Source organism: Mycobacterium hubeiense (assembly GCF_002838065.1).
GTDB lineage: Bacteria > Actinomycetota > Actinomycetes > Mycobacteriales > Mycobacteriaceae > Mycobacterium > Mycobacterium hubeiense.
Window position 1 is genome coordinate 1 of the sequence record NZ_PIZU01000010.1, and the last position, 112,903, is coordinate 112,903.

At 67.3% G+C, this 112,903-nt stretch carries 110 protein-coding genes, 1 tRNA gene and 1 pseudogene (1 of these 112 cut by a window edge); 48 read left to right on the plus strand and 64 right to left on the minus strand.

Going from position 1 to position 112,903, the window contains the following annotated elements; all coding sequences use genetic code 11:
- Positions 1-1,039, plus strand: a 1,039-nt coding sequence (locus CWS39_RS09900; RefSeq protein ID WP_102142749.1) for a tyrosine-type recombinase/integrase, incomplete at its 5' end; no start/stop codon positions are given.
- 89 nt (positions 1,040-1,128) lie between these two features.
- On the opposite strand, the gene CWS39_RS29125 is transcribed toward CWS39_RS09900, so the two are convergent.
- The 4 genes from CWS39_RS29125 to CWS39_RS09915 form a co-directional block, all read right to left on the minus strand.
- Positions 1,129-1,296 carry a hypothetical protein gene (locus CWS39_RS29125; protein ID WP_165595652.1) on the minus strand — a complete coding sequence of 56 codons (168 nt, stop codon included), beginning with the start codon at positions 1,294-1,296 and terminating at the stop codon, positions 1,129-1,131.
- Positions 1,297-1,554: 258 nt separating this feature from the next.
- Positions 1,555-1,631 (minus strand) — tRNA-Met (locus CWS39_RS09905).
- Positions 1,632-1,719: 88 nt separating this feature from the next.
- Positions 1,720-4,725, minus strand: coding sequence for a UPF0182 family protein (locus CWS39_RS09910; RefSeq protein ID WP_102142750.1), 3,006 nt, complete (start codon positions 4,723-4,725; stop codon positions 1,720-1,722).
- Positions 4,726-4,805: 80 nt separating this feature from the next.
- Positions 4,806-5,828, minus strand: coding sequence for a YlbL family protein (locus tag CWS39_RS09915; protein ID WP_199178031.1), 1,023 nt, complete (start codon positions 5,826-5,828; stop codon positions 4,806-4,808).
- Positions 5,829-6,021: 193 nt separating this feature from the next.
- On the opposite strand from CWS39_RS09915, the gene CWS39_RS09920 reads away from it, so the two are divergent.
- The 3 genes from CWS39_RS09920 to CWS39_RS09930 all read left to right on the plus strand — a co-directional run bounded on the left by CWS39_RS09920 (position 6,022) and on the right by CWS39_RS09930 (position 9,657).
- Positions 6,022-7,365: a zinc-dependent metalloprotease gene (locus tag CWS39_RS09920; protein ID WP_199178032.1), complete on the plus strand. Its 1,344-nt coding sequence runs from the start codon at positions 6,022-6,024 to the stop codon at positions 7,363-7,365.
- Positions 7,366-7,434: 69 nt separating this feature from the next.
- Complete coding sequence (locus CWS39_RS09925) at positions 7,435-8,274, plus strand: cyclodehydratase (protein ID WP_102142753.1); 840 nt, start codon at positions 7,435-7,437, stop codon at positions 8,272-8,274.
- 42 nt (positions 8,275-8,316) lie between these two features.
- On the plus strand, positions 8,317-9,657 hold the full coding sequence (locus tag CWS39_RS09930) for a macrolide-binding ATPase MABP-1 (RefSeq protein WP_102142754.1): 1,341 nt from the start codon (positions 8,317-8,319) through the stop codon (positions 9,655-9,657).
- Between the two features lie 90 nt (positions 9,658-9,747).
- On the opposite strand, the gene CWS39_RS09935 is transcribed toward CWS39_RS09930, so the two are convergent.
- The 3 genes from CWS39_RS09935 to CWS39_RS09945 all read right to left on the minus strand — a co-directional run bounded on the left by CWS39_RS09935 (position 9,748) and on the right by CWS39_RS09945 (position 12,611).
- Positions 9,748-10,029 carry a WhiB family transcriptional regulator gene (locus CWS39_RS09935; RefSeq protein WP_102142755.1) on the minus strand — a complete coding sequence of 94 codons (282 nt, stop codon included), beginning with the start codon at positions 10,027-10,029 and terminating at the stop codon, positions 9,748-9,750.
- 145 nt (positions 10,030-10,174) lie between these two features.
- Positions 10,175-10,384 carry a hypothetical protein gene (locus CWS39_RS09940; RefSeq protein ID WP_102142756.1) on the minus strand — a complete coding sequence of 70 codons (210 nt, stop codon included), beginning with the start codon at positions 10,382-10,384 and terminating at the stop codon, positions 10,175-10,177.
- Positions 10,385-10,496: 112 nt separating this feature from the next.
- Positions 10,497-12,611, minus strand: a complete 2,115-nt coding sequence (locus tag CWS39_RS09945; RefSeq protein ID WP_233213432.1) for an ATP-dependent DNA helicase UvrD2 — start codon at positions 12,609-12,611, stop codon at positions 10,497-10,499.
- 96 nt (positions 12,612-12,707) lie between these two features.
- Here CWS39_RS09945 and CWS39_RS09950 point away from each other — a divergent pair, with 96 nt between their 5' ends.
- On the plus strand, positions 12,708-13,862 hold the full coding sequence (locus CWS39_RS09950) for an FIST signal transduction protein (RefSeq protein ID WP_102142757.1): 1,155 nt from the start codon (positions 12,708-12,710) through the stop codon (positions 13,860-13,862).
- Here the strand turns inward: CWS39_RS09950 and CWS39_RS09955 are convergent.
- Positions 13,859-14,602 carry an SDR family oxidoreductase gene (locus CWS39_RS09955; RefSeq protein ID WP_102142758.1) on the minus strand — a complete coding sequence of 248 codons (744 nt, stop codon included), beginning with the start codon at positions 14,600-14,602 and terminating at the stop codon, positions 13,859-13,861. The genes CWS39_RS09950 and CWS39_RS09955 overlap by 4 nt on opposite strands.
- A gap of 58 nt (positions 14,603-14,660) precedes the next feature.
- Here CWS39_RS09955 and mrx1 point away from each other — a divergent pair, with 58 nt between their 5' ends.
- Positions 14,661-14,912 (plus strand): mycoredoxin Mrx1, encoded by a 252-nt coding sequence (gene mrx1 / locus CWS39_RS09960; RefSeq protein ID WP_102142759.1) that lies wholly within the window; start codon positions 14,661-14,663, stop codon positions 14,910-14,912.
- On the opposite strand, the gene nudC is transcribed toward mrx1, so the two are convergent.
- Positions 14,909-15,835: an NAD(+) diphosphatase gene (gene nudC / locus CWS39_RS09965; protein ID WP_102142760.1), complete on the minus strand. Its 927-nt coding sequence runs from the start codon at positions 15,833-15,835 to the stop codon at positions 14,909-14,911. The two genes, mrx1 and nudC, sit on opposite strands and share 4 nt — an antisense overlap.
- Entirely contained in the window at positions 15,832-16,911 is a 1,080-nt protein-coding gene (locus CWS39_RS09970; protein ID WP_102142761.1) for a potassium channel family protein, read from the minus strand. The genes nudC and CWS39_RS09970 overlap by 4 nt, the downstream gene beginning before the upstream one ends.
- Positions 16,912-16,972: 61 nt before the next feature.
- Here CWS39_RS09970 and CWS39_RS09975 point away from each other — a divergent pair, with 61 nt between their 5' ends.
- The gene (locus CWS39_RS09975) at positions 16,973-17,368 is read left to right on the plus strand and encodes a DoxX family protein (RefSeq protein ID WP_102142871.1); all 396 of its coding nucleotides are present in this window, start codon (positions 16,973-16,975) and stop codon (positions 17,366-17,368) included.
- A 10-nt stretch (positions 17,369-17,378) separates the two neighbouring features.
- Here CWS39_RS09975 and CWS39_RS09980 read toward each other — a convergent pair whose 3' ends face one another.
- Positions 17,379-20,621 carry an ATP-dependent helicase gene (locus CWS39_RS09980; RefSeq protein ID WP_102142762.1) on the minus strand — a complete coding sequence of 1,081 codons (3,243 nt, stop codon included), beginning with the start codon at positions 20,619-20,621 and terminating at the stop codon, positions 17,379-17,381.
- Positions 20,618-23,731, minus strand: coding sequence for an ATP-dependent helicase (locus CWS39_RS09985; RefSeq protein ID WP_102142763.1), 3,114 nt, complete (start codon positions 23,729-23,731; stop codon positions 20,618-20,620). The genes CWS39_RS09980 and CWS39_RS09985 overlap by 4 nt, the downstream gene beginning before the upstream one ends.
- A 64-nt stretch (positions 23,732-23,795) precedes the next feature.
- Between CWS39_RS09985 and CWS39_RS09990 the strand changes: the two genes are divergently transcribed.
- Together CWS39_RS09990 and CWS39_RS09995 are read left to right on the plus strand one after the other, a co-directional pair.
- Positions 23,796-24,554, plus strand: coding sequence for an alpha/beta fold hydrolase (locus tag CWS39_RS09990; protein ID WP_199178033.1), 759 nt, complete (start codon positions 23,796-23,798; stop codon positions 24,552-24,554).
- 2 nt (positions 24,555-24,556) lie between these two features.
- Positions 24,557-24,853 carry an MGMT family protein gene (locus CWS39_RS09995; RefSeq protein ID WP_102142765.1) on the plus strand — a complete coding sequence of 99 codons (297 nt, stop codon included), beginning with the start codon at positions 24,557-24,559 and terminating at the stop codon, positions 24,851-24,853.
- A gap of 71 nt (positions 24,854-24,924) precedes the next feature.
- Here CWS39_RS09995 and CWS39_RS10000 read toward each other — a convergent pair whose 3' ends face one another.
- The 3 genes from CWS39_RS10000 to CWS39_RS10010 all read right to left on the minus strand — a co-directional run bounded on the left by CWS39_RS10000 (position 24,925) and on the right by CWS39_RS10010 (position 28,121).
- Positions 24,925-25,779 carry a TIGR02569 family protein gene (locus CWS39_RS10000; protein ID WP_102142766.1) on the minus strand — a complete coding sequence of 285 codons (855 nt, stop codon included), beginning with the start codon at positions 25,777-25,779 and terminating at the stop codon, positions 24,925-24,927.
- A gap of 36 nt (positions 25,780-25,815) precedes the next feature.
- A complete protein-coding gene (gene moeZ / locus CWS39_RS10005; protein ID WP_102142767.1) occupies positions 25,816-27,009 on the minus strand; it encodes an adenylyltransferase/sulfurtransferase MoeZ in 1,194 nt (397 codons plus the stop codon).
- Positions 27,010-27,086: 77 nt separating this feature from the next.
- Entirely contained in the window at positions 27,087-28,121 is a 1,035-nt protein-coding gene (locus tag CWS39_RS10010) for a DUF3152 domain-containing protein (protein ID WP_102142872.1), read from the minus strand.
- Positions 28,122-28,267: 146 nt separating this feature from the next.
- Here CWS39_RS10010 and fasR point away from each other — a divergent pair, with 146 nt between their 5' ends.
- Positions 28,268-28,942, plus strand: a complete 675-nt coding sequence (gene fasR, locus CWS39_RS10015) for an HTH-type transcriptional activator FasR (RefSeq protein ID WP_102142768.1) — start codon at positions 28,268-28,270, stop codon at positions 28,940-28,942.
- Here the strand turns inward: fasR and CWS39_RS10020 are convergent.
- A complete protein-coding gene (locus CWS39_RS10020; RefSeq protein WP_102142873.1) occupies positions 28,929-29,186 on the minus strand; it encodes a DUF3107 domain-containing protein in 258 nt (85 codons plus the stop codon). The genes fasR and CWS39_RS10020 overlap by 14 nt on opposite strands.
- Before the next feature lie 221 nt (positions 29,187-29,407).
- On the opposite strand from CWS39_RS10020, the gene CWS39_RS10025 reads away from it, so the two are divergent.
- Complete coding sequence (locus CWS39_RS10025) at positions 29,408-30,145, plus strand: hypothetical protein (RefSeq protein ID WP_102142769.1); 738 nt, start codon at positions 29,408-29,410, stop codon at positions 30,143-30,145.
- Positions 30,146-30,197: 52 nt separating this feature from the next.
- Here CWS39_RS10025 and CWS39_RS10030 read toward each other — a convergent pair whose 3' ends face one another.
- Entirely contained in the window at positions 30,198-30,902 is a 705-nt protein-coding gene (locus CWS39_RS10030; protein ID WP_102142770.1) for a ferritin-like fold-containing protein, read from the minus strand.
- Between the two features lie 211 nt (positions 30,903-31,113).
- On the opposite strand from CWS39_RS10030, the gene CWS39_RS10035 reads away from it, so the two are divergent.
- Together CWS39_RS10035 and CWS39_RS10040 are read left to right on the plus strand one after the other, a co-directional pair.
- Positions 31,114-32,568, plus strand: a complete 1,455-nt coding sequence (locus CWS39_RS10035; protein ID WP_102142771.1) for a DEAD/DEAH box helicase — start codon at positions 31,114-31,116, stop codon at positions 32,566-32,568.
- 5 nt (positions 32,569-32,573) lie between these two features.
- A complete protein-coding gene (locus CWS39_RS10040) occupies positions 32,574-33,785 on the plus strand; it encodes an Rv3212 family protein (RefSeq protein ID WP_102142772.1) in 1,212 nt (403 codons plus the stop codon).
- A 2-nt stretch (positions 33,786-33,787) separates the two neighbouring features.
- On the opposite strand, the gene CWS39_RS10045 is transcribed toward CWS39_RS10040, so the two are convergent.
- Both CWS39_RS10045 and CWS39_RS10050 read right to left on the minus strand, forming a co-directional pair.
- Positions 33,788-34,852 carry a protein phosphatase 2C domain-containing protein gene (locus CWS39_RS10045; RefSeq protein ID WP_102142773.1) on the minus strand — a complete coding sequence of 355 codons (1,065 nt, stop codon included), beginning with the start codon at positions 34,850-34,852 and terminating at the stop codon, positions 33,788-33,790.
- A gap of 27 nt (positions 34,853-34,879) precedes the next feature.
- Positions 34,880-35,683, minus strand: a complete 804-nt coding sequence (locus CWS39_RS10050; protein WP_102142774.1) for a ParA family protein — start codon at positions 35,681-35,683, stop codon at positions 34,880-34,882.
- 50 nt (positions 35,684-35,733) lie between these two features.
- Between CWS39_RS10050 and CWS39_RS29130 the strand changes: the two genes are divergently transcribed.
- The 3 genes from CWS39_RS29130 to CWS39_RS10060 are packed head-to-tail and all read left to right on the plus strand — an operon-like array spanning position 35,734 to position 37,903.
- Positions 35,734-36,342 carry an acid phosphatase gene (locus CWS39_RS29130; RefSeq protein WP_199178035.1) on the plus strand — a complete coding sequence of 203 codons (609 nt, stop codon included), beginning with the start codon at positions 35,734-35,736 and terminating at the stop codon, positions 36,340-36,342.
- A complete protein-coding gene (locus CWS39_RS29135) occupies positions 36,330-37,427 on the plus strand; it encodes an isochorismate synthase (protein ID WP_199178043.1) in 1,098 nt (365 codons plus the stop codon). Before CWS39_RS29130 ends, CWS39_RS29135 begins: the two co-directional genes overlap by 13 nt.
- On the plus strand, positions 37,424-37,903 hold the full coding sequence (locus CWS39_RS10060; RefSeq protein ID WP_102142775.1) for a GNAT family N-acetyltransferase: 480 nt from the start codon (positions 37,424-37,426) through the stop codon (positions 37,901-37,903). The genes CWS39_RS29135 and CWS39_RS10060 overlap by 4 nt, the downstream gene beginning before the upstream one ends.
- On the opposite strand, the gene CWS39_RS10065 is transcribed toward CWS39_RS10060, so the two are convergent.
- Positions 37,858-38,325, minus strand: coding sequence for a hypothetical protein (locus tag CWS39_RS10065; RefSeq protein WP_431306109.1), 468 nt, complete (start codon positions 38,323-38,325; stop codon positions 37,858-37,860). The two genes, CWS39_RS10060 and CWS39_RS10065, sit on opposite strands and share 46 nt — an antisense overlap.
- A gap of 5 nt (positions 38,326-38,330) precedes the next feature.
- Between CWS39_RS10065 and CWS39_RS10070 the strand changes: the two genes are divergently transcribed.
- Positions 38,331-39,284, plus strand: coding sequence for a diacylglycerol/lipid kinase family protein (locus CWS39_RS10070; RefSeq protein ID WP_102142777.1), 954 nt, complete (start codon positions 38,331-38,333; stop codon positions 39,282-39,284).
- Between the two features lie 248 nt (positions 39,285-39,532).
- Positions 39,533-39,787, plus strand: a complete 255-nt coding sequence (gene whiB1, locus CWS39_RS10075; RefSeq protein ID WP_102142778.1) for a transcriptional regulator WhiB1 — start codon at positions 39,533-39,535, stop codon at positions 39,785-39,787.
- Between the two features lie 116 nt (positions 39,788-39,903).
- Here the strand turns inward: whiB1 and CWS39_RS10080 are convergent, their stop codons facing one another.
- Together CWS39_RS10080 and CWS39_RS10085 are read right to left on the minus strand one after the other, a co-directional pair.
- Positions 39,904-41,397, minus strand: a complete 1,494-nt coding sequence (locus tag CWS39_RS10080) for a sensor histidine kinase (protein WP_102142779.1) — start codon at positions 41,395-41,397, stop codon at positions 39,904-39,906.
- Between the two features lie 18 nt (positions 41,398-41,415).
- Positions 41,416-41,631, minus strand: coding sequence for a biotin/lipoyl-binding carrier protein (locus tag CWS39_RS10085; protein WP_102142875.1), 216 nt, complete (start codon positions 41,629-41,631; stop codon positions 41,416-41,418).
- A gap of 122 nt (positions 41,632-41,753) precedes the next feature.
- Here CWS39_RS10085 and CWS39_RS30270 point away from each other — a divergent pair, with 122 nt between their 5' ends.
- Entirely contained in the window at positions 41,754-41,828 is a 75-nt protein-coding gene (locus CWS39_RS30270) for a 50S ribosomal protein bL37 (protein WP_085976515.1), read from the plus strand.
- A 13-nt stretch (positions 41,829-41,841) separates the two neighbouring features.
- Here CWS39_RS30270 and rsrA read toward each other — a convergent pair whose 3' ends face one another.
- Together rsrA and CWS39_RS10100 are read right to left on the minus strand one after the other, a co-directional pair.
- A complete protein-coding gene (gene rsrA, locus CWS39_RS10095) occupies positions 41,842-42,108 on the minus strand; it encodes a mycothiol system anti-sigma-R factor (RefSeq protein WP_233213446.1) in 267 nt (88 codons plus the stop codon).
- 29 nt (positions 42,109-42,137) lie between these two features.
- Positions 42,138-42,776: a sigma-70 family RNA polymerase sigma factor gene (locus tag CWS39_RS10100; protein ID WP_199178044.1), complete on the minus strand. Its 639-nt coding sequence runs from the start codon at positions 42,774-42,776 to the stop codon at positions 42,138-42,140.
- 219 nt (positions 42,777-42,995) lie between these two features.
- Between CWS39_RS10100 and ybaK the strand changes: the two genes are divergently transcribed.
- Positions 42,996-43,484 carry a Cys-tRNA(Pro) deacylase gene (gene ybaK, locus CWS39_RS10105; protein WP_233213434.1) on the plus strand — a complete coding sequence of 163 codons (489 nt, stop codon included), beginning with the start codon at positions 42,996-42,998 and terminating at the stop codon, positions 43,482-43,484.
- A gap of 30 nt (positions 43,485-43,514) precedes the next feature.
- Positions 43,515-44,363: an SDR family oxidoreductase gene (locus tag CWS39_RS10110; RefSeq protein ID WP_102142782.1), complete on the plus strand. Its 849-nt coding sequence runs from the start codon at positions 43,515-43,517 to the stop codon at positions 44,361-44,363.
- A 38-nt stretch (positions 44,364-44,401) separates the two neighbouring features.
- On the opposite strand, the gene CWS39_RS10115 is transcribed toward CWS39_RS10110, so the two are convergent.
- The 4 genes from CWS39_RS10115 to CWS39_RS10130 all read right to left on the minus strand — a co-directional run bounded on the left by CWS39_RS10115 (position 44,402) and on the right by CWS39_RS10130 (position 47,504).
- Complete coding sequence (locus CWS39_RS10115; protein ID WP_102142783.1) at positions 44,402-44,830, minus strand: ester cyclase; 429 nt, start codon at positions 44,828-44,830, stop codon at positions 44,402-44,404.
- Positions 44,831-44,833: 3 nt separating this feature from the next.
- Positions 44,834-45,997 (minus strand): NDMA-dependent alcohol dehydrogenase, encoded by a 1,164-nt coding sequence (locus CWS39_RS10120; RefSeq protein WP_102142784.1) that lies wholly within the window; start codon positions 45,995-45,997, stop codon positions 44,834-44,836.
- Positions 45,998-46,089: 92 nt separating this feature from the next.
- A complete protein-coding gene (locus CWS39_RS10125) occupies positions 46,090-46,920 on the minus strand; it encodes an enoyl-CoA hydratase/isomerase family protein (protein WP_102142785.1) in 831 nt (276 codons plus the stop codon).
- A complete protein-coding gene (locus CWS39_RS10130) occupies positions 46,920-47,504 on the minus strand; it encodes a TetR/AcrR family transcriptional regulator (RefSeq protein WP_102142786.1) in 585 nt (194 codons plus the stop codon). Before CWS39_RS10130 ends, CWS39_RS10125 begins: the two co-directional genes overlap by 1 nt.
- A gap of 47 nt (positions 47,505-47,551) precedes the next feature.
- Here CWS39_RS10130 and CWS39_RS10135 point away from each other — a divergent pair, with 47 nt between their 5' ends.
- Complete coding sequence (locus CWS39_RS10135) at positions 47,552-48,025, plus strand: SAM-dependent methyltransferase (protein ID WP_255412998.1); 474 nt, start codon at positions 47,552-47,554, stop codon at positions 48,023-48,025.
- Here the strand turns inward: CWS39_RS10135 and CWS39_RS10140 are convergent.
- The gene (locus CWS39_RS10140; RefSeq protein ID WP_102142878.1) at positions 48,022-48,795 is read right to left on the minus strand and encodes an SOS response-associated peptidase; all 774 of its coding nucleotides are present in this window, start codon (positions 48,793-48,795) and stop codon (positions 48,022-48,024) included. The genes CWS39_RS10135 and CWS39_RS10140 overlap by 4 nt on opposite strands.
- 36 nt (positions 48,796-48,831) lie before the next feature.
- Between CWS39_RS10140 and aroA the strand changes: the two genes are divergently transcribed.
- Together aroA and rsgA are read left to right on the plus strand one after the other, a co-directional pair.
- The gene (gene aroA / locus CWS39_RS10145) at positions 48,832-50,139 is read left to right on the plus strand and encodes a 3-phosphoshikimate 1-carboxyvinyltransferase (RefSeq protein WP_102142877.1); all 1,308 of its coding nucleotides are present in this window, start codon (positions 48,832-48,834) and stop codon (positions 50,137-50,139) included.
- Complete coding sequence (gene rsgA / locus CWS39_RS10150) at positions 50,136-51,116, plus strand: ribosome small subunit-dependent GTPase A (protein WP_102142788.1); 981 nt, start codon at positions 50,136-50,138, stop codon at positions 51,114-51,116. Before aroA ends, rsgA begins: the two co-directional genes overlap by 4 nt.
- Here the strand turns inward: rsgA and CWS39_RS10155 are convergent.
- The 6 genes from CWS39_RS10155 to CWS39_RS10180 form a co-directional block, all read right to left on the minus strand.
- The gene (locus tag CWS39_RS10155) at positions 51,113-52,348 is read right to left on the minus strand and encodes a fatty acid desaturase family protein (protein WP_102142789.1); all 1,236 of its coding nucleotides are present in this window, start codon (positions 52,346-52,348) and stop codon (positions 51,113-51,115) included. The genes rsgA and CWS39_RS10155 overlap by 4 nt on opposite strands.
- Before the next feature lie 69 nt (positions 52,349-52,417).
- On the minus strand, positions 52,418-53,554 hold the full coding sequence (locus CWS39_RS10160) for a ferredoxin reductase (RefSeq protein WP_102142790.1): 1,137 nt from the start codon (positions 53,552-53,554) through the stop codon (positions 52,418-52,420).
- A gap of 63 nt (positions 53,555-53,617) precedes the next feature.
- Complete coding sequence (locus CWS39_RS10165) at positions 53,618-55,024, minus strand: metal-dependent hydrolase family protein (protein WP_102142791.1); 1,407 nt, start codon at positions 55,022-55,024, stop codon at positions 53,618-53,620.
- 30 nt (positions 55,025-55,054) lie between these two features.
- The gene (locus CWS39_RS10170; RefSeq protein ID WP_102142792.1) at positions 55,055-55,549 is read right to left on the minus strand and encodes a DUF6912 family protein; all 495 of its coding nucleotides are present in this window, start codon (positions 55,547-55,549) and stop codon (positions 55,055-55,057) included.
- Positions 55,550-55,558: 9 nt separating this feature from the next.
- Positions 55,559-57,301: a BCCT family transporter gene (locus CWS39_RS10175; protein WP_102142793.1), complete on the minus strand. Its 1,743-nt coding sequence runs from the start codon at positions 57,299-57,301 to the stop codon at positions 55,559-55,561.
- A gap of 63 nt (positions 57,302-57,364) precedes the next feature.
- The gene (locus CWS39_RS10180; RefSeq protein ID WP_102142879.1) at positions 57,365-58,774 is read right to left on the minus strand and encodes a WS/DGAT/MGAT family O-acyltransferase; all 1,410 of its coding nucleotides are present in this window, start codon (positions 58,772-58,774) and stop codon (positions 57,365-57,367) included.
- Positions 58,775-59,191: 417 nt separating this feature from the next.
- On the opposite strand from CWS39_RS10180, the gene CWS39_RS30275 reads away from it, so the two are divergent.
- Positions 59,192-59,449 carry an Rv3235 family protein gene (locus CWS39_RS30275; RefSeq protein WP_431306110.1) on the plus strand — a complete coding sequence of 86 codons (258 nt, stop codon included), beginning with the start codon at positions 59,192-59,194 and terminating at the stop codon, positions 59,447-59,449.
- On the opposite strand, the gene secA is transcribed toward CWS39_RS30275, so the two are convergent.
- The 7 genes from secA to CWS39_RS10220 all read right to left on the minus strand — a co-directional run bounded on the left by secA (position 59,446) and on the right by CWS39_RS10220 (position 68,820).
- Positions 59,446-62,283, minus strand: coding sequence for a preprotein translocase subunit SecA (gene secA / locus CWS39_RS10190; protein WP_102142794.1), 2,838 nt, complete (start codon positions 62,281-62,283; stop codon positions 59,446-59,448). The genes CWS39_RS30275 and secA overlap by 4 nt on opposite strands.
- A gap of 90 nt (positions 62,284-62,373) precedes the next feature.
- On the minus strand, positions 62,374-63,015 hold the full coding sequence (gene hpf, locus CWS39_RS10195; RefSeq protein ID WP_199178046.1) for a ribosome hibernation-promoting factor, HPF/YfiA family: 642 nt from the start codon (positions 63,013-63,015) through the stop codon (positions 62,374-62,376).
- Between the two features lie 344 nt (positions 63,016-63,359).
- Positions 63,360-63,989 (minus strand): ComF family protein, encoded by a 630-nt coding sequence (locus tag CWS39_RS10200; protein WP_102142796.1) that lies wholly within the window; start codon positions 63,987-63,989, stop codon positions 63,360-63,362.
- A gap of 55 nt (positions 63,990-64,044) precedes the next feature.
- A complete protein-coding gene (lpqB, locus tag CWS39_RS10205; RefSeq protein WP_102142797.1) occupies positions 64,045-65,784 on the minus strand; it encodes an MtrAB system accessory lipoprotein LpqB in 1,740 nt (579 codons plus the stop codon).
- Positions 65,781-67,433, minus strand: a complete 1,653-nt coding sequence (gene mtrB, locus CWS39_RS10210; protein WP_102142798.1) for an MtrAB system histidine kinase MtrB — start codon at positions 67,431-67,433, stop codon at positions 65,781-65,783. The genes lpqB and mtrB overlap by 4 nt, the downstream gene beginning before the upstream one ends.
- A 22-nt stretch (positions 67,434-67,455) precedes the next feature.
- The gene (gene mtrA / locus CWS39_RS10215; protein ID WP_102142799.1) at positions 67,456-68,142 is read right to left on the minus strand and encodes a two-component system response regulator MtrA; all 687 of its coding nucleotides are present in this window, start codon (positions 68,140-68,142) and stop codon (positions 67,456-67,458) included.
- Positions 68,143-68,190: 48 nt separating this feature from the next.
- On the minus strand, positions 68,191-68,820 hold the full coding sequence (locus tag CWS39_RS10220) for a dTMP kinase (protein ID WP_102142800.1): 630 nt from the start codon (positions 68,818-68,820) through the stop codon (positions 68,191-68,193).
- A gap of 91 nt (positions 68,821-68,911) precedes the next feature.
- Between CWS39_RS10220 and CWS39_RS10225 the strand changes: the two genes are divergently transcribed.
- From CWS39_RS10225 to CWS39_RS10240, 4 genes are read left to right on the plus strand one after another with little or no spacing between them, the layout of a single operon-like run.
- A complete protein-coding gene (locus CWS39_RS10225; RefSeq protein WP_102142801.1) occupies positions 68,912-69,667 on the plus strand; it encodes a WXG100 family type VII secretion target in 756 nt (251 codons plus the stop codon).
- 6 nt (positions 69,668-69,673) lie between these two features.
- Positions 69,674-69,961, plus strand: coding sequence for a WXG100 family type VII secretion target (locus CWS39_RS10230; protein WP_102142802.1), 288 nt, complete (start codon positions 69,674-69,676; stop codon positions 69,959-69,961).
- Entirely contained in the window at positions 69,952-73,401 is a 3,450-nt protein-coding gene (locus tag CWS39_RS10235) for a WXG100-like domain-containing protein (protein ID WP_102142803.1), read from the plus strand. Before CWS39_RS10230 ends, CWS39_RS10235 begins: the two co-directional genes overlap by 10 nt.
- Positions 73,401-73,814 carry a hypothetical protein gene (locus CWS39_RS10240; protein WP_233213435.1) on the plus strand — a complete coding sequence of 138 codons (414 nt, stop codon included), beginning with the start codon at positions 73,401-73,403 and terminating at the stop codon, positions 73,812-73,814. The genes CWS39_RS10235 and CWS39_RS10240 overlap by 1 nt, the downstream gene beginning before the upstream one ends.
- An 824-nt stretch (positions 73,815-74,638) precedes the next feature.
- Here CWS39_RS10240 and CWS39_RS10250 read toward each other — a convergent pair.
- From CWS39_RS10250 to CWS39_RS10285, 8 genes are all read right to left on the minus strand, one after another.
- A complete protein-coding gene (locus CWS39_RS10250) occupies positions 74,639-75,658 on the minus strand; it encodes a tetratricopeptide repeat protein (RefSeq protein WP_102142805.1) in 1,020 nt (339 codons plus the stop codon).
- Positions 75,655-76,866, minus strand: a complete 1,212-nt coding sequence (locus CWS39_RS10255) for an AAA family ATPase (protein WP_199178036.1) — start codon at positions 76,864-76,866, stop codon at positions 75,655-75,657. Before CWS39_RS10255 ends, CWS39_RS10250 begins: the two co-directional genes overlap by 4 nt.
- A gap of 297 nt (positions 76,867-77,163) precedes the next feature.
- Entirely contained in the window at positions 77,164-78,633 is a 1,470-nt protein-coding gene (ahcY, locus tag CWS39_RS10260) for an adenosylhomocysteinase (protein ID WP_102142807.1), read from the minus strand.
- A gap of 70 nt (positions 78,634-78,703) precedes the next feature.
- A complete protein-coding gene (gene alkX, locus CWS39_RS10265; RefSeq protein ID WP_199178047.1) occupies positions 78,704-79,336 on the minus strand; it encodes a TetR family transcriptional regulator AlkX in 633 nt (210 codons plus the stop codon).
- A 5-nt stretch (positions 79,337-79,341) separates the two neighbouring features.
- A complete protein-coding gene (locus CWS39_RS10270) occupies positions 79,342-79,524 on the minus strand; it encodes a rubredoxin (protein WP_102142809.1) in 183 nt (60 codons plus the stop codon).
- Positions 79,521-79,709, minus strand: a complete 189-nt coding sequence (locus tag CWS39_RS10275; RefSeq protein ID WP_102142882.1) for a rubredoxin — start codon at positions 79,707-79,709, stop codon at positions 79,521-79,523. Before CWS39_RS10275 ends, CWS39_RS10270 begins: the two co-directional genes overlap by 4 nt.
- Entirely contained in the window at positions 79,709-80,860 is a 1,152-nt protein-coding gene (locus CWS39_RS10280) for an alkane 1-monooxygenase (RefSeq protein ID WP_102142883.1), read from the minus strand. The genes CWS39_RS10275 and CWS39_RS10280 overlap by 1 nt, the downstream gene beginning before the upstream one ends.
- A gap of 224 nt (positions 80,861-81,084) precedes the next feature.
- Complete coding sequence (locus tag CWS39_RS10285) at positions 81,085-82,563, minus strand: amino acid permease (RefSeq protein ID WP_102142810.1); 1,479 nt, start codon at positions 82,561-82,563, stop codon at positions 81,085-81,087.
- Between the two features lie 80 nt (positions 82,564-82,643).
- On the opposite strand from CWS39_RS10285, the gene CWS39_RS10290 reads away from it, so the two are divergent.
- Positions 82,644-84,062, plus strand: coding sequence for an FAD-dependent oxidoreductase (locus CWS39_RS10290; protein WP_233213436.1), 1,419 nt, complete (start codon positions 82,644-82,646; stop codon positions 84,060-84,062).
- Positions 84,063-84,086: 24 nt separating this feature from the next.
- Complete coding sequence (locus CWS39_RS10295) at positions 84,087-85,037, plus strand: DUF808 domain-containing protein (protein WP_102142811.1); 951 nt, start codon at positions 84,087-84,089, stop codon at positions 85,035-85,037.
- On the opposite strand, the gene manA is transcribed toward CWS39_RS10295, so the two are convergent.
- The 4 genes from manA to CWS39_RS10315 form a co-directional block, all read right to left on the minus strand.
- A complete protein-coding gene (gene manA, locus CWS39_RS10300; RefSeq protein ID WP_102142812.1) occupies positions 85,034-86,260 on the minus strand; it encodes a mannose-6-phosphate isomerase, class I in 1,227 nt (408 codons plus the stop codon). The two genes, CWS39_RS10295 and manA, sit on opposite strands and share 4 nt — an antisense overlap.
- A 4-nt stretch (positions 86,261-86,264) precedes the next feature.
- Positions 86,265-87,326 (minus strand): SIS domain-containing protein, encoded by a 1,062-nt coding sequence (locus CWS39_RS10305; protein WP_102142813.1) that lies wholly within the window; start codon positions 87,324-87,326, stop codon positions 86,265-86,267.
- On the minus strand, positions 87,323-88,723 hold the full coding sequence (locus CWS39_RS10310; RefSeq protein WP_102142814.1) for a phosphomannomutase/phosphoglucomutase: 1,401 nt from the start codon (positions 88,721-88,723) through the stop codon (positions 87,323-87,325). The genes CWS39_RS10305 and CWS39_RS10310 overlap by 4 nt, the downstream gene beginning before the upstream one ends.
- A gap of 94 nt (positions 88,724-88,817) precedes the next feature.
- Positions 88,818-89,246 (minus strand): DUF3499 domain-containing protein, encoded by a 429-nt coding sequence (locus CWS39_RS10315; protein WP_102142815.1) that lies wholly within the window; start codon positions 89,244-89,246, stop codon positions 88,818-88,820.
- Between the two features lie 134 nt (positions 89,247-89,380).
- On the opposite strand from CWS39_RS10315, the gene CWS39_RS10320 reads away from it, so the two are divergent.
- Positions 89,381-89,803, plus strand: a complete 423-nt coding sequence (locus CWS39_RS10320) for a metallopeptidase family protein (RefSeq protein WP_102142816.1) — start codon at positions 89,381-89,383, stop codon at positions 89,801-89,803.
- A 9-nt stretch (positions 89,804-89,812) separates the two neighbouring features.
- Here the strand turns inward: CWS39_RS10320 and CWS39_RS10325 are convergent, their stop codons facing one another.
- On the minus strand, positions 89,813-90,082 hold the full coding sequence (locus CWS39_RS10325) for a WhiB family transcriptional regulator (protein WP_199178048.1): 270 nt from the start codon (positions 90,080-90,082) through the stop codon (positions 89,813-89,815).
- Positions 90,083-90,506: 424 nt separating this feature from the next.
- Between CWS39_RS10325 and cofD the strand changes: the two genes are divergently transcribed.
- The 3 genes from cofD to CWS39_RS10340 all read left to right on the plus strand — a co-directional run bounded on the left by cofD (position 90,507) and on the right by CWS39_RS10340 (position 94,235).
- The gene (gene cofD / locus CWS39_RS10330) at positions 90,507-91,502 is read left to right on the plus strand and encodes a 2-phospho-L-lactate transferase (protein WP_102142818.1); all 996 of its coding nucleotides are present in this window, start codon (positions 90,507-90,509) and stop codon (positions 91,500-91,502) included.
- A 14-nt stretch (positions 91,503-91,516) separates the two neighbouring features.
- Positions 91,517-92,878 carry a coenzyme F420-0:L-glutamate ligase gene (locus tag CWS39_RS10335; RefSeq protein WP_102142819.1) on the plus strand — a complete coding sequence of 454 codons (1,362 nt, stop codon included), beginning with the start codon at positions 91,517-91,519 and terminating at the stop codon, positions 92,876-92,878.
- A gap of 796 nt (positions 92,879-93,674) precedes the next feature.
- Positions 93,675-94,235, plus strand: coding sequence for an NUDIX domain-containing protein (locus CWS39_RS10340; RefSeq protein ID WP_102142820.1), 561 nt, complete (start codon positions 93,675-93,677; stop codon positions 94,233-94,235).
- 18 nt (positions 94,236-94,253) lie between these two features.
- Here CWS39_RS10340 and manB read toward each other — a convergent pair whose 3' ends face one another.
- The 3 genes and pseudogenes from manB to rfbD all read right to left on the minus strand — a co-directional run bounded on the left by manB (position 94,254) and on the right by rfbD (position 97,082).
- A complete protein-coding gene (gene manB, locus CWS39_RS10345) occupies positions 94,254-95,330 on the minus strand; it encodes a mannose-1-phosphate guanylyltransferase (protein ID WP_199178049.1) in 1,077 nt (358 codons plus the stop codon).
- A 3-nt stretch (positions 95,331-95,333) separates the two neighbouring features.
- Positions 95,334-96,191 carry a glycosyltransferase family 2 protein gene (locus CWS39_RS10350; protein ID WP_199178050.1) on the minus strand — a complete coding sequence of 286 codons (858 nt, stop codon included), beginning with the start codon at positions 96,189-96,191 and terminating at the stop codon, positions 95,334-95,336.
- 14 nt (positions 96,192-96,205) lie between these two features.
- Positions 96,206-97,082 (minus strand): annotated as a pseudogene (rfbD, locus tag CWS39_RS10355) (dTDP-4-dehydrorhamnose reductase).
- Between the two features lie 67 nt (positions 97,083-97,149).
- On the opposite strand from rfbD, the gene CWS39_RS10360 reads away from it, so the two are divergent.
- The 4 genes from CWS39_RS10360 to CWS39_RS10375 all read left to right on the plus strand — a co-directional run bounded on the left by CWS39_RS10360 (position 97,150) and on the right by CWS39_RS10375 (position 100,851).
- Complete coding sequence (locus CWS39_RS10360) at positions 97,150-98,616, plus strand: LCP family protein (RefSeq protein WP_199178037.1); 1,467 nt, start codon at positions 97,150-97,152, stop codon at positions 98,614-98,616.
- 5 nt (positions 98,617-98,621) lie between these two features.
- Positions 98,622-99,332, plus strand: coding sequence for a TIGR03089 family protein (locus tag CWS39_RS10365; RefSeq protein ID WP_102142824.1), 711 nt, complete (start codon positions 98,622-98,624; stop codon positions 99,330-99,332).
- A gap of 108 nt (positions 99,333-99,440) precedes the next feature.
- Positions 99,441-100,181 (plus strand): DUF4333 domain-containing protein, encoded by a 741-nt coding sequence (locus CWS39_RS10370; protein ID WP_233213437.1) that lies wholly within the window; start codon positions 99,441-99,443, stop codon positions 100,179-100,181.
- 4 nt (positions 100,182-100,185) lie between these two features.
- On the plus strand, positions 100,186-100,851 hold the full coding sequence (locus tag CWS39_RS10375; protein WP_102142825.1) for a hypothetical protein: 666 nt from the start codon (positions 100,186-100,188) through the stop codon (positions 100,849-100,851).
- 10 nt (positions 100,852-100,861) lie between these two features.
- On the opposite strand, the gene CWS39_RS10380 is transcribed toward CWS39_RS10375, so the two are convergent.
- The 3 genes from CWS39_RS10380 to CWS39_RS10390 are packed head-to-tail and all read right to left on the minus strand — an operon-like array spanning position 100,862 to position 103,730.
- The gene (locus CWS39_RS10380) at positions 100,862-102,031 is read right to left on the minus strand and encodes an acyl-CoA dehydrogenase (protein ID WP_102142826.1); all 1,170 of its coding nucleotides are present in this window, start codon (positions 102,029-102,031) and stop codon (positions 100,862-100,864) included.
- Positions 102,032-102,061: 30 nt separating this feature from the next.
- Entirely contained in the window at positions 102,062-102,580 is a 519-nt protein-coding gene (purE, locus tag CWS39_RS10385; protein ID WP_199178038.1) for a 5-(carboxyamino)imidazole ribonucleotide mutase, read from the minus strand.
- The gene (locus tag CWS39_RS10390) at positions 102,570-103,730 is read right to left on the minus strand and encodes a 5-(carboxyamino)imidazole ribonucleotide synthase (RefSeq protein ID WP_199178051.1); all 1,161 of its coding nucleotides are present in this window, start codon (positions 103,728-103,730) and stop codon (positions 102,570-102,572) included. Before CWS39_RS10390 ends, purE begins: the two co-directional genes overlap by 11 nt.
- A 130-nt stretch (positions 103,731-103,860) precedes the next feature.
- Between CWS39_RS10390 and CWS39_RS10395 the strand changes: the two genes are divergently transcribed.
- Positions 103,861-104,523 (plus strand): GtrA family protein, encoded by a 663-nt coding sequence (locus CWS39_RS10395; protein WP_102142829.1) that lies wholly within the window; start codon positions 103,861-103,863, stop codon positions 104,521-104,523.
- Here the strand turns inward: CWS39_RS10395 and CWS39_RS10400 are convergent.
- Together CWS39_RS10400 and CWS39_RS10405 are read right to left on the minus strand one after the other, a co-directional pair.
- On the minus strand, positions 104,478-104,996 hold the full coding sequence (locus CWS39_RS10400) for a PH domain-containing protein (RefSeq protein ID WP_102142830.1): 519 nt from the start codon (positions 104,994-104,996) through the stop codon (positions 104,478-104,480). The two genes, CWS39_RS10395 and CWS39_RS10400, sit on opposite strands and share 46 nt — an antisense overlap.
- Before the next feature lie 9 nt (positions 104,997-105,005).
- Positions 105,006-105,791, minus strand: a complete 786-nt coding sequence (locus CWS39_RS10405) for a biotin--[acetyl-CoA-carboxylase] ligase (RefSeq protein ID WP_102142831.1) — start codon at positions 105,789-105,791, stop codon at positions 105,006-105,008.
- A gap of 289 nt (positions 105,792-106,080) precedes the next feature.
- Between CWS39_RS10405 and CWS39_RS10410 the strand changes: the two genes are divergently transcribed.
- The 8 genes from CWS39_RS10410 to CWS39_RS10445 all read left to right on the plus strand — a co-directional run bounded on the left by CWS39_RS10410 (position 106,081) and on the right by CWS39_RS10445 (position 112,815).
- Entirely contained in the window at positions 106,081-107,730 is a 1,650-nt protein-coding gene (locus CWS39_RS10410; protein ID WP_102142832.1) for an acyl-CoA carboxylase subunit beta, read from the plus strand.
- Positions 107,731-107,863: 133 nt separating this feature from the next.
- Complete coding sequence (locus tag CWS39_RS10415; protein ID WP_233213438.1) at positions 107,864-108,130, plus strand: acyl-CoA carboxylase subunit epsilon; 267 nt, start codon at positions 107,864-107,866, stop codon at positions 108,128-108,130.
- A gap of 28 nt (positions 108,131-108,158) precedes the next feature.
- The gene (locus CWS39_RS10420) at positions 108,159-108,794 is read left to right on the plus strand and encodes a Maf family protein (protein WP_102142886.1); all 636 of its coding nucleotides are present in this window, start codon (positions 108,159-108,161) and stop codon (positions 108,792-108,794) included.
- A gap of 79 nt (positions 108,795-108,873) precedes the next feature.
- Complete coding sequence (locus CWS39_RS10425; protein ID WP_233213439.1) at positions 108,874-109,092, plus strand: hypothetical protein; 219 nt, start codon at positions 108,874-108,876, stop codon at positions 109,090-109,092.
- Between the two features lie 97 nt (positions 109,093-109,189).
- Positions 109,190-110,077 carry a sulfurtransferase gene (locus CWS39_RS10430; protein WP_102142834.1) on the plus strand — a complete coding sequence of 296 codons (888 nt, stop codon included), beginning with the start codon at positions 109,190-109,192 and terminating at the stop codon, positions 110,075-110,077.
- Positions 110,074-110,505, plus strand: a complete 432-nt coding sequence (locus tag CWS39_RS10435) for a SufE family protein (protein ID WP_199178039.1) — start codon at positions 110,074-110,076, stop codon at positions 110,503-110,505. Before CWS39_RS10430 ends, CWS39_RS10435 begins: the two co-directional genes overlap by 4 nt.
- A gap of 96 nt (positions 110,506-110,601) precedes the next feature.
- Positions 110,602-112,398 (plus strand): acetyl-CoA carboxylase biotin carboxylase subunit, encoded by a 1,797-nt coding sequence (locus CWS39_RS10440; protein ID WP_102142836.1) that lies wholly within the window; start codon positions 110,602-110,604, stop codon positions 112,396-112,398.
- 84 nt (positions 112,399-112,482) lie between these two features.
- Positions 112,483-112,815 (plus strand): hypothetical protein, encoded by a 333-nt coding sequence (locus tag CWS39_RS10445; RefSeq protein WP_102142837.1) that lies wholly within the window; start codon positions 112,483-112,485, stop codon positions 112,813-112,815.
- On the opposite strand, the gene CWS39_RS10450 is transcribed toward CWS39_RS10445, so the two are convergent.
- Positions 112,799-112,903, minus strand: partial view of a nucleotidyltransferase family protein gene (locus CWS39_RS10450; protein WP_102142838.1) — the 3' portion only. 453 nt of this gene lie beyond the right edge of the window; only the last 105 of its 558 coding nucleotides appear in the window; its start codon lies beyond the right edge, outside the window; the stop codon is at positions 112,799-112,801. The two genes, CWS39_RS10445 and CWS39_RS10450, sit on opposite strands and share 17 nt — an antisense overlap.

Genomic DNA, 112,903 nt, shown 5'->3' on the forward strand with positions numbered 1-112,903 from the left:
ACCGCGCAACGGTGCCTCATTCAGGTTGACAGGTTCCGATGAGCCACAGCTCCTGAAGCTCTACGCGAAACTACTTTCTGAGGGCCGGATCAAGCAGGACCGCAACTACGCGATGTATCACTACTGGCGTAGCCAGACGGTCGACGGGTCGACACCGAGTCCGCGCGAAGTGGCTAAGGCGTGTGATACAACGATTCACGCTGCCCGGGCTGCAGTACGCCGGTACAACGCCGGCATCGCTCCGAAGCAGATGCATCCGGGGCTGGCCCCGAAGACCGTGCGGAACATACATGCAATGATCCACCGTGCACTTGTCGATGCCGTCGCGTGGAGGTACACGTCGCATAATGCGGCGGCTAATGTAAAGCCGCCTAAACGTCCCCGTGCGCGGCGAACAGTGTGGAACCCCGAGCAAATACGGACGTTTCTGCAGACGGCAAGTCACGACCGCTTCGCTGCCCTTTTCCTGCTTGAGCTCACCACTGGAATACGACGCGGCCAGATCTGCGGCCTCAGGTGGCACGACGTCGACCTGGACGCGCGCGAGATCACTGTGCATGACAATCGGGTCGTAGTTGGCGGCCACGCGAGGGACAAAGCCGGCGGCAAGACGCACAATGCCGATCAAACGATCGCGATAGATCGGACTACTGCTGCGGCACTCCAAAAATGGCGACAATTGCAGGATGAAGAGCGGGCATTTTTCGGAAGCGACTACCACCCCGGAAACTACGTCTTTACCTTCCAGGATGGTCGACCGCCGCATCCCGACTCCATCCGTCAACGGTTTGACCGCTTGGCGGCTGCCACCGGCCTAGAGCGGATTACCTTCCACGACTTGCGGCATTCGTACGCGACGGCCGCGTTGAAGGCTGGCGTCAACCCAAAAACTGTGAGCGAGCGTATCGGGCATGCCGACGTCGGGTTCTTCTTGCAGACGTATGCCCACGTATTAAAGAACGACGACAGAGACGCCGCTGAACAGGCAGCGATGTTCGTGATCGGCGATGGCTACCGCTCGTCAACGGGAGTGGACTAAATGACACCTCGATACGGCGAAGTCGCGGAACTATAGAGCTGCCACAGCCGAGTACCAGACTCCAGCCGGTTGTGGTCAACGGCAGAAAGCTAGCTTTCACAGCGGCTGGCGTAAGTGTCGCGCACCGCGCGTCTCTCTGCGTTGGTGTCCTGGGTGTTGAACGCGGGGGCCAGCTGGGCGTATGCGGTGTCGAGGAGATCTTCGTCGATCGCCTGCGAGGCTACCTGTGGGGACCGGCTGGGAGTAGGCGTCGGCATGGGTCTAACGATAGGCCGCTTCGGATTCTGCTAAAAATTTGTTGGCGTGCGGTTGGTGCGCTCATAGCCGGGTGCATTTGGCGCTCTTGATGAGCACGCGGCGGATCTCTTCTCGGCTGGCAGCGATCCGGGCCCCGCGCGGCGTCGGTGTACACCACCGGTCGCGGCGTCTGGTCGTCAGGAGGTGCTACGTTCACAAACGCGTTCACAAACCGAATGAAAACGGCCCCCGGAGTGTCCTCCGAGGGCCGTTTTACCTGGTAGCGGGGACAGGATTCGAACCTGCGACCTCTGGGTTATGAGCCCAGCGAGCTACCGAGCTGCTCCACCCCGCGACGGGTAAACGCAAGGTTACCGGTGCCGCCGGTGCGCCGCCAAATCGCGTGCTCAGCGGCCGCGAGCGTGCGGCGTGTCGACCCGCGGCTACCGCGCGTTCTGGTACTTGTTCATCGCGTCGTCAAGCCGCTGCAGCGCTTCACCGTATTGGGCGAAGTTGCCGCTCTGCTGCGCCTGGCGCACCGCATCCAACGCCGAGTTGACCTCTTGCAGCGCTGCGGCTTTCGCCCCCGACAGCTGCGTGGTACCCGGAATGCCGGCCGCCGGTGCCGGCACTTCGGGTGCGCGGCCGGCCTGATTCGCCGGCGGCGCCTCGGCGGGCTCACCGTCGGCGGCGGGCGGCGCCGCAGCCGGCTGCGAACCGTCCGGCGTCGGGGCAATCCGCGCGGCCGACGCGCCGGCACCGGCGCCGAACAACTCGTCGAGCGCATCGCGCACCGTCGGGCCGTAGCCGACCCTGTCGTTGTAGAGCATCGCCACCCGGATCAACCGCGGATAGGACGACGCCGCGTCACTGGCGCCCGGCGACGCGTACACCGGTGCGACATAGAGCAGCCCACCCTGGGCCACCGGCAGTGTGAGCAGATTGCCCCACCGGATCCGGTTCTGGTTGTCGCGCCCGATCACACCGAGGTCCTGCGACACCGCGGTGTCGGTGCTGATCGCGTTGAACGCCAACTTCGGGCCGTTGACCTGACCCGGAATGGTCAGCACCGTGATCTTGCCGTACGACTCGGGGTCGGAACTGGCGCTGATGTAAGCCGCCAGGAAGTCGCGGCGGAACCGGTTCATCGCGCTGGTCAGCTGGAATGCCGCCGAATTGTCATTGGACGCAAGGTCTCTCGCGACGATGTAGTACGGCGGCTGGTAGCTGCTGGCCGTCGGGTTGGGATCCAGCGGCACATCCCAGAAGTCCGACGTGGAGAAGAACGTCACCGGGTCGTCGACGTGGTACTTGGCCAGCAGTGCCCGTTGCACCTTGAACAAGTCCTCCGGGTAGCGCAGATGCGACTGCAGCTCCGGGGAGATCTCGCTCTTGGGCTTCACGGTGCCCGGGAACACCTTCATCCACGCCTGCAGCACCGGATCGGCCTCGTCCTGGGCGTAGAGGGTCACCGTGCCGTCGTAGGCGTCCACGGTGGCCTTGACCGAGTTGCGGATGTAGGACACCTGCTTGTCGGGCTGAAGCCGGTTGAGCGCCACCTCAGTGGAATCGGCGGTTGCCGACGACAGCGTCGTCAACTCCGAGTACGGATAGTGGTCGAGCGTGGTGTAGCCGTCGACGATCCACACCATCCGCTTGTTGACGATGGCCGGGTAGACACTGGTGTCGGTGGTCAGCCACGGCGCCACGGCTTCCACCCGCTCGGCGGGGTCGCGGTTGAACAGGATCTTGCTGTTGGAGCCGATGACGTTGGAGAACAAGAAGTTTCGTTCGGCGAACTTGGCGGCGAACACGCTGCGGGCCAGCCAGTTGCCCACCGGCACACCGCCGGTGCCGGTGTAGGTGTAGTTCTTGGTCTCGGTGTTGGTCTCGTAGTCGTACTCACGGTCGGCGCCGTTGCGCCCGACGATCGCGTAGTCGGCCGCCGTGTTGGCGATGACCGGGCCGAAGTAGATGCGCGGCTGGTCCAGCGGCGCCGGGCCTTGCGACACCACACTGCCGTTGGCACCCACCACGTTGACGAGGAACTCGGGATAACCACCATTTTGGTTGGGGTCGTTGGCGATTCCGCGCACAGTGTTGGCGGGCGAGGCGATGAACCCGTTGCCGTGCGTATACACGGTGTGGCGGTTGATCCAGTCGCGCTGGTTGTCGATCAACCGGTCCGGGTTGAGCTCGCGCGCCGCCACCACGTAGTCGCGCAGCTGACCGTCCGGGCCCCTATAACGGTCGATCGACAGCTGGTCGGGGAAGTAGTAGAAGTTCTTGCCCTGCTGGAACTGCGTGAACGCCGGGCTGACGATGGTGGGATCGAGCAGCCGGATGTTGGAGATCGTGGCCCGGTCGGCCGCCACCTCCTGCGGGCTCGTCGGCGCGTCCCCGCCGTAGGGGCGATAGGACACCACGTCATCGGTGAGGCCGTAAGCCTGGCGCGTCGCGGTGATACTGCGGCTGATGTATTCGCTTTCCTTCTGCGCGGCATTGGGTTTCACGCTGATCTGCTCGACCACCAGCGGCCAGCCCGCGCCCACGATCAGCGACGACAGCAGCAGCAGCACCACGCCGATCGCCGGGATCCGCAAGTCGCGCAACACAATCGCGGAGAACACCGCGACTGCACAGATCAGCGCGATCGCCAGCAGGATGAGTTTGGCCGGCAGCACGGCGTTGATGTCGGTGTAACCGGCACCCGTGAACGGCTTGCCCGCGCGGGTGTGGCTGAGCAACTCGTAGCGGTCCAGCCAGTACGCGGCCGCTTTGAGGAGCACCAGGACCCCGACCAGTGTGATCAATTGGATGCGCGCCGAGCGGGTCAGCGCGCCGGTGCGACCCGTCAGCCGGATACCGCCAAAGAGGTAGTGCCCGAGCAGGTTTGCGACGAACGCCAAGAATGTCGCCACGAACAAGAAGCTCAACACCAGGCGGTAGAACGGCAGATCGAAGGCGTAGAAACCCATGTCCAGACCGAACTGCGGGTCGGTGACGCCGAAGCTGCCGCCGTGCAGGAACAGCTGGATGCGCACCCAGTAGCTCTGCGCGACGATGCCGGCGAGCACGCCGATGAACGCGGGGATGCCGATGCCGAACAACCGCAGCCGCGTCATCACCGTGGTGCGATAGCGCGCCACCGGATCGTTGGGGCCGTTGGTCGGCACGAACACCGGACGGGTGCGGTAGGCCAGCGCCAGCCCGGCGAACACGATCGCCCCGATGGCCAGCGCCACTACCAAGAACACGATGAGGCGGGTGACCAGCACGGTGGTGAATACCGAGCGATAGCCCAACTCCCCAAACCACAACCAGTCGACGTAGCCGTCGATCAGCCGCGGACCGATCAGCAGCAGCAGCACCGCGGCCACCGCAATCCCGATCAAAATCCGGCTACGTCGCGTCAGCTTCGGCATCCTCGCCGCGGGCCGCATAGCCACTCTCGTTAACTCCAGTCTCGGGTCCGGGACGTCGCCTGTCGACGTGCCACAACTCTACGCATCCACAGCGGGTCGGCGGGTCAGCAGCGGGGAGGTTCACCGCCGGCGGACAACGTGTTCAACGCGTCCACCGCCTGCTCGAGGTTTTCCACCTTCACCAGCTCCACCCCGTCCTCGTCGGCGGAGCGGGCTTCGGCGCAGTTGTCCGCCGGCACCAGGAACACGGTGGCGCCCGCCTCAGAGGCGGCCAGGATCTTGTGGGTGATACCGCCGATCGAGCCGACCTTGCCCTCTGGGGTGATGGTGCCGGTGCCGGCGATGAACTTCTCGCCGCCCAGATCTCCGGTGGTGAGTTTGTCGATGACGGCCAGGCTGAACACCAGACCGGCCGACGGCCCGCCGATGTTGGCGAGGTTGAAGTCGATCGTGAACGGTGCCCACGGCGCATCCCGCACACCCACACCGAGGTAGCCGTATTCGCGGTCCTCGTTGGCGCCCAGCGTCACGGTGGCCACCCCGGGCGGCGCGTTCTTGCGACGGAAGTCGATGACGATGTCGTCGCCGGGTTTGGTGTTCTTCAGCAGCGCAGTGAACTCGTCGATGTTCGCTACGGGCTTACCGTTGACGGCGTCGATCGCATCGCCTTCCTCCAGCTTGCCCGCCGACGGCCCGGGATCATTGACGGTCTCGACGGTGACCGCCTTCGGGTATTTCAGGTAGGCCAGCGCCGCGTATTCGGCGGTGTCCTCGGAGCGCTTGAAATCAGTGGTGTTGGCTTCGTCGATCTCGTCCTTGGACTTGTCGGGGGGGTACACCAGATCGCGGGGAACCAGCTGTTCACGGCCCGACATCCACAGCGTCAGCGCCTGGCCGAGCGTGAGCCCGTCGCGCTGCGACACCGTCGTCATGTTCAGGTGCCCGGTCGTCGGGTGCACCTCGGTGCCCTCGATGTCGACAACCTCCTTGCCGTCGACCTCGCCGAGGGTGTTGAACGTCGGGCCGGGGCCCAGCGACACGTACGGCACCGTCACCAACGAAAGCAGCACGCCGAACGCGACAATCGGCACCAGCGCGACCAGCAGCGTCAAAACCCGCCTGTTCACGCCGCCCACAGTAAAGGTTCACGCGCAGAAGTCCCGGCGGCGGCATCGGTGACGGCGCCATGACCACCGAATTCTGTGCGGGGGCTGGGCAAACGCGCGATCAACGACCCTGCCGCAGAAATCGGCGCACCGCGCGTTCTCTCGGAGCGTTTCGCCAAGAGCGTGACCCGCGCGACCGCGGCAGCAACCGGTGATGAGTACCGTTGACGGTATGCCTGACGTGCCGTTCGGCTTCTCCGCCGGCGACGACCCCGAGCGCGACAAGCCCAAAAAGGACCCCGATGCGGGGGCCGGCTCCGGCGACCCGTTCGGCGCCGGGTTCGACATGAGCGACCTCGGGCAGATCTTCACCCGCCTAGGGGAGATGTTCAGCGGCGCCGGCAACGTGATGGCGTCGGGCAAGCAATCCGGCCCGGTGAACTACGACCTTGCCCGGCAGTTGGCCTCCAGTTCGATCGGTTTCGTGGCGCCGGTGCCGGAGACGACCAGTCGGGCGATCGCCGACGCGGTGCATCTGGCCGAGACCTGGCTGGACGGCGTGACCGCGCTGCCCGCGGGCACCACCAAGTCCGCGGCGTGGACCCCCAACGACTGGATCGACAACACGCTGGAGACCTGGAAGCGGCTGTGTGATCCGGTGGCCGAACAGATTTCGACCGTCTGGGCATCGGCCCTGCCCGAGGAAGCCCGCAGCATGGCCGGCCCACTGCTGGCGATGATGTCGCAGATGGGTGGCATGGCGTTCGGCTCGCAGCTGGGCCAGGCGCTGGGCAAGCTGTCGCGAGAAGTGTTGACCTCCACCGACATTGGGTTGCCGTTGGGACCCAAGGGAATTGCCGCGTTGATGCCGGATGCGGTCGAGGCGCTCTCTGAGGGGCTCGAGCAGCCGCGCAGTGAGATCCTTACGTTTCTGGCCGCCCGCGAAGCCGCGCACCATCGACTGTTCAGCCACGTGCCGTGGTTGGCCAGCCAACTGCTCAACGCCGTCGAGGCGTTCGCCCGCGGCATGAAGATCGACATGACCGGCATCGAGGATTTCGCGCGCGGCTTCAATCCCGCGTCACTGAGCGATCCGTCGGAGATGGAGCAGTTGCTGAACCAGGGCATCTTCGAGCCCAAGGCCACCCCCGAGCAAGTAGCCGCGCTGGAGCGGTTGGAGACGCTGCTGGCGCTCATCGAAGGGTGGGTGCAGACGGTCGTCACGGCCGCGCTGGGCGATCGGATACCGGCGACGGCGGCGCTGTCGGAGATGCTGCGCCGCCGACGCGCCACCGGCGGCCCCGCCGAGCAGACGTTCGCGACGCTGGTGGGCCTGGAGTTGCGGCCGCGCAAAATGCGTGAGGCCGCGGTGTTGTGGGAGCGGCTGACGCAGGCGGTCGGGGCCGACGCGCGCGACCGGGTCTGGCAGCATCCGGATCTGCTGCCTGCTGCGGAGGATCTCGACGACCCCGCGGGATTCATCGACCGGGTGATCGGCGGGGATACCAGCGGCATCGACGAGGCCATCGCGGACCTGGAAAACGGCCCGGACGAGTGATTTCGGCGCGGCCCGCAAGGCTGTGGATAACTTCGGCGGGCGGTGGCGCGGTCGTGGCAGAGTCAGCCCATGTACGCGCTCACCGCGGCGATGCCGGTGTTGCTGAGGCCCGACGGCACGGTCCAGGTGGGATGGGACCCGCGACGGGCGGTGCTGGTCCAGCCGCCCGCCGGCATGACGGCCAGCGGCCTGGCTGAACTCCTGCGCGCCCTGCAATCCGGGATGTCGATGGCCGACGTGCAGGCCGAGGCGGCGCGGCGAGGCGCCGTCGACGCCTCCGCGATGGTCGAGTTGGTCGAGTCGCTCATCGACTCAGGGGTGGCAAAGCCTGCCGAGCGTGTCGACACGCGCACGGCGTCGATCAGAATCCACGGGCGCGGGCCGCTGTCGGATCTGCTGACCAACGCGCTGCGCTGCTCGGGCGCCCGAGTCGCCCGCAGCAGCCAGCGGCACGCGGGGGTCACGCCGGACAGCACCGACCTGGTGGTGCTGACGGACTATCTGGTCGCCGATCCGCACGTGGTCCGCGAGTTGCACCTCGCCGGTGTGCCGCACCTGCCGGTACGGGTGCGCGACGGCACCGGCCTGGTTGGCCCACTGGTGATTCCCGGTATGACCAGTTGCCTGGGCTGCGCAGACCTGCACCGCAGCGACCGCGACGCGGCCTGGCCGGCCGTGTCAGCGCAACTGCGCGGCAGGGTCGGCACCGCCGACCGGGCCACGGTGCTGGCCACCGCGGCGTTGGCGCTCAACCAGGTCGACCGGGTGATCCGCGCGGTGCGTGACTCCGGCGATCCGCGCCGCTGCTCGGAGCCGCCGCCCGCGCTGGACACCACGTTGGAGTTTGACGTCAACGCCGGCTCGATCATCGCGCGCCGATGGTCCAAGCACCCGCACTGCCCGTGTTGAAAACGTTTGTTGCCAGTTCGTTGCGGGGCGTTCAGCGCCGTCATGGATGATGGTCTGGTGTCTGACATCAAACGCGGGCGCGCGGCCCGCAATGCGAAGCTGGCCAGCCTTCCCGTGGGCATGGCCGGCCGGGCCGCGCTGGGATTCGGCAAACGGCTGACCGGCAAGTCAAAAGACGAGGTCAACGCCGAACTGATGGACAAGGCCGCCAACCAGTTGTTCACCGTGCTGGGCGAACTCAAGGGCGGCGCGATGAAGGTGGGGCAGGCGCTGTCGGTGATGGAGGCCGCCATCCCCGAGCAGTACGGCAAGCCCTACCGCGAGGCGTTGACCAAGCTGCAGCGCGAGGCACCGCCGTTGCCCGCCGCCAAGGTGCACCGCGTGCTCGACGCCCAACTGGGCACCAAATGGCGCGAGCGGTTCGCGTCCTTCGACGACACTCCGGTGGCCTCGGCCAGCATCGGCCAGGTGCACAAGGCGGTCTGGTCCGACGGCCGTGAGGTGGCCGTCAAGATCCAATACCCCGGCGCTGACGAGGCCCTGCGCGCCGACCTGAAAACCATGCAGCGCATGGTGAGCGTGCTCAAACAGCTCTCCCCCGGCGCCGATGTCCAGGGCGTCGTCGACGAGCTGATCGAACGCACCGAGATGGAGCTGGACTACCGGCTGGAGGCCGACAACCAGCGCGCCTTCGCCAAAGCGTATGAAGGCCATCCGCGTTTCGTGGTACCGCACATCGTGGCAAGCGCCCCGAAAGTGGTGATCCAGGAATGGATCGAAGGCATCCCGATGTCGGTGATCATCCGCGAGGGCACCCCCGAACAGCGGGATCTCATGGGGGCCAGGCTCTTTGAGCTCACCTACGATGCGCCGCGCCGGCTGGAGATGATGCACGGTGATGCTCATCCCGGCAATTTCATGCTGCTGCCCGACGGCAAGATGGGCGTCATCGACTTCGGCGCCGTCGCCCCGCTGCCCGGCGGCATTCCCGTAGAGATCGGTCTGGCGACGCGATACGCCCTCAACGACGACTACGACAATCTGCTGAAGACCATGCAGAAGATCGGCTTCGTCCAGAAGGGCGAGCAGGTGTCCAAGCGCGAAATGGACGACATGATGCGGCAATACGTCGAACCGCTCCAGGTCGAGGTCTTCCACTACACGCGCAAATGGCTGCAGAAGATCACCACCAGAAACTTGACGCCGGACCGCGCGCCGGGCCAGATCAAGGCGGCCCGGCAGATGGATGTCCCGGCCAAGCTGGCGATTCCGCTGCGGGTGATCGCCTCCAACGTCGCGATCGCCTGCCAGCTCGACGCGCACGTTCCGGCCAGAGCGCTTGCCGCAGAGCTCATTCCGGGCTTCGCCGAAGAAGCCGCCTAGCACGGGCCGCGGTACGCCGAGACTGCGCAGAGATCGAGATTTCCCGCGATTTCACGATCTGTACGCAGTCTCGACGACCAATATCGACCACTACGCCGCCGCCGGGTTTTCCTGCGGGTTCTTGCGGGGACGGCCTCGCGGACGCTTACGCGCCACGATGGTGCCGCGCTCGATGATCTCGCCGCCCCAAACGCCCCACGGCTCCTGCCGTTCCAGCGCTGCGGCCAGGCACTCTTGGCGGATCGGGCACTCCGCGCACAGCGCCTTGGCGCGTTCGAGATCGACAGGACTCTCGGCGAACCACAGGTCCGGATCGCCGACATGGCAGGGCACCGACAGCTTCGTTCTTTCCCGGCATGCCCGGACTGACATGACTTTTTCCTCTGCTTCCTGGTCGTAGTTGCTTGTCAGCGTCTTTGGTGGATCTGCGACCAGTGCTTCGGAGTGTCCGAAAAACTATGGCCACGGATCCGGCGACTTCGGGTCCGTGGCCATTCGGCTTCTGTTGGGGCGCTACCTAAGTGAGGCCCCTCACGGACGCGACAGTCGCGGTACGGCGCTTGCGCTGCGGCGCAATGGCAGCGGCGGGCGCCCAACCAGCGGCGGCGGGTGCCGGGAACGCGGGATGCGCCGCGGCGATGACCGCTGCGGCGGTGTGGAGGGTCCGCGACATGCCGGCAACGCCAGCCAGAACGGCTACGCCGGTGAACGCGTTGATACCTGCCATGATCTCGGCACCCTCCTTTCGATGAGAATTCACAGACTGTGCGGTCTCGAGGCTAGAGCTTAACAGGTGCGGCCCACAAGCGATTTTCTGACCAGCGGTTTTGGCACGATCTTTACGACGTCTGGCGGTCTTTGACCATCGCCAGCACGTCGGAACCGAACTGTTCGAGCTTGCGTGCGCCGATGCCCGGGATGGCCACCAGCGCAGCGTCGTCGGTGGGCAGCGACTCAGCGATCGCGATCAAGGTGTTGTCGGTGAACACCACATACGCCGGCACGCTCATCTCCTTGGATACCCGCAGCCGCCAGTCCTTGAGCTGCGCCAGCAGCTCCTCGTCGATGTCGGACGGGCAGGTTTCGCAGCGGCGCAACATGATTGCCGCCGGTGTCGTCAAATTGCCGTTGCAGACCCGACACCGCGGGGTGGGTCCGCGCGGTCGCCGCGGCCGGCTGGGCGCGTTGTCGGCCGACGCCTGCGGGGCAATACCGTTCAGGAACCGCGAGGGGCGGCGACTCTGCCGTCCACCGGGCGTCCGCGCCAACGCCCAGCTGAGCGCGAGATGCGTTCTGGCCCTGGTGATTCCGACATAGAGCAGGCGACGTTCTTCCTCGACGGCCTCGCTGTCGGGACCGTGGGCGAGCGCATGGGAGATCGGCAGTGTGCCGTCGGCGAGCCCGACCAAAAACACCGCGTCCCACTCCAGCCCTTTGGCCGCGTGCAGCGAGGCCAGCGTGACTCCCTGCACCACCGGTGGGTGACGGGCGTCGGCGCGCTGACGCAGCTCGGCGACCAGGCCTCGCAGGTCCAGCGTCGGACGAACCGCAACCTCCTCGTCGACCAGCTCCGCCAACGCGCTCAACGCCTCCCAGCGTTCGCGCGCCCGCGTGCCGGGCGGCGGTTCGGCGGACAGTCCCAGCGGCTCCAGCAGTTGCCGAACCAACGGCGGCAACTCCCCAGACACGTCGTCGCGCTCGGCTGCGCGCTGCAGCACCAACAACGCCTGACGGATCTCCTGGCGGCTGAAAAAGCCTTCACCGCCCCGAACCTGGAATGCGATTCCGGCTTCGGTGAGCGCCTCCTCGTAGACCTCCGACTGGGCGTTGATGCGGTACAGCACCGCGATTTCGGCTGGCGCAGTGCCGGATTCCATCAGTTTGTTGATGCTCTTGGCCACCGCCGCGGCTTCGGCGACCTCATCCGGGTGCTCCGAGAACGATGGCTTCGGCCCGGGATCGCGTTGCCCGACCAGGTGCAGCTTGCTGCCCGCCATCCGGCCACGCGCCGCGGCGATCACCCGGTTGGCCAACGACACCACCTGCGGCGTGGACCGGTAGTCCCGCTCGAGGCGCACCACGGCCGCATCGGGGAAGCGCCGCGAGAAGTCCAGCAGATAGCGCGGCGAGGCGCCGGTGAACGAGTAGATGGTCTGGTTGGCGTCGCCGACGACGGTCAAATCGTCGCGGTCGCCCAGCCAGGCGTTGAGAACCCGCTGCTGCAGGGGTGTGACGTCTTGGTATTCGTCGACGACGAAGCAGCGGTAGCGGTCGCGGAACTCCTGCGCCACCGCGGCGTCGTTCTCGATGGCGGCGGCGGTGTGCAGCAGCAGGTCGTCGAAATCCAGCAGCGCAACATCGCCGCGCGCCTTGAGGGTCTCGTAGTTGGCGTACACGTTGGCGACCTTCGCCGCGTCGAACGGAATGTCGCGGCCGGCCTGCGCGACCGCCTCCGGGTAGGCCTCCGGGCTGATCAAAGACGCCTTGGCCCATTCGATTTCGCCGGCGAGGTCACGGACGTCGTCGGTGCTGGCGGTGATGCCAGCCCGGTTGGCGGACTGGGCGACCACCGCGAACTTGCTGTCGAGCAACTGCCATCCGGTCTGACCGACAACGCGGGGCCAGAAGTACCGCAGTTGACGACGCGCCGCGGCGTGAAACGTCATGGCCTGCACCGAGCCGGTGCCGACTCCATCGTCGAGCGCGCGCAGCCGGCCCCGCATCTCGCCGGCCGCGCGCTGGGTGAACGTCACCGCCAGTACCTGACCGGGTGCGACGTGTCCAGAGGCCACGAGATAGGCAATGCGCCGGGTGATCGTGCGCGTCTTGCCGGTACCGGCGCCGGCCAGCACACACACCGGACCGCGGGCCGCCAGCACCGCCTCACGTTGCTCGTCGTCGAGATCGCCTATAAGCGTCTCGCGGGTCGATGAAGGGGGAGCCTCAACCGGCATGCGTCCCATCATTACAGGGCCCAGTGACAATCCCCGATGCGTCGACGGGCATGTCGGTCAGCGGCCAGATCCACATCTGCGGCGCATGATGGAGATATGCGCATCGGCGTCGGAGTGTCCACCGCGGACGACGCACGCCACGCGGCGATCACCGCCGCGGCGGACGCCTGCGATGCGCTCGCAGGTGAACCGCCGTCGCTCGCCGTCCTGTTCGCCTCCCGGCCGCACGCCGACATGGCCGGCGACATTCTCGATGCGGTGCAGAAGACGGCCGAACCGCCGAGGTTGATCGGCTGCGTCGCGCAGGCCGTGGTGGCCGGGCGTCGCGAGCTGGAGAACCACGCCGGGGTCGCGGTGTGGCTGGCCTCCGGCCTGGACGCCGAGACGTTCCAGCTGGACTTCATCCGCACCGGCACAGGCGGTCTGCTCGCCGGTTACCGGTTCGACCGGGCCGCCGACGACCTGTACCTGGTGCTGCCGGACCCGTACACGTTCCCGTCGAATCTGCTGGTCGAGCATTTGAACACCGAGCTGCCCGGGGCGACCGCGCTGGGCGGCATCGTCAGCGGTGGGCTGGCGCCGGGCGACAGCCGGTTGTTCCGTGACAGCGACGTGCTCACGTCGGGTGTCGTCGGGGTGCGTCTGCCCCGCAGCCAATGTGTGCCGATCGTGTCGCAGGGCTGCCGGCCGATCGGCTACCCCTACGTCGTCACCGGCGCCGACGGCGCATTGATCACCGAGCTGGGCGGCCGGCCGCCGCTGCAGCGGCTGCGCGAGATCGTGGCGCAGTTGGACACCGCGGAGCAGGAATTGGTCAGCCACGGCCTGCAGATCGGCATCGTCGTCGACGAGCATCTGGCGGTGCCCGATCAGGGCGACTTCATGATCCGCGGGTTGCTCGGCGTCGACCCGTCGACCGGTGCCATCCAGGTGGGTGAGGTCGTCGAGGTCGGCGCGACCGTGCAGTTCCAGGTTCGCGATGCGGTCGGGGCCGACAAGGATCTACGTCGCACGCTCGAGCGCGCGGCGGCGCAGCTGTCCGGGCGCCCGGCCGGCGCGCTGTTGTTCACCTGCAACGGGCGGGGGCGGCGAATGTTCGGCGTCGCGGACCACGATGCGTCGACCATCGCAGACCTCCTCGGCGACATCCCGCTGGCCGGTTTCTTCGCGGCCGGAGAGATCGGCCCGATCGCGGGTCGCAATGCGTTGCACGGGTTTACCGCGTCAATCGCCCTGTTCCGCGACAGCTAACGCTGCTGGGCGAGCCACTCCTCGAACGTGGTCGGCGCGATGCGGGCGCCCTCACCGGGAAGCAGCGCGTTGCCCGACATCTCCAGGCCGAAGACCGACGACCACGTCGGCACCAGCTTCACCTCGCGCCCGCGTGCGGTGAGGGTGCGGCGCGCCATGTCGACGAGGTCCTGCGGATCGGGACCGGCCACATCGCCGTAGCGGCCTTGCGGTGCGCCCGTTGCGATTTCGGCAAGGATGTCCGCGATATCCGCCGGCGCGATGGGCTGCACGAGCAGCGGAGCGATCGGGGCGACGCCGTCGTGCTCCGTCCACCCGACGACCATCTCGGCGAAATCGTGAAATTGGGTGGCGGGCACGATCGTCCAGGGCACCGGGCCGGCGGCGACCAAGCGCTCCTGCTCCCGCTTGCCGGCGTAATGCGGGTTCCCCTCGATGCCGTGGATGCCGACGATGGAGAGCAGGACGTGATGGGCGACGCCGGCCCGCTCTTCGGCGGCGAGCAGGTTGGCGGTGGCGGTGCCCAGGTACTGCACCGTGCCGTCCCGATCGCCGGGCGGCGCGTTGGTCGCGTCGACGACGGCCCCCACCCCGGTCAACGCGGCGTCGAGCCCGTCGCCGGTCGACAGGTCCACGCCCAGTGAGCGGCTGATGCGCACGACGTCGTGGCCGGCGCGGCGCAGGGCCGCAACGGTGAGCGATCCGATGTTGCCGGTTGCGCCTGCGACTGCGACTCGCATGAGGGTCCCCTTCTATCGCTTGGGAAATAGCGATGGCCTCGGCTAGGTTGTAGCCGCTATGACTGCTGTTGAGGCTGCCGGGGTCACCATGTACACCACGTCGTGGTGCGGCTATTGCGTCCGATTGAAGAAGGCGTTGCAGGCCGAAGGTATTCCCTACACCGAGGTCGACATCGAAAGCGACCCCGCCGCTGCGGAATTCGTGATGTCGGCCAACGGCGGCAACCAGACGGTGCCGACGCTGAAGTTCGCCGACGGCTCGACGCTGACCAATCCGAGCATCCGCGACGTCAAGGCCAAACTGGGTTAGTTGTCCAGCGCGGCCCAGGATTCGATGATCTCCCGGGCGATCGAGATCGAACCGGGCAGCAGCAGTCGTGAGGATGAGTCGCTGCTCCAGTCACCGGCCTCGAGGGCCTGACGAATCTCGGCGCGGGTGAACCACGCGGCCTCGGCGATCTCGCCGTCGTTGAACGAGAACTCCTGCTGCGGGTCACCGACGGCGTGAAAGCCGACCATCAGCGACCGCGGGAACGGCCACGGCTGGCTGCCCAGGTAGCGGACATCGGTGACGGTGAGGCCGATCTCCTCGGCCACCTCACGAACCACGCACGACTCGAACGACTCGCCGGCCTCGACGAAGCCGGCCAGCAACGAGAACAGCCGCTCCGGCCACACCGTTTGCCGGGCCAGCACGGCACGGTCGTGTCCGTCGTGCACCAGGCAGATCACCGCCGGGTCGATGCGGGGAAACTCCTCGTGACCATTGAGTGGGTTGATCCGCGACCAGCCGGCCTTGACGGGCTTGGTCGGCGCCCCGTCCAGGGCGCTGAAGCGGGCGCTGTCATGCCAATTCAGCAGGGAGGTCGCGGTGGCCACCAACTGCGCGCTGACGTCGTCGAAGATCTGTCCCCCGCGGCGCAGGTCGAGCACCTCGGTCTCGGCGTGCGGGTCGTCGGGGCCCTCGAGCGCGCTGCGCACGGCCCACACGTGGCGGCCGTCGTTGAGGCGGCCGAGGAACACCGCGTGCTCGGGCGGTTTGTCGCCGAGCTTGGCCGCCTTGCCCAGCACCACCTGCCCGCCGGAGATCAGCACCTGATTGCGCCGGTCGACCCGCAGCAGCAGCGCATCGGCCCAGCCGGCGGTGGCGGCGTCGATGTCGGTGCGCAACGCGTCGGCACGATCGGCCCCGACGCGTGACAGCAACGGCACATTGCGCAGCTGAAAGGTCATCGCTCGGAGTCCGTGCTGCGGATATACAGCAGCCGGTCACCGGCCTCGATGGAATCGACCTCGGGGGCGTCGACGCGGATCAATTCGCCGTTGCGCACCACGCCGAGCACGATGTCGGTGAGGTGCCGCGGTGAGCCGCCGACTTCCTTGGGGCTGACCTCGCGTTCGGCGATCGCGAATCCGGCGTCGGGCGTCAGCAGGTCTTCCATCATCTCGACCACGCTGGGCGTCTGGGTCGCGATGCCGAGCAGCCGGCCGGCGGTCTCGGAGGACACCACCGTGGAATCCGCGCCGGACTGCCGCAGCAGATGCTGATTCTCGGCCTCCCGGGCCGCCGCGATGATCTTCGCGTTGGGGGCGATCTCGCGGGCGGTCAGGGTGACGAGCACGGCGCTGGCGTCGTCGTCGGTGGCGACGATGATCGACTTGGCGTGCTGGGCGCTGGCCAGTCGCAGCACCTCGGATTTGGTGGCGTCGCCGTGCACCGTCACCAGGCCGGCGCTCTTGGCCCGTTCCAGTGCGGCGGCGTTCTCGTCGACGACCACGATGTCGGCCGGGGCGACTTCGTCGCCGACCATCGCGGCCACCGCGGTGCGGCCCTTGGTGCCGTATCCGATGACGACGGTGTGGTTGCGCACTCTGCTCCTCCATCGCTGGATCTTCAGTGCCTGCCGCGACTGGCTGGTCAGCGTTTCCACCGTGGTGCCAATGAGAACGATCAGGAACGCCACCCGCAGTGGCGTGATCACCAGGACGTTGACCAAACGTGCGCTCGGGGTGATGGGCGTGATGTCGCCGTATCCGGTCGTCGACAGCGACACCGTGGCGTAGTACAGGCAGTCCAGGAACGACAGCGGGTTCTCCTGCGCGTCGCGGTAGCCGTCCCGGTCGAGGTAGACGATCATGACGGCCGCGAACAAAGCCAGCGTGGCGTAGATGATCCGCCGGACGATGCGCTCGGTGGGGCTGACGAACGGCTCGGGGATACGCAGGATGTCGACGAGCGCGGCGTCCGGCTGCGTCGTCAGATCCTGTTCGATCGCGGCGAGCCGCCGCCGCAACCTACCCTTGGCCACGAATGCCTTTCATCGGTCCGCCGGCGGTGCGCACGCCGCCCATGCAATCATGACTGCCATCATGGCCTCTCCTCCACCCGGACGGCAGCAGATCGCCGGCCCCGCGCGCGCCTATCGCATGGGTGCGGCGCTCGTCGGCATGGGTGTGCTGCATTTCGTCGCGCCCAAGCCGTTCGACGGCATCGTCCCGGCCGAGCTGCCGGGCAACCCGCGGTTCTACACCTACGCCTCGGGGGTGGCCGAGGTGGCGACGGGCGGGCTGCTGCTGGCGCCGCGCACCCGGCGGCTCGGCGCGTTGGCGGCGGTGGCGTTGTTCCTCGCGGTGTTCCCGGCCAACCTCAACATGGTGCGGCTGTGGCGGGACAAGCCGTTGCCGATGCGGATCGGCGCGATCGCCCGACTGCCGCTTCAGATTCCGATGATCACCGAGGCGCTGAAGATCTATCGCAACTCCTGAGCGTGTGGCTTCACGCGGCGGGCGTGGCGAGTAGCGCGGCGAGATCGTCGGCGCCGGGCAGTGTTTCCGGTGTGACGGTCTGCCCGGTCCGCACGTAGTGAAACGCCGCACGCACCCGTTCGGGTGGGCAGCCGCGCAGCGCCGCCCACGCCAACCGGTACACCGCGAGCTGAACGGCCGCCTGCTGCTTGGCTTCCGGGGTGTCCGGCGGTGCGCCGGTCTTCCAGTCCACCACGGTGGCGCCGCCGTCATCGTCGGCGAAGACCGCGTCGATGCGGCCGCGCACTATGGTGTTGCCGGCGAGGACCATGTCGAACGGAACCTCGACGTCGATCGGCGTGCGGGCCGCCCACGGCGACACCATGAACGCCGCCTGTAGCTCGGCCAGGTCCTCGGCGACGGTGTGCGCGACGTCGCCGTCGACCGCGCCGGGCAGGTCGTCGAGGTCGAACAGCCGGTCGGCGTGGAAGAACCGCTGCACCCAGTCGTGAAACGCGGTGCCCAGCAAGGCATGTGGATCCGGCCGTACGGGCAGTCGGCGGGCCAACCGCTGCAGGGCCGCGTCCCGATCGCGTCCGAGGTCGACCAGCGTGCTGACCGACAGCTGGGCGGGCAGTGCGACGGGCTGGCGATCCGGCCCTCGCTCCCTTTCGGCCAGCAGCGCATCGACGTCGGCGACCAGGCCGTCGATGTCGTGCCCGCTGTCTCCGGCGTCTATACCGGCTGTCATCGCCCGCGCCACCAGGGCCGCACCCCGGTCCAGATCGTCACGCCGTGATCCTGCCGGGTCCACTGGCCAGCACGCCTTGATCTGCGTGTCCCGCAGGGGGTTCTGCTCCCCGTCGGCGGGTGGGGGCGCCCAGTGCTCGACGACGCCGCACGGATCGCCGGCGGCGGCGGAACGATCGATGATGTCCTTGAGCTCACACAGGAACGCCGACGGCCCGCGGGGTTTGTTCTCGGTGGCGCCCCAGTGGTGGCCCGACAGCAGCAGGGTGTCTTCGGCGCGAGTCAACGCCACGTAGAGCAGCCGGCGCTCCTCGTCGGTGCGGCGCTGCTCGAGGCTTCGCTTGTGGTCGGAGATCTTGTCCGACAGCTTCTTTCGGTCGTTGACGTCAGACGTGTCCAGCACCGGGACGCCGTGCCGGGAAACGGTCGCGCGATCGCCGCGCAGCAGCGGCGGCAGGTCCGCGGGGTCGGTCAGCCAGGTGCGCGGTGACGCGGTCGAGGGAAACACCCGCCCGCTCAGATGCGGCACCGCAACCACCTGCCACTCGAGGCCCTTGGCGGCGTGCACGGTCAAGATCTGCACCCGGTCTTTGGCCACGGCGACTTCGGCAGGGGCCAGCCCGTTTTCGACGAGCGCCGCCGCGTCGAGGAACGCCAGCAGGCCGGTGACCGACGCGCCGGGCCGGTCGGCGTAGTCGGCCACCACGTCGGCGAACCTGTCGAGGTGTTCGGTGCCCGACCAGCCCGCCGACGTCCGCTGGGCGGCCCGCACCTCGGTGTCGACCCCCAGTACGCGCCGCACCTCGGCGACCAGATCGGGCACCGGGTGGCTCAGGTGTGCTCGCAGCGCGGTCAGCTCACGGCCCAGCGCCACGATCCGCTGATAGCCCGTCGGCGAGTACGACGCTGCGGGCCCGGGATCGCAGATCGCCTCGGCCAGACACGCGGCATCGGCGTCGGGGCCGACGTCGGCGACGAGGTGTTCGATGCTGTCGCGTTGGGTGGGGCTGACGTCGTCGAGGTCGACCGCGCGCCGCCACAGCGCCGCGATGTCGCGTGCCCCCAACCGCCATCGCGGGCCGGTGAGGACTCGCATGGCCGCGGCGCCCGCGCTGGGTTCGGCCACCAGGCGCAGCATCGCCACCACGTCGGCGACTTCGGCGACGGCGAGCAGGCCGGCCAGCCCGACGACTTCGACGGGCACTCCGCGCGCCGTCAGCGCCTCGGCCATGGGCGCGGCGTCGGCGTTGCGACGCACCAGCACCGCCGCCGTCGGCGGCGTGTCTGTTTGGCGGTAGAGACCGGCCAAATGATCTGCCACCCAATCACGTTCGGCCGCGATGTCGGACAGCAGCGCGCACCGGATGGTCCCCGGGTCGGCGTTCGGGCGTGGCCGCAGGGCGCGCACCGCGACCGACCGGCGCCGCGCCTCGCGCGACACCTCGTTGGCCAGATACAGTGCCCGCGGCGGATTGCGCCAGCTGGTGCGCAACTCCAGGGTGGGCGCGGGCGTGCCGTCGGATCGCGGGAAGTCGGTGGTGAAGCGGGGCAGGTTGGTGGCCGACGCGCCGCGCCACCCGTAGATCGACTGGATCGGGTCGCCGACCGCGGTGAGCGCCAGCTGGTCGTCGACCCCGCCGCCGAACAACGACGACAGCGCGACGCGCTGGGCGTGGCCGGTGTCTTGGTATTCGTCGAGCAGAACCACCCGGTAGCGCTGTCGCAGCTGCTCACCCACCTGCGGGAAGGTCGACGCCAGGCGGGCGGCCGCCGCCATCTGCATGCCGAAATCCATCACTTTGTCGGCCCGCATCCGCCGGTGCAGCGCGTCGATCAGCGGCACTAGTTGGGTGCGCTCGGTTTGGGTGGCCAGCATCCGCAGCAGCCACTGGCTGGGTCCGCGGTCGCGTTGATAGGGGCCGGCGGGCAGCGTGTGCACCAGCCGCTCGAACTCGACGTGGGTGTCGCGGAGCTGATCGGTGTCGACGAGGTGCTCGGCCAGCTGGCCGGCCAGCCGCAGCACCATCGCGGTGATCGCGGCCGGCGTCTTGTCCGTGTCGAGCTTGCCCGGATACTCGCAGACCACGCGAAACGCCAACTGCCACAGTTCGGTTTCGGACAGCAGTCGGGTATCGGGTTCGACGGGAAGCAGCAGACCGTGCTCGCGCAGCAAGGTGCCCGCGAAGGCGTGATAGGTGCCGACCGTTGCCGATTCGTCGGCCGTGTCGAGTCCGGGTACCAGACCGGCGCCTGCGAGCCGGGCCAGCCGGCTGCGGACACGGCGCAGCAGCTGCCCGGCGGCCTTGCGCGTGAACGTCAAGCCGAGCACCTCACCTGGGCGGGCGTAGCCGTTGGCCACCAGCCACACCACCCGCGCGGCCATGGTCTCGGTCTTGCCGGCGCCGGCGCCGGCGATCACGACCAGCGGCCCGGGCGGCGCCGCGATGACCGCGGCCTGCTCGTCGGTGGGCGCGAACACGCCGAGCGCCGAAGCCAATTCGGCGGGACTGTACCGCGGTTTCATGCCCGATCCCCGGGGGCGTGTGCGGGGCACATCGCCCGCACCGGGCAGTGGGCGCAGCCGTCGTTGACGCGGGCCACGAACTGCGGCCCCTGCGTGTCCGCGGCGGCCCGCCGCACCGCGTCGAGCCACTCAGCGCGCGCGTCAGGCGTCAGCGCATCTTGGTGCCGCTCGGCGGCACCGTCCCTGCCGGCTTTGCCGAGATAGACCAGGCGGCCGCCACCGGGTGAATCACCGTGTGGCAGGAGCCCTTCGGCGACCGCCAACTGGTACATGGCGAGCTGGGCGTGGCGTTGTGCATCGTCCTTGCTGACCGGGCTCTTGCCGGTCTTGATATCGACCACCACCAGGCGGCCGGCGCTGTCGCGCTCCAGCCGGTCGAGACGTCCGCGCACCCGCACCCCGGGCGCGACTTCACCTTCGACCTCGACCTCCGTGCCCACTTCGGTGAGCTCGTGGCGGCTCTCGGCACGCCAGTGCGCGTACGTCGACAGCATCGCGCGGTGACGCTGCAGCTCGTTGTCGGAGTACCACTCGGCGTCGAACGGCAATGCGTCCCAGATGGCTTGCAGTTTGTTGAGCATCTGACTTTCGGTCGCGCCCGAGTCGGCCACCAGGGCGTGCAGCACCGAACCCACCGCTGAGCGCACGTCCCGAAGATCAGAGCCGCCGTGCCGCTCGAGCAGCCACCGCAACGGGCAATCGGTCAGCGTCTGCAACGTCGACGGCGACAGTGTGACCACGTGGTCGTCGCCGGACCACAGCGGCTCGCTGGTGGACAGCGGCGTCTGTCCGTACCACTGTTTCGGGTCGGCACCGGGCACTCCCGCTGCGGCAAGCCGTGCGAGTTGCGTTGCGGCGCAGGCCCGCACCGCGTCGTCGACTTCCTCGGGTGGTGCGCACACCACCGCGCGCAGCCGACCGACCAGCGCCGCAGGCGCCAGCACTCGCGGTGCGTGGACCGGTGCGACGGGCGCCGGGTCAGGCTCGGTGGAGTACTCGCCGAGCTCATGGCAGAACGGGGACGGCAGCAGCGACTCATCACCGCAGTCGCTGTCCACTGCGGTGATGAGGAGGTGCGTACGCGCCCGCCCCATGGCGGCGATCAGCAGCCGGCGTTCCTCGGCCAGAAGCGGCGCCCTGGTAGACACCCCGGCGTCAGAGGGCGTCACCACACCGTCGAGCACGTCGACGAGGCGCTGCGTGCCCAGCACGCCGCCGCGGGGAACGGTGTTGGGCCACAACCCTTCCTGCACGCCGGCGATCACCACCATCTCCCACTCCCGGCCGAGCGCGGCGTGCGCGCTGAGCACCGCGACCGCGTCCGGCGCCGCCTGCCGGTCACGCGGCGTTGCGGGCAACCCCAGCGCCTCGATGTGGTCGACCAGGCCGCGCAGCGAGGCCCCGGCGGTGCGGCTCACATACTGTTCGGCGGCGTCGAACAGCGCGGTGACAGCGTCCAGATCGCGGTCGGCCGCCGCACCGCCGACGCCGCCGCGCTCACTGGTCGCCAGCCAACGGCGTTGCAGCCCAGAGGAATTCCACGCCTGCCACAGGGTGTAGCGCGGGTCTTGCCCCTCGGCGGCGCTGCGGCGCGCCGCGTTCAGTACGGCACGGATCCGCCGTAGCGGGCGGGCCTGTTCGGCTGACAGCGCGGCCGGGGGCGCGTCCAGTGCCTCGACGAGCAGTTCTGCGAACTCACGCGGCGGGGTGGCGCCGTCGGCGCGACGCAGCGCACGCCGCAACTGGCGCAACGACACCGGGTCCACCCGGCCGATCGGCCCGGTCACCAACGCCAACGCCTTGTCGCCGTCCAGTCCGTCGGCCACCGCTTCCAGGACGGTCATCAATGCCCGTACAGCGGGCTGTTCGGCAAGGGCGGTGGTGACGGCCGGCAGATCGATCGGAACCCCCGCCGCGGTGAGGGTGCGCGCGACCAGCGCACCAACCCGCGGCACCGATCGCACGATCACGGCCATCTGCGACCACGCCACGCCGTCGACGAGGTGTGCGCGCCGCAACGCGTCGGCGATGATCGTCGCCTCGGCATGCGGTGACGCCGCGATCCGCACCGCCACGGTGCCCGCGGACTCACCGGCGCCGGTGAGGGTTTCGGTCGCGGCGCCGGGCAGCCGATCGGCGATCCCGGTGATGGCCCTGGCCACCGCGGGGGCGCACCGGCGCGACTGGGTGAGAACGACCGCAGCCTCATCGTCGTCACCGCGCAGCAGCGTCGGGTCGGCACCCCGGAAGCCGAACACCGACTGGTTCGGGTCCCCGGCAATGACCGTGAGATCCGTCGCCGCCGCCAGCACCCGCACCAGCCGAGCGGCCTGCGGGTCGAGATGCTGAGCGTCATCGACCAAGAGCAGTTTGATGCGGTCACGTTCGGCGGCGAGCAGCGCGGGATCCGTCGCGAACACCTCCAGTGCGGCGCCGACGAGTTCGGCGGCGCCCAGTGCCGGCACGGTGGCTTGCGGGGCGGCCATCCCCACCGCCGAGCGCAACAGCATGATCTGCTCGTAGGCCTGCGCGAACTGTCCCGCGGCCAGCCACTCGGGACGGCCGGCCTGGCGACCGAGGCGTTGCAGCGCAATCGGATCCACCCCGCGTTCGGTGCAGCGGGCCATCAGGTCACGCAGTTCGGTGGCGAAGCCGACCGTGCTCAGCGCCGGACGCAGGTGCGCGGGCCACGCGACGGCAGACCTTTCGCCGTCTTCGAGGTCACCCGCGAGCAGTTCGCGGATGATGCCGTCCTGCTCGGCGCTGGTGATCAGCCGCGGCGGCGGATCGCCGTTGCGTTGCGCCGCCAGCCGCAGCACCGCGAACGCATACGAGTGCACGGTGCGAACCAACGGCTCGCCGACCACGGTTCGCGAACCCGAGCCCAGCAGCCGGGCGGTGATGGCCGCGCGGGCCTGCTCACCGAGCCGTGCCGAACCGGTCAGCAGCAGAACCGATTCCGGCTCGATACCCGCCGCAACGTGTGCGGCGGCCGTCTGGACCAGCAGCGTGCTCTTACCCGTGCCTGGCCCACCCAGCACGCGCACCACGCCGCGCATGCCGGGCTGGGTGAGCGCGTCCGGGGCGAGGACGGAGTGCGGTGCGGTCATGTGGGCATGACAGCACAGGGGTCCGACAAGTCGACGCAAACTGCCGCCTGGCAGCATCGATGCCGTGAGTTTGCATGTGCATCGCTACGGCCCGTCCCGTCCTGCGCAGATCCTTGCCGTTCACGGGTTGACCGGGCACGGTCAACGCTGGCAGACCGTGGCGACGCGACATCTTCCGGAGGTCGCCGTCGTCGCACCGGATCTGCTCGGCCACGGCCGCTCGTCGTGGGCGGCACCGTGGACCATCGATGCCAACGTCGACGCCTTGACAGGGCTCCTCGACGGCCCGGTCGTGGTCGTCGGGCATTCGTTCGGCGGCGCGATCGCGTTGAATCTCGCTGCGAGACATCCGGAACTGGTCGCGGCGCTGGTGCTGCTCGATCCGGCCGTGGGACTGGACGGCGAATGGATGCGCGATATCGCCGACGACATGTTCGCCTCACCCGATTACACCGACCGCGCCGAGGCCCGCAACGAGAAGGCAACCGGGTCGTGGGCCGACGTCGCACCCGAGGAGCTGGACCGCGAACTCGACGGACACCTGATCGAGCTGCCGAACGGCCGCGTGGGATGGCGGATCAGCATTCCGGCGATGATGTCCTACTGGAGCGAGTTGGCGCGACCAATCACCTTGCCGCCCAACGGCATACCGGCAACCTTGGTGCGCGCCACCCGCACCGATCCGCCGTATGTCACCGGCGAACTGCTCGACGCTCTGCGCGCGCACACCGATTTCACCTTGATCGATTTCGACTGCGATCACATGGTGCCGCAGGCCCGCCCCGCCGACACCGCGGCGGTGATCCGCAAGGCGCTGGGGTAGCGATGCCGGCCGTCACCGACGAGCAGGTGGAGGCGGTGCGGGAGCTGGTTGCCGCCATCCCGGCCGGACGCGTGTCGACCTACGGCGACATCGCCGCAGCCGCAGGGCTTTCCAGCCCGCGCATCGTCGGCTGGATCATGCGCACCGACTCGTCTGACCTGCCGTGGCACCGGGTGATACGCGCGTCGGGCCGACCTGCGCCGCATTTGACGACGCGGCAATTGGAGCTGCTGCGCGCCGAGGGGGTGCTGGCCACCGACGGGCGCATCCCCCTGGCCGAGGTTCGCCACGAGTTCTGACCGTTGAGATTGCACTGAGGGCTGCGGTTTTCGCAAAATCGCAACCCTCAGTGCCAATCTCAACGCCGAAACTACAGCGCGAGCCGCACCAACGCCGCGGTGCGGGCCAAGCCGGGGAACGCCGCCGCCGTCGAGCGCGGGTGCAGCGCATGCACCGCCAACCGAAACATCAACGCCCGCAACAGCATCTGCGGCCATTCCGGCAGCGACACCCAGCGTTCGATGAGCCCGTCGTCGGCGTCGCCCCATGACAGCGCGTCGACCACCGCCACTCCCGCCGCCCACGACGCGGGCCGCCAATACGGGGTGATGTCGGTGATTCCCGGTGCGGCAGTACCCGCGAAAAGCACTGTGCCGTAAAGGTCTCCGTGCACCAGTTGGCTGGGGCTCTTGGTCGGCCTGCGCAGCCGGGCCAGCTGGTTGATCAGCTCCACCGAGCGCTGTCCGTCCGCCGAGCCGGGTGACACCCGCGCGCCCGGCGGCAGGGAACGCAGCGGCCGCTCCTCCCACGCGGCGCGGTCGGCGGCGATGAACACGTCGACATCGGCCCAGGGAACGACGGGCGGCTGCGTCAGAAACCGCGGCCGCTCGAGTTTGGCCGTCGCCTCGTGCAGCCGCACCCCCGCCGAAACCACCTCGTCGTGACGGGGTTCGGGGGTTCCGGCGACGTATGTGTCGGCCCGCCAGCCGGCGACCACGTACCGCCCGTCGGTCGAGCGCACCGGCCGGGCCAGCCGCACACCGTCGACGAACAACGTCTCGCGGACCTTCGCCGACCAGGCGGCACGGGCGTGATCGGCGACCATCGAGAGCACGACCTCGCCGCAACGCCAGCCGCCCTCCCAGCTCGAACCGAGCGGAACCGGCCGCGATCCGGTCAGACCGAACGCCGCCAGCACATGCTCCGGCGGGCGTTCCACAGTCACAACCTCAGCCTAAGGCGTCACCCGGCTAACCAGCCGTTAGTACATCACCATGTCGGGTTCGAGCTGTTTGGCCCACGCGACGATGCCGCCCTGCAGATGGACCGCATCGGAGAAACCGGCGTTCTTGACGATGGCCAGCACTTCGGCCGAGCGCACGCCGGTCTTGCAGTAGAACACCGGGGTCCGGTCGAGCTGCAGTTTGGCCAGCGCATCACCAGATTCGAACGCCGACTTCGGGATCAGCTCGGCACCCTCGATCCGGTTGATGTCCCACTCCACGGGTTCGCGAACGTCAATCAGCGCCAGCGGTTTCCCGGCGTCCATCAGTTCGCGCAGCTCGCGCGGAGTGATCGTCGAATCGGCGGCGGCTTCGGCGGCCGCCTCGGAGACCACACCGCAGAACTCCTCATAATCGATCAGCTCGGTGATCTTCGGCGTCGACGGATCCTTGCGGATCTTGATGGTGCGATACGTCATGTCCAGTGCGTCGTAGACCATCAGCCGGCCCAGCAGCGGCTCGCCGATGCCGGTGATCAGCTTGATCGCCTCGGTGCCCATCACCGACGCGATCGATGCGCACAGGATGCCCAGCACGCCGCCCTCGGCGCAGGACGGCACCATGCCGGGCGGCGGCGGCTCGGGGTACAGGTCGCGATAGTTCAGGCCCAACCCGTTGGGGGCGTCCTCCCAGAACACCGACACCTGACCCTCGAACCGGTAGATCGAACCCCACACGTAGGGTTTGCTCGCCAGCACGGCGGCGTCGTTGACCAGGTAGCGGGTCGCGAAGTTGTCGGTGCCGTCGAGGATCAGGTCGTACTGCTTGAACAGGTCGACGGCGTTGTCGGGCTCCAACCGGAATTCGTGCAGTCGCACGTCGACAAGCGGGTTGATCTCCAGGATCGAGTCGCGTGCGCTCTGCGCCTTTGATCGACCGATATCGGACTGGCCGTGGATGATCTGGCGCTGCAGATTGGACTCGTCGACCACGTCGAACTCGACGATGCCGATGGTGCCGACGCCGGCCGCGGCCAGATACAGCAGCGTCGGCGAGCCGAGCCCTCCTGCGCCGATGACCAACACCCGGGCGTTCTTGAGACGCTTCTGCCCGTCGACACCCAGATCGGGAATGATCAGGTGACGGCTGTAGCGTGCGACCTCTTCCCGCGTCAGCTCGGCCGCGGGTTCCACCAGCGGTGGCAACGTCGAACCTGTCGACCCTGAAGGCACTGAATTCTCCTCAGTTCAACTGCTAGTACCCACCACAACGGTAGTCCCGTCGCGATCCTTCCCGGCAGCGATGCCCGTCACGCGATCGGGTAGGGCCATGGGTTGAACCGGCACGTCTTGCTGTCGGGTTTGACGGTTTCGGGGTCGAACCGGGCCGCGTCCTTGTTGCTGGTGGAAAACGTCTGCTGCATCATGATCGGCGCCAGCGCGCCGTTCTCAGGGCAGGCCTCGTGGCGCTGGTAACCGATCGCGTGCCCGACCTCATGGTTGATCAGGTACTGCCGATACGACCCGACGTCGCCCTGGAACGGCACGGCGCCACGCACCCACCGGGCCTCGTTGATGAAGACCCGTGGCTCGCTGCCCAAATAGGCGGGGTTGTAGCAGGACGCCTCGAGCTGGATGTCGTACCCGCAGCCTTCGCGCACGGTCAGCGGCGAGCTCAGCGACACCCGGAAGTCGGGTTGGCCCTGATAGGTCCCGTCCACACGCTGGAAGGCGAACTGCGGATTGTGCGTCCAGCTCTTGGGATTGGCCAGCGTTTCGCTGACCATCCGGGCGAAACCGTCGTCGCCGCCGAACGTCGTGGTGTCCACACCGTCTTCGACTTCGACGGTGTAGGTGAACGTCTTGACGGTGCCCTCGCCCACCTTCTCCGTGGAGCCCGGCACGATGTGCCATGTCTTGGCACCGGCCTCGGTGTACGGCCCGCCGTCGGGCAGGATCCCGGTCGGCAGGTTGGCGTCGAACTGCGTCAACCCCTTCGGCGGGGCGCCGATGATCGCGGTGCCGGCGACGCCGAAGGTCGGGGGGCCCTGCACCGGCCCCTCCTCGTCGACGGGCTGCGGCGCGCCGGTTCCGGTGATGGTCTGGTACAACACCACCGCCGTCAGCACCACCAGCACCGGCAGCGCGTAGGCACGCCATCCGTAGGTGGACACGAAGCGACCCAGCCAGGTCTGCTTGCGGTATTGCCGTCGCCGGTCGCGGTTGGACCTGGCTCGACCCGAATCCACCGCCAGCGGGTCGCGCTGGGCCCGCAGCGGCTCGCGCCACTCGTTGCGCAGCGCCGGCACACGACCGCCGCCCCGACGCCCCGAGTCGTAGGTCACCGAAACAGAATGGCACAGAGCCAGGCACTTGGGTTTCCGGCGCGCCACCAGGTCGGCCCGACGGCCGTCAGTTGCGCGCATGCCGAACGAACGGTAGTAGTGTCGGGGCTTCAAGAGAACCCAGGTTGAACCAGATAGAGAGAGTAATGAGCGATCTCGCCAACACCGCCGAGAGGAGAGGCGCGCAGCCGGCCAACGGTGACGTCTCCCCTGGCGGGAACCGGCGTGGCAACCGGCTGCCCCGCGACGAGCGCCGCGGACAGTTACTCGTCGCTGCCAGCGAGGTTTTCGTCGACCGTGGCTACCACGCCGCCGGCATGGACGAGATCGCCGAGCGCGCCGGTGTCAGCAAACCTGTTCTGTACCAACATTTTTCGTCCAAGCTAGAACTGTACTTGGCGGTGCTGGCGCGGCACGTCGAGAATTTGGTCTCCGGCGTCCGCCAGGCCCTTCGCACCACCACCGACAACCGTCAGCGGCTGCGTGCGGCGGTGCAGGCGTTCTTCGACTTCATCGAGCATGACAGCCAGGGCTACCGACTGATCTTCGAAAACGACTACGTCACCGAACCGCAGGTGGCTGCGCAGGTCAAAGTGGCCACCGAGGCGTGCACCGATGCGGTATTCGACCTGATCAGCCGCGATTCCGGGCTGGAGGCACACCGTGCCCGGATGATCGCGGTGGGCCTGGTGGCCATCAGCGTGGACTCGGCACGGTATTGGCTGAACAATGACCGGCCGATCAGCAAGGACGACGCGGTCGAAGGCACCGTGCAGTTCGCCTGGGGCGGCCTGTCACACGTGCCGCTTACCCGTTCTTGATGGCTTCGGCGCCCACCACCCCGACGCCGAACCCGACCCGACGCACATCGGCAGCGCCGATTTCGACGTAGGCGATCCTGGCGCACTGCACCAGAAAGCGCCTGCCCTTCTCGTCGGTCAGAGTCAGTACGCCCGAGGCCTTGCTGAGCGCGTCGGTGACCAGCTGCTCCACCTCGGTGGGCGTCTGCGCGCTGTTGAAGATCAGCTCGCGAGGGCTGTCCGTGACACCGATCTTGACCTCCACGCTGGGACCCTTTCCGTTCGTGTGCGTTCTGCAAGTGAAGGCTAGTGGACGGCGGCGGCGGCGCGCCGCGGCGGTGAGTTCGCGCTGCGCGAAGGCGCGACCAAACTCGACCCGAACCGAGTCCGGACCGTAATCAACACGCCCGTTCATCAACCTCAGCTGTCACTTCTGCACCGATAGCATCAGGTCCGCTACTCCACGAAACGAATGGGAATGGCTCTATGACCAGGCCTTACTCGCCGTACTCACCGTACGACGCGACACAGACCGAGCGCATCGGCAGTGCCGCCGATCAGCTCACCGACCAACTCGAGCCCGAGCAGTACGAGTACGACTACGACGCGTACGCCGAGTACGGGGACGCTGGGGACTCTGACGATTTCGATTACGACGACCCGATCGACCGGCGCTGGATCTGGATCGCCGGCGTGGCAGGCGCCATCCTGCTGGTCGCGGTGATCTGCACAGTGGTGATCCTCGGCGGCGGGGACAGCGGTTCGGTGTCGGCCACGGTCAGTTCGCCGGCCACGACGAGCCAGCCCGCCACCACTTCGGCGCCCCCGGCCGCCACGTCCAAACCCCCGGTCACGTCATCGCTGCCGCCCGAGACCGTCACCACAGTCACCCCGTCGCCAACGGCGACGGCCGAGCCCAGCGCACCGGCGCCCGCGGCAGCCGCACCCCCGGCGCCGAACACCGTCACCTACACGGTGACCGGTAATCGCCAGCTCATCGACCTCGTGACGGTGATCTACACCGACCAGCAGGGCGCGCTGCAGACCGACGTCAACGTGGCTCTGCCGTGGACCAAGACCGTGGTGCTGAATCCAGGCGTCGAGCTCAGTTCGGTGACGGCGACCAGCGTCGCGGGTCAGCTCAACTGCTCGATCACCGACGCTTCGGGCGCCACCATCGCGGCGCAGAACAACAACTCGATCATCGCGACCTGCACCAAGTAGGGATTTCGGCGCGCGCAGTCGCGCTCAGCGCGACCCTGCGCGCCGAAATCGCTCAGGCGAGGCCGAGCTCCTGCATGCGGGAGCTGTGGGTGTGCTGCAGCCGATCGAAGAACTCGGCCAGCTGCGTCAACCCCTCCCCGCTCGACATCACCAGGTCGACGAGCTCGTCGTGGTCGGCGAGCACGAACTGGGCCTGCGTGATCGCCTCACCCAGCAGCCGTCGTGACCACAACGCCAACCGGTGACGCTGTTTCTGACTCGCCGTGACCGCGGCCTTGACTTCGGCGACGACGAACTGCGAATGACCCGTCTCGGCCAACACTCCGCGCACGACGTCGGCGACCTCGTCGGGCAGCGCCCCGGCGATCTCCAGATAGAAATCAGCCGCGAGCGCATCGCCGATGTAGGTCTTCACGAGGGCTTCCAGCCACGTGCTCGGAGTGGTCAGCCGGTGATAGTTCTCCAGGGCGGAGGCGTACTTCGTCATCGCGGGGACAACGTCGACTCCCCTGTGCTCCAAGGCATCTCGCAGCAATTCATAGTGGCCCATCTCGGCGGCCGCCATGCTCGCCATGTTGATCCGGCCGGCGAGGCTGGGCGCCATCCGCGCCTCCTCGGTGAGCCGGTAGAACGCCGCCACCTCGCCATAGGCCAGCAGCGCGAACAGCTCGTTGATGCCCGGATGGTCGGCCGACACGCCTGTCGTCGCCGGATTGACCCTCTGCTCGGGGGAGGCCGCAGGCTGCGTCGAATTCATGGCCCAACTCTAGACGCCGGGCGGCGCAGCGACCGCCGGGCAAACTGACCAGCTACCATGGGTGTAGGCAGCGGTTCGAGCCGCTCCTAAGAAATGTGCGCGCACGACGCTGGCCCGCCTACCTCAGCGCAGGGCCTGGCCGCTTCATCGTCAAACTCGTGTGCGCGTGGACGCTATGAGGAATGACTTTGAAAGGCTACGTCTACCTAGCATGACCGCACTCAATCTCACATTTGCCCATCTCGGAGTTCGCGACGAAATAGTCAAGGCCCTGACCGAGCAAGGCATCGAACATGCCTTTGCCATCCAGGAGCTCACCTTGCCGCTGGCGTTGGCCGGCGACGACCTGATCGGCCAGGCGCGCACCGGCATGGGCAAGACCTATGCATTCGGTGTCCCCCTCCTGCAGCGCATCACCAGCGACACCGACCGCCCCCTGAGCGGCATCCCCCGCGCCCTCGTCGTCGTGCCGACACGAGAACTGTGTCTGCAGGTGTACGGCGACCTGGTCGCCGCGGCGAAGTACCTGTCCGCCGAGGACCGCAAGCTCTCCGTCGTGTCGATTTACGGCGGCCGTGCCTACGAGCCGCAGATCGAAGCCCTGCAGGCCGGGGCCGACGTCGTGGTGGGCACGCCCGGACGCCTGCTCGACCTCGCCCAGCAGGGGCATCTGCAGTTGGGCGGCATTTCGGTGCTGGTGCTCGACGAGGCCGACGAGATGCTGGATCTGGGCTTTTTGCCCGACATCGAGCGCATCCTGCGCCAGATCCCCGAGCAGCGCCAGTCGATGCTCTTCTCGGCGACCATGCCGGACCCGATCATCACGCTGGCCCGCAGCTTCATGAACCAGCCCACCCACATCCGCGCCGAGGCGCCGCACTCGTCGGCCGTGCACTCGACCACCGAGCAGTTCGTCTACCGGGCCCACGCGCTGGACAAGGTGGAGCTGGTCAGCCGGATCCTGCAGGCCAAGGGCCGCGGCGCGACGATGATCTTCACTCGCACCAAGCGCACCGCGCAGAAGGTGTCCGATGAGCTCGCCGAGCGTGGATTCAAGGTCGGCGCTGTGCACGGCGACCTGGGTCAGGCGGCCCGCGAGAAGGCGCTCAAATCCTTCCGCACCGGCGAGATCGACGTGCTGGTCGCCACCGACGTGGCCGCGCGCGGCATCGACATCGACGACGTCACCCACGTCATCAACTACCAGATCCCCGAGGACGAGCAGGCCTACGTGCACCGCATCGGCCGCACCGGTCGCGCCGGAAAAGACGGCGTCGCGATCACCCTCGTGGACTGGGACGAGCTGGCCCGCTGGGAGATGATCGACAAGGCGCTGGGCCTCAACTGCCCCCATCCCGCCGAGACGTATTCCAGCTCCCCGCACCTGTACGAGGAGCTCGAAATCCCGACCGACGCCACCGGCACCGTCGGTCCGGCGCGGGCGCAGAAGCCCAAACGGTCCTCGGAGAAAACCTCAGAACAGTCGACGGAGCGCCCGGCGCGCACCCGCAGTCGTCGACGGACCCGCGCCGGCAAACCGGTCAGCGCGCACCCCGACGCCGCCGCGCCCGAGCCGCCTTCAACCGATGGTCAGGACGAGGGGGCGCCCGCGCGTCGTCGCCGTCGTCGCCGGCCCCGCAAGCCCGCAGCCGCTAGCGCCAGCTAGGCGAGGTGGTCAAACCCGAGCGCCGCACCCGCGGCGATGTGGTGGCGGCCGCCGCGATCGTCGTGGTGATCGCGGTGGTGGCCTTCCTGATCTGGTGGACCAGCGACGCCAGGGCGACGATCAGTCGTCCTGCCGCACAACCGGTTCCCGCTCTGACGCCGGCCCGCGAGGTTCCGGCCGCGCTCAAACAATTGTGGACCGCGGACAGTCCGAAGACCACCGTGCCGCTGGTGGTGGCCGGCGCCATCGTGACCGGCGACGGCCGCGACGTCGAGGGACGTGACCCGGCCACCGGCGACACGCTGTGGAGCTACTCCCGCGATGTCGAGCTGTGCGGCGTGACCTGGGTGTACAGCTACGCCGTCGCCGTCTATCCGGACTCACGGGGATGCGGGCAGGTCAGCACCATCGACGCCCGGACCGGACGCCGCGGACCCGCCCGCACGGGGTACGCCGACCCGCAGGTCAGCTTGTCCTCCGATGGGACGACGGTGTTGTCCGCCGGCGACAGCCGACTGGAGCTGTGGCGCTCCGACATGGTCCGGATGCTCAGCTACGGCGCACTCGACGCCCCGATCAAACCGGGCATTCCAGCGTCGCCGCTGTGCCGGCTGGTATCGGCGGCGGCCAGTGCCGAGGCGGTGTCGGTGTTGGAAGGCTGCCCGAACAAGGACGAGCTGCGGTTGACGCTGCTGCGGCCCTCCGACGAGGAGGACACCCCGGACCTTAAGTACGTGCCGCAGCCCGGCGTCGGCCCGGATTCCGGCGCCCGCGTCGTCGCGGTCTCCGACACCATCACCGCGGTGTACGTGTCGGCTCCCCGGCCGACGGTCAACGTCGTCGACGAAACGGGTGCCACGGTGGCCAGCACGCTACTGCCGAAGCCACCGGCGGACCAGGCGGTCGCATCGCGGGCCGGGGATCTGATCACTTGGTGGACAGGCGATTCCGTAATGGTGTTCGACGCCGACGGGTTGCGCTACAAGTACACGATCAGCCCGTCGGGGCCCAATGTGCCGGTGGGGCCCGCGACGATCATGGCGGGCCGGCTCCTGGTGCCCGTGACGAACGGCTACGACGTCTTCGACCCCGCAACCGGCACCGGCGAACGACACATCCCGTTGCAGCGTCCCGCCACGAAGTCGGAGTTGGTGCCGGCCGTGGCGGGCTCGAAGCTGATGGAGCAGCGCGGCGACGTCGTGGTGGCGCTGGGCTGAGTTCAGCCGACGTCGATGACGACCACCGTGACGTTGTCGGCGCCGCCCGCGCTGTTGGCCATGTTGATCAGTTGACGCGCAGCCGTTTCCGGTTCCGCGGACGTTGCTGTCGCCATGATGTCTGATGCCTCGAGGGCGGCGTACAGCCCGTCGGTGCAGAGCAGCAGCCGATCATCGGCGCGGCAATCGACATCGACGATGTCTGGTGTCGTCGCTGGTCCGAGACCAAGCGCACGGGTGAGCAGGTGGCGGCGCGGATGGCTGCGCGCCTGGTCGGACGTCAGCGCACCGGATCGGAGCATATTGGCGACGACCGTGTGGTCCTCGGTCAGCTGATCCATCCGGTCGCCGCGGATCCGATACAGGCGCGAGTCGCCAATGTTGACCACCACTGGTCCGCCGTCATCTGCGGGAAGCATCGCCAGCGCGGTAAGCGTGGTGCCCATGCTGGCGTCGTCGGTGTTTGCCGAAACCTGTTGCCACACAGTCTCATTTGCACGCTGCACCGCCTGGACGAGTCCTTTGCGGTTCGGCTGGGCGGCGAACTCGGAGCCGAGCATGTCCAGCGCCAGCCGACTTGCCTTGTCCCCGAGGGCCCCAAAGCCGTCCGCCACCGCATACAGCATTCCGGCGGCGAGCACCGCATCCTGGTTGATATCGCGGACCACACCCTGGTCGGTGCGGTTAGCGGCGGCCAATGCCTTCAATGTCCTAACCATCGTTGCCCTTTCGTCCTCGGCCAGCGCTCGGCGGGCCGTTTCGAGTGCATGCCGGCGAACGTCGATTTCGTCGTCAAGTTGAGTTCGCCACGCGTCGATCTGCTCGTCGGTGGGGTGCCGCAAGAACGCCGCGATGTCCGCGACGGGAATCTGGGCTCGACGAAGCTGAGCGATCACCTTGGCCTGGCCGAGCTGCGCCTCGGAGTAGTAGCGGTATCCCGACACCTGGTCGACAGCGACGGGGGTGAGGACACCCGCGGCCGCGTAGGTGCGCAGCATTTTCGCCGAGAGACCGCTGCGAGCCGCGAACTCGCCGATGGTCAGCAGATCGTCCACGGCGACCAGCATGGACCCTGCCCGACGGGCAAGGTCAAGCTACATTTCCGGTGTGAAGGTCGCCAGATCCTTGCCGTTCTTCCAATGCTTGAGCAGCGCGGCCGCCAGCTCCCGATAGGCCTCGGCGCCCTTGTTCTTGCGGCCGGCCAGCACCGAGGCGCCCGACGCGCTGGCCTCGGCGAACCGCACCGTGCGCGGGATCGGCGGCGCCAGCACCGCCAGGTCGTAGCGGTCAGCGACGTCGAGCAGCACGTCGCGGCTGTGCGTGGTGCGCGAGTCATACAACGTCGGCAACGCGCCCAGCAGCTTGAGATCGGAGTTGGTGATCTGCTGGACGTCGGAGATGGTGCGCAGGAACTGCCCCACGCCGCGGTGGGCCAGCGTCTCGCACTGCAGCGGCACGATCACTTCGTCGGCGGCGGTCAGTCCGTTGAGCGTGAGCACACCCAGCGACGGCGGACAGTCGATGATCACCACATCGAATTCCCTGCCGATCTTCGCCAGCGCGCGTTTGAGCGCATACTCCCGCCCGGCCCGCATCAGCAGCATCGCCTCAGCGCCGGCCAGATCGATGTTGGCCGGCAGCAGCGTCATGCCCTCCGGCGTCTCCACCAGCGCGGTATCGGGCTCCACTTCGCCCAGCAGTACCTCGTGCACCGACACGGGTAGCTTGTCCGGATCCTGCCCGAGGGAGAACGTCAAACACCCCTGCGGATCCAGGTCCACGAGCAGCACCCGTCGACCTTTCTCCACCATCGCCGCACCCAACGACGCCACCGTCGTCGTCTTGGCTACCCCACCCTTTTGATTGGCGACCGCTAATACACGCGTCACGGTGTTCATCCTGGCATGTGCACGGATGTCCCCACCGGGCGTGCGGCAGAATCGGCACGGTGAGTCTTCAGCAGCACCGGCTGCTACTGCTGCGTCACGGCGAGACGGAGTGGTCATCATCCGGCCGCCACACCAGCCGCACCGATCTCGAGCTCACCGAAACCGGCCGCGAGCAAGCCGAGGTGACCGCCGACGCGCTGGCCCGCCTGCAACTGCAGGACCCGTTGGTGGTGAGCAGCCCCCGCAAACGCGCGCTTGTCACCGCCGAGTTGGCGGGACTCTCCGTAAACGAGGTGTCGCCGCTCATCGCGGAGTGGGATTACGGCGCCTACGAGGGGTTGACCACGCCCGAGATCCGGCGCGATGTGCCGGACTGGTTGGTGTGGACACATGGCTGCCCGGAGGGCGAAAGCGTGGCGCAGGTCAGCGACCGCGCCGATGCTGCGATCGCTATGGCGTTGCAGCACATGGCTTCCCGCGATGTGTTGTTCGTCGGACACGGTCACTTCTCACGCGCGGTGATCACCCGGTGGATCGAACTGCCGCTGTCCCAAGGCATTCGCTTCGCGATGGTGGCGGCGTCGATCGCGGTGTGCGGCTTCGAGCACGGCATGCGCCAGCTCACCGCGCTGACGTTGACCGGATACCCGCACCCCTGCGCACCGTGACGCCGACGTTCGCGTTGGTGGGTCCCGACGGCGTCGTCATCGCCGAGGATGTGCACACCGCCTACCCGCAGCTGGCCGACGCGCAGGCCGCGCTCGCATCGGGTATGACGCCAATTATCGTCGGCGCCTTACCTTTTGATGTGTCCCGCGCCACCGCGTTGTTTCGCCCACAGGCGGTGCAGTTCCTCGACGCGATGCCGGACTGGCCGGATCGGGGCACGCCGACGGTGCGGATCGCCCAGACCGTGCCGGCACCTGAGGAGCATCGGGCCCGCATCGGCGCCGCGCTACAACAGCTCAACGACCCGCACACCGGATTGCACAAGGTGGTGCTCGCCCGGGCCCTGCGATTGGTGGCCGACGAACCGTTGGACGAGCGCACGATCCTGCGACGACTCGCGGCCGACGCCGCCGCCACCGCGTATCTCGCCGATCTGACCCCCGCCGGCGGTAGCTATACCGGCACGACCCTGGTCGGTGCCAGCCCCGAACTCTTGGTGGCCCGCCGCGGCGAAACCGTCCTCTGCCGGCCGTTCGCGGGGTCGGCGCCGCGGCTGGCCGACCCGGATGCCGACGAGGCCAGCGGTGCCGCCCTCGCGGCGTCGGCCAAGAACCGCCACGAACACCAACTGGTGGTCGACGCGATGCGCACGGCATTGGACCCGTTGTGTGTCGACCTGCAGATCGCACCGACCCCGCAGCTGCACCGCACCGCGGCGGTTTGGCATCTGAGCACGCCGATCACCGCCAGGCTGCGCGAAAAGTCCGCCACGGCACTCGATTTGGCGGTTGCGCTGCATCCCACCCCGGCGGTCGGCGGCGTGCCCACCTCGACTGCGACGGCCCTGATCAACGAGCTGGAGGGCGACCGCGGCTTCTACGCCGGCGCGGTGGGCTGGTGCGACGAGCACGGCGACGGACGCTGGGTGGTCTCGATCCGATGTGCGCAGCTGTCCGCCGACCGGCGTTTCGCCGACGCGCACGCGGGCGGCGGTATCGTCGCCGAGTCCGATCCGGATGACGAAGTCGCGGAAACCACAACGAAATTCACCACGATCCTGTCGGCCCTGGGAGTGCAGCCATGACCGAAACCATCCGCCGCGTGCGTCCCGGCGACGAAATCGAGCTGACGGCGATGATCCACGAGCTCGCCGAGTTCGAACGGGCCGCCGAACAGTGCACCGTCACCGAAAGTCAATTGCGGACAGCACTTTTCGGAGATCAGCCGACGGTACACGGGCACCTCGTCGAGATCGACGGCGAAGCGGCCGCGGGGGCGCTGTGGTTCTACAACTTCTCCACCTGGGACGGCGTCGCCGGCATCTACCTGGAAGATCTGTACGTTCGCCCGCGGTTCCGCCGCCGCGGCCTGGCGCGAAAGCTGTTGGCCACGTTAGCTCGTGAATGCGTCGCGCATGGCTACACCCGGCTGAGTTGGGCCGTGCTGGACTGGAACGTCGACGCCATCGCGCTCTACGAATCCGTCGGCGGCAAACCGCAGCGCGAGTGGATCACCTACCGGGTGTCGGGTCCGGAATTGTCGGCGCTGGCCGAATCCTGATCGTCGGCGGCCCCCAACCACTCCAGCGTGGACGGGCTGAACAACAACACCAACGTTATTAGCGCGACGAGCGCCACCGGGATGCCGTAGTGCCACTGATGTGAGCCGACGGCGATGTACCAAGACACCGGCAGTAGCAGCAGTTGGGCGAACACGGCAATGCCGCGGCCCCACCGTCTGCCGGTCCACAACGCCCAGGCCGCCGCCAGTACGCCGGCGCCGATGATCGCGAACCAGGCGGCAGTGCCAAACTTGTTCATACCGGGCTCGTCGGGGCCGGTCAGCCCGCTGACGACGTAGACCACCGCCACCACCAATCCGACAACGCCTTCGAGCGCCACCAGCACGGCGGCCTGACGCACGGTGGTGGGCGATGCAACGGTCACGACGGTCAAGCGTAAACCTTGCGCGGCTAGGCTCATTCCTCGTGCGCGCCGTGCTGATCGTGAACCCGAACGCAACCTCCACCACCCCGGCCGGGCGCGATCTGCTCGCGCACGCGTTGGAAAGCCGGGTGAAGCTGACCGTCGCACACACCGACCACCGCGGCCACGCGATCGAGATCGCCCGCGACGCGGTCCGCGACGGCGTCGACGTGCTGATCGTGCACGGCGGCGACGGCACGGTGAACGAAGTGGTCAACGGCGTGGTGGGCGAATGCGGTCCCCGCGGCGCTGCCCCCGCGGTCGGGGTGGTGCCGGGCGGATCGGCCAACGTGTTCGCTCGCGCGCTGGGTATCAGCCCCGATCCGATCGAGGCGACGAATCAGCTGGTGGACCTGCTCAGCGACTACCGGCGGACCAAGTCGTGGCGGCGCATCGGCCTGATGGACTGCGGCGAACGCTGGGGGGTGTTCACCGCCGGGATGGGCGTCGACGGCGACGTGGTGGCGGCCGTTGAGGCCCAACGCGCAAAGGGCCGCAAAGTGACCGCGTCACGCTACATCCGCGTCGCCATCCGCGAGGTGCTCGCCAGTGCCCGCAAGGAGCCCACGTTGACGCTGCATCTGCCCGACCGCGAACCGGTGTCGGGGGTGCACTTCGCGTTCGTGTCGAACTCCAGCCCGTGGACCTACGCCAACGCCCGCCCGGTGTGGACCAATCCGGGCACGACGTTCGAGACGGGGCTGGGCGTGTTCGCGACGACCAGCATGAACGTCTGGGCGAATCTGCTCCTGGTGCGCCAGATGGTGTCGCGCAAGCCACGCATCGAGGCCAAGCACCTGGTGCGCGATGACGACCTGCCGTGGATCCGGGTGACTGCGGACACACCTGTGGCCTGTCAGATCGACGGTGACTTCGCTGGTCCGCGCGATGCGATGACGTTTACTGCGGTTCCTGAGGCTCTGGGCGTGGTCGCTCCACCTGCAAAAACCCTCTGACCTGCATTTATCTGCACAAATTGTCGAATTAGGGCGCAGGTGGATCGATTCTAGTACAACGTGATGAGTGGTCGGGAAACCCGGGCCCCTTAGTGAGATTGCCCACGAGTTAACTCACGAGTATTGACATCTGTTCAGCCTGTGAAAGCATCGGATGCAACAGTGCAGAAACATTTCGTGTGCACGCGTTAACAGCCGAAGAAAAGCTCGTGCGCTCTGCTGCGCACATAGTGAGGAGAGTTAGATCTATGGATTGGCGCCACAAGGCGGTCTGTCGCGACGAGGATCCGGAGCTGTTCTTCCCCGTGGGGAACAGCGGGCCGGCGCTCGCCCAGATCGCTGACGCGAAGCTTGTTTGTAACCGTTGTCCGGTCACCACTGAGTGCCTCACCTGGGCGTTGGATACCGGCCAGGACGCCGGCGTGTGGGGTGGCATGAGCGAGGACGAGCGGCGCGCGCTCAAGCGGCGCAACGCCCGGACCAAGGCCCGCACCGGGGTCTAGCTCCCTTTCCCATCGCAAAACCGGTACGGCCCCGACAAATGTCGGGGCCGTTACTCTGCGCAATTCTCGTAATTGCGAAGTATGCGATTTCCGCAAATTCGACCACTCGCCGATGGCTAGATCGCCGGCCTCGCGCGGCGGCCGATCGGCACCCGCAGCACCACGTCGGTGCCGCCCTCCGCAGCGTCGTGCATACCCAGTGAGCCGTCGAGCTCCGCAGACACCAGTGTCCGAACGATCTGCAGCCCCAACCGATCCGACTTCTCCAGGCTGAACCCGTCCGGCAGCCCGCGGCCGTCGTCGTGCACGACGACGTCGAGCCAGCGCGCCGACCGCTCGGCCCTGATGGTCACGCAGCCTTGTGCGGTGCTGGTGTCGAAAGCGTGCTCGATGGCGTTCTGCACCAGCTCGGTAATCACCATGATCAGCGCCGTCGCGCGGTCGGCGTCGAGCACGCCCAGCTCGCCGACGCGGTTGATGCGGATCGGAGTGTCGACGGTGGCCACGTCGTTCATGATCGGCAGGATCCGATCCACCACCTCGTCGAGGTTGACTTCCTCGTCCACCGACATCGACAGCGCATCGTGCACCAACGCGATCGAGGACACCCGCCGCACGGATTCGATCAGCGCCTCGCGCCCCTCGGCGTTGTTGGTGCGACGGGCCTGCAGCCGCAACAGCGCCGCCACCGTCTGCAGATTGTTCTTCACCCGGTGGTGGATTTCGCGGATGGTGGCGTCCTTGGACAGCAGCGCGCGATCACGGCGTTTGACCTCGGTCACATCGCGGATGAGCACCGCGGCGCCAACCGCCTTGCCGTGCACCACCAACGGCAACGTGCGCAGCAGCACGGCCGCGCCGCCGGCGTCGACCTCCATCCGCATACTGGATCCGCCGGCCAGCGAGTCGCGCACATGGTTGGCCAGTTCCTGCGCCTCGAACGGGTCGGAGATCAGCGGCCGGGTGATCGTGACGAGGTTGTGCCCCTCGAGCTCGGACGTCAGGCCCATGCGGTGGTAGGCCGAGATCGCGTTGGGGCTGGCGAAGACGACGACGCCTTCCTTGTCCAGGCGGATGAACCCGTCGCCGACGCGGGGGCTGGACCGCGACATCGCCAGATCGCCGACGTTGGGGAAGGTGCCTTCGGACAGCATGTGCAGCAGGTCGCCGGCGCAGTCGAGGTAGGCGGCCTCCAACGGGCTGGCCTTGCGGGTGGCCGCCAACGCGGTCTGATGCGTCAACACCGCGACCACCTGGTTGTTGTAGCGCACGGGAACAGCTTCGACCTTCAGCCCCGGAGCTGAATCCTGTTGTCCCCCAATGCCTTCACGCCCGATCGCGCCCGATTCGAACGCGGCGGTGACCACCGGCATCGCCTCCGCGTCGGCGACGGTGCCGACGGCGTCGGCAAGCAACACCGTCGGCGCGGTGTTGGGCCGGACCTGCGCAACACACACCAGCACACCGTCGTCGCGTCGCACCCACATCAGATAGTCGGCGAAGGACAGGTCGGCGATCAGCTGCCACTCCCCGACCACCGCGTGGAGGTGGTCGACGGCGTTGCCGGGCAGGACGGTGTGCTCGGCGAGCAGGTCACCGAGGGTGGACATCGGGCACTACACCAAGCGTTAGCTGATCACCGCGATGAGGTCGCCGGCCTGGATGACGTCGCCCACGGATACGGCCACCTTGCTGACGGTTCCCGCCACCTCGGCGAGCACCGGAATCTCCATCTTCATCGACTCCAGCAGCACCAGGGTGTCGCCCTCACCGATCTGGTCGCCCTCGTGAACAACGACCTCGAGCACACTGGCCACGATTTCGGCGCGAACGTCCTCGGCCATCTTCACCCCACTCACTCTGGCTGCTTGTCTACCGGCTACATCGAACCACAACCGGGCCCCAGCGGCGGACCCGCCGGCTCATGAGACACTGGTAGCCAAGCATCAACCAGACGGAGGACACCATGGCCAAGCGTGGCCGCAAGAAGCGCGACCGCAAACATTCCAAGGCAAACCACGGAAAGCGCCCCAACTCCTAGGGGCGCTTTTCTTTTAGCCTCCGCGAATGATGGTGGTGCGGCTGATCTCGATGCGCAGCCGCTCGCGCAGCCGATCCGGGGCCTTCTCCCCGCCGCACTTGCTGGCGATCAATTTCTTGACCCGCTCCTCGAGCCCGTAATGCCGCAGGCATGCGGGGCATTCTTCGAGATGATGCTTGAGCTTGTCCCGTGTCTCGGGCGTGCATTCGCCGTCGAGCAGCGTCCATACCTCGGCGATCACCGCGGCACAGTCGGGATGCTCGGGGTCGACGGGACCGATCGGTGGCGTCCAGCGCTCGTCTTCGTCGCTCACGACGACACCTCCTCCGCCGCATCGACCTGTTCACCGCGGAGGAAGCCGCGGTCGCGGGCCACATCGGCCAGCAGTGCGCGCAGCTGGCGTCTCCCCCGGTGCAACCGGGACATCACCGTGCCAATGGGCGTATCCATGATTTCGGCGATCTCCTTGTATGGGAAACCTTCCACATCGGCGTAGTACACCGCCATCCGGAACTCCTCGGGGAGCGCCTGCAAAGCCGCCTTGATCTCGGTATCCGGCAGGGCCTCCAGTGCCTCCACCTCCGCTGAGCGCAGACCCGTCGAGGAATGCTCGGCGTTGGCCGCCAGCTGCCAGTCGGTGATCTCCTCCGTCGGATACTCCGAGGGCTGACGCTGCTTCTTGCGGTAGCTGTTGATGTAGGTGTTGGTCAGGATGCGATACAGCCAGGCCTTGAGATTGGTGCCCTCGCGGAAAGACCGGAAACCGGCATAGGCCTTCACCATGGTTTCCTGCAGCAGATCTTCGGCGTCGGCGGGATTGCGGGTCATCCGCAGTGCACCGCCGTAGAGCTGGTCGAGCAGCGGAATCGCGTCACGCTCGAAGCGCGCGGTCAGCTCGGCATCGGTCTCTGGCGCCGTATCGGGCGTTGACCCGTCGACGTCGGTCATCGTGGGAGACACCGTCCCTTCTGTAGCGATGCCACCGAATACGCCCGGGACATCCACCGGACGTTCCAGGCAGACGGTTGGCACCAAAATCCCCTTCTCCCGATCCTAGAGGTTGTGACCGACATGTTTTCTGGCTGCGGAAATGCGGCCAGGACTGCCCCCAATAACAGCACGGACGGCCGCGCTTGTTCCCGATTCGCGCCCACTAGTCTGAGGCCCGTGGCGCGCGCAGCAACCCCGGCGATCACGGCCCTGCTGGCCGCGGAGGTCCCCCACGAGGTGCTGCAGTACGAGCACGACCCCCGCAACGAATCGTTTGGCGAGGAGGCCGTCGAAGAACTGGCCGCGATCGAGGGCGTTGCTCCTGAGCAGGTGTTCAAGACGCTGGTCGTCGCCGTGCCGGACGGGTTGGCCGTCGCGGTGCTGCCGGTGCCCGCGAAACTGTCGCTCAAGGCTGTGGCCGCTGCGCTGGGCGTGCCGAAGGCGACGATGGCCGACCGCGCCGCCGCCGAGCGCTCCACCGGATACGTCATCGGCGGCATCTCGCCGTTCGGCCAGCGCAAGGCGCTGCCGACGGTGGTCGACGCGTCGGCGCTGCACTGGGACAAGGTGCTGTGCAGTGCCGGTAAACGGGGCTGGGACGTCGCGGTGCACCCGCAGGATCTGATCCGGCTGACCAACGCGGTCGTCGCGGACATCCGGGCCTGACGCGCCGGCGACCCGCATAGGGTGTGAGCCATGTCGCTTTCCGGGAAGACCATGTTCATCTCCGGCGCCAGCCGCGGCATCGGGCTGGCCATCGCCAAGCGGGCCGCGGCCGACGGCGCCAACATCGCGCTGATCGCCAAGACCGCCGAGCCGCACCCCAAGCTGCCCGGCACGGTGTACACCGCCGCCAAGGAGCTGGAGGACGCCGGCGGGCAGGCGTTGCCAATCGTCGGCGACGTCCGCGACGGCGAGTCGGTGGACGCGGCCGTCGCCAAGACCGTCGAACAGTTCGGCGGGATCGACATCTGCGTGAACAATGCGTCGGCGATCAACCTCGGCTCCATCGAGGAGGTGCCGCTGAAGCGCTTCGACCTGATGAACGGCATCCAGGTGCGCGGCACGTATGCGGTGTCACAGGCCTGCATTCCGCACATGAAGGGGCGCGACAACCCGCACATCTTGACGCTCTCGCCACCCGTTCTGCTGGAGAAGAAGTGGCTCAAGCCGACGCCGTACATGATGGCGAAGTTCGGGATGACGTTGTGCGCCTTGGGTATTGCCGAGGAGATGCGTGACGCCGGCATCGCCTCCAACACGCTGTGGCCGCGCACCATGGTGGCCACCGCCGCGGTGCAGAACCTGCTCGGCGGCGAAGCTGCGATGGCGCGGTCGCGCAAACCCGAGGTCTACGCCGACGCGGCCTACGTCATCCTCAACAAACCGGCCAAGGAGTACACCGGCAACACCCTGCTGTGCGAGGACGTGCTGGTGGACAACGGCGCCACCGATCTGTCGGTGTACGACTGCGTTCCGGGCTCGGAACTTGGCGTGGACTTCTGGGTCGACGCGGCCAACCCGCCGGGCTACAGCGGGCCGTGATGCCTAAGTGGTTGATCACCCCCAAATATCGCGAGTAATCAACCCGTTAAGCCGACTTCAAGCTGGGTGAGCAGCCCGGCGACGTCCATGTAGTGGTAGTCCTCGGCGACCAGCCCGTCGTCGTTCATCACCGTGAACGTCGCCCCCTCCACCCGCACCGAACGCCCCGTCGGCGCAATCCCGAACAGCTCGCCCTGATGGGTGCCGGTCATCACCCAGCGGTCGGCGTGGCACGGCCCGTCGATCACGAGCGCCTGCCGCTGGAGCCGAAAGTCGGGAAACGCCAGGAACAATCGCGCCGCGCGTTCACGCACCGCGTCGCGCCCCACGGCGATCTCGGAACTGCCCGCCTCGCGCGTCACCGCGTCCTCGGCGAACACCGCCGCCACCGCGTCGGCGTCGTGGGCGTTCCACGCCGCGTAGGTCGCGTCGCTGACCTCGAGCGCCCGGCGTCGATGGTCGGTCACGTGCTACTGAAACTCGATGACGCCGCGGATGTTTCGGCCGCCGCGCATGTCGGCGATCGCGTCGTTGATCTGGTCGAGACGATAACGCCTTGTCACCAGCTCGTCGAGCTTGAGGTGGCCGTTGCGGTACATCGTCAACAGCATCGGCACGCTTGTGCGTGGATTCATGCCGCCGTAGAGCAAGCCCTTGACGTGCTTGCAGTTCTGCACCATGTCGACCAGCGAGAGCGGCACCATGCTCAGTTCGAATTTCGGCACCGCCGTCATCAAGCAGGTGCCGCCCTTGCGCGTCAGCATCAACGCGGGCGCCAGCAGTTCGGCGTGAAGCACGCTCGGGGTGAGCACCACTCGGTCGGCCATCACGCCGGCGGTCAACTCGTGCACCAAGGGGATTGCTTCCTCGATGGACGGGCTGGTGTCGGTCGCGCCGAAGAACTTGGCCGTATCCCGTTTGAAATCAACGGGATCCACCGCGATGACGGCGTTGGCGCCCGCCGCGCGGGCCCCCTGGACAGCGTTGATGCCCACCCCGCCGGTGCCGATGATCACCACGACGTCGCCGGGTTCCGTTCCGACACCGATGGTTCCAGAACCCCAGCCCGTCGAGACGCCGCACGACACCAGCGACGCCGCTTCGAAGGGAATCGACTTGTCGACCTTGATCACCGACTCCTCGGCCAGCACGGCATATTCGGAGAACGTGCCCAGCTGAGTCATCGCGGTCAGGTTCTCACCGTTGACGTGCCGTCGCGCGGTGCCGTCGGTCGTCATCTCCTTGGCGAAAAGCAGCGCGCCCTGGTCACACAGGTAGGTCATGCCCGACACGCACCACCGGCATGCGCCGCAGGCCGGGATAAACGACATCGCGACATGATCGCCGGGCTGCACGGACCGCACACCGGGGCCGACTTCCTCGACGACGCCGGCGCCTTCGTGCCCGCCGAGAAGCGGGAAATACTCGAGGGGCGGGGCACCGGAAGCCTCCATGAGGGCTGCGAAATCCGGTGTGGGAATCATGTCGCCGGTGGCGAAATGGTCGTCGGAATGGCAGATTCCGGCGACGGCCATCTTCACCAGCACCTCGCCCTCGCAAGGCGGGTCGAGCGTGATCTCGCTGATCTCCCAGTCCTCGCCGACCCCGCGCAAAACCGCCGCCTGACACTTCATGTGCGATCTCCCCTGTCCCGCGACGCGGCCTGCGCCGCGAAGTCAGGATCGCACCGGCACGGCGGGCGTGTTGGGGATTCGGCCACTTCCACTCAGGCCAGCATGGCACGCACACTGTCGGCGAACGCCGCGGTGGTGAAGCAGATAGGTTCGGCGAACTCCTCGATCGTGAGCGCGTCGTTCCAGCTCGCATCGGCGGTGGCCCGCAGCAGCGGTTTGGCCATGGCCACCGCGTGCGGCGGCATGGCGGCGACTCGTGAACACCACTCGTCGGCGGTGGCCAGCAGCTTCTCGTGCGCCACGACCTCCTGCACGAGTCCCAGCTGCTGCGCCTGCTCGGCGGTGATGTGCTCTGCGCGCACGTAGTACGCGAGGGCGCCCTGATAGCCCAGACGCCGGGTCAGCGCCCAGCTGGTGCCGACCTCGGGGATCAGGCCGAGCTTGCCGAAGGCGGGCACGATGACCGCCCGCTCGCTGGCGATGACGAAGTCACACGTCAGCGCCCACGCCAGCCCGACGCCGGCCGCGGCGCCGTTGAGTGCGGCCACGAAGATGGTGTCCGACCCCGCGATGAGGCGGGCGATGCCGCCGAATTCCCGACGGATCCAGCGCCAGACATCAGCGACGCCCTCGGGCGCGTCGAGGTTCTCGATGGCGGTGCGCATCATCTTCAGGTCCCCGCCGGCGCTGAATCCCGGGTCAGCGCCGGTCAATACGACGCTGCGCACGTCGGCGTCGGCGTCGAGGGTTTCCAGCGCTCGACGCAGCTGACGAACCAGCGGTGCCGAGAGCACGTTGAGTCGGTCCGCCTCGTCGAGAGTGACGACCGCACGGTCACCGCGATACTCGACGCGAACACGTTGGGGCGCATCGGGATCCTCGCCCGCCGCGACCATGCTCGGATAGAGCGGATCTTTCGTCATCAGATTTTCTCCTCAATAGTGTTGGCACGCAACGTGGCCCAGGCCGCATCCGCGAATGTCTCGACAGTTGACCGTGCAAGTTTTGTTTCGCCATGGGAAAGCCAATAGCGGCTGAACTCCTGCGCCGGACCGAGCCAGAGCGCGGCCGTCACGCCGGGCTGCATGGGTCGCAACATGCCGTAGGTGTGGTGCGGCCGCCACCAATCCCCCACGGCGGCGAAGAATTCCCGGTTGGACTGGCGCAGCGCGTCACTGTCCAACCGGTCGCCGAGCAGCAGCGCGGCCTCGCCCCGGTGCTGCTCCACCCACCGCAGGTGATAGGTGACGCCGCTGCGAATACCGCGCTCGGCAATGTCGCTATCGCGCAGCGTCGCGACGAAACCCGTTTGGTACTCGCCGATCAGCTCGGCATACACGGCCGCGGCCAGCGCGTGTTTGTCCGGAAAGTGATGGTAGAGCGCCCCGACGCTCACCTCGGCCTCGCGGCGCACCTCTTCGAGGGTCGGGGCCAGCGTGCCGTCGGCGGCGAATCGGCGTCGGGCCACCTCGAGCAATCGCCCTCGAGCGTCCTGACCCCTCGGCACGAGGAATACTCTATCAGTACCGAGGAATCCTCTGCTCGACCACGACGCTGGCCCGGCTGGGCGCCGAACCCACCGCCGAGCACCGGGCCGTCGCTGTCGACCTGCGCGCATGGCCACGTGCGCTGCTGGACAACGGGTTTGATCCCTCATGTCCGACGGCATGGATCGCCGAGGGGCTGTTGGTCTACCTGCCGCCGCAGGCTGCGGATCAATTGTTCGACGACATCACCGAATACAGCGCTGCGGGCAGCCACTTCGCCGCCGAGTACATCCCCGCCACATCGGCGTTCTCCGACACGGCGAGCTTTCGACGGTACGGCCTGACGGTCGATGTGTCGGATCTCCTCTACGGCGGCGAGCGCAGCGACGTGATCGAATACCTGACCGCGCGCGGGTGGTCGTTGACGGTGCAGACCCTCCCGGAAGCGTACGCCGCCAACGGCTTTGAGATGCCTGACGACGATATCTTCGCCGCCTACGCCGACGCCCGCATCGTCAGCGGCGTGCTGGAGCGCCCTTAGAGCAGGGTCGCCTGCTCGGGCTGCGATTCGACCGGCTCGATCAACTCCGGCCCGTTGTTGCGGATGCTGTTGACGAGCTTGGACACCTCGCGGATCTCGATGCGGTCGAGGTCGCCGTGTCCGCGCAGCAGTCCCTCGTCGATCGGCGCGTCCGGATCCAGCCATCGGTCCCAGTCGCTCTTGCTGACGGTCAGCGGCATCCGATCGTGGATCTCGGCCAGCGGCCCGGCCGCATCCGTCGTGATGATCGTGCAGCTCAGCAGCGGCGGCGCGTCCTTGGGTGCGCCCTTGGGCCGCCACGTCGACCACAGGCCCGCCATGAACAGCATCTCCCCGTCAGCCGCGTACATGTAGAAGGGCGTCTTGTTGCCCTTCTCGCCGCGCCACTCATACCAGCCGTCCATCGGCACCAGGCAGCGTTGGCTTTTCGCCGAGCTACGGAACGCCGGCGACGTGGTCACCTTGTCGGCACGCGCGTTGATCAGCAGCGGCCCCTTGGTGTCGGGTCCGCCGTCCGCGGATTCCTTCACCCACGGCGGCACCAGCCCCCAGCGCATCAGCCGCACCCGCCGGCTGGCCTCGTCGTCGGGCTCGCTGTGCCGGCGCACGACGGTGCTGATGGTGGTGGTCGGCGCGACGTTGTAGTTCGGGCCGGCTGTATCCTTTGCCGACGCCGACGTGGCCGATGCGGCCACTGTGCTTTCGTCAATCGCCTGGATTTTCTCCGCCAGCAGCGCCGGATCGGTGGTTACCGCGAATCGCCCGCACATATATCCCATGGTGACACGGCCAACCGACAAGGCAGGATAGAGCGCGTGAGCACCTGGCCGGCCCCATCGACGTCGGGCCCTGTGCACGCCACCATCAGCGTGCCGGGCTCGAAGTCGCAGACCAACCGCGCGCTGGTGCTCGCCGCGCTGGCCACCCCGCAAGGCACCTCGATGATCAGCGGGGCGCTGCGCAGCCGCGACACCGATCTGATGATCGACGCGCTGCGGAGCCTGGGCGTGACGGTCGAGGGCGACAGCTCCGAGTTGACCGTCAGCGGCCGTATCGCCCCGGCGTCGGGCGCGCGCATCGATTGCGGACTGGCCGGCACGGTGTTGCGGTTCGTCCCCTCCGTCGCCGCGCTGGGCACCCAATCCGTGACGTTCGACGGCGACGCGCAGGCCCGCACCCGGCCCATCACCCCGCTGCTGAATGCGCTGCGCGGGCTGGGCGTGCGCATCGAGGGCGACGGTCTGCCGTTCGTCGTGCACGGAGACCGAACGGTTGCCGGCGGCACCGTCGAGATCGACGCGTCGGCCTCGTCGCAGTTCGTATCCGGGCTGCTGCTGTCCGGCGCCGCGTTCACCGACGGCCTGACGGTCGTGCATACCGGCGAATCGGTGCCGTCGGCACCACATGTGGCGATGACGGTGTCGATGCTGCGCGACGCCGGCGTCGACGTCGATGACAGCCACGCGAACCGTTGGGTGGTGCGCCCCGGCCCCGTCGCGGCGCGGCATTGGACCATCGAGCCCGACTTGTCCAATGCGGTTCCGTTCCTGGCGGCGGCGGTGGTCTCCGGTGGCGCGGTGCGCATCACTGGGTGGCCGACGGTCAGCACGCAGCCTGCCGAGGCGGTGCGGGCGATCCTGGAGAAAATGGGTTCGACTGTGCGCGACGCCGGTTCATATCTCGAGGTGCAGGGCGCCGGAAGCTACGGCGGTTTCGACGTCGACCTGCACGAGGTCGGCGAGCTCACCCCGTCGGTCGCAGCGCTGGCCGCCCTGGCCACGCCGGGCGCGGTGTCGCAGTTGCACGGCATCGCCCATCTGCGTGGTCACGAAACCGACCGGCTGGCAGCGCTTTCCGCGGAGATCAACGGCCTGGGCGGACACTGCGTCGAAACCGACGACGGCCTGGTCATCACCGCCCGGCCGTTACACGGCGGGGTGTGGCGCTCCTACGCCGATCACCGGATGGCCACCGCAGGCGCCATCGTCGGCCTGCGGGTGCCCGGTGTCGAGGTCGAGGACATCGGCACCACCGCCAAGACGCTGCCGGAGTTTCCGCAGCTGTGGGCCGACATGCTGGCCGGCCAGACGCTGGCGCCAGAGGCAGGCGATTGAGCGCTCGCGAATACGACGAATCCGATGTCCGGGTGCGGCCCGGCCGGGGTTCGCGGCCGCGCACCAAGATCCGTCCCGAGCACGCCGACGCCCGCAACGCGATGGTGGTCACGGTGGACCGCGGTCGCTGGCGCTGCGCGCTGGACGGCGATCCCGACAGGCTGGTAACCGCCATGCGGGCTAGGGAATTGGGACGCACACCGATAGTCGTCGGTGACGAGGTCGGGGTCGTCGGCGATCTGTCCGGCCGGCCTGACACGCTGGCCCGGATCGTGCGACGCGGCCACCGGCGAACCGTGTTGCGCCGCACCGCAGATGACACCGACCCGACGGAACGGGTGGTCGTCGCCAATGCCGATCAGTTGCTCATCGTGGTGGCGCTGGCCGACCCGCCGCCGCGCACCGGCCTCGTCGAACGCGCGCTGATAGCCGCCTACGCCGGCGGATTGACGCCGATTCTGTGCCTCACCAAAACCGACCTCGCTCCGCCGGAGCCGTTCGCCGCGCAGTTCGCCGGCCTCGATCTCACCGTCACCACCGCGGGCCGGGACGATCCCCTGGAGCCCGTCGAGTCGCTGCTGACCGAAAAGGTCACCGTGCTGCTCGGCCATTCCGGCGTTGGGAAGTCCACACTCGTCAATCGCCTTGTGCCAGAGGCTGATCGGGCTATCGGCGAGGTGACGGGCGTCGGGAAGGGCCGGCACACGTCGACGCAATCGGTGGCGCTGCCGCTGAGCTTCGGCGGGTGGGTGATCGATACGCCGGGCATCCGGTCGTTCGGGCTGGCCCACATCGAACCCGACGACGTGCTGCTGGCGTTCTCCGATCTGGCCGAGGCGATCAAGGACTGCCCCCGCGGCTGCGGCCACATGGGTGTGCCCGCCGATCCCGAATGCGCGCTGGACACCCTGACCGGACCCGCCGGCGATCGCGTAGCGGCAGCCCGCCGCTTGTTGTCGACGCTGCGGGAAGCCTAAGCGGCGCGTTTGGTTTCGCGACTGTCCCGGCGGCGTGCACGCACTGCGGCGATCGCTGACTTGAGGCCACGTCGCTGCGCCGGCTCGAGTTCGGAGAACATCCGCTCGCTGCGCGTCTCCGGCGCATCGTCGGCGGTGGCGCGCAGATACTTATCCGGCAGCGACAGCTTGGCGATGGTGCGCCAGGCCTTGCCGTACTGCACCAGGAAAGACCCTGTGGTGTAAGGCAAGTCGTACTTGTCGCACACCTCGCGCACCCGCAACGAGATCTCGTAGAGCCGGTTGCTCGGCAGATCCGGGTACAGGTGATGCTCGATCTGGTGGCACAGATTGCCGCTCATGAACCGCAGCACCGGCCCGTTCTCGAAGTTGGCGCTGCCCAGCATCTGGCGCAGATACCACTGACCCTTGGATTCACCGGCTATGTCGGTCTTGGTGAATTTCTCTGCGCCGTCAGGGAAATGGCCGCAGAAGATCACCGCGTTGGCCCACACGTTGCGGATGATGTTGGCCACCGCGTTGGCCTTGGCCGTCGACTTGAACGACGCGCCCGGCGACAGCGATGTCACCGCCGGCCACGCCACGTAGTCCTTGAACACCTGCGCGCCGGCCTTGACGCCGAATTCGCGCACCCGCACCAGGGTGGCCTTGCGGTCGTCGCGGCCCTTGAAGATCTTGCCGAGTTCCAGGTGCTGCAGGCCCACGCCCCATTCGAACAACACCGCCAGCAAGGTGTTGAAGAACAGGTTGAGCAGATTCATCGGCTTCCAGCGCTCATCGCGGGTCACCCGGATCACGCCGTAGCCCACATCGTCGTCCATGCCGAGGATGTTGGTGTACTTGTGATGCATGAAGTTGTGGGTGAAGCGCCAGTGCTTGGACGCCCCGCTCATATCCCACTCCCACGTCGAGGAGTGGATCTCGGGATCGTTCATCCAATCCCATTGGCCGTGCATGACGTTGTGGCCGATCTCCATGTTCTCGATGATCTTGGCCACCCCCAGCGTCGCGGTGCCCGCCCACCATGCCGAGCGGCGCGAGCCGGCCGCCAGCATGACACGGCCGGCGACCTCGAGGGCACGCTGAGCAGCAATGGTCCGGCGGATATAGCGCGCGTCGCGCTCACCTCTGGAGTCTTCGATGTCCTGACGGATCGCATCGAGCTCGAAGGCCAGATTCTCGATGTCGGCGTCGGTCAGATGCGCGAACGCCGGAACGTCAGTGATTGCCATCGCTCAGACCTCCTTTCACAAGCTACGGTAGCGTAACCTACGAAGCCGTAGGTTACTAGTCAGTAAAGCTTAGACATCCAGCACGCAATCGCCAGAAGCTGCGGAAATGCAGGTTTGGACGCGGGTGCCCGGCTCGCGTTCCTCGCCGGTCCGCAGATCGCGGACGTGACCGCCGATCAAGCCGACGACACATGATTGGCAGATCCCCATTCGGCAACCGAACGGCATCTGGATCCCGGCGTTCTCGCCGGCGTCCATCAGTGGTGTCGCACCGTCAACGGTGACCGTCTTTCCGCTGCGCGCGAACTGGACTGTCCCGCCCTGCCCGTGGACGGCGGCGCGGGACGCCGCGAAGCGCTCCAGGTGCAGCCGCTCGGAAATCCCTGCCGCGGCCCACGTTTTCTCGGCGGCGTTGAGCATGCCTTCCGGACCGCACGCCCAGGTCTGGCGATCCCGCCAGTCCGGCACCTCGTCGCCGAGCCGGGCCAGGTCCAGACGACCTTGCGTGCGGGTGGCACGCACCTGCAACCGGTAGCCGGGTTGCGCGCCTTGCAACTCGGTCAACTCCGAGGCGAACATCACATCGGATTCCGTTGGCGCGGAATGCAAATGCACGACGTCGGTGATCTGGTCGCGGCGGACCAGGGTGCGCAACATCGACATTACCGGGGTGATCCCCGATCCGCCGGTGATGAACAACACCGACGCCGGCGCCGGGTCGGGCATCACGAAATTCCCTTGCGGCGCAGCCAGTCTCACGATCGTGCCGGGTGCCACCCCGCCGACCAGATGCGTCGACAGGAACCCCTCGGGCATAGCTTTGACCGTGATGGTGATGGTCTTCTTGTCGGCCACCGGCGTCGAGGTCAAAGAGTAGGACCGCCACCGCCAGCGGCCGTCGACGAGCAGGCCGATTCCGATGTATTGGCCGGGTTGGTAGTCGAACGAGAAACCCCATCCAGGCTTGATCACCAAGGTCGCCGAGTCGACGGTTTCCCGTCGCACGTCGAGCACCCGTCCGCGCAGTTCGCGTGCCGACCACAGCGGATTGGCCAACTGCAGATAGTCGTCGGGCAGCAGCGGCGTGGTGATCCGCCCCACGATGGTGCGCAAGGCGTGCCAGCCCGGGCGCTCGTTGGCGCCGGCGATCCTGGGTCGGATGGTGTCGGCGACATTGGCCGAGACCTTGATGTAGTTCTTGGCCATCAAACCTACGGTACCGTAACCTACGGTTTGGTAGCCAGTCCTACGTCAATGTTGACGGGTACGTCAACCCAACGTGTTCTTGTAGACCTTGCCATCTTTCATGATGATCTTGAAATTGCGCGCGGGGTCGGCCACCAAGTTCAGGTCCGCCAGCGGATCACCGTCGACGAGCAGCAGATCCGCCAGCGCACCCTGCTCCACCGTCCCCAGCTTGCCCGAGTACGGACTGCGCTTACCCGACAGGGCGAGCAGTTCGGCATTTGCTCCGGTGGCCATCGCCAGCACCTCGGCCGGTGTGAACCACCTCTCCAGGCCCGCCAGCAACGCCCCTTGCCTGGGGGCCAACTGCGGCGAGAAGAGGATGTCCGTGCCGAACGCCGTCTTGATGTTGTGCTCGCGGGCCAGTTGATAAACGTTGTTGACGCCGTCGACGATCTCCTTGGCCTTGGCGGCCTCGTCGGAGCCGGGCGGGAACGCGCCGATCATCTCGGCCGGGATGGGCTGCGTGCTCAACCAGATGCCCTTGTCGGCCATCTCTTTGGCTGTGGCCTCGTCCATCAGGTGTGCGTGCTCGATGACTCGCACGCCCGCGCGGATCGCCTGCCTGATGGTGGCCGGAGTGTAAGCGTGCACGCTGACGTACGTGCCCCAGTTGGTGGCCGCCTCGGTCGCGGCACGCAGTTCGGGTTCGGTGAACGCGACCACGTCAAGCGGACTGTGCGGCGACGACACCCCGCCACCGGCTGTCAGCTTGATCTGCGACGCGCCCTGGAACAACTGCTCCCGGGTCCGCATCCGCACCTCGTCAGGGCTGTCGGCGACCATGCTGGCCCCCAGCGCCTCTTGATGCGACACGTGACCGCCGGTCGTGCGCGGCAGATCGTGGCCGGTGCGGAAGTCGCCGTGCCCGCTGGTCACCGTGATCATCGCTCCGGACGGGAAGACCCGTGGTCCGTCGATCACGCCTTCGTCGATGGCCCGTTTCAGCCCGAAGCTGGGTCCGCCGAGATCGCGCACGGTGGTGAAGCCGCGCATCAGGGTTTCGGTGGCCTCGGCGCCCGCCAACAGGTTCAGGTATCCCGGATCCAGGGTGGTCAACTGCGTCACCGGCGGCCGCACCAGCATCGTGTGCCAGTGGTTGTCGATCAGGCCCGGCATCAACGTTCGGCCGCCGCCGTCGATCACCGTGGCGTCCGGCTCGGCAGGCAGCGGATCGGTGGAGATCCGCGCGATGCGGTTTCCTTTCACCCGCACGTTCGACGGGGCCGACAACCGATCGCTGTGGCCGTCGAAGATCCGGACATCGCGGATATCGGTCACCGGCGCATCGGGCCGCTCATCGGAGCCCGGGCCGGCGGCCGGGCTCTCCGGCGGCGGAGCACTCGTCGTCGGGCTGGCACCATCGCCCGCAGAACACCCGAACGAGGCCAGGACGAGAGCCAGCGTGGCAAGCAGAGGCAGGGGTCTCATCAACACCCTCCTGTTCAATTGTTGTGAGGATCAAAGTAATTCGAGCAGGAACGGCAGTTCCTGCGGCGCGTACCAGGCCAGGTCGTGGTCCTGGGCGTCGCCGACGGTCAGCTCGGCATCCTCGTCACCGAGGTCGGCTTCGTCGACGACGTCGATCGCGGCGCGCACCGCAGGCTCTGCGTCGGCGTTGTCGACATACGCCGCGATCACGTCGTCGAGCGCCACCGGCGCCGACAGCCGCACCACCGCGTCGTCGAGGTCCGGGCGCGCCGTCGCGCCGTCGACCTCGGCCTCCACCACCGCGCGCCGCGGCGGCAGGTCCGACGAGTCGTCACCCAGCAGTCGCAGCGAGGCGAGCGCGGCCTCGCGCAGCGCCACGTCGGCCAGTTCGTCGTCGTCACCCTCGGCGTAGGACTCCCGCAGCGCCGGCGTCACCGCGAATGCTGTGCCGTTGACCGCCTGCAGCGATCGGTCGGCGACGAGCTGCTGCAGCATGGCCAGGGTCGCCGGGACGTAGACGCGCACCCAGCGAGGTTATCTGCCATCTCCGTCGGCCGCCGGATCCTTCTCCACCGAGATGATGAAGTCGTCGCCGTGTTGGGTGACGCCGTGGATCACGGCCTCGTTCACCGCCTCGCGGGCGTATTCGCGGCGCACGATCTTCGGGTCGTGCTGCAGATCCTTGACCAGCGCCACCGCCAGACCGACCATCACCACCACGAACGGCAGTGCGGCGATGATGGTGATGGTTTGCAGGCCGTTGAGCGCGTCCGCGCCGCCCACCAGCAGCATCACCGCCGCCACCGCTCCGGTGGCGACACCCCAGAAGATGACGGTGCCGCGGGTGGGTCGGATCGTGCCGCGCTCGGACAGCGATCCCATGACGATCGACGCCGCGTCTGCGCCGGACACGAAGAAGATCGATACCAGCACCATCACCAGGATGCTCGCCACGGTGGCGATCGGATACTGGTCGAGCAGGCCGAACAGCTGTTGCTCGATGGTGTCCTGCCCGGCCAGGTCGGCGCCGTTCTGCTGTTCGCGGATCGCCGCGCCGCCGAATACGCAGAACCACACCAGCGACACCACGCTCGGCACAAACAGCACCCCGGCGACGAACTGCCGGATGGTGCGGCCGCGGGAGATCCGGGCGATGAACATGCCGACGAACGGAGTCCAGGAAATCCACCACGCCCAGTAGAAGACGGTCCACGACTGCAGCCAGGTCTTCACCTCGGCGCCCTCGGCGCCGGTGCGCGCCGACATCATCGCCAAGTCCTGGAAGTAGCTGCCGACCGATGTGGGCAGCAGGTTGAGGATGAAAACCGTTGGGCCGACGACGAATATGAACAACGCCAGCAGCAAGGCCAGCACCATGTTGATGTTGGACAGCCACTGAATGCCCCGGGCGACGCCCGACACCGCAGACAGCACGAAGGCACATGTCAGAACCACGATGATGCCGACCAGGATGGCGTTGCCGGTTTCGCCTATGCCGCCGACGATCTGCAGGCCACTGCGGATCTGCAGCGCACCCAGACCCAGCGACGCGGCCGAGCCGAACAGCGTCGCGAAGATCGCCAGCATGTCGATCACCTTGCCCCAGGGGCCGTTGGCGCGCGATCCGAGCAGCGGCTCGAACGCCGCGCTGATGAGTTGCAACCGGCCCTTGCGGTAGACGCCGTAGGCGATCGCCAGGCCGACCACCGCATAGATGGCCCACGGGTGCAGCGTCCAGTGGAACAGCGTGGTGGCCATCGCGTTGGGCACCGCCTCGGCGTTGCCGACGGGGCCGGTGCCGGGTGGCGGCGACGCGAAATGCGACAGCGGCTCGGCCACCCCGAAGAACATCAGGCCGATCCCCATACCGGCGGAGAACATCATCGCGACCCAGGACACGGTGCGGAACTCCGGTTCCTCGTCGTCGCGCCCCAGCGGGATGGTGCCGTATTTGCCGACGGCCAGATACAGCACAAACAGCACAAACCCCGACGCGGTCAGCACGAACAGCCAGCCGGTGTTGTTCATGACCCAGCTCAGGGCGCTGTCTGAGGCGGTGGCCAGCGAACTGGTGGACACGAACCCCCAAGCCAGAAAGCCCAGTGCGACCACCGCGGTGACGCCGAAGACGACCCAGTCGAGCCCGCGATGGCGGGTGACTGCCTCCTCGTCGATCGGCACATCGAGCACCGGATGCGGGACGACGTCCTCCGTCGGCGCCTTGAATGCGGCTTTGGTGTAACGCGCGGTTCTACTTTTCTCTGGGCTCGTGGTCATGGTGAATTCATCAGACCGTAGCCACAGCGGTGAGGTCAAACACCTACGACGACGTTTGGCGAATTACTTCGCCGCTTCCAGCAATTCGTCCAGAGATTCACGCAGCAGACCGGGTATCACGTCGACATCGCTCATGGCGTCGCGGTCGGCGTTGATGCCGAAATACAGCATCCCGTTGTAGGATGTGACGCTGATCGCCAGCACCTGGTTGTGCAGCAGCGGCGGCACCGCGTAGGTCTCCAGCAGTTTGGTGCCAGCCACATACATCTGCTTCTGGGCGCCGGGCACATTGGTGATCAACAAGTTGAACAACCGCGGCGTGAAACTCGTCGCGACGCGAATTCCCATGGCGTGCAACGTCGGTGGCGCGAACCCCGACAGTGTGACGATGGTGCGTGCGTCCACCAGGCTGGCCGCGGTGGAATGGGACTCGGTGGCGTGCGCGATCTGGGACAGCCGGATGACGGGATTGCCCTCACCGACGGGCAGGTCCACCAGAAACGGCGACACCTCACTGATGGCCTGCCCGGGACCCGCCGCGTCGAGTTCGTTTTCGGGATACACCGACATGGGCGCCATGGCCCGCACCGTCGTGGAGGTGCCCACCGGCTCGCCGCGGGACAGCAACCAGTTGCGCAGCGCTCCGGCGATCACTGCGAGGACGACGTCGTTGACGTCGCAGTCATAGCGGGCGCGGACCAGCCGGTAGTCCTCGAGTCGGTGACTCGCCACGGTGAACCGGCGATTACGCGACACCGTGGTGTTGAGCGGACTGCTGGGCGCGGTGCCCCGCGCGAACGTCTTCGCGACGACGGCGGCGCGCTTGCCGACCTCGACCAGCTGCCCCGCGTTGGTGGCCACCTCCGTCACCGCAGAGCGCACCGCCGCCAATTGTTCGGCCGGCCGGGTGATCCACTCCCCGATCGCACCGAGCAGCAACTGCCGGTCGCTGGGTTCGCGCGCGGGGATCCAGATATCCTCGCCGAACTCCGGCGGCTTCGCCGTGCGGTCGGCGATGACGTGGCCGATCTCCAGCGCGGTCATCCCGTTGACGAGCGCCTGATGCGATTTGGTGTAGATGGCGACGCGATTGCGGGCCAGCCCCTCGACGAGGTACATCTCCCACAGCGGACGCGACTTGTCCAGCGGGCGCGAGCCCAGCCGGGCGACCAGGTCATGCAGCTGCGCGTCACTGCCCGGCGACGGCAGGGCGGAACGCCGGATGTGGTAGGTGATGTCGAAGTCGCGGTCGTCGACCCACACCGGCCGTGCGAGCCCCAGCGTCACCTCCCGCACCTTCTGCCGGTATCGCGGGATCTGCGGCAGCCGCTGTTCGACTGTGGCCAGCAAGGTCTCGTAGCTCAAGCCATTACGCGGTTTGCGCAGAATCGACAGCGAGCCGACGTACATCGGCGTCGACGTGTTCTCCAGGTGGTAGAACGACGCATCCGACGCCGACAAGCGGGTCACCATCGCGGCCGCCACCCTCTCCTTTTCTCCCTGAAGCTGTCGTTGACCCCGTCACGTTAGCCGCCGATTCTGTGCCCGCGCATTACGGGTGCATCGGGGTGGCTGCCGGCCGTGCCATCATTGGTGGGTCTGCGACTCTCCGGCAGATGCCCGCCCCGTGTGCCGATCGTTGGAGAGTCGCCGTTGACCACATCCCGCGTTCCATCTCAGCGAAGGTCGTTCACGTCGCCGGTCGTCGACTACGAGCCGCCGCCGGAGCCGGTTGGCATGACGCCGCTGTGCCCGTCACCGTCGCCCGCGGCAGTGCGCCGCCCTACGCCGCGCCCCTTGCGCTCAATTCCCCGCCCGCCCGTTCACGAAACACCGCTCCCCCGTGCGGCTTCCGCGTTCACCGAGACGGCCCTGCGCCAGGTACTCGAGGTGATCGATCGGCGCCGGCCGATCGCCCAGGTGCAGTCGGCATTGACGCCGACACTGCTCGACGTGGTCCAGACGCTGTCGCGGTCGCGCTATCCGACCGCGGCGACGCTGCAACGGGTGCGGCTTCGCGCAGCCGGTCCGACGGCCGCCGAGGTGTTCGCGACGTACACCCGCGGCGGGCGGGTGCGGGCCATCGCCGGGCGCGTCGAACTGGCCAGAACCAACCGCTGGCAGCTGGTCGCGCTCCAGATCGGTTAGCGCCGGTGCGAGTTCGGCTTTTTGGCGGCCTTGGCTTGTCGACGGGCGGCCTCGCGACGCTCCCGTCGGGTGCCGCCGCCCGACGGTGCGGCGTGCCTGCCGCCGCTGCCGTGCTGCACCTGCGCCGAGCCGTCCTCCGCCGGCCCGGTGTAGGTGAGCGGCGGCGCCTCATCCTCGATTCCCTTGGCCCGCAGGGCGGTTGGCCGCTCTTTGGTGGCCACTGCCGCGTCGCGGGATTCGGCCTGCGCCTGGGCGGCCGCAGCCTGGGCGAACTCGGTGAGACCCTGTGGCGGCACAACGGGTGCCACCTGGGCGGCCGGGGTGGCGGGCACCGCCTCGACGGTGACGTTGAACAGGAAGCCCACCGACTCTTCCTTGAGCCCCTCGAGCATGCCGACGAACATGTCGTAGCCCTCGCGCTGGTACTCGACGAGCGGGTCGCGCTGCGCCATCGCCCGCAGGCCGATGCCCTCCTTGAGGTAGTCCATCTCGTAGAGGTGCTCGCGCCACTTGCGGTCGATCACGTTGAGCAGCACGTTGCGTTCGAGCTGGCGCATCGCGCCCTCGCCGGCGATCTCCTCGAGCTGCTTTTCGCGTTCGGCGTAGGCCCGCTCGGCGTCCTTGATCAGCGCGTCGAGCAGCTCCTCGCGGGTCAATTCGCCGGCCTCGCCGACCGCGTCGGTGTCGATGAGGTCGTGGTAGTCGATGCCGACCGGGTAGAGCTGTTTGAGCGCGGTCCAGAGCTGTTCGAGGTCCCAGTCCTCGGCGTAGCCCTCGGCGGTGGCGCCGTCGACGTAGGCGGTGATGACGTCGACCAGCATCTGGTGCGCCTGCTCGGCGAGGTTCTCACCCTCGAGGATGCGGCGCCGCTCCTCGTAGATGACCTTGCGCTGCTGGTTCATCACCTCGTCGTACTTGAGGACGTTCTTGCGGACCTCGAAGTTCTGCTGCTCGACCTGCGTCTGCGCGCTCTTGATCGCGCGGGTGACCATCTTGGCCTCGATCGGCACATCGTCGGGCAGGTTCAGCCGGGTCAGCAGAGCCTCCAGCGTCGCGCCGTTGAAGCGCCGCATCAGCTCGTCACCCAGTGACAGGTAGAACCGGGATTCGCCGGGGTCGCCCTGGCGCCCGGACCGGCCTCGCAGCTGGTTGTCGATGCGCCGAGACTCGTGACGTTCGGTGCCCAGCACATACAGGCCGCCGGCCTCGATCACCTCTTTGGCCTCGCGGGCGCACTCCTCCCTGACCTGGGGCAGCAGCTCATGCCAGGCCGCCTCGTATTCGTCGGGCGTCTCGACGGGATCCAGGCCCTGCTCGCGCAGCCGCTTGTCGGTCAAGAAATCCGGGTTGCCGCCGAGCACGATGTCGGTGCCACGGCCGGCCATGTTGGTGGCGACGGTGATGGCGCCGACGCGCCCGGCCTCGGCGATGATCGCCGCTTCCTTCTCGTGGTACTTGGCGTTGAGCACATTGTGCGGGATGCGCCGCTTGGTGAGCTGCCGTGACAGGTACTCGGACTTCTCGACACTGGTGGTGCCGATCAGCACCGGCTGGCCCTTTTGGTAGCGCTCCTCCAGGTCATCGACCACCGCGATGAACTTGGCTTCTTCCGTCTTGTAGATCAGATCGGAGTTGTCGGTGCGGATCATCGGCTTGTTGGTCGGGATGCTGACCACGCCGAGCTTGTAGATCTCGTGCAGCTCGGCGGCCTCGGTCTGGGCGGTGCCGGTCATGCCGGCGAGCTTGTCGTAGAGCCGGAAGTAGTTCTGCAGCGTGATGGTGGCCAGCGTCTGGTTCTCGGCCTTGATCTCGACGTGCTCTTTGGCCTCGATGGCCTGGTGCATGCCCTCGTTGTAGCGCCGGCCGACAAGCACGCGGCCGGTGAACTCGTCGACGATGAGCACCTCGCCGTCGCGGACGATGTAGTCCTTGTCGCGCTGGAAGAGCTCCTTGGCCTTCAGCGCGTTGTTGAGGTAGCTGACCAGCGGCGAGTTGGCCGCCTCGTAGAGGTTGTCGATGCCGAGCTGATCCTCGACGAACTCCACCCCCAGTTCGTGCACGCCGACGGTGCGCTTGCGCAGGTCGACCTCGTAGTGCACGTCCTTTTCCATCAGCGGCGCGATGCGGGCGAACTCGGTGTACCAGTTCGAGGCGCCGTCGGCCGGGCCGGAGATGATCAGCGGGGTGCGGGCCTCGTCGATCAGGATGGAGTCGACCTCGTCGACGATGGCGTAGTTGTGGCCACGCTGGACCAGGTCCTCGAGCCGGTGCGCCATGTTGTCGCGCAGATAGTCGAAGCCGAACTCGTTGTTGGTGCCGTAGGTGATGTCGGCGTTGTAGGCGACCCGCCGCTCGTCGGGTGTCATGCCGGACAGGATCACGCCGACGTCCAGGCCCAGGAAGCGGTGCACCCGGCCCATCCACTCGCTGTCGCGTTTGGCCAGGTAGTCGTTGACGGTGACGACGTGCACGCCCTTACCGGCCAGCGCGTTGAGGTAGGCCGGCAGCACCGCCGTCAGCGTCTTGCCTTCACCGGTCTTCATCTCGGCGACGTTGCCGAAGTGCAGGGCCGCGCCACCCATCACCTGCACGTCGAAGTGGCGCTGCGACAGCACCCGCCAGGCCGCCTCGCGTGCCACCGCGAACGCCTCGGGCAGCAGGTCGTCGAGGTCTTCGCCGTCTTTGACACGCTTGCGGAACTCGTCGGTCTTGGCTCGCAACTCGGCGTCGGTGAGCTTTTCGACGTCGTCGGACAAGGAGTTCACATAGTCGGCAACCCGAGCGAGGCGCTTGACCATGCGGCCTTCACCGAGACGGAGCAACTTCGACAGCACGCTATTTCCCCTGTGGGCTAGATGGATCTCATGAAGTATTAGACGAGGTCCATCCTAGGTGACTCGTCGAATTGCCTGGTCGGACGCGGATCAGGCCAGGCGAATCAGCCCGTAATCGTAGGCGTGGCGGCGGTAGACGACTGACGGTTTGTCGGTCTCCTTGTCGTGGAACAGGAAGAAGTCGTGCCCGACCAGCTCCATTTCGTAGAGCGCGTCGTCGACCGTCATCGGTTTGGCCGGGTGCTCCTTGACCCGCACGATCCGGCCGGGCTCATGGTCGTCGACGGTGACGTTGAGGGATTCCTCGGTTGACGTCCGCTGTTCGGTGGTGTCGGGCAGCGGGGTGATCTTGGTGGCCTCTGCGAGGGAGAGCGGCGTCTTGTCCCCGTAGTGGATCTTGCGACGATCCTTGTGCCGGCGCAGCCTGGCTTCGAGTTTGCCCACCGCTGATTCGAAGGCGGCATAGAAGCTGTCCGCGCAGGCCTCGCCGCGGACGACCGGTCCGCGACCGCGCGCGGTGATCTCTACGTGTTGACAGTTCTTGCGCTGGCGCCGGTTGCGTTCATGCTCCAGTTCGACGTCGAAGAGATAGATGGTGCGGTCGAATCGCTCCAGCCGCGCCAGCTTCTCGGCCACATAGATGCGGAAATGGTCGGGAATCTCGACGTTGCGGCCCTTGACCACAACTTCGGCGTTTGGCGCGGGGGTCGGCGTCTCGTCCTCGACCACCATCGTGCGGTCGGAGTCCACGGATTGGCTTGACATGCTTGGCAACTCGTTTCTGTACGGAGTCCACGCGCAATGCGTGCCGGGCGTTATCACATTTCGCGCCGGGTGGGCCGCTGCATCGCATTCATCTCGCTCCGCCCACTGGCGCAAGGTGTCGAGTACTCACCTCCTACCGTTGTGCGGCGAAGTGGCGCGTCGGGTCTGAGCGCCGCCGTGAAGGCGTTCACGGGTGGTTGGTGCCGACGGTAGTCCGTGTTCACCCACTCGTGCCACTAATTTGGGCGACCTGTTTTCAGTTCTTCACGTCGGTTTGATCTTCGGGTAATTGGCCCCGGTGTCAGCGGGGCTCAGGCGTGGGCGAGGGCCAGCACACCGGCCACCTGAGCGCCCGCGGATCGCAGGATTCGCACCGACTCGGCGGCGGTGGCGCCGGTGGTGACGATGTCGTCGACGACAAGGACGGTGCCAGTCACGGGCGTGCACAGTTTGACCCGGCCGGCGACGTTGCGCTGCCGGTCGGTGCTGGACAGACCCACCGAATCGCGGACCCACGCCCGCATCCTCAATGCATTTCGCACCGTGACGCCGGGATGCCCGGCGGCGGCCTTGACCGCCATCCGGGTGACCGGATCACCCCCGCGGCGCCGGGCGGCCGTGCGGCGGGTGGGCGCCGGCACGACGGTGAGCGGCGTGCCGACGACGCCCCACTCCAGCAGGTGGTGCAGCCCGTGTTGCAGGGCGGCGGCCAGCGGGTCGATCAGGTCGGCGCGGCCGTGCTCCTTCATCGCGACGATCGCCTGCCGGCGCGCGCCGGCGTAGCGGCCCAATGACAACACCGGCGCCCCGGGATCGAGGCGCGGCGCGACGATGTGCGGTTCGTCGCACTTCACCTGGAGTTCATCCGCGCAGGCCGGGCACCAGCGTGTCGAGGGCGCTCCGCAGCCGCCGCACTCCAACGGCAGCACGAGGTCGAGCATGTGGGCAGTGTGGCGGTCAGGGCCGACAACGGTGTGCCTCGTGGGCTCAAACCGCTCAGCCCGGCAGCACCGGCCGGGCGCCGGCCACCATCAGCGGCCGCACCTCAGCCCAGGCCGGGTCATCCTCGGCGGCCGAGCCCGACAGCTGCAACACGCCGCGTTGGTCGGCGACGTACACCGTCGACGGGTTCGCCGCGACGGTCGTCACCGGCATCAGCAGATTGCGGCTCGGCCCGTCGGAATTCACCCCGTCGAGGTTGACGTAGGACACCGGGTGTTGAGGATCGGTGCGCGACACCACGATGTCGTCGCCGGTGCGCCACGCCAGCGACACCACCGTGTTCTTCAAGCCGAATCCGAGCCGCCGCGGATGCGTCAGCGCGAACTGCCCGTCCTTCGTCTCTTCCACACTGGCGAGCACCACCTGACCCTCGATGACCATCGCGGCACGGGTGCCGTCGCGCGATAGTTGCAGTTCGGCGATCACGCCGGGGAAGCGCGTCGTGACGGCGGTGGAGTCGACCGGGATGCGGGCCGGCTGCCCGGAGGCGTCCTGAATCACGCGCACCACGTTGATGCCGTCGACCACCACCCACACCGCTTCGTCGAGCGACCAGCTGGGCCGCGAGATGCTACGGGCTTCCATGCCCCGTCCCGCGCTGCCGCCCAACGGACCGATCCACAACGTCGCACCGGGTGGTTCCGCCACCACCGACGCCGCCTCTTGTCCGCTCCGCGACAAAGACGCTGCCACCTGATTGGGCGCCTGCCCGAACGAACCGGGCACCCGCGACGTGCGCTGGCCGTTCAGCGCGACCAGCGACCCGCCGACGAGCGCGTGCAGGCCGGCAGCGGCACCGTCGGCCGCACCGGGATCGGTCGCAGCCACATCGGCGGTCTCCCAACCTTCAGCGAACCGGTCATCAAGCGGGGCCCCGTCGGCGTTGATCACGTACGGCCCCTGGATGCCAGCACGCGACAGCGTCCAAATGATCTGCGCGGCAAGCAATTGACGGCTGTGCGGATCGGTAGTGGACAGGTTCTCCAGGTCGATGCGGGCACCGCCGTAGCCCCGGCCGACGCCGGTCTTGCCGCCGTCGGCACGGGTGACCGGGCCGCGCAATTTCAACGGCGCGCCGAGCAGATTGCGGACCGTGTTGGCCATTTCAGGGCGTGGCCCGGCGATGAGTTTGGTGACCAACTCGGTGGCGAGCTGATCGGGGTCGGAAACCGCGACGTAACGCGGGTCGGGTACGACGGTCTTACCGGTGGGGTCGACAAAATAGAGGGTGTTGCGCTTGTAGGTGGCCTGAAACTGTTGCCAGTCAAGGAAAACGCCGTTGGGCAGCTTGTCGATGCGCCAGCCGTCGGGGGTCTTGACCAGTTCGATCGGCCCGGGGTCGGGCAGCGCGCCCTCGGCGGTTTCGAACACGCCCATATCTGACAGCGAGCCCAGGATGTCGGCGCGCATGCTGACCGAAACACGTTCGGGCTCACGGGTTTCGACGAAGACGACGCGGTCGATCAGCAGCGCGCTGCCGGCGTCGTCCCAGGTGTTGGACGCCGACTCGGTGAGGAACTGGCGGGCGGCGAGGTGACGATTGGCGGGATCGGCGGTGGCCTTGAGGAATTCGCGCAGCAGCACGTCGGGATCCATGCCCGGGGTCGGCTTGGGAAGTTTGGGCGGTGCGGGCCGGTCGACGGTGCCGATGGCCTGCGGAGCCGATGAACTGGGTACGCCGGCGCAACCGGCGAGTGCCAGCACGAGCGCAACCAACAACAGCAGGCGGCTCACACGTTCTCCGGCGCGGGCTCGGGCTTGCGGGTGGGGCGTCGGCGCGGAACACGTTTGCGACCAACAGGTTTCAGCGGCAACGGGCTGGTGGTCACCTTGTGCCCGCGCACCAGCGGCAGGGTGAGCCGGAAGCAGGCGCCCTTACCGGGTTCGCCCCAGGCTTCCAGCCTGCCCTGGTGCAGGCGGGCGTCCTCGATGCTGATCGCCAGGCCCAGACCGGTGCCGCCGGAGCGGCGTACCCGTGACGGGTCGGAGCGCCAGAACCGGCTGAACACCAGCTTCTCCTCGCCGGGCCGCAGTCCGACGCCGTAGTCGCGCACCGTCACTGCGACGGTATCTTCGTCGGCGGCCATGCGGATCCGTACCGGCTTCTGCTCGGCGTGGTCGATGGCGTTGGCGATGAGGTTGCGCAGGATGCGTTCGACGCGGCGGGCGTCGACCTCGGCGATGACCTCTTGGCTGGGCAGGTCGACGATGAGTTCGATACCGGCGTCGTCGGCGAGGTGGCCGACGTTGTCCAGCGCGCTTTGCACCGTCGAACGCAAATCCACCGATTCGACGGACAGTTCGGCGACACCGGCGTCGTGTCTCGAGATCTCGAGGAGATCGTTCAGTAGCGTCTCGAACCGGTCCAGCTCGCTGACCATCAGCTCGGTGGAGCGGCGCAGCGCCGGGTCGAGATCTTCGCTGTGGTCGTAGATCAGATCGGCGGCCATGCGCACCGTCGTCAGGGGGGTGCGCAGCTCGTGGCTGACGTCAGAAGTGAAGCGGCGCTGCAGATTACCGAATTCCTCCAACTGCTGGATCTGCCGCGACAAGCTTTCGGCCATGTCGTTGAACGACACCGCCAGCCGGGCCATGTCGTCCTCGCCGCGCACCGGCATCCGCTCGGTGAGATGGCCTTCGGCGAAGCGTTCGGCGATGCGCGAGGCCGACCGCACGGGCAGCACGATCTGACGGGCGACGAGCAAGGCGATGGCCGCCAGCAGACCCAGCAGCACCACCGCGCCGGTGGCCATGGTGCCGCGCACGAGCGCGATGGTGCTCTCTTCGTTGTTCAGCGGAAAGATCAGGTACAGCTCGAGATTGGTCACCGGCGAGGACGTCGGGCTGCCGACGATGAGGGCGGGTCCGGAGAAGCCCTCGGTATGCACGGTCGCGTACTGGTAGCTGACCTGACCGGCCTTGACGAACTCGCGCAGGGCCTCGGGCACCTGCTGCACGGGACCGGCCGACGTTGCGGCGCGAGGTCCGTCGCCGGGGACGAGCAGCACCGCGTCGAACGCACCGGCCAGCCCGGCGCCCGCGTCGGCCTTGCGGTCGATCAGCGTGTTGCGGGCCAGCTGCAGGCTGCTGTCGAGGGAGCGGGTCTCCTCACCGCCGACGATGCCGCTGACGGTGTTACGGGCGCGCTCGATCTCCTCGGTGGCGGCGCGCACCTTGATGTCGAGGATGCGGTCGGTGATCTGCGAGGTCAGCACGAAGCCGAGCACCAGGATGACGGCCAGCGACAGTCCGAGCGTCAGCGTCACGACCCGCAGCTGCAGAGAGCGGCGCCAGGCAAGGCCCAACGCCCGACCCAGCGCGCCGAGCCCGCGGAGAAGTGGTGCAGAACGCCGATGGATGCGCCGCCTCGAGCTCCAGATCACGGCGACCGCCAGGCGGACAATGTCACGGGGGTCCGGCCTTGTATCCCACTCCTCGAACGGTCAACACCACCTGCGGGTTCTCCGGGTCCTTCTCGACCTTGGCCCGCAGTCGCTGGACATGCACGTTCACCAAACGGGTGTCAGCGGGGTGACGGTATCCCCACACCTGTTCGAGCAGCACATCACGAGTAAACACCTGCCGTGGTTTCCGTGCCAATGCGACCAACAGGTCGAACTCCAGCGGCGTCAGCGAAATCTGCTCGCCCTGCCGGGTGACCTTGTGGGCGGGCACGTCGATGTCGATGTCGGCGATGGACAGCAGCTCGGCGGGCTCGTCCTCATTGCGGCGCAGCCTTGCTCGAACGCGTGCCACCAATTCCTTGGGTTTGAACGGCTTCATCACGTAGTCGTCGGCGCCCGACTCCAGACCGAGCACCACGTCGACGGTGTCGGTCTTGGCGGTGAGCATGACGATCGGCACGCCCGAGTCGGCGCGCAGCACGCGGCACACGTCGATGCCATTCATGCCGGGCAGCATCAGGTCCAGCAACACCAGATCGGGCCGCAGTTCGCGGACCGCGGTGAGTGCCTGCGTGCCATCGCCGACGACTGCGGTGTCGAAACCCTCGCCGCGCAGCACGATGGTCAGCATCTCGGCCAGCGATGGGTCGTCGTCGACGACAAGAATCCTTTGCCTCATGGTGTCCATGGTGTCACCAAATCGCGACAAAACGCGGGTAGCACACGGGCGAGTCGGCTAGGGAGCCAGGTCGGCGGCCAGTTGGGCGGGGTCGACGTCGGGGCCGGCCTTGCGCCAGCGCCCGCACCAGTTGGCGTCGGCGAGCGCCTGGTAGACCGCGGCGGTGCGGCGCTGCAGGGCGTCGTCGCGTTCGTAGGAGTCCCGCGCCCGGTTGGCGTCCTGGTTGGCGCGATGGTTGGCGCGTTCGGCGGCCAGCTCGGTGGGGACGTCCAGCAGCACCTGCCAGTCGGGGGCGGGTAGGCGCAGGCGCTGGTATTCGAGCTCGCGCACCCACTGGACCACTTCGCCGTCGACGTCTTGGTGCAGGCGCGCGGCGCTATAGGCGGCGTTGGAGGCGACGTAGCGGTCCAGCAGCACGACGTCGTAGGCGGCCTGCAGGTGGTCGATCTCCTCTTTGGCGTTCGCGCGGTCGAGGGCGAACAGGGTGGCCATCGCGTAGACGGAGGTGGCGAGGTCGCCGTGCTGGCCGTGCAGGGCCTCGGCGGCGAGGTCGGCTTCGATGGAATGCCCGTAGCGGGGGAAGCTCAGCTCGGCGACCGACTTGTGGCGGTTTTCGAACGCCGCACGCAGGCCCTGGGTCAGGGTGTGCTTGCCGGCGCCGTCGACGCCCTCGATCGCGATGAGCACGCGGCGAGCCTAACTGGTGCAAGGAACCGCCCGTGAGCGCGGATAAGCTGCGAAGTCGGAGTTAGCCGTCTCGTGACCGGGAGTTCGTCGCATGGATCGTTCGGTAGAGGTCGTCACGTCAGAGTTGTCTCTGGCTGCGGCGCGTCTGCAGGACGCCGGGCAGCGTCTGCAGGACGGGTTGTCGAGCGTCGACTTAGAGACCAGGGAGTTGCTGGGTTCGGGGTGGAAGGGTCAGGCCGCATCTGCCTATGGGAAGGCTTGGGAGCAATGGCATAACGGCGCCGGACAGGTTGTCGCAGGCCTGCAGCGGATGTCGGAGCTGTTGACGATCGCCGCCAACGAATACGCCAAGACCGACGAGCAGGCCGCCGATGCGGTCGGCTCGTCGTTCGAGGCCCCAGCCGGGTCGGTCGGCGGCGGCGGTCCGAGCGCCCAGGGCGCCGTTCAGAGCGGAAGCGGCGGCGCGAGCAGTCAAGGTAGCGCCAGTGGAGTGGACGGCTTGGCGCAGCAAATGAACTTGGCGCAGCCGATGATGCAATCGGCCTCGCAAATGGGCCAAGTCGGAGGTCAATTAGGGGCTCAGGTAGTTCAGTCGCTGGCACAGGCCGGGCAGATGGCCGCCGGGTTGGCGCAGCAGGCCGCAGAGAGTAACGCGGACGACACCGATGACCCGAACAATCCTGGACAACCGTCGGACGCGTCCAAGGAACGCGACCCTGAATCGGAGCAGCACGGTGGCGCAGCGCCGTCCGCGACTCCCCTACAGACTGCACCCGTCGAGTCTTTGAGGACTGACCCACAGCCATCGGCTGGCCGTGAAGGGCCCGTCGGGCGGCCGGCTGACTAGGAGGCGATGACGATGCTGGTTGTCGATTTTTCCCAGCTGCAGGCGGCCATCGATCACATGGCTGCATTTGAACGCGAGGTCACGGAGTGTCTAGAGGACGTTGATCACAGCATGGCCGCACTGCGGGCATCGTGGCATGGATCGGGGTCCGACGCTCAGGCTCAGGCGCAGCAGCAGTGGGAGGACGGCGCCGAACAGATGAAGACGGCGTTATCACAGTTACAGAAGATCGCTGAGGCCGCGCGCAAGAACTACTCGGATGCGGTGAGCAAGAACGGTCAGATGTGGGAGTAGTCGGCGCGAATAGCGGATCCGGCGGCTCAGGTATACGGATTGAGGTTGATCCGGAGGTACTGATCCGTGCGGGCCAGCAGCTGGGGGCGCTGGGGTCGCAGCTGGCAATGCTGTCAGACGTTCTGGGCGCGGCGTTGTCGAGTGGAATCGCATCGGGCACAGATCCGGCGGGTATGAGCTTCGGATTGCAGTACGGCCGCCAAGCTCAAGAGTTCGCGAACGCGTTAGCCGATGCCGCGAATGCCTACAAAGGCGTGGGATACATGTTGGAGGCCACCGGTTCCAACTACAAGAATGCTGACGCGGCTTCGACTATCGGCGGAGGCACGCCCGCAGCGGGTCTGGGCGGTGAGCCGAGCAAAACAACGGCCGGCGATGCGTCCGAGGGGCCGAACTCCAGTGTCGTACCACCTCCGCTCAAATGGCATTTGATCCAACCGTTCCTGCGGGTGCTACCCGGGATCGGACTGTTCGCGAGCGCCGCGATGACATGGCCGTCGGGAAACTCGGCGATGATGCGGGTCACCGCCGCACAGTGGCGGAATCTCGGCCGCGGATTGTCTGTGTTCGACGACGATATGGCTGCGTTGAAAACGGCTGTGTCGCTTCAGAATATCCCCGAGGGCGCAAAGATCAATGAGGCGCTTGGCAACCTAGGACAAGCGTTGTCGAGCCTGTCGGACACGGCTTCGACGATCGCACAGGGGATCGACGATTTTGCCAGCGGCGTGCAAGAAACCCAAGACGCCATCCGCCGATTGCTGGACAGGTTGTCGGTCGGCGGCTTGTTCGACACAGTGAAAGGCTTCCTCACTGGCGATGGAGAGAAGATCCTTCGCGAGATCGCAGATGACGTAAGTGATGTGCTGGAGAATTTCCAGAGTCAAGTCAAGGGCGTTGTCGGACTCCTGGAGGAGCTCACCAATGTAATCGGTGATGCGGCAACGGCATTTCAGAAGTGGATACGGCCCGTCCGGGAGGCCACATTCGGCGATGAAGTGGGCGGGTTCCTTGCCGACACTGTCACGCTGTACACAGATTTTCAGGTCGGCGTGACCACCGGTCTGATCAGCACGGTGTCGGGCGTGGTGGCAATGGCGGATATTGACACCTGGAAGGGCATGGCCGATTTGGCCATGTCGGTGGCCGAGGATCCGTCGACTCTGCCCGGCGTGTTGGAAAACATGGGCAAGGAGTTCGTGGCATGGGATAAGTGGTCGGGCGACCATCCCGGCAGGGCAGCGGGCGAGGCCGCGTTCAATATCGGGTCATTGTTCGTCCCCGGTGGCGCATTCTCGAAGACGGGCACTCTCGCCAAGGGCCTGAAGATGACGAAAGGCCTTCTGGACGAAGGAAAACTGGGCAAGCTCGGCGATCTGACCAGTCTTGGACCAACTACGCGCAATCTGGACAACCTGGACGACTTCGGTGGGTTTGGATCCAAGGGTCCCGAGGCTCCCGAATTCAAGCCAGGACCGGCGATCCCCGAGTCGATCATCAACCCGGACGGACGCACCGGGTTCGAAACACCCTCGAGCCAGCGCGAACTCGAGAGCCCGACGGGGCCGCCCGACCCGCCGTCATCGACGGGAACTCGCGGTGGACATGAATATCCTGGCGACGGCGGTGGTCCGCCACCTGACCCGCCGGGGCGCACAGTCGGACCATTTGAGTCTGGGCCGGGGAATGTGGACGGGCAATCGCCGGCATCTGCGGGGCCTGGGTTCGACTCGTCGCACTCGGCCGGGCCGTCGGCGCCATCCTCTGGCGAGCAGATGTCACCTATTACCGACCACACGCCCGAATCACCCAGTGCCACAAGCCCTCACGATGGTGTCGGTTCGGGGTCCGAACACGGGCAGACATCGGCCAGTCATGAGCCGAGGACACCGGAGACGCCCGGCAACGGCCAGGTGACCGACCAACGGGCTGGCCCCTCGGTGGGCCAGGATGCTGGCGCGAGCGGTGTCGAACATCAGGCACCGAGCCAACAACACCAGCCCGGTTTGGGCGATTACAGCGGACGACCGGATGACCGTGTGGCCGCGCCCGTCGGCCAGCAGCCGACTCAGGTGTCTGAGCCGCCTGGCGGGCACGACCGTACTGCCGACGGCGGTGCTTCTCAGGAGCAACCACAGACGCCGAGCAACGGCGACCGTCAGGATGCTGGTCCGGCGGCGCCGGGCGTGATGCCGGCGGCGGGTATGCCGACGGCGTCACCGGCTGCGGGTACGGTTCACAGTCCTTCCGACAGTCCAGCGGCCAGGCCGAATACCCCGGAGACCACCACGCGCGGGCCCGACGGTAGAACTACGCAATCCACATTGCCGGAGGGCCCACGGGCGCAACCTCCTGCTGCCGCCGGCCCCGCGGCAGCCACGCCATCAGCACCAGTGAATCCGGTTGCAGCGCAATCTGTGCCAAGTTCGACGAGCGATTCACATTCCTCGTTCATGGAAGCCAACGACGGCCCAACTAGCGGGGGTCCGCCTGAGAATCATCGCCAGTCCATCGATTCCAACAATGACCGACGGGTCGACGCTCCTATCGCGCCGGGCCACTCAGGCGATCCTGACGCGCCCAGCCGCCCGAACCAAACGCAGCCCCATGACGACGGCACGGAACTGGAGGGAGCCTACGTAGACTCGCAGTCCGACCCTGCTGAGCCCACAACGAACCCACCAGGAGACCAAACCGACTGGGACGACAACAGATCGCGAACCTACTCGTTGATGGATGAGAGTTCGCACACCACAGCGTTCGCCCCAGAGCAACTGCTCGACACCCAACGCGTTTCCGAAGCGCTGAGCAATCACGCTGTCAGCAGGAGCGACTTTGTTGAACTGATCAACAAGCCAACCGACACGCTCACGCCAGCGGAGCGGGACCTGGTCAATTCCGTGCGCGACGCGTTGCCCTCGCCGACCAGGGATACGGTAATGCAGAAGGTAATTCCGCCTGGGTATTTCGATGACGCGGGCAACTTTGTCCAGAGCCGAGCCGACGACTACATCATGGAAAACAATCCTCGTGTGGTCGTCGATCAAATGGGCGGCGCGGTCACCGTGGCAGGTGACACTGCCCATCTCTCAACACCCGCGCGAATCTATGATGGCTTGCGCCTCGATTACACCGACTCCCCGTTTGAGCGGTACGACGCTGGAACCCACATCATCCGGTTCCAAGCGGACCCAGGCTCCTCCGGTTTCTACGACGTCCCGCGAAACTCAGACATGGGAGGTGATGGGTCTTACGACACGTGGGACGATCCGTTCACAGGCAACGCGTTCACGAAATCGGCGGACGATGTCATTCCGGAATACATTGCAAAGAACATCACGATGCGAGACGGCGCCGAGATGTGGGAGGTCCTCGAAGATGGGACCCAACGCTTGGTGGCGGTCCTCAAAGACAGCGAATGGATTCCGCAGGGGAACTGATGAGTGAGGTTCCAGTGACTGGCGCACTTGCGGAGTACCGCGGACAGCGAATTCCTATCCTGTTCGGTGGTGACGATTGGGTGGCTTTGCCCACAGAAACCGGAATTGAAATGCCGGACGCGTTCGCTTATGGAGAGTCCCGCGTTGGACCAGGCCACTACCAACCATGGGCGAAAGTGCCTATGTCTGCTCTCGATGGTGTCATCGACGTTGTCGTCAGCGGGAGACTTGAGGGACATACCGTGTCACTCCGACGGCGATTGCCAGACGGCCGGATTGTGGTGGAGTTTGTCGGTCCTCCATCCGTGGCCAAGGCACTCGGACTGGAGGGGGACCAGTACATGGGCTGGACCGGCCTAGTCGCTCTTGAGGAGTTGAAAGACATAAGCGTCGAGGAGACCCGTCGTGCCTGAGCCACTCGTGTTGCAGAAGTTGCTCGCTGCGCCGATCGCTAGGGCCATCGTGGAAGCGGGATTCGACGAAGTCAGCGGCTACGTCACAGCGGCATCAGCAGTAGCGGGGCTGAGGACTCCAGGGGAACTTTTGGCGGCCTACGGTGTCGACGCTGCTCCTCAGTTCGTGGATGTAATACGGTTCAGGCAACCGCGCTTGGCACGGTTCAGCACACCGACTGACGCCCAGCGCCCGTGGCAGACCTTTTCGAACGGCTTCCTGCTAGGTGAGTCACTAGCACCAGTATGGAATTTGGGGCGGACTCGATACTCATACGGCGCCGAGTATTGGCGAATCCGCTCTGACGGTGAGCAGAAGTGCTTGTCACGCTATGAGGGTGTTGCCCGAGGCTGGACGGGCGCGCGGCAATGGCGGCCGCCCAGCCCGATGGTGGGCACCCTAGCGCGTTGGCGAGGTAACGAGTTCTTCGCCGACGTCGTAGCGGAAAGCGTGCTACTCACCACAATTGCCGACGATGGGCCGGCGGGTTTTGAACAGATCCAGGCACGCGCGTGGTCTACGACAGCCGCTCTGTTCGAGTGCGAGGTGTTCGAAAGGGTGGTCACGGCCGAGTTGGACGGTGTGCCCGTGCGCCTGCTGCGAACCGCAGGAGGCACAGCTGAGGTGCTTCTACTCTCCGATGACCCAGCCGTCGCCGAGCGAGTGGGGGCTGGGCTCGTGGAACCCGGGGTCTACGAAATGGTTGTGACTGCCAACCGCCTGTCCAATCTTCAGGGTGTCGAGAACCAGTTGGCTCCGACAAACGGGTGACCTCTCGTTGTCACTACTGCCCGGAGATCCATCCAAGCACTGTCAACCCGACGACCCCGATGAGTAGCAACGGCCCCGAAACATCTGTCAGCGGCGTCGACCCTAACGCCGCTGTGACCATCCCGGCGATGATCGCGAGGGTCACAAAGACCAGCCGTATCGCGAGTAGGAGTCGCTCCCGCATCACCGCACGCAAAACCGGCCGGGGCACACCGCGCAGCGTCCAGACGACCGCCGCAGCCAACGCGAGGGTGATCAGAGCTGCAAGAACCCTCGGCAGAACCGTCGATTTGGATTCCTCATGCAGTGCCATCACAGCGATCAGCGCGACCGCCAGGAGGACCACCGACGCCGTCGCCAGCCGCAGCACGCGGGTGAATGCGACACCAATGTTGCGTCGGGCCAACGGCCCCAAATCCGGATCCAGTCGGCCCGCCCCATGAAGGCCGCGGAGCGCTTGGATCGTCTTTCCACCGCGCAGGCGGCTGATCGCCAGATTGTGCACTGCAGAGGCATGATCGGGTTCCAGCCGTAACGCCGCTTGGTAGTCGGCCTCGGCCACTGACGAATCCCACAATGATGCCTGAATGTCGCCACGCAGGACCAGCGCGTCCGCCGACGAAGGGTTCAAGCGCAGCGCCTCGTTGATCACGACGAGTGCTTCACGTTCGCGCCTCGCCTCATGCAGCATGTTGGCGTAAATATAATGGGCGGCATAGGAATCCGGATGCTCGGTGGCTGTCTTCCATGCCATCCACAGGGCTTCCGGAAGCCGACGTTGTCCCTGCAGGGCAAGGGCATAGAGCCGCATGGCGTATTCGTTGTTAGGCGCAGCGGCGAGCGCCCCATGGGCGGCTGACGCTGCGCCCCAATAGTCCTTGAGGCCCAAGCGCGCCCGAGCATAACGTGCAAGCAGCCCGGGATTCTCGGGGTCTTCAGCCAAGGCCGGCTGTAGCACTTCGGCGGCGCGCTGGAAGTTCCCCGTCCGCAGATACACGTCAGCGACATCGCTGACATCGTCAGCCGCCGTCACCGAAACTTCATGCGTCGCAGATACTTAGCGAGCTCATCGTAGGTGCCGTCGCGATTGCTGAATTCCACCACGTTGCGCGCAGTCTCAAACCACGGGCCCGTTGATGGCCTGATCTGCGCCAGCGCAGCCTCGATATCCGACATCTGAACCGGCCGAACCTGACCGCTGCGAAGGGAATCTGCCATCGCCAGTTGCGTTGCGGTATCGCACATGTGGGCGAGATCCGCACCGGAGAATCCGTCGGTGCGCTTGGCCACCGACACCAGATTGATGGCTTCCACCGGACGATCCTGCAAGTGGAGCTTCGCGATCGCCGCACGCGCCTCCGCGTCGGGAAGCGGGACAAAGATCATCCGGTCGAATCGACCAGGACGACGCAAGGCGGCATCCACGTCCCATGGCGCATTGGTGGCGCCTAGTACGTAAACGCCGTCGTTATTCGATGTGGCCGAGTCGAGTTCCTCCAGAAGCGCGTTGACGACGGTGCGCAAACCGGCTGAGCCGCTCAACGCCGACCGACGGTGGCCAAGCGCGTCCAGCTCGTCGAAAAACAGCACGCAGGGAGCGTTACGACGCGCGTTGTCGAAAATCGCGCGAATACTGTGTTCGCTCTCACCCAGCCAACGGGATAGCACATCTGCGATCCCGACCTGATAGAAGTTCGCCCCGAGCTCCCCCGACACCGCCTTCGCGATAAATGTTTTTCCGCACCCCGGCGGGCCGTAGAGCAGGAGCCCACCACGCGCGGAAACCCTGTAGGCCCTCATCAGCTCTGGGTTACGGATAGGCCCCAGCAGTGACAGCTCAAGCTGTTTCTTGACCGCATCCATGCCGGCAATATCTGCAAGCCGAACAGAACTGCGTTGCACTGCGTCAAAGTCGTTCTCGTTGACGGCCACGCCCGGCTCCTCGACAAACGCGGGCTTGACGATGTCGGCGACCTCCTTCTCGGCGGCCGTCCAGTCAAAATTCCCGTCCGTCGCGCCAGGCGAGGTTTGGCCCGAAAGTGCCGCACTGCAGCGTTGCAACAAAGACAGTGCACCGGCGTGGCCGGCGTCTTGGGCCAAGATCGCGCTGCAGTGGCTCAGAGCTTCGGCGAAGCGTTCTCGCTCCACCAGCAAGGTGGCCAAGTGTAGGCGCAACTCGACCATGTCAGGACTACGCTCGACCGCTGCAGCTAACTCCTGGATGACCCCATCCTCAGCCACGGACACCCCCTCAGTCGGTGACCGAATCCTATCTGGCCGACCATGCTCGTCTCGGCGTATACCTGGCGCGACGGCACCGCCGACGAATCACGATGCCCGGCCGGGACGAAGCCCATCGCCTATAAACAACCCGCGCGACTGTACTGTCTCGAACCGGTTGCTTAACAACGACCCTCACGCAAGAGTCCCGACACCCCGCGCACGCATCCGCGAGATTGCGCTGAGGCAGGCCGCTTCTCGTACTTTCGCTGCCTGCACGCAATCTCGCGGCGAAGGCCACGCAAGGCCAAGCCAAACTCAGTAGCGGTAGTGCTCCGGCTTGTACGGGCCCTCGACGTCGACGTTGATGTACTCCGCCTGCTCTTTGGTGAGCTTGGTCAGCTTGCCGCCCAACGCCTCGACGTGGATGCGCGCCACCTTCTCGTCGAGATGCTTTGCCAGCCGGTACACCTCGTTGTCGTAGGTGTCGTTCTTGGTCCACAGCTCGATCTGCGCGATCACCTGGTTGGAGAAGCTGTTGCTCATCACGAACGACGGATGCCCCGTCGCATTGCCGAGATTCAGCAGCCGGCCCTCGCTCAGCACGATGATCGACTTGCCGTCATCGAACGTCCACTGGTCGACCTGCGGCTTGATGTTCAACCGCTTCGCGCCCGAGCGCTCCAGCGCCGCCATGTCGATCTCGTTGTCGAAGTGGCCGATATTGCCCAGGATCGCCTGATCCTTCATCGCCCGCATGTGCTCGAGCGTGATGATGTCCTTGTTGCCCGTCGCCGTCACCACGATGTCGGCGCTGGAGATCGCGTCCTCGACCGTCACCACGTCGAACCCGTCCATCAGCGCCTGCAGCGCGTTGATCGGGTCGATCTCGGTGACCTGCACCCGAGCACCTTGTCCCGCAAGCGATTCCGCGCAGCCCTTGCCGACATCGCCGTACCCGCAGATGAGCACCTTCTTGCCGCCGATCAGCACGTCGGTGCCGCGGTTGATGCCGTCGATCAACGAGTGCCGGGTGCCGTACTTGTTGTCGAACTTCGACTTGGTCACCGAGTCGTTGACGTTGATCGCCGGGAACGCCAATTCGCCGGCCGCCGCGAACTGGTAGAGCCGCAGCACGCCCGTCGTCGTCTCCTCGGTCACACCCTTGACCGACTCGGCGATCTTCGTCCACTTGGTCTTGTCGGTTTCGAAGCGCTCCCGCAGCAGCGCCAGGAACACCTTCCACTCCGCCGGATCATCGTCCTCGGCGGGCGGCACCACACCGGCCTTCTCGTACTGCGCGCCACGCAACACCAGCATCGTCGCGTCGCCACCGTCGTCGAGGATCATGTTGGCCGGTTCCCCCGGCCACGTCAGCATCTGCTCAGCGGCCCACCAGTACTCCTCGAGCGTCTCGCCCTTCCACGCAAACACCGAGACGCCCTTGGGCTCCTCGGGCGTGCCGTGCGGGCCGACGACGACGGCCGCCGCGGCGTGATCCTGCGTCGAGAAGATGTTGCACGACGCCCACCGCACCTCAGCACCCAGCGCCGTCAGCGTCTCGATCAGCACCGCGGTCTGCACCGTCATGTGCAGCGAGCCCGAGATCCGCGCCCCCTTGAGCGGCTGAACGTCGTGATACTCCCGCCGCAGCGCCATCAGACCCGGCATCTCGTGCTCGGCCAGCCGGATCTCCTTGCGGCCGAATTCGGCCAGGGACAGGTCGGCCACCTTGTAGTCGATGCCGTTGCGGACGTCAGCCGTCAGCCGCTGCTCAGTCGTGGTCATGCTTCTACTTTCCCTCAACGCCCGAATTACTTAGCTTGGTTACACAGTAGTCGGCGCGCGGAAGGCGCCGCTAATTCTGTTCGATGACACCGTAGCGTTCGGCGAACGGCGTCATCAGCCGGGCTAGGTCGCGGGCCACGTCGTGGTCGGCCTCCGGCGGCATCGAGATGTAGCTCATGGCCAGCCGGACGATGGCCCGGGCGAGCACGCCGGAGTCCTCCTCGCTGGCCCGCACCCAGCTCTGCTGGAAGGTCTCGGTGAGCCGCTGCGAACAGCGGGTGATGATCGGGCCGCTGTCGGTGGTGATGAGCTGCAGCAAGTCGGGTTTGGTGCCCCCGGTGAGCAACGAGATGACCAGCGGATCAGCCGCGGACGCGGCGAAGAAGTCGCGGAACCCCTGCAGGAACGCCGCGTAGATGTTGCCGACGTTGCCCTCGATCGCACCCTGAATTTCGTCGACGAGCCGATCGGCCAGCCGCAATGCGTACCCCTGCGCCAAACCCTGCCGCGACCCGAACTCGTTGTAGATGGTCTGGCGGCTGATGCCCGCGGCCTTGGCCACATCCGACAGCGTGATCGCCGACCAGTCGCGCGTCTGCAACAGTTCGCGCATGCCGTCCAAAATCGAATCGCGCAGCAACACCCTCGACGCTTCGGCGTAGGGGATGCGCTGCGCGCTTCGACTTTCCACACGCGCGACAATATCTGTCAAGGACGCGCGACCTCTACCATCTCGAAATCGGACTTGGCCGCGCCGCAGTCCGGGCAGCTCCAGTCGTCGGGGATGTCGTCCCAGCGGGTGCCCGGGGCGATGCCGTCCTCGGGCCATCCCTTGGCCTCGTCGTATTCGAATCCGCACTGCACGCAGACGAACAACTTGTAATCGGTCATTGGGTTACTCCATCCATTTTTTGAGAAATCTCTTCGAAATCGATCTTTTCGCGGACCCCGCAGTCGGGGCAGCACCAGTCGTCGGGGATCTGGTCCCACGGCGTGCCCGCGGGAAACCCTTCCCGCGGGGCGCCTTTCGTTTCGTCGTACACGTAATCGCAAACCGGGCAGCGGTATTCGGCCATCACGCCACCGCCGTCCCGTAGCGCGCCACCACCTTGTCGCGCACCCGCGGATGGATGTTGACGCGGGTGATGTCGCCCTTGTAGTGCTCCAGCACGCGGTGGTCCATCACCTTGCGCCACAACGGCGGGAAGTACGTCAGCGCGATCATCGACGCATAGCCGCTCGGCAGGTTCGGCGCGCCGTCCATGCTGCGCAACGTCTGATACCGACGCGTCGGATTGGCGTGGTGATCGCTGTGCCGCTGCAGGTGGTACAGGAACAGGTTCGTCACGATGTGGTCGGAGTTCCAGCTGTGCTCGGGGGTGCAGCGCTCGTAGCGGCCCTTGTCGTTCTTCTGCCGCAGCAGCCCGTAGTGCTCGAGGTAGTTCACCGTCTCCAGCAGGCTGAACCCGAAGACCGCCTGGATGATGACGAACGGGATCAGCGCCGGGCCGAACACCGCGATCAGCACACCCCAGAACACGATCGACATCGCCCACGCGTTGAGCACGTCATTGGACCAGTGCCAGGGACTCTTGTCGAGCCGCCGCAGCCGCTTGGCCTCCAGCTCCCACGACGAGCGCAGGCTGCCCCACACGCTGCGCGGCAGGAATTCCCAGAACGTCTCGCCGAAGCGCGCCGACGCGGGGTCCTCCGGCGTGGCCACCCGCACGTGGTGCCCGCGGTTGTGCTCGATGTAGAAGTGGCCGTAAAAGGTCTGTGCCAGCGTGACTTTGGACAGCCACCGCTCCAGGGAGTCCTTCTTGTGGCCCAGCTCGTGTGCCGTGTTGATGCCGATGCCGCCCAGCGTGCCGACCGACAGCGCCAGCCCGATCTTGGCCGCCCAGCTCAGCCCGCCGTCAAAGCCCAGCCAGCTCAAGTCGGAGGCGGTGAACAGGTACGCGGCGAAGATGACGCTGGCGTACTGGAACGGGATGTAGACGTAGGTGCAGTAGCGGTAGTACTTGTCGTTCTCCAGCCGCTCCATCACCTCGTCGGGCGGGTTCTGCCCGTCGGGGCCGAAGCGCAGATCGAGCGCCGGCAGCAGCAGGTACAGCAGGATCGGGCCGATCCAGAACGGCACCTGCGCCGCGACGTGCCAGTCGAGCTGGTTGAGCCCCCAGACGATCGGCAGCATGACGAACAGCGCCGTGGGCGCAATCAGACCCATCAGCCATAGGTAGCGCTTCTTGTCCCGCCACTGCTCGGCAGCGACGGGCCCGGTCTCGGTGTCGACGTTTGACGTCACGACAACCTCCTTGTGTGAGTGCCATCACGGATTGCACTTGACTATAGGAGCTGTTTTGTCGCTTGTCTAGACACAAAGGCATCTTTTGTAAAACAGCCCGTCGCGCCCGGAGCATGAGGGGGACGACGGGGCAGACGCCCCCGCCACTAGGAGAGCTTGGCGGCGGCTTCGCGCTGGCCCAGCACCGAATGCCTGCGGCCGTAGAGGAAGTAGATGACCACGCCGATCGCCATCCAGATGAGGAAGCGGATCCACGTCAGCCCGGTGAGGTTGAGCATCAACCACACGCAGGCCACGATCGACGCGATCGGCAGCAGCGGCACGCCGGGCGCCCGGAAGCCCCGCTCCAGGTCCGGCCGCGTGCGGCGCAACACGATCACCCCGGCCGACACCAGCACGAACGCGAACAGCGTGCCGATGTTGACCATTTCTTCAAGCTTGCCGACCGGGAACACCGACGCCGCGATGGCCACCAGCACACCGACCAGGAGGGTGATGCGCACCGGCGTGCCATGCCGCCCGGTACGCGCCAGCTGACGCGGCATCAGCCCGTCGCGCGACATCGCGAACAGCACCCTCGTCTGCCCGAGCACCAATACGATCACCACTGTCGTCAGCCCCGCCAGCGCGCCGATCGAGATCACCGTCGCCGCCCAGTCCACCCCGTTGGCCTCGAACGCGGTCGCCAGATTGGCATGACCGCCGGGAGCCTCCCGCAGCGTCGTATACGGCACCATGCCCGAGAGCACCACCGCGACGGCCACGTACAGCACCGTCACGATCGCCAGCGAGGCCAGGATGCCGCGGGACACGTCGCGCTGCGGATACTTGGTCTCCTCTGCGGTGGTTGCCACGATGTCGAAGCCGATGAACGCGAAGAACACGATCGACGCGCCGGCCAGCAGGCCGTACCACCCGTAGTGGCTACCCTCGGCGCCGGTCAGCAGCGAGAACAGCGACTGCTCGGTTCCGGTGCCGCCTTCGCCCTCCTCGGCCGGCGGAATGAATGGCGTGTAGTTGGCCGCCTTGATGTAGAACGAACCGACGATGACGACCAGCAGCACGACCGACACCTTGATCACCGTGATCACCAAACTGACTTCGGCCGACAGCTTGGTCCCCATGGCCAGCAGCACCGTGACCGCCGCGATGATGACCAGCGCGCCCCAGTCCAGCGTGACGCCACCACCGATGTCCATGACGCCACCGCCGAAGCCGAACACCGTGCCCAGATAGCCGGACCAGCCCTTGGCCACCACGGCCGCCGCGACCGCGAACTCCAGGATCAGGTCCCAGCCGATGATCCACGCGATGAACTCGCCGAAGGTCGCATAGGAGAACGTGTAGGCGCTGCCCGCGACGGGCACGGTCGAGGCGAATTCCGCGTAGCACAGGGCGGCCAGGCCGCAGGCGATCGCGGCGATGACGAAGGAGATCGAGATCGCGGGGCCGGTGATGTTGCCGGCCGTCGACGCGGTGATGGTGAAGATCCCGGCGCCGATCACCACCGAGACGCCGAACACCGTCAGGTCCCACCAATTCAGATCCTTGCGCAGCCGGGTGGTCGGTTCGTCGGTGTCGGCGATCGACTGCTCGACCGACTTGGTGCGCCATCGACCGGCCATCTGCGCGTCCCTTCCGGTTCGGGCCCGGCCCTGCCGGTGCACGGCCGGTTCTCGGCAATGTACCGAGTACCATCCCCAAAATGGCACGACATGGGGAACACGCTGTTGTAATCGCGGCGAGCATTGCCGGACTGTGCGCGGCACGCGTGCTGTCAGATTTCTACGACCGGGTGACGGTCTACGAGCGCGACGATCTGCCGCAGGAGGCGGCCAACCGGCCCGCGGTGCCTCAGGGGCAGCACCTGCACCTGCTGCTGGCCCGCGGCGCCGAAGAGTTGGCGACGCTGTTCCCGGGCCTGCTGGAGGACATGGTGGCCGCGGGGGTGCCGATCGTCGAGAACCGACCCGATTGCATCTACTTCGGCGCCGCCGGCCACCTGTTGGGCACCGCGCACTATCTTCGCGACGAATTCACCGCCTATATGCCGAGCCGTCCGCACCTGGAATGGCAGATCCGCCGGCGCGTCGAGGCCATCGACAACATCGACATCGTCCGCCAGTTGGTCGCCGAGCCGCGCTACGACGCCGGCCTGCAACGGGTGACCGGCGTGCTGCTCGAATCCGGGAACGACGCCAGCGCGGTGCCCGCCGAGCTCGTCGTCGACGCCACCGGCCGCGGCACCCGGCTGCCGGTCTGGCTGGAGCAGTGGGGATTCGAGCGGCCGCGAGAGGACACCGTCGACGTCGGCATCACCTACGCCACGCATCACATCCGCATTCCCGACGGCCTGCTCAAGGAGAAGCTCGTGGTCAACGGCGCGTCGCATGACGAGCCGTTGGGGTTGGGCATGCTCTGCTACGAGGGCGGCGCCTGGGTGTTGACGACGTTCGGGACGGGTAAGGCCGAGCCGCCGCAGAACTTCGCGCAGATGTGTGCGCTGGCGGACAAGATCCTGCCGGAGCGCCTGGCCGCCGCGATCCGCGCGGGCGAGCCGATCGGCGATATCGCGTTCCACAAGTACCCGACCAGCCGCTGGCGCCGCTACGACAAGTTGAAGAACTTCCCCGCCGGGATCCTGCCGTTCGGCGACGCCGTGGTCAGCTACAACCCGACGTTCGGCCAGGGCATGACGATGTCGATGCTGCAGGCCGGCAACCTGCGCCGGGCGTTGGAGAAAAGCGCCGACCCGGCCCGCGACTTCAACCGCGCCACCGCCAAGATCACCTACCCGGTGTGGATGATGGACGCCATCGGCGACCTCACCATGCACGGCGCCGAAGGCCACACCCCGTGGTGGTATCACCGCGTCAGCCGGTTGTTCGACCAGTTCCTCGAGGCTGCCGAGTCCGAACCCGTTCTGGCCGAATGGTTTTTGCGCCGGTTCAGCCTGCTCGACAGCCTGTGGATGATCCCCTCGCCGAAGATCATCGCCCGCACGATGCGCCACAACTTGCGCTGCTGGCTGGCCGAGCGCCGCGCCGCCCGCCTCGGCCTGCCGCCGCCGGAACCGGCCTCGCTCTATGCGGTCACCGAACGGTCGAGGTCGACGTCCCCGTAATCTTGCGGGCATGACGGAGACGCGATGAGCGCGGGCCTTTTCGGACTGCTTGACGACGTTGCGGTGCTCGCCCGGATGGCGGCCGCCTCGGTCGACGACATCGGCGCCGCCGCGGGGCGGGCGACGGCGAAGGCTGCGGGCGTCGTCATCGACGACACCGCGGTGACGCCGCAGTACGTCCACGGGATCGCCGCCGAGCGAGAACTGCCGATCATCAAGCGCATCGCGATCGGATCGCTGCGCAACAAGCTGCTGTTCATCCTGCCCGCGGCGCTGCTGCTCAGCCAGTTCCTGCCCTGGCTGCTGACACCGCTGCTGATGGTCGGCGCGACGTATCTGTGCTACGAGGGGGCCGAAAAGGTCTGGGGGCGCTTGAGAAAGCACGGCGGACACGACCACCACGCCGTACCCGCCGCGGCCGTCGGCGGGGACGCCGAGAAATTCATGGTGACCGGCGCCATCCGGACCGACTTCATCCTGTCCGCCGAGATCATGGTGATCGCGCTCAACGAGGTTGCCGACCAATCGTTTTGGCCGCGGCTCATTATCCTCGTCGTCGTCGCGTTGATCATCACCGCCGCGGTGTACGGGGTGGTCGCCGGCATCGTGAAGATGGACGACATCGGCCTGCGGCTCACCCAGCGCGCGTCGCGCTTCGCGCAGTCGATCGGTCGCGGCCTGGTCGCCGGCATGCCGAAACTGCTTGGGGCGCTTTCACTGATCGGTACGGTCGCGATGCTGTGGGTCGGCGGCCACATCCTGCTCATCGGGACCGACGAGCTGGGCTGGCACTGGCCCTACGGCCTGGTCCACCATCTCGAGGAGTACGCCCATCACGTCGCCGGCGTCGGCGGGGTCCTCGGCTGGCTCATCAACACCGCGGCATCCGCCGTCGTCGGCTTGATCGTCGGCGCCGTCGTCGTCGCGGTCATGCACGTCGTGCCGTTCCCGCGCCGCAAGGAGCCGCAGCACTAAATCCCGACGGTGGCCCGGAACAACGTCGTCGGTTGCGCTGCGACCAGCCGGATCGGGCCGTCGTCGGCGGCCACCCACGCGGCCGAACCCCGCTCCAGCGTCAGCGTGCTGGACTTGGCGTGCACGACGGTGGAACCCTCGGTGCAGAGCAGGATCTGCGGTCCGTCGTGACGGGCCGGCGCGTCGATCTCGTGTCCGAGTTGCTCACCCTCGATGGTCAGCACGGACACCGCGAATTCCGGTGCCGGCGTTTGGTAGATGAGTTCCATTCCGTCCGTGACGGTTTCGGGACGAAGATCCCCCTCGGGGGTCGGGGTGAAGTCCAGCACCCGCAACAACTCCGGCACGTCGACGTGCTTGGGCGTCAGGCCGCCGCGTAACACGTTGTCGGAGTTGGCCATCACCTCGACGCCGACGCCGTGCAGGTACGCGTGCAGGTTCCCGGCACCCAGGTAGATGCCTTCGCCCGGTTTCAGGCTGATCCGGTTGAGCAGCAGCGCAGCCAACACCCCGGCATCGCCCGGATAGCGTTCGCCCAGCTCCAGCACCGTCTTGGCTTCGGCCGCGAATTTCTTTTTCCCCGAACGGATGTAGTGAATCGCACCGTCGAGCACCGCCGGCACCAACACGTCGAGATCGGGTTGCGGTGCGGTGATCCACGTGGTGAACAGCGCCCGCAGGCCGTCGGCGTCGGACTGGTCGGCCAGCAGGCCGACGTAGGGATCCAGATCCGTCACCGCCAGCGCGCGCATCAGTTCGACGGTGCGCGCCACCGGCCGGAACCCGGCCAGCGCTTCGAACGGGCCCAGTGCGACAAGCAATTCCGGTTTGTGGCTGCGATCGCGGTAGTTGCGCGTCGGCGCGGTCACCGGGATGCCGAGCTTGTCCTCGCGGGCGTAGCCCTCCGCGGCCTGTTCCGCGCTGGGATGGGCCTGCAGGGACAGCGGCTCGTCGGCGGCCAGGACCTTCACCAAAAACGGCAGCGTGTCGCCGAAGCGCGCCAGGGCGACGTTGCCCAACTGGCCCTCGGGGTCTTCGTGCAGCACCTCCAGCAGCGACTCCTCGCCGTCGTCGGTCTGCAGGAACGCCGGATCGCCGGGATGCGCGCCGAACCACAACTCCGCCTCGGGATGCGCTGTGGGGCTTTTCCGTCCGGTGAATTCGGCAATCGCGGTTCGCGAACCCCAGGCATAGGTCCGCACCGCGCCGCGTAGCAGATGCACTCGCTTAACCTCGAACCAGTCGCAGGTACACGGCCGTCATGTCCAGCCGCACAGCCATCATCGCCAATTGCTGCTCGGGATGCCCGGATGCCAACGGCGCCATCGGATCGGGCACGTCCTCGGCGCTGATCACGTCGACGTCGTCGAACCCGTTCACCCGCGCGACCACCACCGGACGCTCCGCGTTGGTGGTCAGGACGACAGTCCGAATCCGTTGCGGCAGTGGGCCGTCGATCTCCTCGTCGTGAAATATCGACTGTGCGGCGGCGGCGCCCATCCCGTTCTGAAGCGCCACCAACGCGTCGGCCAGTCCGACCGCGGCCACCGGCTTGTGGGCCACCCGCAGCAGCATGGCCGCACCGTGGCGGGCCAGCGCCAGCGTCGCCGCGGTGTCACCGGCCAGCACCACGTCGCGCCCCGACATCCGGTCGGCGAGATTCTTGGCCGGGTTGGTGAACAGTTCGCGGCCCGCGCTGTTGCGCAGCGCCTCGGCGTCCAGCTCGTCGGCCAGCGCGGCCAGATCCACGCGCAGGCCCGGGTCCACCATCTGCAGCGTCGCCAATCCGGCAGCCAGGTAGTGGCACAACCCGAAATCGTCGGGCACCCGCAGCCGCGGCGCCAGCACCACCGCGCGCCCGGCGGTGGCGTCGCGCAGCGGTCCCTCGAACGGCGCCGTCACCACCACGCGCGCACCCCGACGCACCGCCGTCGCCGCCGCCGACAGCAGCGCCGGATCACCGGGGTCGTCGCCGGCCAGGATCAGCACGTCCAGGGCGCCGATCCACGGCGGCGCGTCCGGACCCACGACAATCGGGGCGGCGGCCGACCCGCCCAGCGCCGCGGCCAGCATCGCGCCGGCGCGCTCCGCCGTCCCGCGGCCGGCCACCCAGATCACCGTGCGCGGCGGCTCCTCGGCGCGCAACGCATCCAGCACGCCTTCGTCGATCGCGGCGGCGGTGGCGCGCACCTGGGCGCCGGCCATGGACGCCGCGCGCAGCAGACCCTCCTGGTCGGCCGCCAGCAGTCCTTGCACATCGTCGAGATCGACGGTCGGGGTGGCGCTCACGCGGGCGTCTCGCTGCCCGCGGCGGTATGGGCCGCGATCTGCGCGCCGATCTGTGCGACGACCTCGTCGACTTCGTCGCTGGTGCGGGCCTCGACGTTCAGGCGCAGCAACGGTTCGGTGTTCGAGCTGCGCAGGTTGAACCAGCAGCCGTCGCCGAGGTCGACCGTCACCCCGTCGAGGTGGTCGATCGAATGGATGCGGGTGGCGAACGACTTCAGCACCGCCTCCACGCACGCCGGGGCGTCGCTGACGGTGAAGTTGATCTCGCCCGACGATTCGTAGCGTTGGTAGTCGGCCATCAGATCGGACAGCGGCCGGTCCTGCTCACCGAGCGCGGCCAGCACGTGCAACGCGGCCAGCATCCCCGAGTCGGCGCCCCAGAAGTCGCGGAAGTAGTAGTGGGCGGAGTGCTCGCCGCCGAAAATCGCGCCGGTGTCGGCCATCAACGCCTTGATGTAGGAATGGCCGACGCGCGAGCGCACCGGTGTGCCGCCACGTTCGGTGACCAGTTCCGGTACCGCGCGGGAGGTGATCAGGTTGTGGATCACGGTGGCACCGATCTCCCTGCCGAGTTCGCGGGCAGCAACCAGGGCGGTCACCGCCGACGGTGACACCGGATGCCCCAATTCGTCGACGACGAAACAACGGTCGGCGTCGCCGTCGAAGGCCAGGCCTATATCAGCACCGGTCGACACCACATGCGCTTGCAGATCGACGAGGTTGGCCGGGTCCAGCGGATTGGCCTCGTGATTGGGAAACGTGCCGTCGAGTTCGAAGTACAACGGCAACAGCGTGACCGACGCAATCGGCCCCAGCACCGCGGGCGTGGTGTGGCCGGCCATGCCGTTGCCGGCGTCCACCGCGACCCGCAGTGGACGCAATGCGTTCAGGTCGACCAGCGAACGCAGGAATTCGCCGTAGTCGGCGAGCACGTCGCGGTCGGAGATGGTGCCGCGCGCGCCATCGTAGCCGGGCACGCCGGCGATCAACATGTCGGCGATGACCGAGAGCCCGGTGTCCTTGCCGACGGGTTTGGCGCCGGCGCGGCACAGTTTGATCCCGTTGTAGGCCGCGGGGTTGTGGCTGGCGGTGAACATCGCGCCGGGGCAGTCGAGCAGTCCGGACGCGAAGTACAGCTGATCGGTCGAGGCCAACCCGATCCGGGTGACGTCCAGACCCTGCGCGACGACGCCTTCGGCGAAGGCGCCCGCCAACGCCGGCGAACTGGACCGCATGTCGTAACCGATCACCACCTGCTCGGCGCCGTCACCGCCGACCAATCGGGCGAACGCCGCACCGACGTCGTTGACGAACCGCTCGTCAAGCTCCTCGCCGACCAGGCCGCGCACGTCATACGCCTTGATGACGCGGTGGACAGCCGCAGCTGGCCAAGACATAGAACTCCTTGCAGTCAAACCGTTGGCGCCAGCCTAACCGCCGAGCCGCGCCCGCACGGCGACTACTCTCCGGCTACTTCCGCGTTACTCCGGGCTAGTCGCCAGGGTCCGGCAACACTCGCAGATGACCGCGCCGGCGCCCGTTCGTCTCCGGCCGACGGGCCGGCGGCGCCATCAGCGCACCACCCTGCACACCGGTGGTGGGATCGGAGAAACCGGCCGCGACGCCATTCACGCTATTTATGGTCGTCGGCCCGTCACGTCCCTCGCGGACCGCGTCGGCCAGCGCGACCAGATCGTCGTCGTCCGGGTGCGACGGCAGCGGCCCGGCGTGGCGGACCAACTCCCAGCCGCGCGGCGCGGTGATCCGCCCGGCGTGGCCCACGCACAGATCCCAGGAATGGGGTTCGGAAACGGTGGCCAACGGGCCGACAACGGCGGTGGAATCGGAGTAGACGAAGGTCAGCGTCGCGACCGCATAGTGGGGACACCCGGGCCGGCAGCAGCGACGGGGAACGTTCACAGCGAGAGGCTATCGTGCGCAAACGCGCCACGGCGCCGGACACGCGCAGGCACGCCGAAGGCTGATCTCGAACCGTTACGATCTCCGGCGTGGCCGAGCGTTTCCTGCGTGGAGTACGCCGCGGACGCCGGGAGATGCGCGGCCCGCTGCTTCCGCCAACCGTGCCGGGCTGGCGTAGCCGGGCCGAGCGCTTCGACATGGCCGTGCTCGAGGCCTACGAACCGATCGAGCGACGCTGGGCGGAGCGGCTGTCCGGGCTCGACGTGGCCGTCGACGAGATCCCCCGGATCTCCCCGAAGGACCCCGACAGTGTGGCTTGGCCGCCCGAAGTCGTGGCCGACGGCCCGATTGTGTTGGCGAGGCTGATACCGGCGGGCGTCGACGTCCGGGGCAACGCCACCCGGGCGCGAATTGTGCTGTTCCGCAAGCCGATCGAGCGTCGGGCCAAAGACACCGACGAACTCGCCGAGCTGCTGCATGAGATCCTGGTGGCTCAGGTGGCCACATATCTGGGCGTCGAACCTTCTGTCATCGACCCGACGATCGATGACGAGTAACTACTACCGCTAGATGATCCCGCGCTTGAGGCGGCGGCGCTCCCGCTCGGAGAGCCCGCCCCAGATGCCGAAGCGCTCATCGTGGGCCAGCGCGTACTCCAGGCACGCATCGCGCACCTCGCAGCCCTGGCAGATGCGCTTGGCTTCACGGGTCGAGCCGCCCTTTTCCGGGAAGAACGCCTCGGGATCGGTTTGAGCGCACAACGCGCGCTCTTGCCATTGTTCATCGGCAGTTGCCGGCGCAACGTCGAAACCGTTGTCCGGCTGGTCCGGAACCAAACTCAATTGAGGACGTGCAGATGCCCCAATCGGTGTCGGGCCGGAATTGGCGTGCGGTGCGTTGCCTAGTGAGCCGAGCAGCCGGTTGTCGAACCGGACCACACGATCGAAATCGCCGCGCTCATAAGACATTCTCCGCCTCCTCACCCTGGTCTCGTAGATCCTGCGTGAAGCCCCACTATTGCGATGTGCGGCCATTCCAATTCGAACAAGTGATCGAATCTCGGTCTGCGACACCGGAAGCGGCCGGCCAACCGGGAAATGACACTGCTGTGATTACACACGTGTTAGCTGCCGGGGTCAAGCGCTAGAACAGAAATTTGTACCATTCCGTGACAACAATTCGGCGCGTCGGCGCGTCGGCGTGTCGCGATCGTTACCGGACCCGAACCGCGGCGGCGGCGAGCGCCTACTCTCAGACCCTGTGAAGGTCACCGTACTGGTCGGCGGCGTGGGCGGCGCCCGCTTCCTGCTCGGCGTACAGCACCTGTTGGGGCTCGGGCAGTTCGGCGACGGATCCCGCGGAGGGTCCGAAGATCACGATTTGACGGCGATCGTCAACGTCGGCGACGACGCCTGGATGTTCGGGGTGCGCATCTGCCCGGATCTGGACACCTGCATGTACACCCTGGGCGGGGGCATCGACCCGCAACGCGGCTGGGGCCATCGCGACGAAACCTGGCACGCCAAAGAGGAACTCGCCGCCTACGGTGTACAGCCGGACTGGTTCGGGCTCGGCGATCGCGATCTGGCCACCCACCTGGTGCGCAGCCAGATGCTGCGGGCCGGCTATCCGCTCTCCGAGGTCACCGAGGCGTTGTGCAAGCGCTGGTCGCCCGGTGCCCGGCTGCTGCCGGCCAGCGACGATCGCAGCGAAACCCACGTCGTCATCACCGATCCCGAAACCGCGGAGCGGCGCGCGATCCACTTCCAGGAGTGGTGGGTGCGCTACCGCGCGCAGGTGCCCACGCACAGCTTCGCGTTCGTCGGGGCCGACAAGGCCGCCGCCGGCCCCGGCGTCATCGACGCGATCACCGACGCCGACGTCGTGCTGCTGGCGCCGTCGAACCCGGTGGTGAGCATCGGTTCGATCCTGGCCATCCCGGGCATTCGCGGCGCGCTGCGCTCGACGGCGGCCCGTGTCATCGGCTACTCCCCCATCGTCGCCGGAAAACCGTTGCGTGGCATGGCCGACGAATGCCTGCGCGTGATCGGCGTGGCCTCCACCTCCGAGGCCGTCGGCGGCTACTACGGACCGCGCTCGGGGGTCGGCATCCTGGACGGCTGGATGATCGACGAGGGCGACCGGGCGACGATCGACGGCGTGGAGGTCCGGGCGGTGCCGCTGTTGATGACCGACCCGGCGGCCACCGCCAACATGGTCCGCGCGGGCCTGGAGCTGGCGGGGGTCAAGCCGTGACCGGCCCTAGTCCAATGGCGCCGCCGAGCGGCGACCATGGTGCCGCGGCGGCGGTCGAACTGCTGCCCGTGACCGGCCTGCCGGAGTTTCGGCCGGGCGATGACCTGGCCGACGCCATCGCCGCGGCGGCGCCGTGGTTACGCGACGACGACGTCGTCGTGGTCACCAGCAAGGTGGTGTCCAAGTGCGAGGGCCGCATCGTGTCCGCGCCGGAAGACCCCGAGGAGCGGGATGCGTTGCGGCGCAAGCTCATCGACGCCGAAGCGGTTCGGGTGCTGGCGCGTAAGGGCCGCACGCTGATCACCGAGAACGCGCTCGGTTTGGTACAGGCCGCCGCCGGCGTCGACGGCTCCAACATCGGATCAACCGAATTGGCCCTGCTGCCAGAGGATCCCGACGCGAGCGCCGCCGCGCTGCGCGCGGGGCTGGCCGAGCGGCTGGGCGTCACCGTCGGCGTGGTCATCACCGACACCATGGGCCGGGCGTGGCGCAACGGCCAGACCGATTTCGCGATCGGCGCCGCCGGGCTCACCGTGCTGCACGGCTACGCCGGGGCCCGCGACGCGCATGGCAACGAGTTGCTCGTCACAGAGGTGGCCGTCGCCGACGAGATTGCCGCCGCCGCCGATCTGGTCAAGGGCAAACTCACCGGTATCCCCGTCGCGGTGGTGCGGGGACTGACGTTGGCGGACAACGGATCCAACGCACGCACCCTGCTGCGGCCGGGCGAAGAGGACCTGTTCTGGCTGGGCACCGAGGAAGCCATCACGCTGGGCCGCACCCAGGCGCAGCTGCTGCGCCGCTCGGTGCGGCGGTTCAGCGCGCAGCCGGTGGACCCCGCGCTCGTCGAGGCCGCCGTCGCCGAGGCGCTGACCGCCCCGGCGCCGCACCACACCCGTCCCGTGCGCTTCGTGTGGATGCAGGACGCCACCGCACGAACCCGGCTGTTGGACCGGATGAAGGACCGCTGGCGCGCCGATCTGCTCGGCGACGGGAAAGCGCCCGACGCCGTCGAACGCAGGGTCGGACGTGGCCAGATCCTCTACGACGCACCGGAACTGGTGATCCCGTTCATGGTGCCCGACGGTGCGCACAGCTACCCCGACGCGGCGCGGACCGCAGCCGAGCACACCATGTTCACCGTCGCGGTCGGCGCGGCGGTGCAGGCGCTGCTGGTGGCGCTGGCGGTGCGCGGGGTGGGCAGCTGCTGGATCGGCTCCACGATCTTCGCCGCCGAGCTGGTCCGCGACGAACTCGAGCTGCCTGACGACTGGGAGCCGTTGGGCGCCATCGCGATCGGCTATCCGGAAGAAGGCACGGTGCCGGCTGGCCCGCGCGAGCCGGTGCCGCCGGACGGCCTGCTGGTGCGGCGATGAGCGCCTGCGCGAAGAGCAGACGGCGGCGATGAGCGCCTGCGCGAAGAGCAGACGGCGGCGATGAGCGCCTGCGCGAAGAGCAGACGGCGGCGATGAGCGCCTGCGCGAAGAGCAGACGGCGGCGATGAGCGCCTGCGCGAAGAGCAGACGGCGGCGATGAGCGCCTGCGCGAAGAGCAGACGGCGGCGATGAGCGCCTGCGCGAAGAGCAGACGGCGGCGATGAGCGCCTGCGCGAAGAGCAGACGGCGGCGATGAGCGCCTGCGCGAAGAGCAGACGGCGGCGATGAGCGCCTGCGCGAAGAGCAGACGGCGGCGATGAGCGCCTGCGCGAAGAGCAGACGGCGGCGATGAGCGCCTGCGCGAAGAGCAGACGGCGGCGATGAGCGCCTGCGCGAAGAGCAGACGGCGGCGATGAGCGCCTGCGCGAAGAGCAGACGGCGGCGATGAGCGCCTGCGCGAAGAGCAGACGGCGGCGATGAGCGCCTGCGCGAAGAGCAGACGGCGGCGATGAGCGCCTGCGCGAAGAGCAGACGGCGGCGATGAGCGCCTGCGCGAAGAGCAGACGGCGGCGATGAGCGCCTGCGCGAAGAGCAGACGGCGGCGATGAGCGCCTGCGCGAAGAGCAGACGGCGGCGATGAGCGCCTGCGCGAAGAGCAGACGGCGGCGATGAGCGCCTGCGCGAAGAGCAGACGGCGGCGATGAGCGCCTGCGCGAAGAGCAGACGGCGGCGATGAGCGCCTGCGCGAAGAGCAGACGGCGGCGATGAGCGCCTGCGCGAAGAGCAGACGGCAGAGATGAGCCTGCACTCCTCGGCGGTCGACGTGCTGACCCGTTGGAAGGCGCCCGATCCCGCCCAGGACTCGTTGCGCCACGCGGTGCTGTCGTTCCTGCTCGCCCGGCCCGACGCGTGCCGACGGGACTGCGCGCCGGGCCACATCACCGCGTCGGCACTGGTGTTGGACCACACCGGAACTCACGCACTACTCACCCTGCATCCGCGGTTCGGCCGCTGGCTGCAACTCGGCGGGCACTGCGAGGACGGTGACGCCGACATCTTCGCCGCGGCTCTGCGGGAGGCCGCCGAGGAATCGGGCATCGACAGCTTGACCATCGACACCGAATTGGCGGCGCTGCACGTCCACCCGGTCACCTGCTCGCTGGGGATACCGACCCGTCATCTCGACATGCAATTCCTTGTGCACGCGCCGGCGGATGCGCAAATCGCCTGCAGCGACGAGTCTTTGGATCTGCGCTGGTGGCCGCTGGACGCGATGCCACAGGACTGCGACTTCGGGCTCACCCAACTCGTTGAGATTGCCGCCAGGGTCGTGAACGGCCGCGGGTCGCAGCCCTGAGCGCAATCTGAACGCGCGTCAGACGTCGGTGGAGAACCGGATGCCGCCGTCGGGGATCGCAATGCCCGGCCACACCCGCGCGCCGCGCAAAAGTTCGCAGCGTGCACCGATGTCGGCGCCGTCGCCGATCACACCGTCACGGATCAACGCCCGCGGGCCGATCCGGGCGCCGAAGCCGATGATCGATCGCTCGATCACCGCGCCGGCCTCGACACGGACGCCGTCGAAGATCACCGCGCCGTCCAGCCGTGCGCCCGCGCCGATTTCGGCGCCGCGTCCGACGACCGTGCCGCCGATCAGCAGCGCACCGGGCGCGACCGCGGCGCCGTCGTGCACCAGCGACTCACCGCGGTGTCCGTGCAGCGCCGGCGACGGCGCGATACCGCGCACCAGGTCGGCGGATCCACGCACGAAGTCTTCGGGCGTGCCCATATCGCGCCAGTACGAGGTGTCGACGTAACCGCACACCTTGTACCCGTCGGTGAGCATCGTGGGGAAGATTTCGCGCTCCACCGACAGCGCCCGGCCCTTGGGGATGCGATCGATGACCTCGCGGCGAAACACGTAGCAGCCGGCGTTGATCTGATCGGTCGGCGGATCCTGCGTCTTCTCCAGAAACGCCGTCACCCGGCCGTCGGCATCGGTGGGCACACATCCGAAAGCCCGCGGGTCGCCGACCCGCACCAGGTGCAAAGTGACGTCGGCGCCGCGCGTTTCGTGGCTGTCCAACAGCGCGCCCAGATCGGCCCCGGACAGCACATCACCGTTGAACACCAAAGCCGTGTCATAGCGCAGTTTTTCGGCCACATTGGCGATCGCGCCGCCGGTGCCCAGCGCCTCTTCCTCAGTGACGTAGTCGATCTGCAGTCCCAGTTTGGACCCGTCGCCGAACTCCGCCTCGAACACCTGCGCCTTGTAGGAGGTGCCCATCACGACGTGTTCGATGCCGGCCGCGGCGATGCGCGACAGCAGATGCGTCAGGAACGGCAGACCGGCCGTCGGCAGCATCGGCTTGGGCGCCGAAAGGGTCAACGGGCGCAACCGCGTGCCCTGACCACCCACCAGGATGACGGCGTCCACCTGGGACGGATTCACCATCTAGCGCCGTCCTTTCGCCCGCTGGCGCCGGGAGTTGCGGACCACCAGGCCCGCCCGCACGGCGAGAGCGCCTCGCATCGTCCACCGCAGCGGCGCCTGCCACGGCTTGGGATACCGATCCGCCAGAAAAGTGTAGGTGCTGCGGTGATGGGCAGCCAGGTTGCGAGCGGGATCCCGCCCGGTCGCGTGGCCCTTGTGGTGCAAAACCTCCGCCGCGGGCACGTAGATGTTCTGCCAGCCGGCCTTGCCGAGCCGATCCCCGAGGTCGACATCCTCCATGTACATGAAATAGCGCTCGTCGAAGCCGTGGATCTCGTCGAAGGCCGCGCGCCGTAGCAACAGGCATGAGCCCGACAGCCAGCCCACGGGGCGTTCGCTGGGCTCCTGGCGGTCCTGGCGGTAGGCCGCCGTCCACGGGTTGGATTTCCACACCGGCCCGACCACGGCGTGCATCCCGCCGCGGATCAGGCTCGGCAACTCCCGGGCCGACGGGTAGACCGAGCCGTCCGGATCGCGGATCAGTGGCCCCAGCGCGCCGGCCCGCGGCCACCGCGCCGCGGCCTCGAGCAGCAGGTCGATGCTCCGCGGGCCCCACTGCACGTCGGGATTGGCGACGACGACATAGTCCGCTTCGGGGCCGATCTCGGCGACGGCGCGGTTCACCGCCGTGCCGTAGCCCAGGTTGCCGCCGGTGCGCAGCAGGCGAGTGTTCGGATAGCGCTCCAGCGCCGCCTCGGGGGCGCCGTCGGTCGACCCGTTGTCGGCCATGATGACGGTCACCGGCCGGTCGGTCGCGTGCGACAGCGACGCCAGGAACCGGTCGAGGTGCGGGCCCGGTGAATAGGTCACCGTCACCACCGCCAGTTCGTCAGTCACGGCGTAGAGGGTAGCGGGCGATCATTCGACGCCCTGCAGAGCTGAGGCCAGCGCATCCCGCCAACCCCGCAGGGGCGTCAGCCCCGCTTCGGCCGACAGCCGGCCCGACAGCGCGGAGTACGGCGGACGCGGCGCGGGGCGCGGGTGCCGATCGCTGCCCACCGGACGCACCCGCTGCGGATCCGCCCCGACGAGCTCGAACACCGCCCGCGCCAGCTCGTAGCGGCTGACCGCCCCGGCGTTGGCCGCGTGCAGGACCGGCTCACGAATGTCGCCCTCGGCGATTTCGAGCAGCGCAGCCACCAGATCGTCGACGTAGGTCGGCGAACCGATCTGGTCGGCCACGACCTCCACCGGTTCGTCCCCGGCGGCCAACCGGCGCATGGTGGCGACGAAGTCGGGACCGTCACCGCCCTGATAGATCCACGCGGTGCGGACGATGTGGGCGTCGGGCATCGCAGAGAGCACGGCGAACTCACCGGCGAGCTTGGTGCGTCCGTACACGCTCAGCGGGCCCGTCTCGTCGTCGATCTCGTACGGCTCGCGCTTGGCACCGCTGAATACGTAGTCGGTGGAGAGGTGGATGAGTTCCGCGCCGGCACGCGCGCAAGCGTGGGCGACGTACTCCGCGCCGACGGCGTTGACGGCGTGTGCCCGCTCCGCGTCGGTCTCGGCGGCGTCGACCTTGGTGTAGGCCGCGCAGTTGATCACCACGTCATCGGCGGACACGAAACGCTCGGCCGCGGTGGGATCCGTGATGTCGCACTCCGCCGATGTGAGTGCCAGCACCTCGTGGTGCCGGCGGGCCGCCTGATCAGCCAAGACCCGACCGACCAAACCGCCCGCACCGGTGATCACGATCCTGTTGGCCACACATGAGAGTCTGGCACGCCGATCGGCGCTACCCGGTCTGCGGCCGACCCGCAAGTAACCTGGGTTGATGCCCCTCCGCCTGCTGCGTACCCTCGCCGTGGCCATGGCACTGGCCGTGGTGCTCGGCACAGGTGTCGCATGGAGCCGGATCCGCTCGTTCGAATCGGGTATCAACCACATCAACTCGGCCGCGCTGGGCGGAGGCGGTGAGGACGGGGCGATCGACGTGCTGCTGGTGGGCATGGACAGCCGCACCGACGCGCACGGCAACCCGCTGTCGGAAGAAGAGCTGGCGACGCTGCGCGCCGGCAACGACGTGTCGACCAACACCGACACCATCATCTTGGTGCGAATCCCCAACAACGGCAGGTCGGCCACCGCGATCTCGATTCCGCGTGACGCCTATGTCGAGACCCCCAGCATGGACAAGATGAAGATCAACGGCGTCTACGGGTCGGTTCACCTGGAGCGGCTCAAGGAGCTGGTGGAGGACAACGGCGAGGATCCGGCGGCGGCCGAGCCGCTGGCCAAGGAAGCCGGCCGCGAGGCGCTGATCAAAACCGTGGCCAACCTCACCGGCGTGACCGTCGACCATTATGCCGAGATCGGGCTGCTGGGCTTCTCGCTGATCACCGACGCGCTGGGCGGGGTCGACGTCTGCCTGAAAGAGGCTGTCTACGAACCGCTTTCGGGTGCGGATTTCCCGGCCGGCTGGCAGAAGCTGGACGGTCCGCAGGCGCTGAGCTTCGTGCGCCAACGCCACGACCTGCCCCGCGGAGACCTCGACCGGGTGACGCGCCAGCAGGCGGTGATGGCATCGCTTGCCCACGAAGTCATCTCCAGCAAGACGCTGTCCAGTCCCGCGACGCTCAACCGGTTGCAGCAGGCAGTGCAGCGCTCCGTAGTGCTCTCCGACGGTTGGGACATCATGGATTTCGCCGATCAGCTACAGAAACTGGCTGCCGGCAACGTCGCGTTCGCCACCATCCCGATCCTGCGGGAGGACGGCTGGAGCGACGACGGTATGCAGAGCGTGGTGCGGGTGGATCCCACCGAGGTGCAGGAGTGGGTGAGCAGCCTGCTGCACGACCAGGACGAAGGCAAGACCGAGGAATTGGCTTACACGCCAAGCAAAACCACGGCCAATGTGGTCAACGCCACTGACATCAACGGGTTGGCCGCCGCGGTGTCACATGTCCTGTCCAACAAGGGGTTCACCGCCGGCAGCACGGGCAACCACGAAGGCGGCCCGGTCACGACCAGCCAGGTGCTCGCCCCCAAGGCCGATGACCTTGGCGCGCAAGCGGTTTCGAAGGAGCTGGGCGGCTTGCCCGTCGTCGAGGACGCCTCGGTGGCGCCGGGCACGGTGCGGGTGGTGCTCGCCAATGACTACACGGGACCGGGCTCCGGCCTCGACGGCACCGACGTCACTCTGGAAACGGTGGATCCCGCGAGCGGGTCGACGGAGTCCGGTGCGGCCCCGCCGTCGCCGATCATCACGGCGGGCTCGGATGACCCGGAGTGCGTGAACTAGGGGAAATGACCACCATCTCCTCTGCGATCCTCGACCCGCCGTTGGCATCGGATCCGGCCGGGCCGCGCATCACTTATTACGACGACGCCACCGGCGAACGCATCGAATTGTCCACCGCCACACTGGCCAACTGGGCGGCTAAGACGGGCAACCTGTTGCGCGACGAGCTCGGTGCCGGGCCGGACAGCCGCGTCGTCGTGCTGCTGCCGGCGCACTGGCAGACCGCGGCGGTGCTGTTCGGCGTCTGGTGGATCGGCGCCGAAGTCGTGTTGGAGGGCCAGGGCGATATCGCGCTGTGCACCGCGGACCGGCTGCCCGAGGCCGACGATGCCGTCGGGGCCGGTGAGGTGGTGGTGCTGTCGCTCGACCCGTTCGGCAAGCCGGTGCCCGACTTGCCCGTCGGCGTCACCGACTACGCGACGTCGGTGCGCGTTCACGGTGACCAGATCGTGCCCGAGCGCCACCCGGGCCCGGCGTTGGACGGGCAGTCGGTCGCCGACGTGCTCGCCGCGGCGCACGCTTCGGCGGCCGCACAAGGCTTCTCCGCCACCGACCGCCTGCTGTCGAGCCGAAACTGGGCCACGCCGGACGAACTCGTGGACAACCTCCTCGCCGTGTTCGCTGTCGGAGCATCGCTGGTTCAGGTGGCCCATCCGGATCCTGCGTTGCTGGACCGTAGACGCAGCACTGAGAAGGTCACGCGCGACCTCGAGTAGCTGCCGCGAGGCTATTTTGCGATTTCGCGGCGGACGCCAGCGCGGTTTGCTATCGTCCCGCCCCAGCGAGCTACGCGTGCGCACTGTCGGTTAGCCGGGGAGGTCGTCGTGCGAACTCTTGTTCCGCTGTTCGGGTCCATTGCGATCGGATGCTTCGCACTGTCAGGCTGCAGCGTCAGCGCCGAGGTCAATTCGACGCCGAGAGTCTCCAAAGAGGCCCTGCAGAAAGACATTTCGGACAGATTGACCAAGGCGGGCCAAGCGCCGGAATCGGTGACATGCGGCGACGATCTGGTCGGTGAGGTCGGCAAGACCGCGCGCTGCGAGATCGTCATGAGCGCGATGAACAAGACCGAACCGGTCGTGACGGTCACCGGCGTCGAAGGCAGCGACGTCAAATACGAGATGACCCCGGCGACGTCGAAAGAGCAGCTCGAGACGACGGTGTCGGGTCTGCTCGAACAAGCCTCCGGCGCGCCCGTGGAGTCGGTGGCATGCGAGTCGGGCCTCGAGGGCAAAGCCGGCAACGTCGCCTATTGCAATGTCGCGGCAGGCGGCCTGACGCTGCGCCGCACAGTCGAGGTCACCGGCGTCAACGGACTGATGATGGACATCGAAGTCGTCCCGGTGCTGACCAAGGACGAGCTGGCGACCTCGTTGGTCGATGGTCTCGCGCAACAGCTCGGGCAGCGTCCAGACTCAGCCGATTGCAGCGATCACCTCGAGGGCAAGACCGGAACCACGGTCGATTGCACAGTGAAGGCAGGCCCCAACACCGAGACGTTCGCAGTCACCGTGACGACCGTCGAGGACGGTGTCATCAACTACCACTACGAGCCCAAAGCATAGTCCGATGGATACACCAACGCAGCCTGTCGCCCGGGCACTCGACGACTTCACGCGGGCCGGTGGGATGACCGCCGCGTTCAAAGCTGGCGAAACCGGTCTCGGCCATCATTGGCGGCTGCTGTCGCCTACCGGAGACCTCCTGGCGCGTACGGTGCGGGTGCACAGCGGCGGGAAGGCCGCGCAGGCGTTCTGGAAGTTCTTGTCGCTCACCGCCCTTGACGCGGGCAATGACATCCACGTGGAGCTGCGCGGCGCCGACGACTGCGTGTTGGCACGCGCCAGTTCGATCAACGACAAGCCCGCATTCGTGACGGTGACCGATCCGAGCGGCGCGCAAGTGGTGAAGAGCAAGCGCGACAAGGACATTCTCACGATCTACGGCGCCGACGATCAGCCGATCGCCGAAGTGGCCTGTGACGGTGACGGCCCGTGGCAGGTCCGCGCCGACGGGCAGGTCCTGGGTGAACTGATCGCCGGCGAGCCCGGCCCGTCCACGTCGCACTCCGTCGCGGCGTGGGCGTGGGACCCGGAGACGGCGGTGAGTTCGGCCGCCTACGCCAAAGGCCAGCACCTCGGCCTGCGGCGCGTCAAGCAATATATGTTTGCGCCACAGGGCGAGACGACGACCGGCGTGGTGTTACTCCCGCTGCTTGCCGGGTTGACGTACTAATGCCGCCGGTTTACTTGAGCAGGGCGCGGCTCATCACCACGCGCTGGATCTGGTTGGTGCCCTCGTAGATCTGGGTGATCTTGGCGTCGCGCATCATCCGCTCGACGGGGAAGTCCTGCGTGTAGCCGGCCCCGCCGAACAGTTGCACCGCGTCGGTGGTGACCTGCATCGCCACATCGGAGGCAAAGCACTTGCTCGCCGCGGAGATGAAACCCAAGTCCGGCTCGCCCCGCTCGGCGCGCGCCGCCGCGCTGTACACCATCAGCCGGGCGGCTTCCACCTTCATCGCCATGTCGGCGAGCATGAACTGCACACCCTGAAAATCACTGATGGATTGCCCAAACTGCTTGCGGTCCTTGGTGTAGGCGATCGCCGCATCCAACGCGCCCTGCGCGATGCCGACGGCCTGCGCGCCGATCGTCGGGCGGGTGTGATCCAGCGTCGCCAACGCCGTCTTGAACCCGGTACCCGGCTCCCCGATGATCCGATCCCCCGGCACCCGGCAGTTCTCGAAATACAACTCGGTGGTCGGCGACCCCTTGATGCCCAGCTTCTTCTCTTTGGGCCCGACGGTGAAACCCTCGTCGTCGCGGTGCACCATGAACGCCGAAATGCCGTTGGCGCCCTTGTCCGGATCGGTCACCGCCATCACCGTGTACCACGTCGAGCGCCCACCATTGGTGATCCAGCACTTGGTGCCATTCAAAATCCACGAGTCCCCGTCGGCCTTGGCCCGAGTCCGCATCGCCCCCGCATCACTGCCGGCCTCCCGCTCACTGAGGGCATACGACGCCATCGCCTCCCCGGAGGCCAGCGACGGCAACACCTGCTTCTTCAGCTCCTCCGAACCGCGCAGGATCAGCCCCATGGTGCCCAGCTTGTTCACCGCCGGGATCAGCGACGCCGAACAGTCCACCCGCGCCACCTCCTCGATGACGATGCAGGTGGCCACCGAGTCGGCACCCTGGCCGCCATACTCCTCGGGCACATGGATGGCACTGAACCCCGACGCGTTCAGCGCCGCCAACGCCTCCTCCGGAAACCGCGCCTGCTCGTCGACCTCAGCCGCGTACGGGGCGATCTCCTTTTCCGCCAACGCCCGAATGGCGGCACGCAACTCGTCGTGCTCCTCCGGCAGTTTGAATACATCGAACGACGGGTTCCCGCCCCAACCAGCCATGACAGTCTCCTTAGCTAATCGCGATTAACTCTACTTGGTCCCGCCGTCACCCAATAATCGGTCGCGTAACGCCTGGTCTTTGGCCAGCACCATCGCCTCCAGGTCGGCCTGAAACGCCGTCATCCGTGCCCGCAACTCGCCATCCACGGCGCCGAGGATCCGCACGGCGAGCAGGCCCGCGTTGCGCGCGCCGCCGATCGACACGGTGGCCACCGGCACCCCGGCCGGCATCTGCACGATCGACAGCAGTGAGTCCAGGCCGTCCAACCGGGCCAGCGGCACCGGGACGCCGATCACCGGCAGCGGCGTCGCCGAGGCCACCATGCCCGGCAGGTGCGCCGCGCCGCCGGCGCCCGCGATGATCACCTCGATGCCGCGGTCGGCCGCGCCGCGCGCGTAGTCGAGCATCCGGCCCGGTGTGCGGTGCGCCGAGACCACACCGACTTCGAACGGGACGTCGAATTCGGCGAGCGCGTCGGCGGCATCGGCCATCACCGACCAGTCGCTGTCGCTGCCCATGATCAGCCCGACCCTGGCGTTAGGTGGCATGTTCGTCCCATCCGTCGGTCCAGACCGCGTGCGATAACCAGTGTGCCGCCCGTTCGGCGCGCTCACGCAGGAAGTCCAGATCGGATCCCGTCATGTTGACGTGGCCGATCTTGCGGCCGGGCCGCTCGGCCTTGCCGTAGAGGTGGATCTTCGCGTCGGGTAGCCGCGCGAACAGATGGTGCACGCGTTCGTCCATCGACATCGCGGGCGTCTGCGGTGCGCCAAGCACGTTGGCCATCACCGTGACCGGCGTGATTGCACCGGTATCGCCGAGCGGATAGTCCAGCACCGCCCGCAGGTGCTGTTCGAACTGGCTGGTGACCGCGCCGTCCATCGTCCAGTGCCCGGAGTTGTGCGGCCGCATCGCCAACTCGTTGACGAGCAGCCCGCCCTCGACTGTCTCGAACAACTCCACGGCGAGCACCCCGATGACCCCTAGTTCAGAGGCCAGCCGCAACGCCAATTCCTGTGCCGCCGAACCTAATTCGTCGGGCAGCTCCGGCGCTGGCGCCAGCACCAGCACGCAGATCCCGTCGCGCTGAACGGTTTCCACCACCGGCCAGGCCGCGCCCTGCCCGAACGGCGATCGCGCCACCAGCGCGGCCAGTTCCCGCCGCATCGCCACCCGTTCCTCGACCAGCACCGCCACCCCGTCGGCCAGGTACCGGCCCGCGATCTCGCGCGCCTGCGCCAGATCATCGGCCATCATCACGCCCTTACCGTCGTAGCCGCCGCGCACAGTCTTGATCACCACCGGCCCGTCGACGCGGCGGACGAACTCCTCGACGTCGTCGACGCTCTCGACTGCGGCATAGCGCGGTATCGGCGCGCCCATGGCCTCGAGCCGGCGCCGCATCACCAGCTTGTCCTGGGCGTGCACCAGCGCCTGCGGTGGCGGCGCCACGTTGACGCCCTCGGCGACGAGCTTCTCCAACAGCGCGGTCGGCACGTGCTCGTGGTCGAAGGTCAACACCGTGGCGCCCTCGGCGGCTCGGCGCAGATCGTCTAAATCGGTGTGCGAGCCGAGCACGATGTCGGGGCTGACTTGGGCGGCGGGCTCGTCGGTCTCGGCGACCTGGACGCGCAGCGTCTGGCCCAGCGCGATGGCGGCCTGATGCGTCATCCTGGCCAGCTGACCACCGCCGATCATGGCCACAACGGGCGGGTCATTGGGATTTCTCGGCACGATGCCTATGGTGTCATGATCGTGGCCGGGGCATTGACCTGCGGTTAAGGCAGGGTTGGGCGCACTTTGCGCCGTTTACGTACACTGCCTACCTGTGTCCTTCGCTGATGCCACCATCGCGCGGCTGCCGCGACCGATTCGCCCGTACGCCGAGGCGCATCACGAGCTCATCAAATTCGCCATCGTCGGGGCGACGACGTTCGTCATCGACTCGGCGATCTTCTACACGCTGAAGCTGACCGTTCTGGAGCCCAAGCCGGTGACCGCGAAGGTCATCGCCGGCATCGTCGCGGTGATCGCGTCCTACATCCTCAACCGCGAGTGGAGCTTCCGGGACCGCGGCGGGCGTGAGCGGCATCACGAGGCCTTGTTGTTCTTCGCGTTCAGCGGCCTGGGGGTGCTGCTGTCGATGGCCCCGCTGGCGTTCTCCAGCTATGTGCTGGGGCTGCGGGTGCCCGAGGTGTCGCTGACGGTGGAGAACATCGCCGACTTCATCTCCGCCTACATCCTGGGCAACTTGCTGCAGATGGCGTTCCGGTTCTGGGCGTTTCGTCGCTGGGTGTTCCCCGACGAGTTCGGCCGCAGCCCGGACAAGGCGCTCGAGTCCACGCTCACCGACGGCGGCATCGCCGAAGCGATCGAGGATCACATCGAGCACGGCGGCACCGTCACACCGCTGCGCCGGCCCAGCCGACGGGCCCGGCGGTTGGCTCAGCTGGGCGACTCCTCAGAGCCCAGGGTGTCGAAAACTTCGTGATACAGCAGTGAGTGCACCTGTTCCACGCGCGGAATGTCGTGGAACTCCAAGGGATCCTGCGACGCCGATTCGATGATCAGCGTTCCGGTGCGCACGATGCGGTCGATGAGGCCATGCCGGAACTCCACACTGTTGATCCGCGCGAGCGGGATGTCGATTCCGGCGCGGGTGAGTAGGCCGTGGCGGAACATCACCCGGCGGTCGGTGATGACGAAATGCGTTGTCATCCAACTCAAGAACGGCCACAGGGTGAGCCATCCGATGACGATCAACCAGATCGCGCCGATGACGGCGAAGATGACGTTCTTGGCCGTCGGGTCCCAGTCCATTCTGTTGACGACGGCCGCGGCGAACGCGGCGACCGCGGTGGCGAGGATCAGCACCAGCACCGGGCCGATCAACCGCTTCCAGTGCGGGTGCCGATGCAGCACTACCTGCTCGTCTTTGGCGAGGACGTTATCCGGGTAGCCCACGCGAGAACTTTACGACTCGAGCGGGCGCAGATGCGTGATATCGCCGGCCGAGACGGTGACGGTGTCACCGTCGGTTCTGATCACGAGCCGGCCCAGTTCGTCGACGGCCTCGGCGACGCCCTCGACGGTGCGGTCACCGGGGAGACTGGCGCGCACCGGGTTTCGCAGGGTGACGCTGTGGCGGCGGTAGTCGGCAGCCAGAGACTCGTCGCCGCGGCGCCAGCTGTCGATGCGAGTGCCCAGATGCCGAAGAACCGCCTGCGCCAACGCATTTCGGTCAGCTGACGCACCGAGCATCGTCAGTGACGTCGCCACCGGATCGGGGGCCTCGTCGGCGGTCATCGAGACGTTCAGGCCGAGGCCGATGACGACGACGCCTTGCGGTGAGGCCACTTCGGCCAGAATGCCCGCCAGCTTGCCGGTGCCCACCAAGACGTCGTTGGGCCATTTCAAACCGGCGGCCAGCCCGGCGACGTCGGCCAGCGCGTCGACCACCGCGACGCCGGTGGCCAGCGGCAGCCACCCCCACGCGTCGGTCGCCACGCCCTGCGTGCCCACACCGACCGACAATGCGATCTGCGACCGGGCCGGCGCGGTCCAGTGCCGGCCGTGCCGGCCCCGTCCGGCGCTCTGGTACTCCGCCAGCAGCACCGCGCCGTCGATGTCCTCCCCCGCGGCAGCCCTGGCGAGTAGATCGGCGTTGGTGGAACCGGTCTCCTCGACGACATCAAGCTGCCGCCAGGGCGGTTCGAGTCCTTCACGCAAAGCGGTGGCGTTGAGCGGGGGTCTATCCATCGGTTCTGCCTCATATCGTCCTCAGTGGGCCAGAAAGCACATCTTCGCAGCCGCGTCGACGCTTCGCCCAGAACTGAGCGTGCGGTGGCTGTCTTGAGTGTGCGCAGGCCGCGCGATTATTCGACGATCTGCGCAGTGGCGACACGCTCGACGCGGTGAGCGCACAGTCGAAGTGGTCGATGCACTCTCGCTGCGCGCTCAGCTGCGACATTCGAACCGGACCGCGGTTCTTGGCATAACTCTAAGGGCGGGCGCGGTGGCGCCAGCCGCAGCCGATAGCATCGCTCCCATGACGAGCGTTCAGGACCCCTCGGCGCACACGGCCGAACCCGCGGCCGAGCACGAAATCGACATTCACACCACTGCGGGCAAGCTGGCCGACCTGAAACGGCGGACCGAAGAGGCGATGCACCCGGTCGGCGAGGCCGCCGTGGAGAAGGTGCACGCCAAGGGCAAGCTGACCGCCCGCGAGCGCATCCTGGCGCTGCTCGACGAGGACTCATTCGTCGAACTCGACGCGTTGGCGCGCCACCGCAGCACCAACTTCGGCCTGCAGGACAACCGGCCGCTCGGCGACGGCGTGGTCACCGGCTACGGCACCATCGACGGCCGCGAGGTGTGCATCTTCAGCCAGGACGCGACGGTGTTCGGCGGCAGCCTCGGCGAGGTGTACGGCGAGAAGATCGTCAAGGTGCAGGAGCTGGCCATCAAGACCGGCCGCCCGCTGATCGGCATCAACGACGGCGCCGGCGCCCGCATCCAGGAGGGCGTGGTCTCGCTGGGCCTGTACAGCAAGATCTTCCACAACAACATCAAGGCGTCCGGCGTCATCCCGCAGATCTCGCTGATCATGGGCGCCGCGGCGGGCGGACACGTCTACTCCCCCGCGCTCACCGACTTCGTCATCATGGTCGACCAGACCAGCCAGATGTTCATCACCGGGCCGGACGTCATCAAGACGGTCACCGGCGAAGAGGTGACGATGGAGGAGCTCGGTGGCGCGCACACCCACATGGCGAAGTCGGGGCTCGCGCATTACGTGGCGTCGGGTGAACAGGACGCCTTCGATTACGTCCGTGATCTGCTGAGCTACCTGCCGCCGAACAACTACGCCGACCCGCCGCGCTACGCCGCGCCGGAGACTGCGGGCCCGATCGAGGAAGCACTCACCGACGAGGACCTCGAACTCGACACGCTGATTCCGGACTCGCCGAACCAGCCCTACGACATGCACGAGGTCATCACCCGGATCCTCGACGACGACGAGTTCCTCGAGGTTCAGTCGGGCTACGCGACCAACATCATCGTCGGCTTCGGCCGCGTCGACGGACGTCCAGTCGGCATCGTGGCCAACCAGCCCACCCAATTCGCCGGCTGCCTGGACATCAACGCCTCCGAGAAGGCGGCCCGCTTCGTGCGGACCTGCGACTGCTTCAACATCCCGATCGTCATGCTGGTCGACGTGCCGGGCTTCCTGCCGGGCACCGACCAGGAATACAACGGCATCATCCGCCGCGGGGCCAAGCTGCTCTACGCCTACGGCGAGGCCACCGTCGCCAAGATCACGGTCATCACCCGCAAGGCCTACGGCGGCGCGTACTGCGTGATGGGCTCCAAGGACATGGGCGCCGACGTCGCCGTCGCGTGGCCGACGGCGCAGATCGCGGTGATGGGCGCCTCCGGCGCCGTCGGCTTCGTCTACCGCCAGCAGCTCAAGCAGGCCGCGCAGGAGGGTAAAGACGTGGACGCGCTGCGGTTGGAGCTGCAGCAGGAGTATGAGGACACGCTCGTCAATCCGTACATCGCGGCCGAGCGCGGTTACGTCGACGCGGTCATCCCGCCGTCGCACACCCGCGGCTACGTCGCGACCGCCCTGCGGCTGCTGGAGCGCAAGATCGCGCAGACGCCGCCGAAGAAGCACGGGAACATTCCACTGTGAGCGGAACGAACGAAGTGAGTGACGCGAACGATTCGGCCACTGTGAGCGGAACGAACGAAGTTGAGTGACGCGAACGATTCGGCCACTGTGAGCGGAACGAACGAAGTTGAGTGACGCGAACGATTCGGCCACTGTGAGCGGAACGAACAAAGTTAAGGCCGACGTTCAGGCCGAAGACGCCAAGGCCGACCACGAGGCCCACATCCAGGTGGTCAGGGGCGAGCCCACCGATGAGGAGATGGCCGCGCTGATAGCCGTGCTCGGCGCGGCGTCCGGTCCCGCTGCGGACCCCGGCCCGCGCGAGCGGAATATGTGGGGCCATCCGGTGGACAAGCTGCGCTACGCGATCTTCAGCTGGCAGCGGGTGACGCTGCTGGAACGGACACACATGCGGCGCTGATGAGCGCTTGCGCGAAGAAGAAACCGAGATGACCCAGCTCGTTCTGGGCTCGGCCTCGCCAGGCCGACGCGGCGTGCTGCGCCAGGCCGGTGTCGATCCGCTGGTGGTCGTCTCCGGCGTCGACGAAGACGCCGTTATCGCGTCGCTGGGTTCCAACGCCCCGCCCGACCAGGTGGTGTGCGCGCTGGCCCAGGCCAAGGCCGACGACGTGGTCGCCCGTCTCCCGGCCGACGTGGTCGCCGATTGCGTTGTCATCGGCTGCGATTCGATGCTGCACCTCGACGGTCAGCTGTGCGGCAAGCCGGCGAACGCCGAAGCCGCACGGCAGCAATGGAATTCGATGGCCGGCCGGGCGGGCATCCTTTACACCGGCCATGCGGTGCTTCGTGTGCGCGACAGCGCCGTCGTCCACCGAGAAACCGAATCAGCAATGACCACAGTGCATTTCGGCACACCGTCGGCGACGGACTTGGACGCTTACATCAGCAGCGGCGAACCGCTGCGCGTTGCAGGCGGATTCACCATCGACGGGCGGGGCGGCTGGTTCGTTGATCGCATCGAGGGCGATCCGTCCAACGTCATCGGCCTGAGCCTGCCGCTGATGCGGAGCCTCCTCGCCCGTGCAGGTTTGTCGGTAGGCCGGCTCTGGACCGAGCAGCCTTGACCAAATCGCAACATAACTAGGCGCGGCGCGCCGGGCCCAAACACTTCCTGAACCTCAAGTGCAGGTTGACACTGGGGCGATGCCAGTCGAAGAGACCATGTGGGACGTCTCGCTCACCCGCGACGTCGAAACCTACGACCTGGAGCGGCTGCGCGCCGCACTCGCCGACATCATCACGAAGCGCCTGGCCCCCGGCAAGCGACTGCTGCGGGTGGTGACGTGGTGCCCCGACCTGCTGCGGCCGCGACAGGGTGCCCGTCGCTACGCCGTCGCCTACGAGGTGGCGCTCAGCGTCTGACGCGCTCACCCGAGATTGAAACCAGAGACAAAATCGGCCCCAAACTTGTCCCTGAGTGCAATCTCGGCACCCCCGACCCCGGCGGTAGGCTCGCATTGTGCCGCTGCCTCCAGACCCCAGCCCCGCGCTGCAGGACTACGCCCACCCCGAACGCCTCGTCACCGCCGACTGGCTGGCCAGCAACCTCGGCCGGCCCGGCTTGGCGATCGTCGAGTCCGACGAGGACGTGTTGCTCTACGACACCGGCCACATCCCCGGCGCGGTGAAAATCGACTGGCACACCGACCTCAACGACCCGCACGTACGTGACTACATCAACGGCGAGCAGTTCGCCGACCTGATGAACCGCAAGGGCATCTCCCGCGACGACACCGTCGTCATCTACGGCGACAAGAGCAACTGGTGGGCGGCCTACGCGCTGTGGGTGTTCACGTTGTTCGGCCATCCCGACGTCCGGCTGCTCGACGGCGGACGCGACCTGTGGATCTCCAACGGCCGCGACAGCACCCTCGAAGTGCCCACCCGACAATCCACCGGCTACCCCGTCGTCGAACGCAACGACGCGCCCATCCGCGCCTTCAAGGAGGACGTCCTCGCGATCCTGGGCAAGGAGCCGCTGATCGACGTCCGCTCGCCGCAGGAGTACACCGGCGAACGCACCCACATGCCGGACTACCCGGAGGAGGGCGCGCTGCGCGGCGGTCACATCCCGACCGCGCGCTCCATCCCGTGGGCCAAGGCCGCGGAGGACAGCGGGCGGTTCCGCAAACGCGCCGAACTCGAAGAGCTGTACGGGTTCATCACGCCCGAGGACAAGACCATCGTGTACTGCCGCATCGGTGAGCGCTCCAGCCACACCTGGTTCGTGCTGACGCACCTGCTGGGCCTGCCCGGCGTGCGCAACTACGACGGCTCGTGGACCGAATGGGGCAACGCGGTGCGCGTGCCCATCGCGGTCGGGGAAGAGCCCGGCGAGGCGCCATGAGCATGCCGGCCGCGCTGGCCGAGGTGGTGTCGGACTTCCAGGAGGTGCAGGGGCAGGACAAGCTGCAGCTCCTGCTGGAGTTCGCCAACGAACTTCCGCCGCTGCCCGCCGACCTCGAACAGGCCGCAATGGAGCCGGTGCCCGAATGCCAGTCCCCGCTGTTTTTGCACGTCGACGCCGACGATCCCGAACGCGTGCGGCTGTATTTCAGCGCCCCCGCCGAGGCGCCGACGACACGCGGCTTCGCCGCGATTCTCGCGGCCGGTCTCGACGAGCAATCCGCCGCCGACATCCTGGCCGTGCCCGATGACTTCTACACCGACCTCGGCTTGGCCGCGTTGATCAGCCCGCTTCGGCTGCGCGGCATGTCGGCGATGCTCGCCCGGATCAAGAACCGGCTACGGGCGACCAAACCTACTGACGAGTAAGACGACCGCCTGATAACGGGCTCAGTTATGCCCCTTAAACTGCGCGGGATACATTCTTAAAGACGTTTCTTAGAGAGATGCCAACCAGGAGGCGAAGTGCCTAGTCACGCCAGCTCAAAGATCTCCAAGGTGCTTGTCGCCAATCGCGGGGAGATCGCGGTCCGAGTGATTCGGGCGGCCAAGGACGCCGGACTGGGAAGCGTGGCGGTGTATGCGGAGCCGGACGCCGACGCCCCGCACGTGCGGCTGGCCGACGAGGCCTTCGCGCTGGGCGGTCAGACGTCGGCGGAGTCATATCTGGACTTCGCGAAGCTGTTGGACGCCGCGGAGAAGTCCGGCGCCAACGCCATCCACCCCGGCTACGGCTTCCTGTCGGAGAACGCCGATTTCGCGCAGGCGGTCATCGACGCCGGCCTGATCTGGATCGGGCCCAGCCCGCAGTCCATCCGCGACCTGGGCGACAAGGTCACCGCCCGTCACATCGCGGCGCGCGCGCAGGCCCCACTGGTGCCGGGCACCGCGGACCCGGTCAAGGACGCCGACGAGGTGGTGGCCTTCGCCAAGGAGTACGGCGTTCCGATCGCGATCAAGGCGGCGTTCGGTGGCGGCGGTAAGGGCATGAAGGTGGCCCGCACCATCGAAGAGATCCCGGAGCTGTTCGACTCGGCCGTGCGTGAGGCCACCGCGGCGTTCGGCCGCGGCGAATGCTTCGTCGAGCGTTACCTGGACAAGCCGCGCCACGTCGAGGCACAGGTGATCGCCGACCAGCACGGAAACGTCGTCGTCGCGGGCACCCGTGACTGCTCGCTGCAGCGCCGCTTCCAGAAGCTCGTCGAGGAGGCGCCGGCGCCGTTCCTGACCGATGCGCAGCGCAAGGAGATCCACGAGTCGGCCAAGCGGATCTGCCGGGAAGCCCACTACTACGGCGCCGGCACGGTCGAATACCTGGTCGGCCAGGACGGGCTGATCAGCTTCCTCGAGGTCAACACCCGCCTGCAGGTGGAGCACCCGGTCACCGAGGAGACCGCGGGCATCGACCTGGTGCTGCAGCAGTTCAAGATCGCCAACGGCGAGAAGCTCGACATCACCGAGGATCCCGAACCACGCGGGCACGCAATCGAATTCCGCATCAACGGCGAGGACGCCGGCCGCGGCTTCCTGCCCGCTCCCGGCCCGGTGACCAAGTTCGTGCCGCCGAGCGGCCCCGGCGTCCGGCTGGACTCCGGCGTCGAGACAGGTTCGGTGATCGGCGGCCAGTTCGACTCGATGCTGGCCAAGCTGATCGTCTACGGCGCCACCCGCGAGGAGGCGCTGGCCCGGGCGCGGCGGGCCTTGGACGAGTTCCAGGTCGAGGGCCTGGCCACGGTCATCCCGTTCCACCGCGCGGTTGTGTCCGACCCGGCGTTCATCGGCGACGAGAACGGCTTCTCGGTGCACACCCGCTGGATCGAGACCGAGTGGAACAACACCATCGAGCCGTTCACCGGCGGCGACCCGATCGAAGAAGAGGACACCATCCCGCGGCAGACGGTCGTCGTCGAGGTCGGCGGCCGCCGGCTCGAGGTGTCGCTGCCCGGCGACCTCGCCTTGGGCAACGGCTCGGGCCCCGCGCAGGCCGGTGTCATCCGCAAGAAGCCCAAGCCGCGTAAGCGGGGTGCGGCGGCCGGCGCCGGCGCGTCGGGTGACGCCGTGACCGCCCCGATGCAGGGCACCGTGGTCAAGGTTGCTGTCGAGGAGGGCCAGGAAGTGTCCGCCGGGGATCTCGTCGTCGTGCTCGAGGCGATGAAGATGGAGAACCCGGTCACCGCCCACAAGGACGGCACCATCACCGGCCTCGCGGTGGAGGCGGGCGCCGCCATCACGCAGGGCACGGTGCTGGCCGAGATCAAGTAGTTCCAGACCCGCGAGACTGTTGTTACCGAGGAAAAGTGCGAGTGAGGACCCCGGTAACTACAGTCTCGCGGCGTACGTGAAGCTATGGAACCGGTCGAAATCAATGCCGGCGCTTGGTATTTGCGCGGGCTGCGCGCCGACGAGCTGATCGACGACCGGCCCGCGCTGGCTGATCTCGGCGAGACGGATCCGGACTATGTGACGCGCCGCAACGCGCAGTGGGCATCCGACAGCGGCTACTCCTGGGCGGTTTGCGAACCGACCACCGGCGAATTGGTGGCGGAGGTGACGGTGGATCCGGCCGCCGCGACGCTGCACACCCGCGCCCGAACCGGGTACGCCGACGCAGCGGCGGCAGGCGAAGAGTCGGTGCGCCGGTTCGCGGCCGCCGTGCTCGGCATCACCGTCCGGAACTGACGTCGTCGATGTCGACGCCCGTCGCCAGGTCGGCGCATTCGACGGCGACCACGTCGGTGCGCGCCCGCAGGAACGGCCCCGCGCCGAC

What these genes read in the sequence shown, in the direction of transcription:
- CWS39_RS29125 (WP_165595652.1), bottom strand. Translation starts at nt 1,296, where the DNA reads ATGCCGACGCCTACTCCCAGCCGGTCCCCACAGGTAGCCTCGCAGGCG.
- CWS39_RS09920 (WP_199178032.1), top strand. Translation starts at nt 6,022, where the DNA reads ATGAGTACCGTTGACGGTATGCCTGACGTGCCGTTCGGCTTCTCCGCC.
- CWS39_RS09925 (WP_102142753.1), top strand. Translation starts at nt 7,435, where the DNA reads ATGTACGCGCTCACCGCGGCGATGCCGGTGTTGCTGAGGCCCGACGGC.
- CWS39_RS09930 (WP_102142754.1), top strand. Translation starts at nt 8,317, where the DNA reads ATGGATGATGGTCTGGTGTCTGACATCAAACGCGGGCGCGCGGCCCGC.
- CWS39_RS09935 (WP_102142755.1), bottom strand. Translation starts at nt 10,029, where the DNA reads ATGTCAGTCCGGGCATGCCGGGAAAGAACGAAGCTGTCGGTGCCCTGC.
- CWS39_RS09940 (WP_102142756.1), bottom strand. Translation starts at nt 10,384, where the DNA reads ATGGCAGGTATCAACGCGTTCACCGGCGTAGCCGTTCTGGCTGGCGTT.
- CWS39_RS09945 (WP_233213432.1), bottom strand. Translation starts at nt 12,611, where the DNA reads ATGCCGGTTGAGGCTCCCCCTTCATCGACCCGCGAGACGCTTATAGGC.
- CWS39_RS09950 (WP_102142757.1), top strand. Translation starts at nt 12,708, where the DNA reads ATGCGCATCGGCGTCGGAGTGTCCACCGCGGACGACGCACGCCACGCG.
- CWS39_RS09955 (WP_102142758.1), bottom strand. Translation starts at nt 14,602, where the DNA reads ATGCGAGTCGCAGTCGCAGGCGCAACCGGCAACATCGGATCGCTCACC.
- mrx1 (WP_102142759.1), top strand. Translation starts at nt 14,661, where the DNA reads ATGACTGCTGTTGAGGCTGCCGGGGTCACCATGTACACCACGTCGTGG.
- nudC (WP_102142760.1), bottom strand. Translation starts at nt 15,835, where the DNA reads ATGACCTTTCAGCTGCGCAATGTGCCGTTGCTGTCACGCGTCGGGGCC.
- CWS39_RS09975 (WP_102142871.1), top strand. Translation starts at nt 16,973, where the DNA reads ATGGCCTCTCCTCCACCCGGACGGCAGCAGATCGCCGGCCCCGCGCGC.
- CWS39_RS09980 (WP_102142762.1), bottom strand. Translation starts at nt 20,621, where the DNA reads ATGAAACCGCGGTACAGTCCCGCCGAATTGGCTTCGGCGCTCGGCGTG.
- CWS39_RS09985 (WP_102142763.1), bottom strand. Translation starts at nt 23,731, where the DNA reads ATGACCGCACCGCACTCCGTCCTCGCCCCGGACGCGCTCACCCAGCCC.
- CWS39_RS09995 (WP_102142765.1), top strand. Translation starts at nt 24,557, where the DNA reads ATGCCGGCCGTCACCGACGAGCAGGTGGAGGCGGTGCGGGAGCTGGTT.
- fasR (WP_102142768.1), top strand. Translation starts at nt 28,268, where the DNA reads ATGAGCGATCTCGCCAACACCGCCGAGAGGAGAGGCGCGCAGCCGGCC.
- CWS39_RS10025 (WP_102142769.1), top strand. Translation starts at nt 29,408, where the DNA reads ATGACCAGGCCTTACTCGCCGTACTCACCGTACGACGCGACACAGACC.
- CWS39_RS10030 (WP_102142770.1), bottom strand. Translation starts at nt 30,902, where the DNA reads ATGAATTCGACGCAGCCTGCGGCCTCCCCCGAGCAGAGGGTCAATCCG.
- CWS39_RS10035 (WP_102142771.1), top strand. Translation starts at nt 31,114, where the DNA reads ATGACCGCACTCAATCTCACATTTGCCCATCTCGGAGTTCGCGACGAA.
- CWS39_RS10045 (WP_102142773.1), bottom strand. Translation starts at nt 34,852, where the DNA reads ATGCTGGTCGCCGTGGACGATCTGCTGACCATCGGCGAGTTCGCGGCT.
- CWS39_RS10050 (WP_102142774.1), bottom strand. Translation starts at nt 35,683, where the DNA reads ATGAACACCGTGACGCGTGTATTAGCGGTCGCCAATCAAAAGGGTGGG.
- CWS39_RS10060 (WP_102142775.1), top strand. Translation starts at nt 37,424, where the DNA reads ATGACCGAAACCATCCGCCGCGTGCGTCCCGGCGACGAAATCGAGCTG.
- CWS39_RS10065 (WP_431306109.1), bottom strand. Translation starts at nt 38,325, where the DNA reads ATGAGCCTAGCCGCGCAAGGTTTACGCTTGACCGTCGTGACCGTTGCA.
- whiB1 (WP_102142778.1), top strand. Translation starts at nt 39,533, where the DNA reads ATGGATTGGCGCCACAAGGCGGTCTGTCGCGACGAGGATCCGGAGCTG.
- CWS39_RS10080 (WP_102142779.1), bottom strand. Translation starts at nt 41,397, where the DNA reads ATGTCCACCCTCGGTGACCTGCTCGCCGAGCACACCGTCCTGCCCGGC.
- CWS39_RS10085 (WP_102142875.1), bottom strand. Translation starts at nt 41,631, where the DNA reads ATGGCCGAGGACGTTCGCGCCGAAATCGTGGCCAGTGTGCTCGAGGTC.
- CWS39_RS10100 (WP_199178044.1), bottom strand. Translation starts at nt 42,776, where the DNA reads ATGACCGACGTCGACGGGTCAACGCCCGATACGGCGCCAGAGACCGAT.
- CWS39_RS10110 (WP_102142782.1), top strand. Translation starts at nt 43,515, where the DNA reads ATGTCGCTTTCCGGGAAGACCATGTTCATCTCCGGCGCCAGCCGCGGC.
- CWS39_RS10120 (WP_102142784.1), bottom strand. Translation starts at nt 45,997, where the DNA reads ATGAAGTGTCAGGCGGCGGTTTTGCGCGGGGTCGGCGAGGACTGGGAG.
- CWS39_RS10125 (WP_102142785.1), bottom strand. Translation starts at nt 46,920, where the DNA reads ATGACGAAAGATCCGCTCTATCCGAGCATGGTCGCGGCGGGCGAGGAT.
- CWS39_RS10140 (WP_102142878.1), bottom strand. Translation starts at nt 48,795, where the DNA reads ATGTGCGGGCGATTCGCGGTAACCACCGATCCGGCGCTGCTGGCGGAG.
- CWS39_RS10155 (WP_102142789.1), bottom strand. Translation starts at nt 52,348, where the DNA reads ATGGCAATCACTGACGTTCCGGCGTTCGCGCATCTGACCGACGCCGAC.
- CWS39_RS10160 (WP_102142790.1), bottom strand. Translation starts at nt 53,554, where the DNA reads ATGGCCAAGAACTACATCAAGGTCTCGGCCAATGTCGCCGACACCATC.
- CWS39_RS10165 (WP_102142791.1), bottom strand. Translation starts at nt 55,024, where the DNA reads ATGAGACCCCTGCCTCTGCTTGCCACGCTGGCTCTCGTCCTGGCCTCG.
- CWS39_RS10175 (WP_102142793.1), bottom strand. Translation starts at nt 57,301, where the DNA reads ATGACCACGAGCCCAGAGAAAAGTAGAACCGCGCGTTACACCAAAGCC.
- CWS39_RS10180 (WP_102142879.1), bottom strand. Translation starts at nt 58,774, where the DNA reads ATGGTGACCCGCTTGTCGGCGTCGGATGCGTCGTTCTACCACCTGGAG.
- hpf (WP_199178046.1), bottom strand. Translation starts at nt 63,015, where the DNA reads ATGGTGGTCGAGGACGAGACGCCGACCCCCGCGCCAAACGCCGAAGTT.
- CWS39_RS10200 (WP_102142796.1), bottom strand. Translation starts at nt 63,989, where the DNA reads ATGCTCGACCTCGTGCTGCCGTTGGAGTGCGGCGGCTGCGGAGCGCCC.
- mtrA (WP_102142799.1), bottom strand. Translation starts at nt 68,142, where the DNA reads ATGGACACCATGAGGCAAAGGATTCTTGTCGTCGACGACGACCCATCG.
- CWS39_RS10225 (WP_102142801.1), top strand. Translation starts at nt 68,912, where the DNA reads ATGGATCGTTCGGTAGAGGTCGTCACGTCAGAGTTGTCTCTGGCTGCG.
- CWS39_RS10230 (WP_102142802.1), top strand. Translation starts at nt 69,674, where the DNA reads ATGACGATGCTGGTTGTCGATTTTTCCCAGCTGCAGGCGGCCATCGAT.
- CWS39_RS10240 (WP_233213435.1), top strand. Translation starts at nt 73,401, where the DNA reads ATGAGTGAGGTTCCAGTGACTGGCGCACTTGCGGAGTACCGCGGACAG.
- ahcY (WP_102142807.1), bottom strand. Translation starts at nt 78,633, where the DNA reads ATGACCACGACTGAGCAGCGGCTGACGGCTGACGTCCGCAACGGCATC.
- CWS39_RS10270 (WP_102142809.1), bottom strand. Translation starts at nt 79,524, where the DNA reads ATGACCGATTACAAGTTGTTCGTCTGCGTGCAGTGCGGATTCGAATAC.
- CWS39_RS10275 (WP_102142882.1), bottom strand. Translation starts at nt 79,709, where the DNA reads ATGGCCGAATACCGCTGCCCGGTTTGCGATTACGTGTACGACGAAACG.
- CWS39_RS10280 (WP_102142883.1), bottom strand. Translation starts at nt 80,860, where the DNA reads ATGGGTCTGATTGCGCCCACGGCGCTGTTCGTCATGCTGCCGATCGTC.
- CWS39_RS10285 (WP_102142810.1), bottom strand. Translation starts at nt 82,563, where the DNA reads ATGGCCGGTCGATGGCGCACCAAGTCGGTCGAGCAGTCGATCGCCGAC.
- CWS39_RS10290 (WP_233213436.1), top strand. Translation starts at nt 82,644, where the DNA reads ATGGCACGACATGGGGAACACGCTGTTGTAATCGCGGCGAGCATTGCC.
- CWS39_RS10295 (WP_102142811.1), top strand. Translation starts at nt 84,087, where the DNA reads ATGAGCGCGGGCCTTTTCGGACTGCTTGACGACGTTGCGGTGCTCGCC.
- CWS39_RS10310 (WP_102142814.1), bottom strand. Translation starts at nt 88,723, where the DNA reads ATGTCTTGGCCAGCTGCGGCTGTCCACCGCGTCATCAAGGCGTATGAC.
- CWS39_RS10320 (WP_102142816.1), top strand. Translation starts at nt 89,381, where the DNA reads ATGCGCGGCCCGCTGCTTCCGCCAACCGTGCCGGGCTGGCGTAGCCGG.
- CWS39_RS10335 (WP_102142819.1), top strand. Translation starts at nt 91,517, where the DNA reads ATGGCGCCGCCGAGCGGCGACCATGGTGCCGCGGCGGCGGTCGAACTG.
- CWS39_RS10340 (WP_102142820.1), top strand. Translation starts at nt 93,675, where the DNA reads ATGAGCCTGCACTCCTCGGCGGTCGACGTGCTGACCCGTTGGAAGGCG.
- CWS39_RS10360 (WP_199178037.1), top strand. Translation starts at nt 97,150, where the DNA reads ATGCCCCTCCGCCTGCTGCGTACCCTCGCCGTGGCCATGGCACTGGCC.
- CWS39_RS10365 (WP_102142824.1), top strand. Translation starts at nt 98,622, where the DNA reads ATGACCACCATCTCCTCTGCGATCCTCGACCCGCCGTTGGCATCGGAT.
- CWS39_RS10375 (WP_102142825.1), top strand. Translation starts at nt 100,186, where the DNA reads ATGGATACACCAACGCAGCCTGTCGCCCGGGCACTCGACGACTTCACG.
- CWS39_RS10380 (WP_102142826.1), bottom strand. Translation starts at nt 102,031, where the DNA reads ATGGCTGGTTGGGGCGGGAACCCGTCGTTCGATGTATTCAAACTGCCG.
- purE (WP_199178038.1), bottom strand. Translation starts at nt 102,580, where the DNA reads ATGCCACCTAACGCCAGGGTCGGGCTGATCATGGGCAGCGACAGCGAC.
- CWS39_RS10390 (WP_199178051.1), bottom strand. Translation starts at nt 103,730, where the DNA reads ATGATCGGCGGTGGTCAGCTGGCCAGGATGACGCATCAGGCCGCCATC.
- CWS39_RS10405 (WP_102142831.1), bottom strand. Translation starts at nt 105,791, where the DNA reads ATGGATAGACCCCCGCTCAACGCCACCGCTTTGCGTGAAGGACTCGAA.
- CWS39_RS10410 (WP_102142832.1), top strand. Translation starts at nt 106,081, where the DNA reads ATGACGAGCGTTCAGGACCCCTCGGCGCACACGGCCGAACCCGCGGCC.
- CWS39_RS10420 (WP_102142886.1), top strand. Translation starts at nt 108,159, where the DNA reads ATGACCCAGCTCGTTCTGGGCTCGGCCTCGCCAGGCCGACGCGGCGTG.
- CWS39_RS10425 (WP_233213439.1), top strand. Translation starts at nt 108,874, where the DNA reads ATGCCAGTCGAAGAGACCATGTGGGACGTCTCGCTCACCCGCGACGTC.
- CWS39_RS10435 (WP_199178039.1), top strand. Translation starts at nt 110,074, where the DNA reads ATGAGCATGCCGGCCGCGCTGGCCGAGGTGGTGTCGGACTTCCAGGAG.
- CWS39_RS10445 (WP_102142837.1), top strand. Translation starts at nt 112,483, where the DNA reads ATGGAACCGGTCGAAATCAATGCCGGCGCTTGGTATTTGCGCGGGCTG.